Source organism: [Rhizobium] kunmingense (assembly GCF_977018605.1).
Window position 1 is genome coordinate 1,141,649 of record NZ_CDRNXG010000002.1, and the last position, 114,578, is coordinate 1,256,226.

Below are 114,578 nucleotides of genomic sequence, written 5' to 3' on the forward strand. Positions count from 1 at the left end.
GGCTATCTGCTTGCCTCGGAAGCGCGCGCGATCTGCATCGGCGGGGCGGTTCTGGATCGAAAATATCACGCCCGAGCCCAGATCGTGCTGGAAACATCCAATCCGGTGGACAGCACACGCAGCCTTGGCGGCGTCGCGCGCAATGTCGCCGAAAACCTCGCCCGGCTCGGCTCTCCGACCGGCTTCATCTCGATCGTCGGCGACGATGATGGCGGCCACGCGCTCCTCAAGCACATGCGCGAGATCGGCGTCGATGTCAGCCAGGTCGTGACAAGCAGCGAGCGGCCGACGGCCGAATATGCCGCGATCCTCGATCCGGCGGGCGATCTCGTGCTCGGCATTGCCGACATGAGCATCTTCGATCTTTTCCAGCCGCAGCATATAGAGCGTGCCTGGCCGCATCTGGCATCGGCCAGCTGGGTGTTCGCGGATTGCAACCTGCCGGCGGATGCTCTTTCTGCCTTGATCTCGCGGTGCAGGTCCGGTGCCTGCATGCTGGCCATCGACGCTGTTTCCACTCACAAGGCGGCGCGTCTGCCACAGGACCTTTCCGGCATCGACCTTCTGTTCATGAATATCGACGAAGCCAACGCGATACTCGGCCTGTCAGCGGAACACACCCCGGAGGGGGCGACTTTCTGCGCTCTCTCTCTTCAGCGGGCCGGGGCCGGCATGGCCATCGTCAGCGCCGGGGCACGTGGAATGGCCGTCGCCGGACCGGACGCGGCCACATTCGTCGAAGCGATCAGGGCCGCTCCTGTCGACATGACCGGCGCTGGCGACGCGATGATCGCCGCCACGCTTCACCGTCTTCTCGACGGCGACGATATTTTCGATGCGGCGCGGCTGGGCGCGCTCGCTGCCACACTGACAACGGAATGCGCATCGAGTGCGCATCCCGGCCTGTCGGCCGCGTTTCTTGACGAAAACCGGCACAGGTTCCAATCATGAAAGGACATGCCTCCATGCAGCTCTTGAAGCCGAAGCTCAACAAGGAAGTCGCCGATACCGTGGCAAGAGGCGGACCGGTCGTCGCTCTGGAATCAACGATCATCACCCACGGCATGCCGTATCCCGCCAACCTCGAAACGGCGAAGTCGGTGGAGGCCGTGGTGCGGGAAAATGGTGCGGTTCCGGCGACGATCGCCGTCATAGGCGGCGAGTTGCGCGTCGGCCTCGACGCCGAGGAGTTGGAAACGCTGGCGCAGGCCAAGAATGTGGTGAAGGCCTCGGGCCGCGATCTGGCGGTCGCCATGGTGCGCGGCCAGACGGCAGGCACGACCGTCTCAGCCACCATGCTGCTCGCCGATCTTGCCGGAATCGAGATCTTCGCGACCGGCGGCGTAGGCGGCGTGCATCGCGGCGCAGAGCAGACCTTCGATATTTCCGCCGACCTGACCGAACTTGGACGAACGAAGACGGCGGTCGTCTGCGCCGGCGTCAAGTCGATCCTCGATATCGCCAAGACGCTCGAATATCTGGAAACCCAGCGCATTCCCGTCATCGCCTATGGCACCGAGGATTTTCCGGCCTTCTTCACCGCGAAGAGCGGTTACAAGGCCGACCACAGGCTGGATAGCGCGGCGGAGATCGCCAAGGCGATGTGGCTGCATCATCAGCTCGGCACCGGTACAGGTCTGCTGATCGCCAATCCGATCCCGCAGGCTGCCGCGCTGACGCCGGAATTCATCGACGGCACGATTGCCGACGCCGTGCGCGAGGCGGACGAACGCGGCATCGGTCGCAAGGAGCTGACGCCATTCCTTCTCGCCCGCATCAACGAGCTTTCCAAGGGCGAGAGCCTCAAATCCAATATCGAACTGGTGAAGAACAATGCAGCGCTGGCGGCCAAGATGGCCGTCGCCTATTCCGCGCTGAAGAAGGTCTGACGGCACAGGCACAAAGCTGACGACCGGGCGATGCCCGGTCGTCGCACCCGGTGGGTCTATCTTCCATCGAGGTCAAGGATCGCTTCGTAGAGCACCGCGGCGCCAAGCGTTATCGCGTCATTCTCCGACCATTCCTCGGCTGCATGGCTGCGGCCATCCTTGCTGGCAATGAAGATCATCGCCGCCGGTGCGACCTTGGACAGAAACGCCGCATCATGGCCTGCGCCCGAGACCATCGGCTGGCTGGTGGCGCCGATACGGGCGGCACTCGATGCGAGGAGGCCGGTCATCATCTCCGACATCGGTGTCGGCGCGGCGTTGGAGACCCGGCGAGGCTCGGCGATCGTCACGTGACGCGCCACTGCCGTCTGTGCGCAGAGGTCGCAGAGCCGAGCGACGAAGCTTTCCATCACCGAAGGCTCGACGGCGCGGGCATCGATCAGCATGCGGACATGCGAAGGGATGACATTGGCGGCATTCGGCTCCATCGAAAATTCACCGACAGTACCGGCGAAATAGCTCGGACCGGCCGCAAGTTCGCCGGCAATCTGCTCGATCCCGAGCACGATCAGCGACGCCGCGCTCAGCGCATCGTAGCGCGCGTTCATCGGCGTCGTGCCGGCATGGTCGGCGCGTCCCTCGATCAGGATCTCGTAGCGGGAAATGCCGGTGATCGCGCCGACGATGCCGATATCTATCTTTTCTCGCTCCAGAACCGTGCCCTGCTCGATATGCAGCTCGAGGAAGGCCTTGATATCGGTGCGGCCACCGACGTCAGCCGGTGTGCCGCCGACTTGGCGGATGCCTTCGGCCAGATCGATGGTGCCGTCTGCCGTCTCGACCGTACGCTCCAGCCATTCCGGCGGGCGCACGCCGGTCATACCACGGCTGCCGATGCAGGAAACGCCGAATATGGACACTTCTTCGGCCAGGAAATCGACGATTTCGAGATCATGTTCCAGCTCGACGCCGGCATCGCGCAGCGCGCGGGCGACTTCAAGCGCGGCGATCACACCGGCAATGCCGTCGAACCGACCGCCGTTCGGCACGGTATCCGTATGGGAACCGAGCATCAGCGTTCCCTTGCCGGCGACGCTGCCGCGGCGTCGGCCGATCATGTTTCCGGCTGTGTCGATGCGGGTCTCAAGCCCCGCTTCGCGAAAAATCTGGTCCACATAGGCACGCCCGCGCAGAAACATCGGGGTGAAGGCGCGGCGGGTCCAGGGCTTGTCAGGTTCGGTGATGGCCGCCAGAGCGTCGATATCGGCTGCGATCCGATCGGCGTTGACGACGAGATTGGTCTTCATGCGGCATTTTCCTGAAAGCTGGCAGAGGAGGCGGGCGCGCGAAAAGATAGGCTGGTCAACATTATCGCGCGGACGGGGCGGGTGGTGCTGCAGGATAGGTTTGATTTTGCCCGTGACGCAAGAGCGTTGATCCGATGAAAATGTTCGTCTATTTCGCCAGCAGTGTTCGATGCGGGATGCGCGCCGATCTCTCGTGCATCGCCCAGACCTCTGGATGGTTCGCTCCTTGGTGCGGTGCCGGCCAGAGCGACGTTTGCCGCCATCAAAAAATTGATTGTTTGACCGCATGCTCATGCCGTTGACGGGTCCGCAAACATCGGTCTATTTGTATAGTCAATAAAACGAGCGGCAGGAAAATTGCCGTCACACGGATGGGAACAGCCGGACTGCGGATCTCAGGTTAGAACAAAGCGGAGAAATCACCAATGCTTAAAAGACAATTGATGAAGGCAGTCGCCGCCGGCGCCCTTCTGCTTGCCACGTCGCTTTCCGCCCATGCGGAAGACGTGCTGGCCAAGGCCAAGGCTGCCGGCGTGCTGAAGGTCGGCACCGAAACGGCATTCGCCCCGTTCGATTTCATCGATGCCGGTGAACACAAGGGCCTCAATGTCGACTTCTTCGAAGCGCTGGGCAAGGACCTCGGCGTCAAGATCGAATGGGTCGAGCTTCCCTGGGACAGCGTTCTGCCGAGCCTCGAAGCCGGCAAGTTCGATGTCGTCGCAGGCCCGGCCACGATCACCAAGGCGCGTATCGCCCGCTATCGCATGAGCGCACCGATCGCCGAGGCGTCCGTTGCGATCCTGAAAAAGGCCGGCGACACCTCCATCACCAAGCCGGAAGACATTGCCGGCAAGGCCGTCGGCGTCGGCAAGGCGACGGCACAGCTGGCGCAGTTGCAGGAATATTCGGCCACGCTTTCCGAGCAGGTCAATGTCCGCGAATACGTATCGTTCAACGATGCCTATGCCGATCTCGCTGCCGGCCGTGTTGTCGCGGTTGCCAACTCGCTTCCTAACATCGCCTTCGTCGCCCAGCAGCGCAACGGCATGTTCGAAGTCGTCACGCCGGCTTTCGGCAAGAAGACCTATTTCGGCTTCATCGGCACCAAGGATGATGATCACAAGGCACTGCTCGACTATATCGACGCCGAAATCATCGCGATGAAGAAGGACGGCCGTCTCGGCAAATTGCAGGAAAAGTGGTTCGGCACGACCTTCGATACGCCGGATTCCGTTCCTGAGCCGGCATTCTGAACCAGATCTGATCCTGGGGATGCGCATGCCGCATCCCCTTCCCGTTCTCTGCGGCCGGCATTTTGCCGGTGACGGACGACACGTAACCGATGACATTCAAACTTTTCACGCTTCTCCTGGAAGCGGCCATATCGACGCTCGGCATCAGCCTCGTTTCGATTGCGATCGGCTTCCTGATCGCCATGCTTCTGTCTGCGGCGCTTCAGACGGGCAAGGCGATCTATGGCGTGCCGGCACGGCTGTTCATCAGCTTTTTCCGCGGCGTGCCGCTGCTCGTGCAGCTGCTGCTGATCTATACGCTTCTGCCTGTCATCGGCATCAATGTGCCGGGCATCGTCGCGGCGATCGTCGGTCTTTCCCTGTGCACCGCCGCCTATCAGGCGGAAAACCTGCGTGGCGGGTTCGAGAGCGTGCCGCGCGGGCTCGTCGAAGCCGCCGATGTCGCTGGCTTCAACGGAGTGCAGACGTTTTTGCGAATCCGCGTGCCGATTGCCTTGCGGCTCACGCTGCCGGCGCTGGTCAATGAAGCGATCATGATCCTCAAATCCTCGTCGCTCGTGTCGGTCGTCGGCATTATCGAGATCACCAAGATGGCGCAGGATCTTGCGTCCAGCACATTCATGCCGATCCCGATCTTTGCCAGCGCCGCTCTCATCTACTTCGTCATCAACTCCGCGATCGCGCTTCTTGGCCGTTACGCCGAAAAATCCCTGAAGGGAGCCTCGGCATGATGTTCGATCCCCAGGTCATTCTCGAGAAGATGCCGGAAATCGGCAGCGGCCTGTTTGTCACGCTCTGGCTTTGGGTTGCCGGCGTGCTTGGCGGTGTTGTCGCCGGCTTCATCATCGCCACGGCGCGACGCTTCGGCGGCATGATCGTCAACGGCGTGCTGGGCACCATCGTCGAGGTGCTGCGCGGAACGCCGTTCCTGATCCAGATTTTCCTGCTCTATTACGGCGGTCCCTTCGTCGGGCTGATGCTCGATCCGGTCCCCTGCGGCCTGATCGGCCTTACCGTCTATAGCGCCGCCTATTACAGCGAGGTGTTTCGCGCCGGTTATGCTTCGGTTCCGGTCGGGCATGTCGAGGCCGCGCAATGCCTGGGCATGACGCGGATGCAGACCATCGCTCGCATCCAGATCCCGGAAATGGCGCTGATCGTGCTGCCGCCGGCGATCAACCTGGCGATCATTCTGCTGAAGGAATCCGCCGTGCTGTCCATCATCACGGTGCCGGAACTGACGGCGACGGTCAGCGCCATCGGCTCGCAGCAATATGCCTTCCTGGAGGCGATCTTCGTTCTCGCCGTCACCTATTGGATCATCGTTGAACTGACGGACAGGCTCGGCCGCCAGGCTGAAAAGCGTCTTTCCCGACTGAGGTTTTCAAAAGCATGAGTGTACCCGCCATCAGCATCCGCAAATTGGTCAAGCGGTTCGGGGAGACCACCGTGCTGCAGGACATCGATCTGGATATTCCGGAGGGCAAGGTATCCTGCCTGATCGGTCCTTCCGGGTCCGGCAAGAGCACGCTTCTGCGCTGCCTGGCTTTCCTTGAGGAAGCGACGAGCGGCATGATTACCATCAACGGCGAGGCGCTCGGCTTTTTCGAAGATGCCAATGGCAAGCGCGAAAGACTTCCGATCGCGCAGATCCGTTCCGTGCGCGCCAAGACCGGCATGGTCTTCCAGCAGTTCAATCTGTGGCCGCATATGACGGCGCTCGGCAATGTCAGCGAAGCGCTGAAGATCGTCCGCAAGGTGCCGAAGGCCGAGGCGGAAGAACGGGCCATGGCGCAGCTTCGCAAGGTCGGACTGGAAAACCGCGCCGGCCACTATCCGTCGCAGCTTTCCGGTGGCCAGCAGCAGCGTGTCGCGATCGCACGCGCGCTGGCGCTGGAGCCGAAGATCATGCTGTTCGACGAGCCGACCTCGGCACTCGACCCGGAACTGACCGGCGAAGTGCTGAACGTCATGCGCGATCTCGCGGCAGAAGGCATGACCATGGTCGTCGTCACCCACGAAATCGGCTTTGCCGCGAGCGTCGGCCAGCAGATCAGCTTTCTCGACCACGGCCGCCTGCTGTTTTCCGGTCCGCCGGCAGAGATTTTCGCCAAGCCGCGTCCGCCGCGGCTGGAGCAGTTCCTCGATACCTATCTGGATCGCGGAGCCAGCATGCTCGCATGATACAGGAAAAGGTGACTGCTCACGACATGGCCGAGGTACCCGTTTCCCTGCACCAGCGGATACTTTCGGATATCGAGCAGAATATCCTGACCGGTCACTGGGCGCCGGGGCACCGCATCCCTTCCGAGCAGCAGCTTGCCGAGCAATACGAATGCTCGCGCATGACGGTGAACAAGGTGGTGACGCAGCTCGCCCGCGCCGGCCTCGTGCAGCGCCGCCGCAAGATCGGCAGCGTCGTGCTGCCGCAAAAGGCGCAGAGCGCCATCCTGGAAATCTATGATATCCGCGAAGAGGTGAAGGCCGCCTCCAAGAGCTATCATCACCGCATTCTGCTGCGTACGGTGAGGCCCGCCGACCGCGAGGAGGCCAGGCAACTGGGCCTTGCGCGCGGGAGAAAGGTGGTCGATGTGACCTGCCTGCATTTTGCCGGCGATACCCCCTTCTGCCTGGAGCAGCGGCTGATCAGCCTGGATGTCGTGCCGGCAGCGGAAGACGAGAGTTTCGAACGGCTATCGCCCGGTCCCTGGCTTCTCGACCACGTTCCGTGGAGCGCTGCCGAACACCGGATCGCGGCCCGCGGCGCGCAGCAGCTTGCCGCCTCGCATCTGGCCATCCCTGAAGGCAGCCCCGTCATGGTCGTCGAACGCCAGACCTGGCGGCTCGACCAGTCGGTCACGGCGGTGCGCCTGACCTATCCCGGCGACAGCCACACGCTGACCGCCCGTTTCACCCCATCCCAGGCAATCTGACAGGATTTCGATTTAGAAGGAGCTGACAAGCCATGGCCCGCGAAGACAAGCTGAAACTCGGAACTTTTGTCTATACATTCGGCTTCAACCCGGCGAGCTGGCTGCACCCGGCGGCCGACGTCAACGGCGCCAACAGGATCGAGCATCTGCTGAACGTCGCCCGCATCTCCGAACAGGCCAAGCTCGACTTCATGTTCGTGGCGGATTCGCCGGCGGCGGCGATCGGAGACCCGGAGGCGCTCTCCCGCTCGCCGACAAAGATGAACCGTTTCGAGCCGCTGACGCTGATCACTGCGCTTGCCGCGATGACGGAAAAGCTCGGCTTCGTCGCGACAGCCTCGACCAGCTATTACGAGCCGTTCAACATCGCCCGCATCTTCTCTTCGATCGATCACCTGAGCGGCGGCCGGGCTTGCTGGAATGTCGTCACCTCCGACCATGACGAGACCGGCTATAACTTCAATCGCGAAGGCCTCGATCCACATGCCGTCCGTTATGAGCGCGGCGAGGAATTCGTCGATGTCGTCTTCGGCCTGTGGGACAGTTTCGAGCCGGATGCGCTGCTGCTCGATCGCGAAAGCGGCGTCTATTACGACAAGGACAAACTGCATACGCTGAACCACAAGGGCAAGCATTTCCAGGTGCGCGGGCCGCTCAACAGTGCGTCGACGCCGCAAGGCCGGCCGGTCATCGCCCAGGCAGGCGGATCAGAGGCCGGGATGGAACTGGCGGCCCGTACGTCGGAAATCGTCTTCAGCCTTGCCTCCAGCATCGAGCGCAACGGCGCCTTTTACCAGAATGTCAAAGGTCGCATGGCGAAATACGGTCGTCGTCAGGACGACTTGAAGATGATGCCCGGCATCGTCGTCAATGTCGGAGAAACGAAGGCGCAAGCGCAAGCGAAGGTCGATTTCCTCATCGACAACCTGCATCCGGATGTCGGCCGCTGGATGCTCGGCGAATTCCTCGAGACCGACCTGTCAGGCGCCGAACTGGACAAGCCCTTCCCGATGGAGCGGCTGCCGCAGCAGCCGAAGGGGTCCAGGGCTCTGTTCGAGGAGCTGACCGATTTCATCAAGCAGGGCCACACGCTCGGTCACCTGATCCGCCACTATGCGGAAAAAAGCACCGGCAATGGCATTACCGGCACGCCGAAGGAGATCGCCGACTTCATGGAGGAGTGGTTCGAGGCCCGCGCCGCAGACGGCTTCATCCTGATGTTCCCGACACTGCCGGCGAGCCTCACCGATTTCGTCGAGCTGGTCGTACCGGAATTGCGCCGTCGCGGGCTTTTCCGGGAAGAGTACGAGGGCGCGACGCTGCGCGAAAATCTCGGCCTTTCCATGCCCGTGAACCGTTATGCGGCAGCCCGGCAGAGTGGCTGATCACAGTGCGATATCTGACATTGATTAGCTGATCGACAGCCATATCTAGCACCGGTTATCTTCACTCGACCGAGGCTTGCGTGCGGCTCCCCAACATCATCGCTCATTGGAACGGCCAGACGCTCGCGCGCCAGTTTCTCGTCACCGGCGGTCTGGTCTCCATCGTTGCAACATTGATCGTCGGCACAGTGGTCGCCAAGCTGATTACCGACGCCGTCACCCGCAATTCGGCGGCGTCGACGGCGCTCTATGTCGACAGCGTCATTGCTCCGATCCTGCCGGACATGAGCACGAGCGAGAGGCTCGATCCAGCCGTCGAACAGGCGCTCGACAAGACGCTGGCGCAGGGCGCGCTCGGCCGCCGCCTCGTGTCGTTTCGGCTGTGGCGAAAGGACGGGACGATCCTCTATGCCAATGACAAGCGTCAGATAGGGCAGCGGAGAACGCCTGGAGAGGATCTGACCGCCGCCTTCACCGGCCTGATCATCTCCGAGTTCAACGATATAGGCCCGGAAGAACGGGAGGCGCTGGGCGAAACGCCGCCGCTGCTGGAGATCTATAACCCTGTCCGCCAGCCCTGGTCTGGCGAGGTCGTGGCGGTCTCGGAATTCTACGAGATCGCGACGGATTTCGAGCAGAGCCTGTTTACCGCCCGGCTCAGGGCCTGGTTCGCCGTGGCGATGGTGATCGCTGTGATCTTCTCGCTCTTGTCGCTGATCGTCATGCGCGGCAGCCGTCTCATCGATCTGCAGCGAGGGCTGCTGAATGCCCGCGTCGGCGAACTTTCGCAGCTGTTGAAACAGAACAGGGCCTTGCATGAGCGCGTGCAGAAGGCCAGCCGCCGCACGACGGCGCTCAATGAACGCTTCCTGAGGCGGCTCGGCGCCGATCTGCATGACGGCCCGGCACAACTGATCGCCTATGCTTCGCTGCGCATCGACAGCCCTGCCATCCTCGGCCCACAGGCCCGGCTGGATCAGCGCGAGGCCGAGGTGGGATCGATCAAGAAAAGCCTCCAGGAGGCGATGAAGGAAATCCGTAGTATCTGCCACGACCTGATCCTGCCCGAAATCGAGGCGGCGGGCATGCATGAGGTGATTTCCCAGGCCGTGCGGCGCTATCGGGAACGCACCGGCATCGCTGTCGAGCTGACGCTTTCTGAAACGGACCTGCAGCCGTCGGCGGCGGAGAAGATATGTCTCTACCGCTTCGTCCAGGAAACACTCAACAATGGCTGGCGCCATGCGGGCGGCGCCGGACAGAAGGTTCTGCAACGTTTCGAGGGCGACAGTATCGTGGTGGATGTGATGGATTCCGGGCCTGGTTTCGACCCTGCCTTGGTAAAGCCCACAAACCTTGGCATTGCCGGTCTGCGAGAACGGATCGAAAGCCTTGGAGGGCGTTTCGAGATTCAGTCGGACAGCGCAGGAACACGCGTAACATTGGCGTTCAGGATTTGCGAAGCGGAGACGATTTGATGACGGATTTGCGGATTGCCGTATGTGATGATCACCCTCTCTTCAGGGAAGGCGTGTCCCGGACACTGAGCGAGCAGGGCTTTGCCATCGTGGCCGAAGGCGCAAGCCGGGATGATGCGATCAGCATCGTCCAGTCCTACCAGCCGGACATCCTGCTGATGGATATTTCCATGCCGGGCGGTGGGCTGGACGCCATTTCGCCTATCCTCGCGGAGCGTCCCGACCAGAACATCGTCATGCTGACGGTATCCGAGGCCAGCGAGGATATAAGACTGGCGCTGCAGGAAGGCGCGAAAGGTTATGTGCTGAAAGGTGTCGGTTCGACCTCGCTCGGCGAAATCCTGCGCTCCGTTGCGGCCGGAGAAGGCTATGTTGCCCCTGCCCTTTCGGCCAAGATGCTGGCGGCCCCGTCGGTCTCTGAGGGAGATGCGGTTCTAACCGCCGGTATGCGCGAGTTGACCGCCCGCGAGCGCGAGGTGCTCGAACTGGCCGCAAACGGGCTCAGCAACAAGTCGATTGCGATCGAACTCGACCTGCACGAGAAAACCGTCAAACACCACATGACGCGGATCTTCACCAAGCTCGGCGTCGTCAACCGGACGGCCGCGGCGATCGCCTGGAACGACGCGATCTGGGATGGCGCGATCCGACCCGCTTCGGCGTGACGGCGCAAGGGCCCTGCGTTTCGTGATCCGGGTCGGTAGAGGCAGACAATGCCTGCCTCTACAAGAACCTGAAGCCGAGCGGCTCAGGCCAGCGTATAGGCCGTTTTCACGACGGTGAAGAATTCAGCCGCATACTTGCCCTGTTCGCGCGAGCCGAAGGACGATGCCTTGCGGCCGCCGAAGGGGACGTGGAAATCGACGCCGGCTGTCGGCAGATTGACCATCACCATTCCCGCTTCCGAATTGCGCTTGAAGTGGGTTGCGTATTTCAGGCTCGTCGTGGCGATGCCGGCGGAAAGACCGAACGGCGTATCGTTGGAGACGCTCAGCGCCTCGTCGTAATCCCTGACGCGGATGACGCTTGCCACCGGCCCGAAAATCTCCTCGCGTGAGATGCGCATTTGGTTCGTCGCCTCGGTGAAGAGCGTCGGCTGGAGGAAGAAGCCGGGCGTGTCCCGCTCGATCCGTTCGCCACCGAAAGCAAGCTTGGCACCTTCGCCGACGCCGATATCGATGTAATCGGTATCAGTCTTCAGCTGCCGGGCATCGACGACCGGGCCGACATGGGTTTCGGGTTTCAGCGCATGGCCGACCTCGATGCCTTTGAGGCGTTCGGTGAGTGCTGCGACGAACCTGTCGTGAATGCCTTCCGTCACGATCAGGCGGGACGATGCCGTGCAGCGCTGGCCGGTGGAGAAGAACCCGGAATTGGCGGCGGCTTCCACGGCAACGCCGAGATCGGCGTCGTCGAGAACGACCATCGGGTTCTTGCCACCCATCTCCAGCTGGAACTTGCGGTTATGCTCGATCGAGGCCGCGGCGACGCGCTTGCCGGTGCCGGTCGAGCCGGTGAAGGTGATGCCGGCGATATCCGGGCTGTCGAGCATGGTCTGACCGACGACCGAACCGGGTCCCATGACGAGGTTGAGAACGCCCTTGGGCAAGCCGGCGCGGTGCAGGATATCGACGATCGCCCAGGAGCAGCCGGGCACCAGTTCGGCCGGCTTGAACACGACCGTGTTGCCATAGGCGAGAGCCGGCGCGATCTTCCAGGCGGGAATGGCGATCGGGAAATTCCAGGGGGTAATGATGCCGATCACGCCGAGCGGCTCGCGGGTGATTTCGACCCCGATATTCGGACGGGCCGACGGCAACACTTCGCCTGCAAGCCTTAGCGTTTCGCCGGCAAAGAAGTCGAAGATCTGTGCTGCGCGGGTGACCTCGCCGATCCCTTCGGCAAGCGTCTTTCCCTCCTCGCGCGACAGAAGCGTGCCGAGCTCCTGCTTGCGGGCGAGGATTTCGTCCGCCGTCTTCTTCAGGATCGCGTGGCGCTCGAGGATTCCTGAGCGCGACCAGGCTGGAAACGCGGTCTTGGCGGCGGCGATCGCCTGCTTCACATCCTCTGCCGAGGCCTGGGCATAAAGTCCGACGATATCGTTCGTGTCGGACGGGTTGATGTTTTCCGAGCCGTTGCTGCCGACCCATTCGCCGGCAATGAGGTTCTGGTGGATAGTCATCGTCAATTCCTTCCCTCCGGCCGCCCCCGCGGCCGGTGCGTGTTAAGGCTTTCGGCCTTGCGGCCGGATCGTATCAGGTGTCGGCTGGATGGCCAGCGGAGACGAACGCGCCGCCCTGATAGAGGGCTACGGGATCGGTCGGATCGACCGGCCCGGCGGCGGCCTCCACCTCTGCGCGCCATTTTGCGGTGCTGTCCTGCGGTTGCCAGCCCAGAAAGGCGGCGTTGCCGTTATCCCACCATTTGGGCTCGTTGTCCGAGGCACCATAGGCGACCGTGTGCCCGAGTTGCGGGACCTCGAAGGCGCGTGCGCAAAGCGACACGAAATCGCGATAGCTCAACCATGTCGCAAGCATGCGGCGGTTGAGCGGCTTGTCGAAGCAGGAGCCAATACGGACCGACAGCGTCTCCTGGCCGAACTTGTCGTGATACAGACTGGCTATCGCCTCGCCGAAGACCTTCGACACGCCATAGAGTGAGTCTGGTCGCGGATAGACGCCGTTATCGATATGCTCGTCCTGGCGGTAATAGCCGACCACATGGTTCGAGCTGGCAAACACGATGCGCGGCATGCCGTGATGGCGGGCGGCTTCATAGAGGTTGTAGAGGCCGATAATGTTGCCCTGAAGAATGAGATCGAAGGGGCGTTCCACCGAAATGCCGCCGAGATGGATCACCGCGTCAATGCCATCGAACAGAGCCGAGACTGCCTTCGCATCGGCAAGATCGCACCGGACAAAGCTTTCCCGTGGCCCCAGATCCGTCACGTCGCCGATATCCGACAGCACGATGGTTTCGGCAATCTGTGACAGCAATGGGCGAATGCCCTGACCGACGCCGCCAGCGGCGCCCGTCAGCAACAGCTTCTTCAACATGGATCCTCCCCAGGATGGTCTACCTCCGGCTGCGGAACAAGCTTGTCATACAGCGCGACTGAAATAGATATTATAAGTGGTGTTGGGTGCGTCAACCGCTTTCTTGGACGGGCGGGGATTTCGCTTCCAGCTCGCAGTCCTCCGGGCGGCATTTTTATTGCCAAGCATGACAATTCGTCGGAAGAACAGCACAGCGATTCCGCACATGTGCCCACAGGATGCCAAGATGAGTGCCCCCGCCTACAAGTCGTTCAAACAGTCCCTGGCCGAGTTCGATGATATCGCCTCTGCCGTTGCGCCGATCTCGCTCAAGGAGCTGCTCGGCCGCATCTCGAAGCTTCAGGGGCTGATGCGCGAGACTGGCGTCAAGGCGGTCTATCTCGATACCTCGACGAGCCTCACCTATTTCACTGCCATGACACTTGGTGCAAGCGAACGGCTGCATGGCGCGATCATTCCCTCAACGGGCACGCCTATCTACATCAGCCCGGCCTTCGAGGAGCCGAAGACGCAGACGATGATCACCGTTGCCGGCGACATCGCCGTCTGGGAGGAGCATCAGGACCCGGCTTTGCTGGTCGCGGACCTGATCTGCGGACTGGGCGCGGATGGTGATACGCTTGCCTTCGATCCCGCAACGCCTTTCGTCTTTTCCAGCGCGATCAGCGCCCATGTCGGGCACCGCCTGAAGATCTCCGGGGCAAAGGAACTGATCGCCGGATGCCGGCAGATCAAGTCGGCGACCGAGATCGCCATCATCCAGACGGCGATGGACGCCAGCTACCGGGTTCACAAGGCCGTCTGGCAGGGTCTCTACGAAGGCGTTTCTACCACCGAAGTGACGGCTTTCATCGCCGCGGCGCATGCAAAACTCGGGATGCGCCACATCTTCGCTGCCGCCCAGTTCGGCGAGGCGACCGCCTATCCGCATGGCGTGCCTTATGCCCAGACGCTAAAGTCCGGCGACATGGTGCTGATCGACCTCGGCGCTCACATCCATCGCTACTGCTCCGACATTACCCGCACCTATGTGTTCGGCGAACCGACGGAGCGCCAGCGCGAGGTCTGGGCGCTGGAGCAGAAGGCTCACCGCGCCGCATTCGACGCGGCGAAGATCGGCACGCCCTGCGAGGCGGTCGATTTCGCTGCCCGCAAGGTGCTGACCGATGCCGGGTTCGGGCCTGACTATAATGTACCGGGCCTGCCGCATCGCACCGGTCACGGATTGGGCATGGATCTGCACGAGGACCCTTACATCGTACGCGGCAACAGCACGCTGCTTGAACCGGGCATGGTCTTTTCCGACGAGCCGATGCTTGCCATTTATGGCGAGTGCGGCGTTCGTCTGGAGGACATCATCTATATGTCCGAAGACGGTCCTGTCTTCTTCACGACGCCGGCGCAGTCGATCGACAAACCGTTCGGTTGATTGCGGCAAGGGTCGGCTCGCCCTGGTGGTGCGGCATGGTCGCCCACCGGGTTCGGATCGATTGACCCTGTCCGCATCTCATGGTCAGTAACTCTGACAGGGTGAGGAGAAGACTTATGAACGATCGTGATTTCCTGAAGTCGTTGTTCGATGCAGCGGTGAAGGCTGCCGATCCGCTGACCGGCATCCGTGATCACCTTCCCTCCCCACCCGAACAGGGAAAGACCGTCGTGATCGGCGCCGGCAAAGGTGCAGCCCAGATGGCGGCGGCACTGGAAAAGGTCTGGCAAGGCCCAGCCCTGACCGGAGTCGTCGTCACCCGCTACGGCTATGGCTGCGAGACGCGGTCGATCGAGATCATCGAGGCGGCTCATCCGGTGCCGGACGAGGCGGGCCTTGCGGCTGCAAGACGGCTGGTCGAGACGATCTCGAACCTGTGCGAAGACGATCTGGTCATCGCGCTGATCTGCGGTGGTGGTTCCGCCCTCCTGCCTGCCCCGCCCGAAGGCGTGACGCTCGCCGACGAGATTGCCCTGAACGAGGCGCTGCTTGCCTCGGGTGCGCCGATTTCCGCCATGAACGTCGTGCGCAAGCATGTCTCCAACATCAAGGGCGGACGCCTTGCTGCAGCGACCAGGGCGCGGGTCGTGAGCCTCATCGTGTCGGATATTCCGGGAGACAATCCGGCCTTCGTGGCCTCAGGGCCGACCGTGCCGGATGCCAGCACGCGGCAGGAGGCGCTCACCTTTATCGATCAGTATCGCATGGAGCTTCCGGCAGCCGTCATGGCCCATCTCAGGTCGCCGGCGGCCGACGCACCGCGGCCTGACGATCCCCGCTTTTGCCGCAACGAGCATTACGTCATCGCGTCCGCCGGCGTGTCGCTGGAGGCTGCAGCCCGGCTGGCGGGTGAGCAGGGCGTCGAGGCGCATATCCTGTCGGATTCGATCGAGGGCGAGGCGCGCGACGTGGCGCTCGTTCATGGTGCGCTTGCCCGTGAGGTCGCTTTGAAAAACCGGCCGTTCAGAAAGCCCGCCCTCATCCTGTCCGGCGGCGAGACGACCGTGACGTTGCGCTCCAAGGGGGGCAAGGGCGGACGAAACGGCGAGTTCGCGCTGTCTCTCGCCCTTGCCATCGATGGTACCGGCATTGCAGCGCTTGCGGCGGATACTGATGGGATAGACGGATCGCAAGACAATGCCGGCGCATTTGTCGATGGCGGTACCGTGCAGCGCTTGCGCAGTGCCGGCTCCGACGCACGCGCTCTTTTGGATCGCAACGACAGCTATACCGGGTTTTCCGCCATCGGCGATCTTTTCGAGACAGGCCCGACCGGCACGAATGTCAACGATTTCAGAGCGATCCTGATCCGTTGAGCACGCCGACCAATAGCATGCGGCGCCTTCGCGTTACGACGGCGCCAGTTGCTGTCACTGTAGCGATGGCTTCAGGAGGAAGTCGTTGCGGTCGGCGGATTTGACCCGCAGCCATGCCTCGCGGCCGTCGCGAAGTACACGCATCGGAATTTCCGCGCCGGGCGATCCGCTTTCCCAGACCTTGCGATAGAAATCGGCAAGTCCGTCGACTTCGCCGTCTCGGATCTCCGATATCACGTCGCCACGGCGCAGGCCGGCTTTCGCCGCCGGGCCGTCATCGGTCACGCTAATCACCACGACCTCGCCGTTGGTTTCTGCTGAAAAGGCGCCGAGCCAGGGGCGCGGCGGCTTGCTGATGGCGCCCTGGTTGAGCACGTCGTCCAGAATAGGTTTCAGCAGATTGATCGGCACCGCCATGTTGATGTCGGCAAGTTCGCCGCCCTTGCTCATCTGCAACCGCAGCGACCCGAGGCCGACAAGCCGGCCTCCGCTGTCGATCAACGCCGCACCGCCCCAGGAGGGATGCGCCGGGGCGATGAATATGGCTTCGTCGAGCAGATATTCCCAATAGCCGGCGAACTCCTGCTTCGCGACGATACTGCCACGCACATATTGGCCTTCGCCATCGGCAAAAACGATATCGTCTTCTACGGATGCCTTGTCGGAATCTCCGATCGGCATTGCCGGCAGGTCGAGCGGCGACAAGGCCTGCACGAGGCCGAAACCGCTTTCCTGATCGTAGGCGAGAACATGAGCCTGCACGACGCGGCCGTCATGGCGGGTCAGCCAGACCTCATCGGCCTCGGTCACCAGATAGCCTATTGTCAGAACGAGACCATTCTCGCGGATGACCACGCCGCTGCCTTCACGGCGGGTGCCGAGCGCTCCTGCGGTGAATGCCTTGTCGGGGATGGAGGTTCGGACGGCGACGACCGACCGGAGAGTCTTTTCGAGATCCATGCGGCAAATCCTGAAACGAACCGGATCTGAAATCCCGGTCGGGTCTGAGGTTTTCTGACGTTAAAGTATGGATCGCAGCCGGTGTTCGCAAGGGTTCGTCGAGGTAAACGGCCTGCCCGCCATCGGCGGACAGGCCGAAAACGGCTTACATGTTGCTGGCCATATCCGCCGGGGTCAGCGTCACGGACGTGCCAGTTGCCGCGACGTTCAGGCCGAGCTGGCCGGTAACGCTGACGGTCTGCAGGTGGATCGAGCCGGACGTGCCGCCAACGAGAATGTTGGCGCCGATGCCGGCACCGAGCGTGGCTTCGGCCGTTGCACCCTGGTAAAGGCCACCGAGCGAACCGTGGTGGTAACCAGCGGTCGGCGCGAAGACGGCCCAGATCAGGCGGCTGCGGGTGGTGAAGCCGAGGTCGACGCCCATCTTGCGGACGACACCGGTGTAGCGGTCAAGCGGTTCGCTGCCCATGGTCGACTTGAAGACGCAGTCCGCTTCCTTGGCGGAGCCAAGGACGTAGCCGACTCCACCGCCGATCGAGCAATCGAGATAGCCGATGCGGACGCCGCCACGCTGGTCGGACTCCTGATAGGTAGGCACCGGATCGCGACCGACCATGTCGGCGGCGGAAACCGCGGTGGTGGCGAATGCGACCGGAAGAGCGACGAGCGCTACGGCAAATGTCTTGTTCATCCCTGTACTCCTTATAGTATTTATGACCATCCGTTCGGGTGCGAATGGGTACACAGCGTTGGCTAACGCGTGTGGCGGAAAAATGATCCAGAATATTCGCAACACGAATTGTCACGCTTTGCGCGCGAATGTGACAATTGTGCATGCCGGCCCGGTATGAGAGATCGGGACAAGATCGGCAATCATCACGATCTTTCTGCCAAATGGCCGCAATTGAACGGGAGCGTACGAACTTGGACTTTCTGACGACGGGACCGGATGATGCGGACGTGACTATATTGCTTGCCCATGGTGCCGGCGCGCCGATGGATTCGGCTGCCATGACGGCGGCAAGCGAGGCGCTTGCGGCGCAAGCGATCAAGGTCGTTCGCTTCGAGTTCGATTACATGGCGGCGCGACGGCAGGGATCGCGCAGGCCGCCGCCGAGGGCGGAATTGCTCATCCCTCAATACGAGCAGGCGATATCAGAGCTGAAACGGCGCGGCACGCTGATTGTCGGCGGGAAATCGATGGGCGGACGCGTCGCCAGCATGCTGGCGGATCGCCTTCATGCAACGGGCGCAGTGCAGGGTCTTGTCTGCCTGGGTTATCCGTTTCATCCCCCGGAAAAGCCCGCGCAATTGCGCACCGCGCATCTGGAGACGCTTTCGACGCCGACATTGATCGCGCAGGGGACACGCGATCCCTTCGGCAGTCGGACGGAAGTAGAATCGTATCGTCTATCCGACGCGATCGAGCTTCTCTGGCTGGACGATGGCGATCATGACCTGAAGCCACGCAAATCCGTCTCTGGCTTCACCGCCGCCGATCATCTTCGGACGATGGCGGCAAAGGTGCGGTCGTGGGCCAGCCTGCTATAACGGCAGCCGGGCAGTTTCGCCGTTCTTCCGATCGCGAAACTGTTACGGCTCCTTCACTCGACGCCGTTCTGGATGCAATGCCGCTAAGCACGTCTGCTGGAGCAACCTTAGCGGTCGAACATATCCTGCCACTGCTTCTCACCAACCATGCAGTCGGCCTTCGCCGCCTTCATCGCGATGCGTCGAACCTGCGGTTGAGGCGGGAGACCGCTCACCTCCATCACCAGTTTGCGGCGCACCGCGACGCCGAAATCCTCGATCTTGCGGACCGGAAGAACGAATGAGCCGGGGCCGCCGATGACGCAGTCATCGTAATACTGGTCAAGCCCGGCTGTGGTGCCGGATGGGCGCAGCATGATTGCCAGTCCGTTGATGACGATGCCGGCCTCCACCGCCCTGTCCCGCGCCGGTTCGACCGGGTTGCCGGAATTGTTGGGTCCGTCGCCCGATACGTCGATCACCTGGCGGATGCCCTGATAGGCATTGGAGACGATCATCGTCGCGCCTTGCGCTATCGCCGCCGAAATCGACGTGCGGCGCTGCATCTCCACCGGCCGGGCGGCCAGCTTGTCGGCAAAGGCAATCGCGTCGGCTTCCGTCTCGATCACCTGCCAGTCGATCACCGATCCCTGCACCACGTCGCCCGCCCATTCGAAATAGCTGATGGCGATGCGGCCAGTCAGACCGTTCCTGACGGCATCGATGAACTCTTTGTGCTTGAGGGCTGAGACGTAGCCCTCGCGCTGTATGCGGGCTTCCTCGTAATCCATCGAACGTGACGTATCGACCGCAAGCACCAGTTCGACATCCACTTCCGAACTTCCCTGGGCAAGAAGCGTATTGGAGGCGGACAGGCTCATTAACAATGCAAGTGTTGTAAGCATGGCAATCCATTCACTGCAGTGTCTATCGGCGGACTGTAACACAGGAATTGTCGGCGGCGACCCCTGCCCGATGCGCCAGGGTCAACTTTAGGTGAATTTGCTAAAATACGTCGGCGAAGCCGGTCTGACTTAGAGAATGCCCCAGGCGCGGAACCGCCCGCGCCCCGTCAGCTCGCGCAATTGCAGTTCGGCGATGATCTTCAAGGCGGCCTGGGGCGTCACCGACAGTGCCTTGGCAATCATCCCGGTCGAGATCATCGGACGCGAGAGCGCCAGTTCCACCAGTTGCGGCAGTTTCGAAGACTGTCTTCGGCCGGTCAGCCGGTGCTGCATCTGTTTGGCTGCGAGAACCAGCCGATCGTGTTCCTTGAGGCCGAGTTCGCCGGCTGCGGCGATGGCATCGAGGATCGCAAGCAGCCGCGCGTGGCGGTCACGGCTTGCGCGCGCCTCCCGGCTGACACTCTTGAGCCCGAGGTTGATCGTCGGAAGATGGGCTTCCGTCACCCGCTCCCTGCGCAAAAGCGCCCCGGCCAAAAGCCGGCCGATCCAGGGAGCATGCTGCAACACCTGCAACTGGTTCCAGGCATCGATGGCGATGGCGGCTCTCAGAACGCTCGGCAATCCGGCGGTGTTGCCAAGTACGGCGAGCCATTCTTCCAGCCGCGCGTCCTCGTCCCAATCGGGTTCGTAGATCAGGGCCGCGGCATGGTCGGATGCCGGCTTGCCACGGGCCGACGCGATGATGCTGGACAATATGACGTCGCTTCTCTCGATCGCCGCATCGATCCGCGCCAATTCCCGCGACAACGCGTCCGGTACGGCGCTGCCTGCCTCGACAGGTTCCGGTTCTGCGGGCTGATCCGTAGCACGCATATCGGTGTGCAGGCCTGATCTGCCGCACAGCCTGCCCAGGCCCTCGCGGCTCAGGGCCCAGTCAGGTGCATTGTCGAGAATGCGTCGGCGCGTGCGCAGGATGTCATGGGCGATCGTCAGTTCATGCGTCGGCGCGCGCACGCCCATGGCCGCATCGTGGAGGACGAGATCCTCCAGATGCACCAGTTCGCCGTCGATCCATAGCGAGGCCGCCGCATCGGAAAAATGAGACCGCTCTATCCATCCCTTGCCGACTGCTGAATGCGAGAGACGTTCGTCAAGCCGTGTCAGCGAAGCCGTTGCCCGCGATACGGGTTCGATCAGCCGTTCGAATGGAAGGCTTGCGAGTGTGTAATCCATGGCGGCGAATTTATCCCAGAATCACCTTTGCCATGATAGCGAAGGAACCGTTCCGGGTGAAACGGGATGCGAAACATAAGGCCCAGGCAGGAGAATAAGCATGGATGTCGTCACCGAATTGCGGGCAATCGTCGGCGCCGCTTTCGTCAAGCAAGGTGACGACATTGCGCAGCGTCACTGGGCTGATGCGACGGAGATGCCGCCATGCCGCCCTGCGGCTCTGGTCATGCCGGCCTCGACGGAGGAGGTGTCGGCAGTGCTGGCTCTGTGCCACAAGGCCGGGATGCCGCTGGTCATCCAGGGCGGTCTGACAGGGCTTGCCGGCGGCGCGCGGCCGCAGCCGGGTGAAATCGCCTTGTCGCTGGAGCGGTTGAACGGCATCGAGGAAGTCGATGTTGCCAGCCGTACGATGACCGTTCTTGCCGGCACGCCGCTCTACCGGGTTCAAGAGGCGGCGCGCGATGCCGGCCTGCATTACGGCGTCGATCTCGGCGCCCGCGGGACATGCACGATCGGCGGCAATGTCGCGACCAATGCCGGCGGCGTCCAGGCGCTCCGCTACGGCGTGACGCGGCGCAACGTGCTGGGTCTGGAAGCGGTGCTGGCCGACGGCACGGTGCTGACGGGCCTCAATAAGCTGATGAAGAACAATACCGGCTATGACTGGGCGCAGCTGATGATCGGCAGTGAGGGCACGCTCGGGGTGATCACCCGCGTCTGCCTCTCGCTTGCACCCGCGCCGCCGGCGCTTCAGACGGCACTGTGTGCTGTCGCCAGCGTTGCCGATGCGGCAAGGATCCTTGCAGAGCTGGATCGCAGTTTCCCCGGCCAGCTGATGACGTTCGAAGGCATGTGGCGCGAATATATGGTCGCCAGCGAGGTACTGACCGGCCTGTCCGAACCATTCGAGGACCGCGCAGAGCTGACACTGTTGATCGAAGCAGCGCTCGGGGATGATCAGGCGGCGCAGGACAGGTTCACCCAAGTGCTTTCCGACCTTCTCGAAGCCGGGCTGATGTCCGACGCGCTGATATCGCAATCGCTGCAGGACCGGCACAGTTTCTGGGCCTATCGCGAGGCCAATTACGAGTTCGACCGGTTCATCCCCGAGACCGCCCAGTTCGATATTAGCCTGCCGATGAACCGCATGGATGGCGCGATCGAGGCCATGCGGGAGAATGTCGCCAACCTCGCCCCCGGCGCGCAGTTGATCGTCTATGGTCATATGGCCGACAGCAACCTGCATCTCGCCATCCTTCCCACGAGCCGCGAAGACGATCTCAAGGCTGCGATCCTGTCGATATATGATGTCGTCGGCAGCTCTGAGGGCAGCATTTCCGCCGAACACGGTATCGGCGTTCTCAAGCGCCCCTACCTTTCGCGCAGCCGCGGGCCGGAAGAAATTGCCTTGATGAAGCGGTTGAAGACGATGTTCGACCCGTCCGGCATCCTCAACCGGCACCGGATTTTCGCCGAGGACTGATCTGATGCGCTAAATTTTGGTCACCGGAAACAGCGCGGATGCTTATTCTGCGTGCAAAAATTTATCGAATGGTCAAATTTCTGAGGTACAAGCCGAACGGGTAGGATGAAGGTACTTCTACCTTTTTGATTTATCTTAGTAAAATGCATGTGGCACGAATTCTGCTTATCAAAAGACAAGTCTGCAACGCAGGCGTGGCGACGATGACAGGAGGCGTAGCGACATGGAAGTGGGTGTCTTCATTCCGATCGGCAACAATGGCTGGCTCCTTTCGGAGAACGCGCCGCAATACAAGCCGAGCTTCGAACTCAACAAGGAAATCACGCTCAAGGCCGAGCAATACGGCTTCGACTTCGCGCTTTCGATGATCAAACTGCGGGGTTTCGGCGGCAAGACGGAGTTCTGGGATTATAATCTGGAATCCTTCACCCTGATGGCGGGGCTTGCGGCGGTCACCTCGAAGATCAAGCTGTTTGGCACCGCAGCGACGCTGGTCATGCCGCCGGCTATCGTGGCCCGGATGGCGACGACGATCGACAGCATCTCCGGCGGGCGCTTTGGCGTCAATCTCGTCACCGGCTGGCAGCGGCCGGAATACAGCCAGATGGGACTTTGGCCGGGCGACGACTATTTCGGCGACCGATATGCGTATCTCGGTGAATACACGACGGTGCTCAAGGAGCTTCTGACCACCGGCCAGTCGGATCTCAAGGGCAAGTATTTTCAGATGGACGATTGCCGGATGAAGCCGGTGCCGGAGGGAGGCGTTAAGCTGATCTGCGCGGGATCGTCGAATGCGGGCATGGCTTTTTCCGCGCAATTTGCCGATTACAGTTTCTGCTTCGGCGTCGGCATCAACACGCCGAAGGCCTTTGCCGGAACCAATGAACGCCTGCTTGCCGCGACCGCAAAGACCGGCAGGGATGTTCGCTCCTTCGTGCTGACGATGATCCTGGCGGAAGAAAAGTCTGAAGATGCCTGGGCAAAATGGGAGCATTACAAGGCCGGCGCCGACGACGAGGCGATAAGCTGGCTCGGCCTGCAAAGTGCCGCCGATACCAGGTCCGGTTCCGACACCAATGTCCGACACATGTCCAACCCGGTTTCCGCCGTCAACATCAACATGGGCACGCTCATCGGTTCCTATGAGGAGGTCGCGGCGATGCTCGACGAAATGGCCGAGGTCCCCGGCACCGGCGGCGTCATGCTGACCTTCGACGATTTCGTCGAAGGCGTCGAGAAATTCGGCAAATACATCCAGCCGCTGATGAAGAGCCGCCGTCATGTCACCCAGGCTCTGGAGGCCGCCGAATGAGCGCTGTGGCAGGATATCAGGCACCCGCAGAGGCGCTGCAGAGCGTGACGCTGCCGGCCCGCCCGGAACCGATCGCACTCAAGCCATCGGAGACCGCGGTCGTGGTGGTCGACATGCAGAACGCCTATTCGACCGAAGGCGGCTATGTCGATCTCGCCGGATTCGACATTTCGGGCGCCAAGGGGACGATCGCCAACATCAAGAAGACGCTCGATGCTGCGCGCAGCGCCGGCGTGGCGGTCATCTATTTCCAGAACGGCTGGGACAAGGACTATGTCGAGGCCGGCGGTCCGGGATCGCCGAACTGGCACAAATCCAATGCGCTCAAGCATATGCGCGCCAATCCCGAGATGCAGGGAAAACTGCTTGCCAAAGGGACGTGGGACTATGCCATCGTCGATGAGTTGCAGCCCCAGCCCGGCGATATCCTTGTGCCGAAGACGCGATACAGCGGCTTCTTCAACACCAACATGGACAGCGTGCTGCGCGCCCGCGGCATCCGCAATCTTGTCTTCGTCGGCATCGCCACCAATGTCTGCGTCGAGAGTTCTCTGCGCGATGCCTTCCATCTGGAGTATTTCGGCGTGATGCTGGAGGACGCGACCCATCACCTGGGACCAGACTTCATCCAGCAGGCGACGGTCTATAATGTCGAGAAATTCTTCGGCTGGGTCGCCACGGTCAACGATTTCTGCGCCGTCATTTCGCAGGCCGCTCCGGTCGACGCCTGACGCCATCATCAACCAAGGAGAATGCGAGAATGCCGAAGTATGTCATCGTGCCGGAAGGAACCCAGAAGCCGATCGCGCCCTATTCTCCGGGCACGCTTGCCGATGGCGTCGTCTATGTCTCGGGCACGCTTCCCTTCGACAAGAACAACGATGTCGTCCATGTCGGCGATGCCGGCGCCCAGACTCGCCACGTTCTGGAGGTCATCAAGTCGGTGATCGAGACCGCCGGAGGCACGATGGAGGATGTCACGATGAACCATATATTCATCACCGACTGGGCGAATTATCAGGCCGTCAATGCGGTCTATGCCGAGTATTTTCCGGGCGACAAGCCGGCGCGCTACTGCATCCAGTGTGGACTGGTGAAGCCTGACGCACTGGTGGAAATCGCCACCGTCGCCCATATCGGCAAGTGACGCTTACCGTCTGATTTCCTCCCACCGGAAGGCGTTTCATGTATTTCGATGTCATGGGTCTCAGCGATCCGGCCGCACCGACCATCATCCTGTCGTCCGGCCTTGGCGGGTCGGGCGCCTACTGGACGCCGCAGATGGAGGCGCTTTCATCCTGCTTCCGTGTCGTCACCTACGACCACCGCGGCTGCGGCCGCACCGGTGGCGAGGTGCCGCGCGACGGCGGCATTTCCGCCATGGCCGATGACGTCCTGCAGATCGTCGGCGAACTCGGCCTGGAGAAATTCTCCTTCATGGGCCATGCGCTTGGCGGCCTGATCGGCATGGATGTCGCGCTTCGGCATCCGGGCCTGATCGACACGCTGGTGCTCGTCAACGCCTGGAGCGTCGCGGACCCGCATTCCGGCCGATGTTTCGACACACGGATCGCGCTTCTCAATGACAGCGGCATCGAGGCGTTTATTCGGGCGCAACCGCTTTTTCTCTATCCGGCGATCTGGATGGCAGAAAATTCTACCAGGCTGGCGGGAGAAGAGGCTCATGGCCTTCGACATTTCCAGGGACGGGAGAATATTCTCCGCCGCATTGCTGCGCTTCGAGAATTCGATGTCGATCAGCGATTGGCCGAGATTACCGCGCGGACTCTGGTGATCGCAACGAAGGACGACATGCTGGTGCCCTATAGCCGTTCGCAACTGCTTGCGGAAAAGCTGCCGAATGCGGAGCTTGAGCTTGTCGATTTCGGCGCGCATGCGGTCAATGTGGTAACGCCTGACGTTTTCAACGCGATGGTGCTGCGATATTTGAAGGCCGCCGAATGATGAATACGAGGGACCGTGCATGAACCAGCAGATCACCCTGGCCGATGTGGCGATGGCAGAGACGGCGTCTTCCGTTGTGATCGACGTGAAGGCGGATTTTCGCGAGGCGATGTCGAAGCTCGGTGCAGCCGTCAACATCGTCACGACGGATGGTCCGGCCGGACGCGCAGGCTTTGCCGCGACCGCCGTCTGCAGCCTCAGCGATAATCCGCCGACCATGCTTGTCTGTCTCAACAAGGTGTCCTCGGCCTACGCGGCGGTGACGGAGAACGGCGTCGTCTGCATCAACATTCTGTCCGGCGAACACGAGGCATTGAGCCGGTTGTTCGGCGGCAAGACACCGGTCGAGGAGCGCTTCGCCCCTGCCGACTGGTCGACGCTCGCCACCGGCGCCCCGGCGCTTGACGGCGCGATCGCTTCGCTCGATTGCCGCATCCGCAGCGTTTCCGATGGCGGCAGCCACGATATCCTGATTTGTGAAGTGGCGGAGATCCGGCAGCGGTCGGAGGCATCTGCCCTGCTCTATCTCAACAGGCGGTATCACACGATCGCCTGATACCGTTTTGTCGGTGCTTGTTGGGCTTGCGGCAGTTCAGCCGCGTGGCTGCGACGATCTCGTTAAGCGTCATGCGCTGAGGCGTGAGCGATAACCCTAAAGACTGGAATGCTTTTCAGCTCCGGCTTTCCGCGTCAGGTGGAAAGCCGGAGGAAAATCGTCATTCCTCTGTCGTTCGTGCGGCCTGCGGGCCGAGGATCTCGCGCTTGCCGACGTGGTTCGGCGCACCGACCAGGCCTTCCTGTTCCATCCGCTCGACCAGCGAGGCAGCGCGGTTATAGCCGATCGACAGACGGCGCTGGATGTATGAGGTGGAGCATTTCTTGTCGCGCTGGACGATCTTGACGGCGCGCTCGTAAAGATCGTCGCCATTGTCTTCCGCGCCCATCGCGGACTGGTCGAAGACGGCTGCATCCTCTTCCTCGTCGGCACCTTCGCCTTCCTCGTCTTCGGTGACGCTGCCGAGATAGGAGGGCTGGCCCTGGGTCTTCAGATGCGCGACGACCTTTTCGACTTCATAGTCGGACACGAAGGGACCGTGAACGCGGGCAATACGGCCGCCACCCTTCATGTGCAGCATGTCGCCCTGGCCGAGAAGGTGCTCCGCACCCTGTTCGCCGAGGATGGTGCGGCTGTCGATCTTCGAGGTCACCTGGAAGGAGATGCGGGTCGGGAAGTTCGCCTTGATCGTGCCGGTGATGACGTCGACCGAGGGGCGCTGGGTTGCCATGATCAGGTGGATGCCGGCGGCACGCGCCATCTGGGCCAGACGCTGGATCGCGCTTTCGATCTCTTTGCCGGCGACCATCATCAGGTCGGCCATCTCGTCGACGATGACGACGATATAGGGCAGCGCCGTCAGATCCAGCGCCTGTTCCTCGAACACCTGCTCGCCGGTCGAGCGGTCGAAGCCGACGGGCACGCTGATCATGATCGTCTCGCCCTTGTTGCGGGCTTCGGCAACGCGAGCGTTGAACCCGTCGATATTGCGGACGTTGAGGCGCGACATCTTGCGATAGCGCTCTTCCATCTCGCGCACGGCCCATTTCAAGGCGAGAACGGCCTTCTTCGGGTCGGTGACGACGGGTGTCAGGAGGTGCGGAATGCCGTCATAGACGGAGAGTTCCAGCATCTTCGGGTCGACCATGATCAGGCGGCATTCTTCCGGACGAAGATGGTAGAGCAGCGACAGGATCATTGTGTTGATGGCGACGGACTTGCCCGAACCGGTGGTACCGGCGACGAGCAGATGCGGCATCTTGGCGAGCTCGGCGATGACCGGTTCGCCGCCGATCGTCTTGCCGAGGCAAAGCGGCAGGCGGTAGTCGGTGCCGATATAGGAATTGCTCTCGACCAGCTCGCGCAGGTAGACGGTTTCGCGCTCGACATTCGGCAGTTCGATGCCGATGACATTGCGGCCGGGGATGACGGCAACGCGGGCCGAAAGGGCAGACATCGAACGGGCGATATCGTCCGACAGGTTCATCACGCGGGATGATTTGACGCCCGGAGCCGGGGCGAATTCGTAGAGCGTGACGACCGGGCCGGGGCGCACGTCGATGATCTCGCCCTTGACGCCGAAGTCTTCGAGAATGCTTTCGAGAAGCCCGGCGCTCTGTTCCAGTGCCTCCTGGCTCATCGTCTGTTCTTCGCGCATCTCTGCGACCTGCAGCAGATCGATATCCGGGAAGGTGTAGTCCTCGGCAAAGGTCATGACGCGCGGCTTGCGGGTGACGACCGGGGCCGGCGCGTCTGCCGCGATTTCTGCCTGATGTGCGACAGGTGTGACATCGACGATCGTCGGAGTGACCTCGGCCGGCACTTCGTAAACCGGAAGCGGCTGCGGTTCCACATTCTGCTGTGCCGCCGGCGTGTGACGCAGGGCGATCTGGCGATAGAGGTGAACTGCCGAAGGCGCCTCGATCGCTGGCGTGGCAGCGGGTGACGGTACTGCGACCGCGGATGCTGGTGCGACGACGATCGGCGCGGGTGGAACGAACCGCTGTACTGTCGGGGAAAGCGCGGTTGGCTGCCTGCGCTGGACCGGTGCCTGCTGCCGGGCGACCGACTGAGGCGCTGGTGCCTGCGTCAGTGCCTGTTGCGGCGCCTTCGTCTCGATGTTTTCCGATGCGCCGAGGCTCATCATTTCCCAGATCAGATGGTCGGGCATGGACGTCACGCGGCGCGACGATCCTGCCTGCTGGGCTGCCTCCATCTGGGATGCGTTCTGCTGACTGTGTGCCGATGAAACAACGGGCGCCGAGACCGGCGGCTGCTCCACCAGGCGCTGGATCGCCGCGTCGATCGAATGTGTTGCCGGCTGCGTCGGGGCTTTTGGAGCGAATGCCTTGACGATACGGCGCTGAAGATTGTTCACCTGGGAACCTGCATGAATTTTCTGTTGTATCTGCGGCGCGCCATCGGGCAGCGCGCTTGCGAATTTCGGCGGCTGGATCGCGGCGGCCGGACCTGCCGCTGCCGGGACTGCCGCCTCTTCCGTTTCGGGCTTTGGCTGGCCGCGGCCGGGCGTGCGGGTGAAGCGCACATTCGGGCCGAGCACGAAGGCTCTCTGCCATGTCGGGAGCTTTTCCGGGTCCAGTTCGACCGCCGGAATAGGCTCGGGCATGGGCAGGGGATGATCGGGATCGTTGGCAGCGACGAACTCCTGTTCGTCGCTCGATCCATCATGGCCGATTGGGGAAATGTCTTTGCGGGAAGGCGGGAAATGCATGCTACGCGAAACCATCAAACAACGTGTTCACACCGAACCCTGTTAATAAAAAGAAAACCTTAACCAGGCGTTTCCACCAGGCGGATTTCAGTTCTCATTTTAGGGCAGGCGCAGAGCTTGAATGGTGCTCGAGGTTCTGGATTCCATCAATAAAACATAGCGAAGACAGATATTTATCGTCGTTCCGCGAAGTCGCTTCTGGTGATGCCGTGACGTTGAAGCTTGTCATAAAAAGTCTTGCGCGGCAGGCCGAGCGCCGCCAGCGTCTGTTGCACGTCGCCGCCGAATTCCGTCAGCGTATCGCGGATGATGTCCGCCTCGAAACGCTCCAGCCTGTCCGGTAGCGATCCTCCGGTGCTGGCGGTGACGGTTTGAGCCGAGGCGGCCTGCGGAGGCTCCAGTCCCAGCACGAAGCGTTCGGCATAATGGGAGAGTTCGCGGACATTGCCCGGCCACGGGTGGTCGCGCAGGTGATCGACAACCGCACGCGGCAGGTCCGGCACGTCGCGATCGAACCTACGGCCGGCCTTGCGGGTGAAGTAGTTGAACAGAAGCGGGATGTCATCGCGTCGCTCCCGCAGCGGCGGGATCGTCAGCGTCACCACATTCAGTCGATAATAGAGGTCCTCGCGAAACACCGGGCGCTGGTCGGCATGGCCGAGATCGATTTTCGACGCGGCGACGACACGCAGGTCGACGGGCCGCACCTCGTTCGTTCCAAGCGGCGTCACCTCGCGCATTTCCAGAACGCGCAGCATCTGCACCTGGGTGGACAGAGGCATGCTCTCGATCTCGTCGAGAAACAGCGTTCCGCCGCTGGAATGCTCGATTCGCCCGACGCGCTTCTTCTGCGCACCGGTGAAAGCGCCGGCCTCGTGGCCGAAAAGTTCGCTTTCGATCACCTGCTCCGGCAGGGCGCCACAGTTCAGGGCAACGAAATTGCCGCTGGCGCGCCGGCTCCAGGAATGCAGTGCGCCTGCGACGACTTCCTTGCCGCTGCCCGTCTCGCCGGTGATCAGCACGTCGACATCGGTGTCGGCAATCTGCCGCAGCATGTGCCGCAGGCGCTCCATCGCCGGTGTCTGGCCGATCAGCGGAAGGCCGTCATCCGCGGTGCTGCCCGCCGCCTTCAGGCGCCGGTTTTCGATCGTCAGGGTTCGTTTTTCCACCGCATGCCGAACACACTGTACAAGCCGATCGGCCGGAAAGGGTTTTGCGAGAAAGTCATAGGCGCCGTCCCGGATGGCCTTCACCGCCATCGGGATATCGCCGTGACCGGTCATCAGGATGACCGGCAATTCGGGATCGAAGCCCGCGATCCGTTCAAAGAGCTGCAGACCGTCGAGGCCCGGCATGCGGATATCGGATACGACGACGCCGGGAAAGTCCGCATCGAGCTCCAGGAGTGCTTCGCCGGCCGTCGAAAAGGAGCGGACCTCATAGCCGGCAAGGCTCAGGGTCTGGCCGGTCGCCCGCAGCAGATCCCTGTCGTCATCGATGAGAAACAACGGAACGGTCATTGCGCGGCCCTTTTCAGATAAACGATAAAGCGGGTGCCCTGCCCGCCGGTCTCGGCCTCAAGCCTGCCGCCATAATCGGCGACGATGTCCTTGCAGATGACGAGGCCTAGGCCGAGCCCCTTTTCCTTGGAGGAGTTGAACGGCTGGAACAGTTCTGCGAGAATGTCGGCTGCGATGCCCGGCCCGTTGTCAGCGACCGTGATCGCAATGTCGGCGCCGGAATCGGAGGCTGGATCGGTATCGACGGAGACGGTCACGCGTCCGGTATCCTGTCCCTCGACGGCTTCCAGCGCGTTCTGCAGAAGGTTGATGAAGACCTGTTCGAGCCGCAGCTGACTTCCCATGACATGGACGTTGCCGGCAGTCGGGGTGATCACCAGTTTGTCGAGCGAGCCGGTAAAGCGGCTTTTCAACAGCATCGCCGCGCCTTCCAGCACATCGGACAACAGCACCGGCTCGGCGGCCGTGCGGCCGCGCCGCGCCAATGCCTTGAGGTCGTCGGTGATTGCGCCGATCCGCTCGGTCAGGCCGGCGATCAGCGTCAGGTTCTCCTTCAGCGGCTCGGTTTGCTGCCGATCGAGAAAGACTTGCGAGTTGTCGGCATAGGCGCGGATGGTCGCCACCGGCTGGTTGATCTCGTGGGCGACGCCGGCCGCCACCTGGCCGAGGATCGCCAGCCGGTTGGCCTGGACCAGATCCTGCTGCACGCCCTGCAGCTTGGCTTCGGTCGTGCGGTGGTTGGAAATCTCCGCCTGCAGGCTGTCGCGGGTGAGGCTCAGTTCACGGGTACGCTGGTCGACGCGCCGTTCCAGCTCCTCGCGGGCTGCCTGTTCGCGCACGATCAGCATGCGCGCGGCGTGGCGGCGGCGTATCCAAACGGCGGCAAGTGCAAGGATGATCGCAAGGGCCAGCATGCCGAGCAGCCTGAATTCCCGCATGTCGGCCGCGACGGTACCGTCTATCGGCAGAAGATACTGGAAACTCCACTCGGTTGACGCCACCGGAACGCTGATCTGCAGATAGCGGACTGCGCCTCCGCCGGGCAGGAATACGCGAACGATCGCGGCACCGTCGTCAAGCGTTTCAAGATGTGCGAGCGGCAACGGCACCAGCGGCGCATCGCCGAACTGCAGGCTCTCGCGAATGGCGGAGAGGCTTGACGGTTCCAGCGGTTGCGTCGTCATGAAACGCCAGGATGGCAGGCTGGTGATCAGCACGACATTGTTTTCGTCGGTGACGAAGGACGGTCGCTGGGTGTCGCGCCAATCGGCCTCCAGTTGGTCGAATTCCATCTTGGCGACGACCACGCCAAGCGGCTTGTCCGCCGGGCCGACGCGATGGGAAATGTAGAGGCCCGGCCGATTGCTGACCGAGCCGAGGGCGAAATGCTCAGCCCCTCCCTCGCGCATGCCGCGCGAAAAATAGCTGCGGAAGCGATAGTCGTTGCCGACGAAGCTTCTTTCCTCGCGCCAGTTGCTTGCCGAGATGGCGATGCCATCTGCTGCCACCACATAGATAACGGCCGCCTTGGTTGGGGCGATCAGATCTTCAAGCTTGCGATTGAGGGCGATCCTGCGCGTCTCGTCCGGGCTCGACAGCGCCTCTTCTACCGCAAGATCGCGGGCGAGAAGAAGCGGCAGCGCACGGGGTCGCTCCAGCACGGCGCGCAGCAGCGCGACCTTAAGATTTGCTTCGGTTCTTCCTTGTATGGACAGCGCCGACAGCGCCGACGCGCGGCCATAGCTTCCTGCGATATAAAATACCGCAGCGGAGGCTGCCAACGCTAGCAGGCCAAAGGCAAGCCAGCTCCGGTTATCGGCAAGGAATCTGATCATTCTTCTTCGGTCGGTCACCCGCATATCTGTGCATAATTTCGCACAATGCGCAATTGATCGCGTGCGGAATATCGCACCAACTGTATCTCAAGATTGTTGCGCGTTAGTTTAAACGATTGAAATCAAGGCGTTGTGTCGCATTCGAAAAACTGGCACGGCGCTTGCTGTCATCATTCCGACATCAATGCGCCCGGGAAGAGCCAGATAGTTGGTTGTGGCGCGATGGAGGAAAAAATGATCGCAATACCTGAATCCACCCAGCCTCGTGCTCCCGTGCCGCTTTATCGCCAGCTCTATGTGCAGGTGATTGCAGCGATTGTCATCGGCATGCTGATCGGCCACTTCTGGCCTCAATTCGGCGCCAGCCTCAAGCCGCTCGGCGATGCCTTCATCCGCCTGGTGAAGATGATCATCGCACCGGTGATCTTCCTGACGGTTGCAACCGGTATTGCCGGCATGTCGGACCTGAAAAAGGTCGGTCGCGTTGCCGGCAAGGCGATGCTCTACTTTCTTACGTTTTCGACGCTTGCGCTGATTGTCGGTCTTATCGTCGGCAACGTGTTGCAGCCGGGCGCCGGCATGAACATCGACCCGGCCACGCTCGATGCGCAGGCTGTGGCGACCTATGCCACCAAGGCGCATGAAACGACGATCACCGGCTTCCTGATGAACATCATCCCGGAAACCATTGTCGGCGCGTTCTCGCAGGGTGACATTCTTCAGGTCCTGTTCTTCTCCGTCCTGTTCGGCATCGCGCTCGGCATGGTCGGTGAAAAGGGCAAGCCGGTCTACGACTTCCTGACTGCGCTCACCGCTCCGATGTTCCGCCTCGTCGCCATTCTGATGAAGGCCGCCCCGATCGGCGCTTTCGGCGCCATGGCTTTCACCATCGGTCGCTACGGCATCGGTTCCGTCGCCAACCTCGCCTTCCTCATCCTGTCGTTCTACATCACGGCGCTTCTCTTCGTCATTGTCGTGCTCGGTGCGGTTGCGAAGTATAACGGCTTCTCGATTTTCGCCCTGCTGCGTTACATCAAGGAAGAACTTCTTCTGGTTCTCGGTACCTCTTCCTCGGAAGCTGCTCTGCCGAACCTGATGCAGAAGATGGAACGCGCCGGCTGCAAGCGCTCGGTCGTCGGTCTGGTCATTCCGACCGGCTATTCCTTCAATCTCGACGGCACCAACATCTACATGACGATGGCAGCGCTGTTCATCGCTCAGGCGACCGGCATCGACCTGTCGCTGACCGACCAGATCCTGCTGCTGCTCGTCGCCATGCTGTCGTCGAAGGGTGCCGCCGGCATCACCGGTGCGGGCTTCATCACGCTCGCCGCGACGCTCTCGGTCGTTCCGTCGGTTCCGGTCGCAGGTATGGCGCTGATCCTCGGCATCGACCGCTTCATGTCGGAATGCCGCGCACTCACCAACCTTGTCGGCAATGCGGTCGCCACGATCGTCGTCGCCCGCTGGGAAGGTGAACTCGACAAGGACATGCTGGACGCAGCCCTTGCCAAGGGTTCCAGCGACAATGCACCGGGCCGCCTGCAGCCCGCCGAATAAGCCTCCCAAGGCCAAAGCGAGGCAGCGATGCCCCGCCACGATCTGCCGCCTTCGGGCGGCAGATCTGTTTTAGGCAATCCCTTCCGTCGCCAACGACTCTGCCGGGCGTAACGGAAATCGCTTTCCCCGCCTTCCATTCGAACATGCGAATGACGTTAAATGTCCGCGCAATCGCAATGACATTTGGGAGGAAAGTGCATGGTGACCGAACAGACGACAGTGACGCTCGCGGATCTCGACCGCTTCTGCCGTACGGTGCTGCAAGCCTGCGGCGCGAGCGAGGAGACGGTGGATGCGACGACGCGATCACTCCTGCATGCTACGCGCTGTGGTGTCGATAGCCATGGCGTGCGGTTGCTCGATCACTATGTCCGCGCCCTTGAAGGCGGCCGGCTGAACAAGACGCCGAACGTTCGCAAGGTATCCGGTTTTGGTGCGGTTGAGACGCTCGATGCCGACCATGCCCAGGGTGCCGTCGGCGGCTATGCCGGCATGCAGCGCGCCATCGCGCTCGCCCGCCAGTTCGGCATAGGTGCGGTCGGCATTCGCAACAATTCGCATTTCGGCGCGGCCGGTGCCTACTCCGTCGAGGCGGCACGGCAGGGGCTGATCGGGCTCTCGTTCTGCAATTCCGATAGTTTCGTCCGGTTGCATGACGGGGCGTCGCGTTTTCACGGCACCAATCCCATCTCGGTCGCCGTGCCGCTTGCCGGCGAGGATCCCTGGTTCCTCGACATGGCGACCAGTGCTGTCCCCTTCAATCGCGTCATGCTCTATCGCAGCACGGGAACGACGCTGCCGGAGAAAGTGGCGTCCGATGCTTCCGGCGTCGACACCACTGATGCCGATCTCGCGGAAATGCTTGCCCCGGTCGGTGCAGCCTTCGGCTTCAAGGGGGCTGCGCTTGCCGGTGTTTCGGAAATCTTCAGTGCGGTGCTCACCGGCATGCGGCTCAGCTTCGATATTCCGTCGATGATGGGTGAGGACATGCAGACCCCGCGGCAACTCGGTGCCTTCGTCATGGCAATCTCCCCCGAAGCCTTTGTCGAGCGCCAGGTCTTCGACAAGGGGATGACGCGCTATGTCGAAACTCTGCGGTCTTCGCCGGCCCGCGAAGGTGCCACGCTGATGGCTCCGGGAGACCGCGAGTGGACGGTGGCAAAGGGTCGTGATGCCAACGGCGTGACGCTCGATCCAGTGACGCAGGCGGCGTTTTTGGAGCTGTCGCGACACTATGGTGTCCCGCCACTCCTATAAAAAACTTATAGGCGCGGGTTGACGGATCAAAATTGGTCAGACAATCTGGCCACATGACGCGAGAGGAGAAACGCGTCGGGAGGATTTCATGTTTGTCGCGCTCGAGCCGCGCCGGCTTTACCGCCAGGCGGCGGAACAGCTTCGTATGCTCATCCAGTCGGGAGAAATTCCCGTCGGAGAGCGCCTGCCGGCAGAGCGCGAGCTTGCCGAACGGCTCGGCGTGTCGCGCCCCACGGTGCGCGAGGCGCTGATCGTTCTGGAGGTCGAAGGGCTAGTGCAGATCCGCATGGGCTCTGGCGTCTATGTCAACCGCAAGCCGCTCAACACCATGCCGGTTCTGCCTGCGGATGACAGCGAAGGTCCGTTCGAAATCCTGCAGGCGCGCTGTCTCATCGAAAGCGCTATTGCCGAAGAAGCGGCGCGGCGTGCAGACGCTGCCGGGATCGAGCGGCTCGACGTGATCCTCGACGAAATGGAAGGTGTGCTCGACAATCCCGAGCGCGCGCTGGCGCTCGACCGCGCCTTCCACACGGCGATCGCCGACATCATCGGCAATTCTGCCCTCAACGTCTTTATCGGCCTGATCTACGACAAGCGCATGTCGCCCTTCTTCGAAAAGCTCGCGAGCTATTTCGAAGGCCCGCATACGTGGAAGGCGGCGCTTGAGGAGCACAGGGTCATCCGCAACGCGCTGGCAGCACAGGACCCGACGGCGGCACGCGAGGCGATGCGCATGCATCTGACCCTGTCGCAGAAGAGATTCTCGGAAAGCTTCGGAGAGGAGCCGACGAGAGAAGAGTGACCCAAGCCGCGAGGAGGCGGCCGGTCGGACAAGTTATCTGAACACCACTCGGGAGGAGAGAATGAGTTCAAGGTTCACATTGCTGCTCGGTGCAGCAGCCGTCGTCATGGCGTCGGCATTATCCGCTCATGCCCAGCAGACGCTGAAATGGGCGCATGTCTATGAAACATCCGAACCGTTCCACACGGAATCGGTCTGGGCGGCGCAGGAAATCGCCAAGCGGACCGATGGCCGCTACAAGATCGACGTCTTTCCGGCCTCGCAGCTCGGAAAGGAAGCCGATATCAACCAGGGCCTCAAGCTCGGCACGGTCGACATCATCATTTCCGGCTCCAGCTTCGCCTCGCGCGACCATGCGCCGATCGGGATCACCTACTTCCCCTACATCTTCCGTGATCCGAGCCATCTGATCGCCTACACCAAGAGCGATGTCTTCAAGAAGCTCGCCGACGGCTACAAGGAAGCCTCGGGCGGCAACCAGATCACCGCCGTCACCTATTACGGCACGCGCCATACGACATCCAATCGTCCGATCGAGAAGTGTGCCGACATGGCGGGCCTGAAGATCCGCGTTCCGGATGTGCCGGCATACCTTGCCATGCCGCGCGCCTGCGGTGCCAACACGACGCCGATCGCGTTTGCCGAAGTCTATCTGGCGTTGCAGAACGGTACGGTCGAAGCCCAGGAAAACCCGCTGACCACGATCGAGGCGAAGAAGTTCTTTGAAGTGCAGAAGAACATCGTCCTGACCGGCCATATCGTCGACCACCTGAATACGGTCGTCTCCAACATGCTGTGGACGAAGCTGTCCGACGAGGACAAGCAGATCTTCTCCGAGGTGATGGCGCAGGCCGCGGAACGAGCGACGAAGATCGTCGAGGAGCGCGAAACCGCGCTGGTCGAAAAGTTCAAGGCCGACGGCCTGAGCGTCACCGAAGTCGACAAGGCCGACTTCGAAAAGACGGTGATGGAGAAGGTCACCTTCGAGGAGTTCGGCTACGAGAAGGCCGACTGGGACGCCATCCGCGCCGTGCAGTAAGCGGCGCAGGACGCCCGGGGGCTTACCCGCCGGGCGTCCGCTCATGATCACCCGAAAATCGGTGGAGTTCTTCAATGAACGAACAACAGCACGCTCCGGTCAGCGTCGATAAGATGGCGCATGCCTTCGAGGAGGATACCGGTCCTGTCGATCTGTCGCCCTATGCGGCGGAAGACTGGGTCAACATGGCAATCTTCTGGGGCATGGCGGGCTGCGTCTTCCTCCAGTTCTTCACACGATACGCACTCAACAACAGCCTGGCCTGGACGGAAGAGATGGCGGCCAACTGCCTGGTCGTGCTCGTCTTCCTCGGCTCGGTCATGTGCGTGCGCATGGCCCGCCACATCCAGGTGGACCTCATCTACAATTTCCTGCCGCCGAAGGTGGGCCGCGCCCTGGAGCTTGCGGTCGATTTCATCGTCATCGGCTTCTTCGCCTACATGACATGGCTGATGTGGCGCTACATCGCCATCGTCGGCAACGAGCGCATGGTGACGGTCAACCTGCCGCGCGGCTACGTCTTCTACACCGTCTTTGTCGCCTTCGCGCTGATGCTGGCGCGCTCGGTCCAGAACTTCATCAAAGACATGATCAATGAAAAATCCGTTCGTGAAAAAGCGAACGAAACCGGCATACAGGGGGTCTGACCAGTGCTGCTTCTCATCGGATCCTTCCTCGTTCTCATGATCATCGGCACGCCGGTGGCCGTCTCGCTCGGCGTCTCGTCGCTGCTCTATCTCATCATCTACGGCGTCGCGCCGGATATCATCGCCGCGCAGCGTATGATCGCCGGCGTCGAGAGCTTTCCGCTCATCGCCGTGCCCTTCTTCATTCTCGTCGGCAACCTGATGAACATTGCCGGTGTCACAAGCCGTATCTACAAGTTCGCCCTGTCGCTCGTCGGCTGGATGAAGGGTGGTCTGGCGCAGGTCAACATCATCGGCTCGGTGGTCTTTTCCGGCATGTCCGGCACCGCACTTGCGGATGCCGCCGGCATCGGCACGATCGAAATCAAGGCGATGAAGGATCACGGCTATCCGGTCGAGGCCGCCGTCGGCGTCACTGCCGCATCCGCGACGCTGGGGCCGATCTTCCCGCCGTCCCTGCCCTTCGTCATCTACGGCATGATGGCCAATGTCTCGATCGGCGCACTGTTCATGGCCGGCATCCTTCCGGGCATCGTCATGACGGTGCTGATGATGCTAACCGTGTTCTTCTTCGCCTATCGCAAGGGCTGGGGTTCCGACACGCCGTTCGAACTGTCTAAACTCTTGTCCGCCTCGCTGGAAGTGGTCATCGTCCTCTGCTTCCCGGTCGCCGTCTACCTTCTCGTATTGCTCGGCCTGTCGATCAACATCGCGGTCCTGATCGCGCTCGCCGCCCTCATCGCGCTCGACTGGTATTACGATTTCTCCGCCGTGATGGCGCTGATGACGCCGGTTCTCCTGATCGGCGGCATGACGATGGGCTGGTTCACGCCGACGGAAGCGGCTGTCGCCGCCGTCATCTGGTCGCTCTTCCTCGGCCTCGTGCGCTACCGCACCATGACGCTGAAGACGCTTGCCAAGGCCAGTTTCGACACGATCGAAACCACCGCCTCGGTTCTCTTCATCGTCACCACCGCCTCGATCTTCGCATGGCTCCTGACGGTCAGCCAGGCGGCCCAGATGTTCTCCGACTTCATGTTCTCGCTGACGGATAACTGGTGGACCTTCCTGATCATCGTCAACATCGTGCTTCTGATCGTCGGCGCCTTCCTCGATACGATCGCAGCCATCAGCATCCTCGTGCCGATCCTGATGCCGATCGCCGCGCGCTACGGCATCGACCCGGTGCATATGGGCCTGATCTTCACGCTCAACCTGATGATCGGTCTTCTGACCCCGCCGGTCGGCATGGTGCTTTTCGTGCTGTCGCGCATCTCGAAACTGTCGGTGGAGCGAACGGCGCTGGCCATCCTGCCCTGGATGACGCCGCTGTTCATCGCGCTGCTCTTGATCACCTTCATCCCGGCGATCACGCTCTGGCTGCCGACGCAGCTCGGCCTGATCCGCTGATGCCACATCACCTGCGCCGCTTGGCCGGCGCAGGTCCTCATTCAATCGAAGGCCATTATTCAATCAAAGGCATAGGACATGTTGTCGAAGATCGTTCGCCTCTATGGTCAGGAAGATCTCAAGGTCGAAACCCAGGATTGCCGCGAACCCGCCAGCGGCGAAGTGCGGCTGAAAATGGCGCGCGGTGGCATTTGCGGTTCCGATTTACACTATTTCCAGCATGGCGGGTTCGGCCCGGTCCGGGTGCGCGAGCCGATCATTTCCGGGCATGAGGCATCCGGCCATGTCGAGGCCGTCGGTGACGGTGTCACGGGGCTGTCCCCCGGCATGCTCGTTTCCGTCAGCCCGTCGCAACCCTGCGGCAAATGCCACTATTGCGGCATCGGCCTGCCGATCCACTGCCTCGACATGAAGTTCATGGGGTCGGCCATGCGCCTGCCGCATGAACAGGGGATGTTCCGCGAGCACCTGATCGTGCCCGCCATCCAATGCTTTCCCGTCGAAGGCGACGTCACCGCTGCCGAAGCCGCCTGTGCAGAGCCGCTGGCTGTCTGCCTTCACGCCGTGGCCCAGGCCGGCGATCTGTCTGGCCGACAAGTGCTCGTCACCGGCGCCGGGCCGATCGGGCTTCTGGTCGCCGCCGCCGCCCGCCATGGCGGCGCCGGTCGCATAACGATTACCGACCTTGCTGATGCCGCCCTTTCGCGTGCTCCCGCCATGGGGGCGGACGAGACGGTGAACGTCTCGAAACCCGATGCGCTCGCGCCGTACCAGAAGGACAAGGGCACTTTCGATACCGTGTTCGAATGCTCGGCCGCCGGCCCGGCCCTCATCTCCGCCTTCCAGTGTGTGAAGCCGCGCGGCACGATCGTGCAGGTGGGCGTCACCGGGGAGGTGTCGATCCCGCTCAACATGCTGGTCGGCAAGGAAATCGTCTGGCGCGGCTCGCAGCGCTTTCACGAGGAATTTTCACGCGCAGTCGCGCTGATCGGCAGCAGGGCGATCGATGTTCGCCCGATCCTTTCCCACACGTTCAGGATCGACGAGGCTCTCGAAGCCTTCCATCAGGCCGGTGACCGTACCGCCGCCTGCAAGGTCCAGATCGCACTCGGATAATTTTCAAGGACAAGACATGCGACATACATGGCGATGGTTCGGACCGGTCGACAAGGTGACGGTCCAGGATGCGGCTCAGGCGGGGGCGGAAGGTATTGTCAGTGCTCTGCACCACATCCCGACAGGCGCGGTCTGGCCGGAAGACGGGATCGAAAAACGCCATCGGGCTATCCGCGACGGCGGGCTGTTCTGGGATGTCGTCGAAAGCGTACCCGTCTCGGAAGACATCAAGACCCAGACGGGCGACTGGCGAGAGCATGTGAAAAACTGGCAGGAGACGCTGCGCCGCCTGTCTGCGTCCGGCATCAAAACCGTCTGCTACAATTTCATGCCGGTGCTCGACTGGACCCGCACCGACCTGCGCTGGGAAACCAGACACGGCGCCAAGGCGATGCGCTTCGATCTCGTCGATTTCGTTGCCTTCGATATTCACATTCTCAAGCGGCCCGGCGCCGCGCGGGACTACCCGGAGGCGCTGCAGGCCGAGGCGGCGTTTCGGTTCTCGACCATGGATGACGGTCGCATCACCTCTCTGGGCAAGAATGTCGGCGCCGGCCTGCCCGGTTCCGCCGATGGCTATACTCTCGACCAGTTGCTGGAAAAGCTGCGCACCTATCAGGGTGTCGATGCGAGGAAGCTGCAAACGCATCTCGTCGACTTCCTCTCCGAAGTCACGCCGGTTGCCGAAGAGGTCGGCATCAACATCTGCGCTCACCCGGACGATCCGCCATGGCCTCTGCTCGGCTTGCCGCGCATTTTGTCGACCGGCGACGATTACGCCCATATGCTTTCCCAGGTCGACAGCCGCGCCAATGGCGTGACGCTCTGCTCCGGCTCGCTCGGCGCGCGGGCCGACAACGATCTGGCGCAAATCGCCACGCGCTTTGCCGACCGCATCCACTTCGTCCATCTGCGTAATGTCACCCGCGACGACGACGGCCTGCCCTGCTCATTCTTCGAGGACGAGCATCTGGAAGGCGGCACCGACATGGTGGCGGTGATCGCCGCCCTTCTGACCGAGGAAAAGCGCCGAAAGGCCGAAGGCCGCGCGGATCATCAGATCCCCATGCGCCCCGACCACGGCCAGGAAATCCTCGACGATTTGTCCCGTGGTGCGCAGCCAGGCTATCCAGCCATTGGTCGCTTGAAAGGGCTGGCGGAACTGCGCGGCATCGAGCGGGCCTTGAGCCACAGCCAATTCGGATTGGGACGATGAGCGCACGTCTTTCCAATCAGGTGACCTTGCCTGCCTCCGTCCGACAACCGGGCTATGACCCCGCCGAGCTTCGCCCGGGCATCCTGCATTTCGGCCTCGGCGCCTTTCACCGTGCGCATCAGGGCGTCTATACCCAACGTGCCCTGCAGAGCGAATTCGGCCCCTGGGGCATCGTCGCCGTCAACCTGCGTTCGCCAGATCCGGTCGAGGGTCTGGCGTCGCAGGACGGGCTTTATTCGATCACGGTGCGCGACAGCGACGGCGACACGAGCGAATTGGTCGGAGCGACTGTCGATTGGCTCTGCGCTGCGACCGATCGGGACAGGGTGCTCAGCTATCTCGCCAGCCCCTTCATCCACGTCGTCACGCTGACCGTGTCGGAAAAGGCCTACGGCCTTCATCCCGCGACCTTCGGTCTTGACGAAATGCATCCCGCCATCGCCAATGATCTGGCAAACCCCGATGCCCCGACGGGCGTCATCGGCTATCTGGTCGCAGGACTTGCGGCCCGGCGCGACAAGCGCATGCGCCCCTTCACCATCCTGTGCTGCGACAACCTTCCATCGAACGGCAGGGTCGTTCGCCGTCTGGTGCTTGACATGGCCGGGCGGCGGGATCGCGATCTGGCTAGATGGATCGAGGAGGAAGTCACGTTCCCCTCCTCCATGGTTGATCGCATCGTGCCTGCGGCAACCGACGAGACCCGTGACCGCGCCAAAGGCCTGCTCGGCGTCGAGGACAGTCTGGCGCTCGACACCGAGCCGTTCATGCAATGGGTGATCGAAGACGATTTCGTCTCGGCCCGGCCTGCCTGGGAAGCGGGCGGCGCCTTGTTCGTCGATAATGTCGAGCCCTACGAGAAGATGAAGCTGCGGCTGCTCAACGGCTCGCACACGATGATTGCCCATCTCGGCCTGCTCAACGGTCTCGAATGCGTGCGTGACGTGATGGCCGTGCCGGACTTCGTGGCCATGACGCGCGCGCATATGCAGGCGGCCGCCGCGACGCTCGACCCTGTGCCGGGCATCGATCTCGAGGCGTATATGAACCAGCTGATCGCCCGCTTCGGCAACCGCGCGATCGCCCATCGCAATATCCAGATCGCCATGGATTCCAGCCAGAAACTGCCGCAACGGATCTTTTCGCCAGCCGTCGAGGCGCTTGCCGCCGGATCGGATGCGAAAAGCTTCGCCCGCGTGGTCGGCCTCTGGATCGCTGTGCTGATCCGTTTCAAGGACTGCAACGATCCGCGTCGCGAAGCGCTTCTGCAGGCGGCCGAAGCGGCCGATCCGCAGGACTATACGGCGAGCTTTGTCGCTGTAGACGGCCTCATACCGCCGACGCTGACACAGTCACGCGCCTGGCGCGATCTCGTTCACACGGAAGCGGCGAAATGGCTCTGAAACCAGTAAAAGATGCGAGGAGTTCATCATGAAAGCGCTCGTCTGTATCGAGCCCGGCCGCCTGGCGCTGGAGGATCGCCCTGAGCCGGTGCGCGGCGAAGGTGAGGTCAAAGTCCGTATCCGCCATGTCGGCATCTGCGGCACCGATTTTCACATCTTCGCCGGCAAGCACCCGTTCCTCGAATATCCCCGCGTCATGGGGCATGAGCTTTCCGGAACGGTGGAAGAGGTGCCGGGGGGTAGCCGCCTGAAAAAGGGCGAACCCGTCTATATCGTCCCCTACCTCTCCTGCGGCACCTGCCAGGCCTGCCGGCGGGGCCTGGCGAATGCCTGCCGCAATATCGCGGTGCTCGGCGTCCACTGCGATGGCGGCATGGCGGCTTATGTGTGCGTCCCAGAGCAGAACGTCATCCCGACCGGCGATATTCCGCTTGAAGACGCCGCGATGATCGAGTTCCTGGCGATCGGCGCCCACGGCGTGAAGCGCGGCGATATTACCGCGAAGGACCGCGTGCTGGTGACAGGTTCCGGCCCGATCGGCATGTCGGCGATCATCTTTGCCAAGGCCCGCGGCGCGCATGTCACCGTCATGGATACACGCGAGGACCGGCTTGCCTTCGCCGTCGAAAAGCTTGGCGCCGACGCAACAATATTCGCCGATGCGGAGGCGGAGACGCGAGCCGAACGCCTCACGGGCGGGGACTGGTACGACGTCGTCATCGACGCAACCGGCAATGCCGTGCCAATGCAACGCGGCTTCAATTTCCTGGCGCATGGCGCGCGCTATGTCCTGCTCTCGGTCGTGCGGCAGGACATCAGCTTCTCCGATCCGGAATTCCACAAGCGTGAGGCGACGCTGATCGCCAGCCGAAACGCCCAGCCGGACGATTTCGCCGAGGTGGTGCGCCAGATCAAGGCCGGCCGGGTGCCGACCCGCGCGCTCAACACCCACCGCGGCGCCCTATCGGACGCCGTCGAACTCTTTTCCGCCTGGTCGAAGCCGGATGCCGGCGTGATCAAGGCCATACTGGAGGTGTAACAATGCCCGCGAAAACCCTGCGTCTGAACGCCCAGGACAATGTCGTCGTGTCGATCGCCGATCTGCCCACCGGTTCACCGGTCGAGGGCGACATCATCACATCCGTCCGTGTTCCCCGCGGTCACAAGATCGCTTGCCGCCAGATCGTGAAGGGCGAGCCGATCCGCAAATTCGGCCAGGTGATCGGCTTTGCCTCGACGGAAATCCAGCCGGGCGAATGGGTGCATGAGAAGAACGTCACCATCGGCGACGATTTCGAGCGCGACTATGCTTTTGCCGCCGAGGCAGGCCCACCGGATGTGCTGCGCCAGGGGGAGGTCCCCGCCTTCTTCGACGGCTTTCGCCGCGCCGATGGCCGCGTCGGCACCCGCAACTATATCGGCATCCTTTCCTCGGTGAACTGTTCCGCCACCGTCGTCGATTATGTCGCCGACGAGATCAACCGTTCGGGCATTCTCGACGACTATCCGAATATCGACGGCGTCGTGCCGCTGCCGCATGGCCAGGGCTGCGGCATGGCCGGTAAGGGCGAGGCCTTCGACGTCCTGTCGCGAACGCAATGGGGTTATGCCAGCCACCCGAATTTCGGCGCGGTCGTCCTGATCGGCCTCGGCTGCGAGGTCTTCCAGATCCCGCGGATGAAGGACACGTACAATATTGCCGAAGGCGAGCACTTCCAGTCTCTGACGATCCAGGAGATCGGCGGCACCCGCAAGGCGGTCGAGGCCGGCGTCGCGCGGATCAGGGAGATGCTGCCCTTCGTCGCCCGCTCGCAGCGCGCACCGATCCCCGCCTCCGAACTGACGCTGGCGTTGCAATGCGGCGGATCGGACGGCTATTCCGGCCTGACCGCCAACCCGGCGCTCGGCGTTGCTGCCGACATGCTGGTGCGCCAGGGCGGTACCAGCATCCTCTCCGAAACACCGGAAATCTACGGCGCCGAACATCTTCTGACCCGCCGGGCGGAAAGTGCCGAAGTCGGCCAGAAGATCGTCGATCTCATCCATTGGTGGGAGGAATACACGGCGCGAAATGGCGGCGAGATGAACAACAATCCCTCACCCGGCAACAAGGCTGGCGGGCTGACGACGATTCTCGAAAAATCGCTCGGCGCCGTCGCCAAGGGCGGCAACTCGACGTTGCGCGGCGTCTATCGCTATGCCGAGCGGATCGACCGCAAGGGCTTCGTCTATATGGATACGCCCGGCTACGATCCGGTCGCGGCCACCGGGCAGGTGGCGGGCGGAGCCAACATCCTCTGCTTCACCACCGGCCGCGGTTCGGCCTATGGCTGCAAGCCCGTACCCTCGATCAAGCTTGCCACCAACAGCCAGCTCTATGCCCAGATGCCGGAAGACATGGACATCAACTGCGGCGACATCATCGACGGGGTGACGCTTGAGGAAAAGGGTAAGGAGATCTTCGATACGATCCTGGCGGTCGCCTCCGGCAAGCCGTCGAAATCGGAAGAGCTCGGCTATGGTCGAAACGAATTCGTGCCGTGGCAGATCGGCGCGGTGATGTAAACGCGATGGTCGCGATGTGAAAAAAAAGGCGCCGAGTGGCGCCTTTTCTTTTCCCGCTCTTCTTAGGTATCCGCCTTGAACGTCTGCTTCTGCGTGCCGAGTTTCTCGATCCCGAGTTCCACGACATCACCGGCCTTGAGGTAACGCGGCGGCTTGAGGCCCATGCCGACGCCCGGAGGCGTGCCGGTGGAGATGACGTCGCCCGGATGCAGCGACATGAACTGCGACAGATAGGAAACGAGGAAGGCGACGCCATAGACCATGGTCTTCGACGACCCGTCCTGCATCTTCTCGCCGTTGACCGTCAGCCACATGTCGAGGTTCTGCGGATCCGGCACCTCGTCCTTGGTCACCAGCCAGGGACCGAGCGGACCGAACGTGTCGCAGGACTTGCCCTTGGTCCACTGGCCGGAGCGCTCCGTCTGGAACGCGCGCTCAGACACGTCGTTGGTGACGCAATACCCGGCGACATAATCGAGCGCGTCCGCCTCGGACACGTATTTCGCCGTCTTGCCGATGACGACGCCGAGCTCGACCTCCCAGTCGGTCTTTTCCGAACCGCGCGGAATGAAAACATCGTCGTTCGGGCCGACGATCGCCGACGACGCCTTCATGAAGATGATCGGCTCCGGCGGCACGGTGGCGCCAGTCTCGGCCGCGTGGTCGGAATAGTTGAGGCCGATGCAGATAAACTTGCCGGTACCGGCCACGCAGGGGCCGAGACGCGGCGTACCTTCGACAAGCGGGAGGCCGGTCGTATCGATCGCGCCGAGTTTTGCCAGGGCATCGGGTGCAAGTGCTGCGCCCGACAGATCGGACACATGCGCGGACAGATCGCGGATACGGCCATCGGCATCGACGATTGCGGGCTTTTCAGCGCCGGGTGCGCCGTAACGAAGGAATTTCATCGGAATAGTCCTTTCAGTGCGAATTCTGACATTTCAAAAACGGTTCAGATAGACCAGCCGCCATCGATGCCGACGGCCTGGCCTGTCGTATACGTAGCGCCGGCAAGGTAGACGGCCAGATCGGCGATCTCTTCCGGCGAGCCAAGACGGCCCATCGGCTGGCGGGCGATGAAGGCTGCGCGCGCCTCATCGTAATTGCCCTGGGCGCGCATTCGGCTTTCGAGCGAGGGGCTTTCAACCGTGCCGGGGCAGATCGCGTTGCAACGAATGCCGCGTGTCACGTAATCGGCGGCGATCGCCTTGGTCAGGCCGATCACGGCAGCCTTGGTCGTGCCATAGGCGCAACGGTTCGGAACGCCCTTGGAGCTTGAAGCGATCGAGGCCATGTTGATGATCGCGCCGTCGCCGCGTTGCAGCATGCCCGGCAGCACCGACTTGATGGTGCGCACCATGGCGCGGACATTGAGATCGAAGGCGAAGTCGAGATCCTTGTCCGTCATCTCCAGCACCGAGCCGCCATGCACGACACCGGCGCAGTTGAACAGGACATCGACCGCGCCGATCCGTTCGAAAAATGCCGTCACGGAGGCGCCGTCGAGCACATCCAGCTTCGAAGTCTCGATGTTCTGCGTGCCGGATAGTGTTGCGAGTGCTTCTTCGTTGATATCGGTCGCCCAGACTTTTGCGCCTGCGGCGGCAAAGGCTAGCGCGCTGGCCCTGCCTATTCCCTGGCCGGCAGCGGTCACCACGACCGCCTTGCCTCCTAGCTTAGCTGTCATCTCTTCTCCCTTTCAATCGCGACGGAACACCTCATCCACCGCTGTCACACCATTCCCCATCCCGTCGCGTTTCGAAAGGTCTATGGCGGAAAATACGGTACGACGGCCACGCAGCCGCATGGTTGGCGTATAAATCGGAAGGGAATAGATGGATCGGGCGCTGCGGACAGTTGCGGACCTGAACACGGCAACTGTCCGATAAGCGTCTCGGATGCAAAGCGATGCCCGCTCTGATGACTTCAAACTCTCGGAGTGTGCTTTATTCCGCCGCAAGCGGGCTTGGCCCGTCGCGCATGGCTTCGATCAGGCATTCCATGATGGCGGCTCGAAGGGCGTAGGTATTGGTGCTGGTCTGCTTGCGATCAAGGCTCTGGGCGGCCTCGACGAGCCGCATGCCTTCGTGGATGACGATCTGGTGAGCACGATTCATGGCCCAGTGTTCAATTGAACTGCCATGATCGAATGCATGACTTGTTGTGTTCAATGTAACCTCGCTAATCATCAGCGTTACGACGAATCATTTCGTCACTCCGATGTTAATACAGGTTAATATTTCTGTGAATCTTTTCTCCGTGATCTTCTTGCCTATTGTCAAATAAACGGGGTCCGCCAATCGACTTATGCTGCTTGCGTTGCATCAAATGACGGTGTTTCTGTTGGCTTGATTTTCGACTCGACAAAAGGGTGTGGTGATAAGACATGGCGCTATTCATGTCTCTCGGATTTCTATTCTAGAGAGGACTTGGAACATCCGACGCTGCGAGCTCTTGCAGTGCCTCCGCCTCCAGTCGGTAGAATACGCGGTCATCCTTCAATGTCGCGCCGAAGCCGTCATAGAAGCGAAGCAGCCTCGCGTCGCTCTTCGATGCGGTCCAGTCAATACGGGTAAAGCCGCGCTCCACTGCAATGGCAGCTATCTTGGCCATCAGGCTCTTGCCGATATTTTGACCGCGCTCCGCACGCAGAACGTAAAGATCCTTGAGGAAGTAGCCGGGTTTCAGCCCCGGCCCGGCATAATTGGCGCCAATGCCGGCAAAGCCCACTAGCCGTCCATCGATGCGGGCCAGCAGAATTTCGGCACCGGCGGGAAGCGTGCGCAGCGTCTCGACTATGGCGCTGCGCGGAGGGCAAAAGACGCTGTAGAAGGCCTGCATCTCTTCGAGAAGCGGCGCCAGTTCCTCCGCGTCGGAAGGCTGGAAAAATTCGATATTCATCAATGCATCCCGGTTGAGGCGGCACCCATATTGCGACCGCCTCGTCCAAGTCAATCCGAATGCGCTACGCGGCCTTACTTCTTGAGGATGACCCAGAGTGCATGAACGATGCCAGGCAACCAACCGCACAAGGTCAGAAGGATGTTCAGCCAGAAATGCAGGCCAAGTCCCACCTGAAGGAACACGCCGAGCGGCGGCAGCAGGAAGGCGAAAAGAATGCGAATGATATCCAAGAAAATGCTCCGATCAAATCTGTGCCAGCCGTACGGGCCGCGCCGGTCGGGCGACATAACGCACGCGATCGCAAATGGTTGCGTGGATGTCGATGCGATTATCGGCTGAGGTCTATCCGGCTCGTCACCACGGTTTTGCCGCTCGCCGGATCGGTATCGATCGTCTGAAGCCGCAGTCGATTGTCTCCAAGCCTTGCGATCGTCATTGTCGCTGCGCGGTCGCCGTTGATCTCGCGTGCCCAGCGCACGGCAAGATTGAGCGTCTCTCCGCGGAGGCTTCCGGCAAGCGACGATGGTTGGCCGGAGGGACCGGTGTAAGTGCCGCTGTAGCTGCTGCCGGATGCCTTGAGACTGGCCGAGATCGCGCGGCTGGCGACGACGAGCGCCCTGCACCGGCCACCCATGTCGAGGCTTGACGCGCCGGTATCGAAGTCGATGTTGCAATCGACGTTGATCGTTCGGCCGCCGATGCGCGTCAGCACCATACCGCGGCCGGCCCAGTTGCCGTCGATCGACTGAAGAAACTGGCTGTCGGCTGCCGAGGCGTTCATCGGAATTCCAAGAATACCGGCCAGTAATGCTAGGATGACGGGACGCATTGCAACCTCCATGGCGTGATGCAGCATCTAACGGCGGCGGCCTGCAGGTGTTCCGTCTGCGCAAGAACAATTCCGGTCCACTCCAGTAAAGATCACTCCGAGGTGCCCGCATGTGAGTGTTTCGCGGGTGCAGCGTCCTTCGAGGTGAATAAATGTGATCGATGGTCGTCTTTTCGCGTCCTTGCCGCAAATCTTAACCAAGTAAAAACCATGTCGCGCTCAATGTAGATACATTGTCATATTTTGTCTTTTAAGGTCAGGATCGCCGATGATACCCGCAAACGCAGACAAGCCTCAGCATGCCGCCACGCCGCGCACGATGCAGGTCGTTACCGACGGTATCGGCAAGGATCTTGAACGTTTCAGCGCCGACAACACTCACGTCGTCAGGCAGATCAAGCTTCTCGCCATTAATGCCTTGATCGAGGCGGCGCGTGCGGGAGAAGCCGGCAAGGGCTTCGCGGTCGTTGCCAACGAGGTGCAGCGCCTGGCGCAGATCGCCAGCGATATCGCCGGCAAGTTCGAAAGCAACGTGCTTGGCCGCATCGGCATGACGCGGGCGATGGCGGATACGCTCGTCGATGAGATGGAAGGCGTTCGCCTGACCGACCTCGCGCAGACGCTGGTGCAGCTTATCGTCCGCAATCTCTTCGAGCGCACCGCCGATGTCCGCTGGTGGGCGACTGATACGGCGCTCTGGCAGGCGCTTGGCGAACGCGATGCGGAACGACGCGCCTTCGCCGCCGAACGCCTCGGCGTCATAAACCGCTTCTACACCGTCTATCTCGATCTAGTCATGACCGATCTTGCCGGCCGTGTCATCGCTTCGGCCAATCCGAAATATCAGCGCAAGCTGCAGGGTGCCTCCATGGCGGCCGAACCCTGGTTCGTGGCGGCAAGCCAATGCGCCTCAGGTGACGACTATGTCGTCGACGAGGTCAAGCCGTCGCTCCTGCATGAAAACCGCACGGCACTCGTCTATGCAACCGGCATCCGGGAGGGCGGCACGCTGGATGGCGCGTTGCTCGGCACGCTCGGCGTCTATTTCGATTGGCAGAACCAGGGGCAATCGATCGTCGAGAAGGAAGCCAACCTGCCGCCGCATGTGGCGGACAAGACCACGGTCATGCTTCTCGACGGGAAAAGCCGCGTCATCGCTAGCACCAACGCATCGCTGTTGTTTACCCATTTCGTGCTGGCGAACCCTGGCGGCCAGGCATCCGGCAGTTATTACGACAATAACGGCTCGATCGTCGCCTATGCCAAGACGCTCGGCTATGAGGATTATGACGGCCTGGGCTGGTTCGGGGTCGTCGTGCAGCGGCTGGAAGACGAACTGGAAATAAAGGCTTCCCTGAATATCGGGTAACAGCGCTTCGCGCCGGGTCGCGAGCGATCCGGCGCAAGCATGTTGCCACAGTCTTTCCCGCGTTTACATTTCAAGCAGCGTGCGCAGGCGAGCGGCATTGACGTTGGCGCGGTAGCCTGCGGTTCCGCGCTGGATCCGGCGACCTTGCGCCAGATTGCCGAGGGCAACCGGGTCGCAGCCGGCATCCACCACCAGCTGGGAAGCGACGGCCATGGCGTCGGCATCGTCTCCGGCGAAGGGAACGGCAAGCTTGTCGCCTTGGCGATCATAGGATGCGGCGATCGCCGTTGCGTCGACCGAGCAGAAAGCCCTGACGAGACGGGAGCCGGGCAGGTACTTGGCCGATGTTTCGCCAAAGCCGTTCGCTTCCGCCTCACGCGTCAGCGCATTGCTGCTGCCGGCGCGGGGATTGCAGGCATCCAGCACGACTTTTCCGGAAATCTGGGCGGACAGGCTGCGGCCAAGATCGGGGATGGCATCATAGGGTACGGCAAAGAGCAGCACGGTGCCGAATGCGGCGGCCTCGGCCGGCGTGCCGACGGAAGCGCGCGAACCCAGTTCACGCGCCATCGCTTCCAGTTCTTCGGGGTGGCGCGAAGAGAACAGAACTTCATGGCCGGACTTGACCCAGTTGCTGCCGACTGTGCCGCCGAGCCAGCCGGCTCCGATTACGCCGATGCGCATGGGCGCCGCATCGGCGCGCCGGGGGGCAATAACCGGAAGTGCGGCGAGGGTTGCGAGGGCGGCGAGCGCCGAGCGTCTGGAGATCTGCATGTATATTCTTCCTTCCTTGGGTTTCGGTGCGCGCCCTTTTTCAGCGGGCGCGGGTGCGAGCGATCAGGCGACCGCCGGCGAGTTGGCTTGGTGATGCTCGTGATTTGATCTTGCCGATGCCGTTTGGGTTTGAGCGGATTGGCTTTTGCTCAATGCCTGCTGCCGCCGCCCGAGCCAGAGGCTGAGGGCGAACCAGCAGAGCGATATGGGTATGGCGACGACGGCGACACCTGTCATGCTGAGCCCGATGCCGAGAAGGCCGGCATAGGACCAGCTGGCCACCTGGTCGCCGCCCCTGTAGACAACGGTGTCGATGAAATTCTTCGTCTTGTAGCGATCCTCGCGCGAGACCGCGGTGAACAGCATCTCCCGGCTCGGCCTTGCGAGCGCGAAGTTGCTGACGCGCCTTGCGACCTGGACCGCGATGATGACGCCGATCACAGGATAGCTGGCGAGAAGCGCGAAGCCGGCGACGCTGAAGAAGGGCAGAACGGCGAGTGTTGCGGCGACACCGAACCAGCCGAGCAGCCTGCCCGTCAGGAACAGCTGGAACACGAGTGTGATGACATTCACCCAGAAGTCGATGTCGGCGAAGAAGGCGGTGCGCGATGCTCGGTCGGTAAAGCTCGCCTCCGCCAGCGACGCCTGCTGGAAGTAGAGCACCGTCGAGGTGATCGAGTAGAACATGATGAACAGGGCGATGCCGAGCAGATAAGGCGAGCGGAATGTATGGCTCATGCCGGCGAATATGCCGCCGCCGACTATCTCGCTCGACTGGTCCTGTCGTCCGGACTGCTGGAATGCGCCGGTGGCCTTTGAGAGCCTGCGCGAGGCAAACACCGCAACCTCCAGGCAGATGATCGAAGCAATCAGCAGCCAGTTCTGCCCGACAATGCCGACAAGGCTGGATATCACCGTCGAGCCGGCAATGCCGCCGAGCGTTGCGCCCGCTGAAAGGAAACCGAACAGCCGCTTGCCCTGCTCGGCATCGAAGACGTCGACGATGAGTGACCAGAATACCGAGACGACGAAGAGGTTGAAGACCGAAACCCAGATGAAGAAGGCACGGCCGACCCAGACGTGCTGTTCCGGCGTCGCGATCGTCAACAGTACGAGGAAGACGACAAGCTTGGCGATGAAAAACCGATAGGCGATGGCGATGAAGCGATCCCGTGGCCATCGACGCACGGCAAATGCGAACAGTGGATTGAGGGCGAGCATCGCCACCAGCGTCCCGGTGAACAGCCACGGCAGGTTTCGTACGCCGCCGGTCACGCCCAGTTCGTCCCGGATCGGGCGAAGGACGTAATAGGCGAGGAACAGCGAGAAGACATAGAGCCAGGACCAGGCGAGTGCCGAGGCTTCTTCGGGGCGTATATCGATCAGTCGGCGGATGGCGGCGAAGATGAAGGAGCCCTTTCGTTCTTCGCCGGTGTTTTCACCGAGGGCTGGATCGGCGCTGGCCTGAATTGCCGGTGATCTGCTGCCATCGCGGCTTTTCTGCCCGCTGCAGCCAGATGAAGACGTCATGCTCGATCCTTTGCATTGCCATTCTGCAACCGGCATCCATGGTGGTGGCGGTGTGCGTTGTGATGCAGGTATCGTCGGCTTCGCGTGGCGATTAGTGCACCAATCCCGCTAGCACTTTTGCTTTCAGTTCATAAATCTTCGCAGCGAGGTGGATTGCGATCAAAAACAACGGGATAGATGTATTTTCGGTTGTTTTTTTAAGCCGTTTCTCATTGGTTCAAACCGCCGTGATTGCATCGTGAAGCTGCTCACCGTGCCATCCGCACGCTGCTTCTCGCGAAGCAGGCCCCTCATTGGGTGCCGTTTGGCGGAGGAACACTTCAGGTCGTGGCGACGTTGTTGGTCGGTCCCATTTTGCTCTCAGCCCCGCGTGATCGCGACAGCTATGCAAAATCGGATTGGCTGGCCTGCCGATCATCAAGATTGAAACAGAATAGTTTGGGTGCTAACTAATGCTGCAAACAAACTTAGTGGGCTAACTATGTCCTATACCGATCAGGCTGCATCCGAATATCTCGAAGAGCTGACCAAGGTCAGCCGGAAGATCCGCACGGCCTTCAATCAGCAGGTGACCGCCCATGGCCTGACCTATCCGAGGGCGCGCGCGCTATTCCGGCTGGCCAGACGGCAGAACATGACGCAGAGCGAACTTGCCTGCGAACTCGAGCTTGAACAGGCGACGATGGTGCGCCTCCTCGATCGTCTCGAAGAGAACGGCCTTATCGAAAGACGGCCCGATCCGGGTGATCGGCGGGTCAAGCTGATCGTCCTGACCGAGCACGGCCGCGAACAGGCGGAATTCGTGCGCACGCTGGCCGACCAGATCCGTCATCGCTTCTTCGACGGCGTCGAAGAAGCAGACCTGCAGCAAGGCATTCGTCTGCTGCAGACGATTTCGGCGAATGTTTCGAAGCTGGAAGAGAGCGATGTCTGACAATCGCGACACACAAGAGCAGCAAAAGGCGCTGTCGGCGTCGCTGGCCCAGTCTCAGGCAAATTCTCAGGCCGAGAGTGAAGGCAATGTGCCGGCACCCGTCGATGCGGCGAAGCCGGTGGAAGCACACACGCCCGCTCAGGTTCCGGCACCCGCCGGTCCACCGCCTTTCGTGCGCAAGCCGCTGCCGATCGCCCTGCTCTATGCACTGACCTCGCTCACCGCCGCCGTGATGCAGGGTCTCGGCACATCGCTGATCTCCACCAATCTGCCGCAGATTTCCGGCCCGCTTGAGGCGACACAGAACGAAGCCGCATGGCTGATGGCTGCCTATCTGTTTCCCAATGCCAGCCTCGGCCTGTTCCTGTTCAAGGTTCGCACCCAGTATGGCATCCGCAATTTCTGCGAGCTTGCCATAATCCCTTATGTGATCATCAGCCTGGCGCATCTGTGGGTCAACGATCTCGGCCTCAGCATAGCCCTGCGTTTCTTCGCGGGCGCCGCTGCCGCACCGATCTCGTCGATGGCCTTCCTGTATATGCTTGAGATCTTTCCGCCGGAGAGGAAACTCAATATCGGCCTCTGTCTGGCGCTGATCGGCCTGTCGCTCTCCACCCCGATTGCAGGCCTCGTGTCGCCGTCGCTTCTCGACCTCGAAGACCTGCGCGGGCTCTATCTGCTCGAACTAGGGTTGGCGCTGATCGTCTTCGGCCTCATCTACGTCCTGCCACTCACCTCGCCGCCGCGTGCCAAGGTGATCTCGACGATGGACTACGTGAGCTATGCGCTGGTGGCGACATCCATGGGGTGTTTCGCAGTCTTCTTCACCATGGGCCGGCTCTATTGGTGGCTGGAGGCGGATTGGCTGGCATGGGTGCTGATCGTTGCGATCGTCACCGGCGTGGCGATGATCATGCTCGAACTCAACCGCCGCAACAATTTGATCGACGTGCGCTGGATCGGCTCCTGGGAGATCGTCCATTTCGCCGGCGTGCTGCTGGTCTTCCGTATTCTTCTGACCGAGCAGCAGACCGGGGCGATCAATTTCTTCCGCCAGATCGGTCTGTTCAACGAACAGATGGCCGGTCTCTACTGGCTGATCCTGATTGCCAGCGTCGCGTCCGGCCTCCTCTGCGCGGTGGTGATGAAACCGGGCCGCGAGGCAGCAATCCACCTTCTGGCGCTGATGCTGATTGCCGCCGGCACGCTGATGGACAGCTATTCGACCGTGCTGACGCGGCCGGAACAGATGTATCTCAGTCAGTCGATGATCGCGTTCGGCAGCGGGCTTTTCCTGCCGCCTGCGATGGCCGTTGGGTTTGCCGCAGCGCTTAAGAGGGGGCTCACCTACGTGATCAGCTTCATTGCCGTGTTTCTCTTCACGCAGAAGGTGGGAGCCTTCATCGGCAGCGCCCTGTTCGGCTCCTTCGTCGTCTGGCGGGAAAAATATCACTCGGCGATCCTGACGGCTCGCCTTCTGCCGACCGATCCGCTGGTGACCCAGCGTATCCAGCAATATGTCGGCGCCTACAGCCACCAGTCGGCGGACGGTCACCAGGCCAGCATTCAGGCCACCAGTCTTTTCGCCGGAAGGGTTCAGCAGCAGGCCTATGTGCTGGCCTACAACGATGCCTTCTTCGCGACATTCGTCATGGCCGTGGCAGCCATCGTGCTGCTTCTCCTGCACGTCCTGTTGAACAATCGCCACCGGCTGCTGCGCTCGGCCGAGGTACCCCATCCGGCCTGACCGGGCGCCATTGCCCGAGACGAGCCGTAAGAAACCAATTCTAGAACAAGTCGATGACCATGAAACCAGTACTCCGCTCAATCGCAACCTATATCGCTGCAGCCGTCGGCATCGTCGGCGTGCTCGTCGTCCTTTACGTCTGGAACCTGCCGCCCTTCCGCGGTTCGGTGGAGATGACCAACGATGCCTATGTGCGCGGTCAGGTGACGCTGCTCAGCCCGCAGCTCGCCGGCTATATCGTCGAGGTGCCGGTGCAGGATTACCAGACGGTCGCAAAGGGCGACCTGATCGCCCGCATCGACGACCGCATCTACGTCCAGAGACTGGAGCAGGCCAAGGCAACGCTGGCGTCGGCCGAAGCGGCGCTCGCCAATTCGGAACAGAGCCGCAAGTCGGCCGAAGCGCAGATCGTTTCCGCCAAGGCGGCGATCGAGAGCGCCCAGGCTGCCTTCAATGCAGCCAAGACCTCGTATGACCGAACCCAGTCGCTGCTGAGAAGCAATGTCTCGACCCAGAGCGATTTCGAAAGGGCGAAGGCTGCCTTCGATCAGGCACAGGCCGCCGTCCATCAGGCCGATGCTGCGGAACTGGTGACCGAGCAGGATCTCAACACGATCGTCGTCAATCGCCGGTCTCTGGAAGCTACGGTCGAAGGGGCCAAGGCGGCGGTTGCGCTGGCCGATATCGATCTGCAGAACACCCGGATCGTCGCGCCGCAGGACGGCAGGCTTGGCGAAGTCGCCGGTCGTCTTGGTCAATATGTCTCGACCGGCACGCAGATCGCATCACTGGTGCCACAGCAGGTCTGGGTGGTTGCCAACTACAAGGAAACACAGATTGCCGGCATGCGCCCCGGCCAGGTCGTCACGTTCACCGTCGATGCTCTGGGCAATCAGCGGTTCTCCGGCCATATCGAACGTTTCGCTCCCGCTACAGGATCGGAATTTTCGGTGATCAGATCCGATAATGCCACTGGCAACTTCACCAAGGTTGCCCAGCGCATCCCGGTTCGTATCGCCATCGATGCCGGCGAACAGGGTCTCGAACGGCTTGTTCCAGGCATGTCCGTCGTCGCGCATATCGATCTCGACCAGGCTGAACCTGCCGGCAACTGACGGCATTATCCGAGAAGCGGGCGGCCCGTCAGCGGGCCGCCATAGCGCTGCCGCCCGGCGTGTTGCGCGAAACCCAGTTATGCCAGGCTTCCTCGCCGCCGTTGAAGACGTTCAGGTCGATCTTGCCGTCGACGCCCTGCGACAGCCCCGAGCCGGAATATTGCCAGAACACCCATTTGCGATCCGGGTAGACCTTCGACGGATGCGCCGCGACCGAACGCAGCCAGAACGGATAGTCACGGAACTGGCCGCGCAGGTGGTCCTTGTAGAAATCCGGGGCGGTATAGATGACCGGGCGCTGGCCGTAATGACGCTCCAGCTTGTCCATGAACACCTGCATCTTTTCGAGCACGCGCTCCGTCGACAGGCGCATCTTGCAGTTTGAAAGATGATTGTATTCGACATCGATCACCGGTGGCAGTGCGTCGGGATCGCGCGGCACGTTGCGGATGAACCAGTCCGCCTGTTCGCCGGCGGTGCGGCACCAGTAGAAGAAGTGATAGGCGCCACGGCGCACGCCGGCTTCCTTCGCCCGCCGCCAGTTGGTCTTGAACATCGGGTCGATATGGTCACCGCCGTCCGTTGCCTTGATATAGGCGAAGTTGGCACCGTGACCGCGCAATGTCGACCAGTCCATGTCGGTCTGCCAGCGGGAAACGTCGACGCCGTGAACAGCGAAATGACGCGGTGCCACCTTGCCGAAATTGATCGGTTTGGCATCGCGGAAACGCTGACCGTAGACCTTGAGCCGCTGATAGCCCTGGCCGCCGGTCAATGGGCTGACCGCCGGCCGCAGTGCTGCGACCGGTCGATCGGAGGGTACGGGCATGCCGACCGTCGTGGTCATGCCGTCGAACGCGTGGGTCTGTTCAGTTCCGCCGCCATTCCAGGCCAGTTCATGCGGATCGTTGACGCCGGCTGGCGGCGTGATGGCGGCAACCGGGGTTGGATCGACATCCGGTATGCTTTCGGAAGGGAAGCTCATCGGCGTCTGGGCGGCGACGCGCGATGTCTTCACAGACGCCGGCGGAACCGTCAGGGCGGCCTCCGGGCCGGAGCTCGATGTACAGCCTGACACGCCGAGACATGCGGCAAGGATGACCGAAGTAACTGCTGGAAGACGCATGACAACCCGTACGCAAGACCAAAAGGGCGTGAATTCACTAACAGGACCTTACCGAACAATCCTAAATGCAATCTTTACGAGTCGTGACCGCCCTCCGGCTGCGGCGGATTATTTCGATAGCGCTTATAAAATATCCCATAATTATCTGACGAAAGCGCGCCGGCGCTAAGATCATCGTAAGAACTGTTGCCGGATAGTACCCGCCATTACGGTACTCTTTTCCCCGAAGGTCGCGCCCGGATGCGCTTTATCCAGCTCAAGCTCGTTGCTCCGGCAATCATCGCGCTCGCCGTGCTGATCGCCGGAATGGCTTCCATTCCCTATCTGGGGATCGCCCAGATAGACGCCGCCCTGCGGGAACGGCACGAGACGCTGGTGAAGCGGAACATCGATTTGTGGATCAGCGATATCGAGTTCTCGCTGACGGCCTGGACGATCTGGGACGAATCCATCGCCCGGATCGACAACAGTTTCGATTTCGAATGGACCGATCGCAATATCGGCGCTTCGCTTATCGGCACGTCCCGCACCCGCTTCGTCGCGGTGGTCGACAGCGCCGACAAGCTGATCTATTCGCGGACCGAAGACGGGGTCAGGGAACGCCGTTTCTTCAGGCGCGGTGCTGATGCCATCCTCGCGGATGCCTCGACCCTTGTCGCCGACGTCCGCGGCCGCGAGCTTGGCCGCAGCGAGCCTGGAATTCCCAAGCCGGTTACAATCAGCCGTATCGAAGTACTCGGCGACGATGCGGTGCTGATGACGGCATCCCTCTTTCAGCCCGATTTCGGCACGGCGAATACCAAGGGCGAGCGTGCGCCGGTGCTGGTCACCGCCATGCCTATCGACGGCAGCCTCGAGGATTTCTTCGGCACGCGGTTCCTTCTCGACGATGCACGCATCAGCCCGCTGGCGGATGTTCAGGCCGACCGTGCGCGCGCCGAGATCGCCGTCGGTCCGGGCGGCGAGGCAAAGGTTCTCTCCTGGCTGCCACTGACGCCTGCCCGCGACATGCTCTACAGCGCATTGCCGTTGATTGCGACCGTCGGCGCGCTGTTGCTCGCCGCGGCAATCTTCATGCTGAGCGTTTCGCGCAATGCCGCCAACACTCTGGTGACGCGCGAGAGGCAGATGCGCCACGCGGCAACCCACGATTTCCTCACCGGGCTCTCCAACCGTTCGCTGCTGGAGCCGGCGTTCAAGGCCATGAGCGCGCAAGGCTCGCTGGCCGTCGTCTGTCTCGATCTGGACGGCTTCAAGCAGGTCAATGATACCCACGGTCACGCGTTTGGCGACGAGCTGTTGAAGGTGGTGGCGACGCGTCTCGAGGCCGGTATCCGTGTCGACGACCGGCTGTTCCGCCTTGGCGGCGACGAGTTCGTCGTGCTCATGCCGGATGTGACGTCGCAGCAGGCCGAACAGATCTGCCGCCGGCTGTCTGCGTCACTTCTGGCGCCGGTCGAGCTTTCGGATATCCAGCTCTGCATCGCCGCGTCCTTCGGCATCCGCCATGTCGACAAGGGGAGCGTGACATTGGATATCGTACTCGGCGCTGCAGATGCCGCCCTTTATCACGCCAAGGCTTTTGGCCGTGGCCGCGTCGTGCGCGCCGATGAGATGGAACTGCCATCATCCCTTGTGGAAAGCTCCGACGCACCGGCGCGGCTGAGAGCCTGAGATCCAGCGTAATTCGACCAAAAATCGGAACCGGTTCTGCGTCCGGAATTGCGTAGCATCAGGGAGCTGGAGCATTGCTGGCGGCTCGATGCACGCAAGCCATGCTCTAGCGACGCAGCAGACGAAGCGCGTTGATCGTCACCAGAACCGTTGCACCGGTGTCGGCAAGGATCGCCGGCCACAGGCCGGTAACGCCGATGATCGTCGTCACCAGAAATACAGCTTTCAGCCCCAGCGCGATGGTGATGTTCTGCCAGATGTTGCGCATGGTCCTCTTTGACAAGGCGATCATTGCGGCGATGTCTGAGACGCGGCCATGGAGTACGGCCGCATCGGCCGTTTCGAGCGCGACGTCCGTGCCGCCTCCCATGGCGATGCCGACGTCTGCTGCCGCAAGTGCGGGCGCATCGTTGATGCCGTCGCCGACCTTGCCGACGACGAAGCCTTCGCGCTGCAACTCGCCGACGATGCGGCTCTTGTCTTCCGGCATCAGCTCGGCGCGCACTTCTATGCCGAGGTCTGCACCGATCGCAGCTGCCGTGCGGGCATTGTCGCCGGTCAGCATCACGGTTCTTACGCCGGCATCCGTCAATGCCTGCAAGCCGAGCTTGGCGTCGGCGCGTGGCTCGTCGCGCATGGCGATCGCACCGGCCAGAACGCCATTGGCGATCAGCACCGAGACGGTCTTGCCCTCGTCGTTGAGTGCCGCGATCCGGCGTGAATGCGCCATTGGTAGCGCCACCCGTTCGGCCGCGGCCTTGGGTGAACCGAGAAAGATCTCCTCGCCCCCGACAACCGCCGTCACGCCCTTGCCGCCCAGCGCCTTCGCACCGTCGGCGCTCGGAATGTCGAGTTCATAGTCTGCGGCCTTGGCGAGAATTGCCAGCGCCAGCGGATGACTGGAGCCGGTTTCGAGCGCTGCGGAAAGCGTCAGGACTTCATCCGCACTGCGTCCAAAGGCGATTACGTCGGTCACCTGCGGCTTGCCGGATGTAAGCGTGCCGGTCTTGTCGAAGGCGACGGCGGTCACCTTGCCGAGCGTTTCGAGCACGGCACCGCCCTTGAGCAGCAGGCCCCGCCGCGCACCCGACGACAGGGAGGCGGCAATTGCAGCCGGTGTCGAGATCACCAGCGCACAGGGGCAGCCGATCAGGAGAATCGCCAGGCCCTTGTAGATCCATGCACCCCAGTCAGCCCCGGCCAGCAGGGGCGGCAGGATTGCAACGAGGGCCGCGACCAGCACCACGGCCGGCGTGTAATAGCGCGAAAACCGATCGATGAACCGCTCGGTCGGTGCCTTCTTCTCCTGTGCCTCTTCGACAAGCCGCACAACGCGGGCGATCGTGTTGTCTTCGGCCGCGGCAGTGACACGGACGCGCAATGCTGCGTCGCCGTTGATCGTGCCGGCGAAGACGCTATCGCCCTCCTCCTTGGTCACCGGTGTGCTTTCGCCCGTTACCGGCGCCTCGTCGATTGCGCTTTCCCCAGCCACGATCGTGCCGTCCGCCGATATCCGGTCGCCCGGCCGCACGAGAATGATCGACCCGACCCTGAGGCTTGCCGCAGGAACTTCGCGTGTCTTGCCATTTTCCTCGACCAGCGCCGTTTTCGGCACGAGCGCCGCCAGGCTCTGGATGCTTGACCGCGCCTTGCCGGCCGCAACCCCTTCCAGAAGCTCGCCGACCAGAAACAGGAAGACGACGGCGGCGGCCTCCTCCGTGGCGCCGATGATGATGGCGCCGACGGCAGCGATGGTCATCAGCATCTCGATCGAAAACGGCGTGCCGGCGAGCGCCGCCATCACCGCACGGCGGGCGATCGGGACAAGGCCGATCAGCATCGCGGCGGTGAAGAACAGGCCATCATAGGCCGGCAGCAGGTGGCCGAAGCCATAGGCAACGACGAGCGCCAGGCCGGTGCCGATCGTCTGCCTGCCCTTTTTCGACGCCCACCACGGCCCGTCCATCGGGGTGTGGTCGTGGCCATGCAGCCCCTCTATCTCTTCATGGTCATGGTCGTGATTGCCTTGCCCGTGCGGGCGGTGGTGAACATGGTTGTCCCTGCCGCAATCGGGTCCATGCGTGTGGTGAAGTTGGTGCGCTGCTGAATTTTCCGGCATGGAGGCAGACGATGGGTTAGCCCGCCCTTTCGCTCCCAGGGCACGCAATGAGTAGCCCAGCCCCGACACCTTCTTCTCCATCGCGGGAAGATCGGCATTGTCGTTATGGCTCACCGTCAACGTGCCGGCGGCGACCGACACCGAGACGTCTTCGACGCCCGGCAAGCGCCGGACCGCCGTGTCGATCTTCGTCGCGCAGCTTGCGCAATCCATGCCGCCAACCTTGTAGCGAGCCTGTCGTGTTGCCGTTGCGTCCGTCATGTCACCCTCCGCCTTTTGCATCGAGTGCCTTCCATAAGACCTCTAGTCACTAGAGCTGCAAGAGGCTTTTTCGGAGAAAATCGGCCGGCGGGGGGTAAATCCGTGGAGTGCCCGGCAATCAGGCTTGCGAGGCAAGCGCACAAAAAATAGAATTCCTGCCGATCGCCGGGGAGAATGCCCGGCCCACCGGTATCCCGAAAGGTCGTTGTCCCGTGAATATGTCCCGTCTGCTCCGCGCTTCGGCTCTTGCCGCCATCGTCACGCTTTGCGGCACGGCATCCGCGAGCGCACAGTCGAAGACGCTTACCATTTCCTGGTGGGGCTATAACGGCGAGAAGATGAACGCCAACATCATCGAACCGTTCAAGAAGATCTGCGGCTGCGACATCGTTTTCGAGACGGGAAACAACGCCGACCGCCTCAACAAGCTGCGCCTGCGCGATGGCAAGGGCGTCGACGTGATCTATCTCTCCGACAGCTTCTCGCAGCTCGGCATCGAGCAGGGCCAGTTCCTTGAGATCGATCCGGCGAAAATCCCTAACCTTTCGGAGATCTACGAACTCGGCCGTCAGCCGCAGGGCAATTACGGCCCTGCCTATACGATCGGTCGCGTCGGCATCGTTTATGACAGTGCCAAGGTCCAGCCACCGATCACCTCCTGGAACGACCTGTGGCGCGCCGATCTGGAAAAATCCATCTCGCTGCCCGGTATCACCACGACGGCCGGACCGATGGTCGTGATGCAGGCCGGCAAGCACGCGGAAACCGACGCATTCGAGGACAGCGAGGCAGCCTTCGGCGCCATCGAGGAGCTGAAGCCGAATGTGGTGAAGAACTACAATACCGGCTCCGAACTGGTAAACCTCATTTCCACCGGCGAAGTGCGCGTGGCGATCGCCCAGGATTTCACGCTCGCCTCGATGCAGGCAGCCGTACCGACCATGGTCTGGGCGACGCTCTCCGACGGCGATATCGCCACGGTCAACACCGTGAACATTCCCAAGGGTTCGGAAAACGTCGAGCTTGCCTACCAGTTCATCAACTTCGTGCTGTCGAAGGACGTGCAACAGAAGGAAGCCGAACAGGGTGTCGATGCGCCGATCAATACCAAGGTCGAGCTGACGCCGGAGCAGGCAAAGATGTGGACCTACGGCGCCGATCAGGTCAACAGCCTGTCGCGCATCGACTATTCCAAGATGAACGAAGCCAAGACCGACTGGATCGACCAGTGGAACGAGCTGTTCGCGCAGTAAGGTCATCGTCAGGTAATTGCCCCTCACCCTGAACCTCTCCCCGCACGCGGGGCGAGGGGACGTGCCACACTCAAGCGTCAGCGGGGAATGAAAGGTCGCCACACGTGTCCTTCTTCCCGTCATTACGGGGCGAAGGTGCCGGCAGACGGATGAAGGGCCGCGGCGACCGAGAGAGATACACAATCAATGAACAAATTCACCAAATGGGGCCTGACGATGCCGGCGACGATCCTCGTCGTGGCGCTGCTCGTCATCCCCGTTCTTCTGACGATCGCCACCACATTCGGCGAGCCGAAGGGCATCTTCTCCACCTATTCCGCCTTCTTCAACAGCGGTTTCCGCACCCGCATTCTTTACCGCACGCTGCGCATCGCCCTTATCACGACGGCGATCTCGCTCGTCATCGGCTTCCTCACCGCCTATGTCATCGCCCAGATGCCAGGCCGGCTGAAGTCGATCGCCATCATTGCCGCCGTCTTCCCGTTGCTGACCGGTGTCGTCGTGCGCTCATTCGCGTGGCTCATCATCCTCGGCAAGAACGGCATTCTCAACAGCTCGCTTCTGTCACTCGGCATAATCTCTGAACCGCTGTCGATGCTCTACACCGAAGGCTCGGTCATCATCGCGATGGTCTATCTCTTCGTGCCGCTGATGATCCTGACCCTGACCGGGGTTCTCGAAGCCATCCCGCGCGATGTCGTGGAAGCCTCCGCCTCGCTCGGTGCAAAGCCGATCGCCACGTTCTTTCAAGTCATCCTGCCGCTCGCGGTGCCCGGTCTCATCGTTGGTGCGGTGCTTGTCTTCACCGGAAGCTTCACGTCCTACGCCACCCCGCAACTTCTGGGCGGCGAGCAGATGATGATGATGGGGACGCTTCTCTACCAACGCGCCATGGTCACGTTCGACTGGGTCGGTGCTTCAACGATTGCGGCGATCATGGTGGTCATTACCATCGCCATCGTATCGATCATGAGCCGCATGGCGCGGCGTCTCAATCCGATGGCGGTGTAAAGACATGACAGCCCGTCTTCATCCGCTGCTCGGCGCCTTCGCCATCCTCGCCTTCCTGTTTCTGCTGGCGCCGCTTGTCATTATCGTCGGGGCATCGCTCAGCGATACGACGTATCTGACCTTCCCGCCGCAGGGACTGACCCTGCGCTGGTACGCAAATATTTTCGAGATTGCAGCCTTCCGCAACACGGCGATCACCAGTTTTCAGGTGGCGATCCTCGGCACGGGGCTGTCGCTTCTGATCGGAATTCCGGCGGCTTACGCGCTCAACCGATATCGCGCCGGCCTGCCGAAATGGCTCGGGACCCTGTTCGTCCTGCCTATTCTGGTGCCGGAAATCGTCTTAGGCTTCTCGCTGCTCAAGTCGATTACCATCGGCCTCGGCCTGCCGGTCTATCCGAGCCTGATTATCGGCCATGCGCTGCTGGTCCTGCCCTATTCGGTGCGCGTCGTCGGTGCGTCGCTCGCCGCCTTCGACTTCTCGGTCGAAGAAGCGGCGATCAGCCTCGGCTGCCCGCCATGGAAGACCTTCATGACGGTCGTGCTGCCGAATATCCGTGCCGGTGTCATCGCCGCCTTCATCCTCGCCTTCATCACCTCGATCAACGACGTGTCGATCTCGGTCTTCCTGACGGGGCCCGGCATTTCCACCCTGCCGATCCAGATCCTCGCTCATATGGAACAGTTCTTCGACCCGACCATCGCCTCGGTCTCCGTGCTCCTGATGCTGGTGACCGTCGGTGTCATGGCCATCGTCGAAAAGACGCTGGGCCTCACCTTCCTGACAAAATAGGCAGATCGACCGATCCCATGACCGTATCGCTCACCATCGAAAATCTCTCCGCCCATTACGGCCAGACCCAGGTTCTGAAAGACCTGTCGATCTCTGTCGCCGCCGGCGAACTCGTCTCCCTGCTCGGCTCGTCCGGTTGCGGCAAGACGACGACACTGCGTATCGTGGCCGGCTTCCTCGCGCCGACATCCGGTCAGGTCCGCCTCGGCAACCGTGACCTCACCACCCTCCCCGCCCATGCGCGCGATATCGGCCTCGTCTTCCAGAATTATGCGCTCTTCCCGCATCTGACCGTCGAGGAGAATGTCGCCTTCGGCCTGAAGCAGCGCGGCGTCTCCACCGCCGACCGGGCCAAGCGCGCAACGGCGATGCTTGAGCGCGTCGGCCTTGCCAACCTCGCCGACCGCCTGCCGGGCGCGCTCTCCGGCGGCCAGAAGCAGCGCGTGGCGCTTGCCCGTGCTCTCGTCATCGAGCCACCGCTGCTGATGTTCGACGAACCGCTCTCCAACCTCGATGCGAAACTGCGGGTGGACATGCGCGTCGAGATCCGTCAGCTGCAAAAGGCGAACGGCACCACCTCGCTCTACGTCACCCATGACCAGGAGGAGGCTTTTTCTATTTCCGACCGTGTGGCGATCATGAATGCCGGGCGAATCATGCAGCTCGATACGCCGGAAGTTCTCTACCAGAAGCCGGCCAACGCCTTCGTTGCCCGATTCGTCGGCTTCGAAAACCTCATTTCGATGAAGGTCGTTGCCAGGAACGGCGCGTCGGTGACGGCGGAAGCGGCCGGCGGCGCGCAGTTGCACCTCTCGCAGGATGTCTTCGGGCCGATCAAGAATGCCTTCGTTCTGGCGACCCGGCCCGATGGTCTGAGTGTTCGCCGCTCGGGCGAAGGTCTTCCGGCAACACTTGGTACCCGCACCTATCTTGGTCGCGCCTACCAGTACAAATGCGATACGGCTGCCGGCGAAATCACCGCCAACAGTGCGCTTTCAGAACTGTTCGAGCCGGGCGACAGGGCGGTTCTCGTGCCGCTTGCGGAACAGTGCTGCATCCTGGATACGGACGTGTAATCAAGTGTGTAGGCGCGCCTCAACGCGGACTGGTTGAACCTGCGTCGCGCAAGTTTCGGTTCGTAACACACGCTCGTCTTCGCAATGTCGAAGGCTTAAGAAGAACCGGCAAAGCCCGCCGCTCTGCCGGTTCTTCTCATGACAAGGGAGAAACATGGCCTACGAGTGGGATGAACGAAAATTCCGCCGGACCCGGTTCATCAGGACGGCGATCATCTGTTTCGCCGTCACGGTTACGATAATACCGCTGTCCGTCCTAACCCTGGGCTGAGTATTTTTGCGAATGCAATCTATTCACCAGTTTGGGTGATGACCTTCTAATGTATTCATGCTTTTATCGGCTTGAAGCTTACCGAGCTTCATTTCTGACTTTCCAGCCTTTTGGCCCCTCGCCTGACCCGCGAGGGGCCGTTTTTCCATATCGCTTGAGTTCGTTGCCGATGCGCATATACTTTGCGCATGACCCGGAGGTTGAACATGCCGACCGCATCCCGCAGGGCCGCTAACCTTTCGCTTGATGCCGAACTGCTTGACCAGGCGCGAGAACTCGACATCAATATCTCCCGCGCGGCCGAGGAGGGTATCGCCAAGGCTGTCAAGATCGAGCGTGAGCGTCGCTGGCTTGAAGAAAATGCGGAGGCGATCGAGGCCTACAACAAATATGTGGAAGAGAACGGTATCCCGCTCGAAGAATACCGCATGTTCTGATGGCTCGGTTCCACATCCACCGTCTGAACGGGCGCACCGGCCTGGTCTTGGATCTGCAGGCCGATATGCTGGATACGCTGGGAACACGTGTCGTGGCACCGGTCGTGCCGCTTCCTGAAGTCACACAGATTTTCGCGCTGCTGACTCCCCGAGTCGAGATAGGCGGGCTCTCGTATATGATCCTCATTCCGTCGATGGCGTCATTGCCCAGGAAACTGCTGGGCGAAACTTTAGTGGACCTCTCCGGCAGGCGGGATGAAATCATCGCGGCCACGGATTTCCTGTTCCAAGGCTTCTGAAGAATAGCCCTCATCATCCATAAGTATGACTTAACCAGCAATCGCACTCGACAGCCACCCGGCCTCGCGCTATCGAGGGGCGCATTGAATTTCGGGAGGAATGTCTTTCATGCCAAAGCCTGTGTCGATCATTCTCGATTGGGGCACGAGTTCGCTGCGCGCGGCACTCGTCTCGGAAGCGGGCGACACGCTCGATATGCGTGATACGACAAGCGGAGGCATCCAGTTCGTCAAGGACGGCGCCTTCGAGGCGGCGCTGATGGAGACCGTCGGTTCGTGGTTTGCCGATCACGGTCCCCTTCCCGTCATCGCCTCCGGCATGATCACCAGCCGCAACGGCTGGATCGAGGTCCCTTACGTCGATGCACCCGCGGGCCTTGTGGAACTTGCCGCAGGCACCCGGCAACTGACATTGCAGAACGGCGCCGTCATCACGTTCCTGCCCGGCATGCGCGATCCCGCCGCAAAGCCGTTTCCGGATGTCATGCGCGGCGAAGAAACCCAGATAGTCGGCTTCGGCCTCGACAAGGACCTTACCGTCGTCCTGCCCGGCACACACAGCAAATGGGCGCGTGTCGAGGCCGGCCGAATCGCCGGGTTCCAGACCTACGCGACGGGCGAAATCTTTTCGCTGCTGACCCGGCATTCGTTCATCGCCAAGGCACAGGATCCGGTTCCCGGCGCCGAGCCGATCTGGACAGCCTTCGATCGGGGTGCAGAGTTCGCGGCAAGCGATGCCCGCGCGGCCGATGCCTTCCTCTCCTCCGTCTTTTCCGCCCGCACGGGCATCCTCGCCGGGGAACTCAAGCCGGAGGATATCGGCGATTATGTTTCCGGCCTCGTCATAGGCTCGGAATTCCGTCAGGCCCGCGCCGCCGGCTGGCTCATTGCCGGCGAGGCGATCGGCATTGTCGGCAATAATGTGCTGAACAGCCGTTACGGCCGCGTGGCGCCGCTGTTTGATCTGACCGTCGCGCCAAGCCAGCCGGATGCCGCCAAACGCGGTGTCCAGCTGATTGCCGGCCAATTGCAATTGACGAAATAAGGATGTCCCGATGAATTTTCTCGACGCTCTCAATGCATGCAATCTCATCGCCATCCTGCGCGGCATCAAGCCGGAGGAAGCCGAGCCGATCGGCGAGGCCTTGATCGAGGCCGGATGGCGGATCATCGAGGTGCCGCTTAACTCACCCGAACCGCTGAAGAGCATCGAGATGCTGCAGAAGCGGTTTGGCGACAGGGCGCTGATCGGCGCCGGTACCGTGCTGACGCCGGCGCAGGTTGCCGATGTGGCGGCCACGGGCGCCAACGTCATCATCTCGCCGAATGCCAATCCCGCGGTCATCGAGGCAAGCGTGGCGAAGGGCATGATAAGCCTGCCGGGCGTTGCCACGCCGACCGAAGCCTTCGCGGCCATCGCTGCCGGTGCTACCGGCGTCAAGGCTTTCCCGGCCGAAGCCATCCCGCCCGTCGTCATCAAGGCATGGAAGGCTGTTCTGCCGAAGCATATTCCGGTTCTGGCCGTCGGCGGTGTCACGCCGGACAACATGAAGGCCTTTGTCGATGCCGGTGCCGCCGGATTCGGCATCGGTGGCTCGCTTTACAAACCTGGCGATGATTCGCTGGTCGTAGCGGCCAAGGCGAAACAGTTCGTCGAGGCTATGCGGAGCATCCGATAGGTATCCAGTTGCCGAATTTCGTCCCTGGGGCGCAATCACAGGCGAGACTCAACTTAACGTGAGCCTAAATTACATTTTTTATTTGACGTTTGTCTAATCGTGCATACCCATGCCTTCCAGCCACCATGATGGTGGTCAGAGGCTTGCAGACGGCTTACGCCGCGCTGTAAGCCTCGCCTGAGGGAGCGTTCGGTCCCGCAGGGCAGAGGCATGACATGATTAAGACGACGATCGAAGACACCGCCATCGAGGCTGCCAACGAGATCAGGATCCGCCAGCGGCTTACGCTCGTGGCGCTCGGCAAGGAAAAAGCGGACGTTGCCTTGCGCGTCGGAAAACTCCTCGATGTCGCCACCCGCACCTGGTTGTCGGATCAGGAAATCATCATCAAGGATCGTCGCATCGCCTATGTCGGCGGTGCTGGCAGCTATCCGGGCGAGGTGGAAAGCCGTGTCCACGAGCCGGATCTTGCCGCCGTGCCGGGGCTCGGCGAAGTGCACAAGCATATCGAAAGCTCGCATCTTACGCCCGAATGGGAAGCAGCCCTCGTGCTCCCGCGCGGCAATACCTGGACCTGCGAGGCGAGCCACGAGTTTTCGAATGTCAATGGTGGGAAGACGCTGGAATTCTGGCTGAAGGCGCGGCAGGCCGGCTCGCCGCTGAAGATTTTCCCACTGCCCGGTTCGGCGGTGCCGCCCACCGCATATGAACATGGCGGCGGCCATCTCGGCTATGACGAGCAGAAGGCCTTTCTGCAGCAGAGCCTGATGACCGCCGGTCTTGACGAGGTGATGGACTGGCCGGCCGTGTGGAACCCGGAAAACCCGTCCTACGACCGGCTCTGGGGCATGATCCGGGCGACGTTCGAAAAGCGCGCGGTGGTGGAAGGCCATGCCGCCGGCATCCGCGACCTGCCGACCATCAACGCCTTTGCCGCAGCTGGGCTTGCCTCCGATCACGAGGCCTGGACGGTCGAGGAGTTCTGGGACAAGCTTAGCCACGGCCTGTTCATGGAGCTTCGCCCGCACAGCCTGCCGGAGGTCATCAGGGGCCTGCTCGATCGCGGCCTTTCCGACTGGTCGCAGATCGCGCTGACGACCGACGATCGCTCGGCCTCCGATACGCTGAAACTTGGCGCGACGGACTACAATGTCCGCCTTGCGATCGAAGCGGGACTTGCGCCGGAAATCGCCATCCAGTGCGTGACGATCAATCCTGCCCGCCACATGCGCCTCACGCCATGGGTCGGTTCGATCGCGCCCGGCCGCTATGCCGATATCGTGCTTCTGTCGGATATCGAGACATTCGAGATCGCCAAGGTCTGGGCCGATGGGCGCCAGGTGTCCGAGGGCAAGACCTATCTTCCGCACGTGCCGCGCATCGACTGGCCCGAATGGGCGACGAAGACGATCAATATCGGTCGTAGGCTCGAGGCAGAAGACTTCGTCATCGAGGCGGAACCGGGCCGCGAAACGATGACGGCTGCCGTTCTGCGGCCGTTCCACTGGGATGATGATTTTCTCACCTTCGAACTGCCGGTGAGGGACGGTCTCGTGCAGCGCGACGAAAGCCGCAACATCACCAAATTTTCGGTTATCGACCGCTTTTCCGGCACCGCGGGTGTTTCCAGGATGTTCTGGCTCGGGTGCGGCCCTTCGACGCCCGAGACGGCGCTCGCCTGCTCTATGGCCCATGACAAGCACAATATCTGGTGCGTCGGCTCCTCCGACGAGGCGATGGCGAAGGCCGTCAACGCGGTGGCCGAAAACGACGGCGGCTGGGCGCTGGTCGACCGCGGCGAGGTTACCGCCCGCGTCCGCTACGAAGTGGCCGGCCTGATGAGCTGTCGCCCGGCCGAGGCCTTGCATGAAGAGATGCAGGCGCTTTATGCGGCCGCTGAAAAGATCGACTGGATGTTCGAGCCGACCTTCCATCCGCGCTGGTCACCCGGTTTCCCGGAACGGCTGGCGTTCGCCACCCTCACCTGCGCCCCGTGGCGCTGGGTGCTCGTCGCACCGAGCGATCATGCACCCCAGGGCCTGGTCAACGTTCAGACCGGAAAAACCCATCCCGTCGTGTTCTGAGGGACGCCGGGGCCGGACTACCAGCTGCCGCTGAGTGCGGTGCCGATCAGCGGCACCGAAGCCGGTGCACCCTTATCATCGCCTTTGCCGGAGCTGACGGTGATCGCATTCGGCATGGCGCGCGGCGTCTTGCGGAACCAGCTGGCGGCAATGCTGGCGAGGTCGCCGATCATGCCGTGCTTCTGCCAGTCGGCAAAGCGGGCGGCCATCGCCTGCGGTTCAGCCTGGTAGAAGAAATCGCCGGATTGGCCGAGATCGTTGATGCTTGGCGCCATGGCCGAGAGCGGGCGCTGGAACATCTTTGCCGGCACACCCAGATGGGCGGCGCTCTGGGCCAATGCCGGCGCCATGAAATCGATTGCCCAGCCGTCGGCCTCTACCCAGCAATGAAAGTTCTCGCCGGCACCTGAAACGTAGCCGTCCTCGCGCTGATCGCCGAAGAGAAGCATGGCGCCGCCGAGATTGTAGGCAGCGAGCCCGCCCTTCGGCACCGCCTTGACCTTGTAATGCTGGTTCAGGATGAAAGCGCCGAATGTGCTGAAATACATGCTGGCGCTGGCCGCATCGGCACGCTCATTGATCAGCAGGCTGTTGATGACCCGGTAGATACGGTGATAGTCGCTTTGCTTGATCAGCATGATGATGCCCGCCTGAATGTCGTGTCTCTGTTGCCACGCCCATAGCGCATCGGGCACGGATACGGAACGGTTTTCACGCAGGTGAGGATCGGGCAGGCATTCGCCGCGGATGGGAAAACCGACAGGCGCGATGCCGCGCCGCCGGCCGGTTGCGAGTCGGCACTGATTCCCGAATCACTGCCAGCTTGCCGGTCACATGCAGCGGTTTTGTCGTTCTGGCGCTTAGCGACACAGTTGCAGTCACGATAGTACACCGGAAACTGCTTCTCCCATGGAACATTGGGGTGATCTGACAAGGTATTGAAAAATATAGTGTAATTATCAGTTCTGAATATTCGGAAGGCTGTTTTTCGGCATCCGGGTGCCGTCTACGGCGCTTGTCAGGCGGCGAATTTAGGGGATACTGGCGACAGTTTTGCAAAACCACCTATTTTGTCGCCAGAATGGTCTCGCCATGAACGCCTATTCGAAATTGCCGTCTTTCGAGTTCGACGAAAAGATCCTGCTCCAGGGAGCAGAGATCTCGCGTCGCCTTGACCAGTTGCGGATGGAAAAGTTTCCGCCGAACGCCAAGAAGACGCTGCGCAAGTTCTCGATGGCCGAGGTGGCGCATTATCTCGGTGTCAGCCCCAACAATCTGAAGCGCCTGTCGCTCGAAGGCAAGGGCCCGACCCCGACGACCTCGACCGGCGGCCGCCGCTTCTATACCGGCGAGCAGATGCGCGAACTGCGCTTCTATCTCGACAAGACCGGCAAGTCGGATGCGAAGAAATACGTTCCCCACCGCAAGGAGGGCGACAAGCTGCAGGTCATCGCCGTCGTCAACTTCAAGGGCGGCTCCGGCAAGACGACGACTGCGGCGCATCTGGCCCAGCACCTGGCGCTGACCGGCCACCGGGTTCTCGGCGTCGATCTCGACCCGCAGGCCTCCTTCTCGGCGCTGCACGGCTTCCAGCCTGAACTCGACAAGAACCCGTCGCTCTACGATGCGATCCGCTATGACGACGAGCGCAAATCGATCCGCGATATCATCCAGGAAACCAATTTCCCGGATCTCGACATCATTCCCGCCAATCTCGAATTGCAGGAATACGAGTACGACACGCCGCTTGCCATGCAGACGTCGGTGGAGGGCAAGCGCTTCTTCACCCGTTTGGGCAAGGCGCTGGCCGATGTCGACGACCGCTATGACGTCGTCATTGTCGACTGCCCGCCGCAGCTCGGCTATCTGACGCTGACGGCATTGACGGCCGCGACGTCGGTACTCATCACCGTCCACCCGCAGATGCTCGACCTGATGTCGATGAGCCAGTTCCTGCTGATGCTCGGCAATATCACCAAGACGATCAAGCGCGCCGGCGCCAATGTTGAAATGGACTGGCTGCGCTACCTGATCACCCGCTACGAGCCGACCGACGTGCCGCAGGCGCAGATGCTTGGCTTCATGCAGTCGATGCTGGCGGAGGAAATCCTGCAGCAGCCGATGCTGAAATCGACGGCGATCTCCGATGCCGGCCTCACCAAGCAGTCGCTCTACGAAGTGGAACGCAACAATTTCACCCGCGGCACTTATGACCGTGCGATCGAGTGCATGGATGGCGTCAATTTCGAGATCCAGGGCCTGATCCACAGGGCATGGGGGCGCATGTGACCCACACCATTTTCAACATGATGGAAGGTTTCCGCCATGGCGCGTAAAAACCCTTTCGCCAACGTGATGAACGAACCACGCGCGGAAAATAACGTCGCGCTCGACTACACGGTCAAGGGCGCGTCGCGCTCGATCATGTCGACGATCGACGAGCTGGCAGAGCGTGCCGACAAGCTGCTCGAAGGCGAGACGATTGTCGAGCTCGATACCGACATTGTCGACGTTTCCTTCGTTCGCGACCGACTGGAAGAAGACAAGCAGGCGTTCGAGGATCTCGTCGCGGCGATTACCGCACAGGGCCAGCAGACGCCGATCCTGGTGCGTCCGCACCCGAAGGATACCGGCCGCTACATGGTCGTCTTCGGTCATCGTCGCCTGAAGGTCGCGAAGCATCTCGGCCTCAAGGTCCGCGCCGTGGTCAAGCAGATGGCCGACCGCGATCACGTGATCGCGCAGGGCCAGGAAAATTCGGCGCGCTCCGACCTGTCCTTCATCGAGAAAGCGATGTTTGCCAAGCAGCTCGGCAATCTCAACTACGACAATGACAGTGCCACCGTCATGGCGGCCCTTTCGATCGACCGGGCGACATTGTCGAAGATGCTCACCGTCGCCAACATGCCGGAAGACATCCTGTCGGCGATCGGCGGCGCGCAATCGCCTGGCCGCGATCGCTGGTACGAATTGAAGCGGCTGATCGAGAACCCCAAGAAGCTCGCCCATCTGCGCGAGGTGCTGGCCAACACTGATCTGGGTGGCATCAATGGCGACGCCCGTTTCGCCTTCGTCATCGACGCGCTCACCCGCACCAAGCCGAACGGCTATGCGCGCGAGCCGCGGCTGTCGAAATGGTCGCCGCGTGACCGGGCGCTTTCCAAGGCGGTGTCGGCCGACATTCGCCATGACACCAAGAAATTCACGCTGGCGCTGAAGTCAGTCGATGCGGTCGGTTTCGGTCAATATATCGAGAACCAGCTCGACGAGCTTTACACCGCGTATCGCAAACAGTCGAAAAAGGGATAGGACAGCGAGCAAAAGAAAAAGGCCCTCCAAGCGTTGCCACTGTGGAAGACCTCTCTCGAACTAAGCACTCAGAGAATCGCACTTCCACGAAAATTCGTCAAGAGTCTTTGGCACCTATTTGGTGAGCGGATTTCCTTTGCCTTCTGAAAGGTGAAGAACCATGCAAAGTGGAAGCGTGACGACGCCCTTCGGGCGGCGGCCGATGACCCTTGCCCTGGTCAAAGGGCAGATGGGCACCGGCGGCGAACGGCCCGAAAGGGCCGTCGAGAAATGGAAAGTTTTTCGTGACGTGTCGGAAGCCCGCCCGCTTCTGGGCCTGCAGGACCGCGCGCTTGCGGTTCTCGACGCGCTTTTGACCTTCTATCCCCATAACGAACTGAAGCCGGACGGCAAGCTCGTGGTCTTCCCGTCGAATGCGCAGCTATCGGTTCGCGCCCATGGCATTGCCGGGACGACCCTGCGTCGTCATCTGGCAGCGCTTGTGGATGCCGGCCTCGTTCACCGTCGAGACAGCCCCAACGGCAAGCGTTACGCTCACCGTGACGGAGAAGGCCAGATCGAGCAGGCTTACGGCTTCGATCTCGAGCCGCTGCTTTTGCGCGCTGCCGAACTGGCTGCTTTGGCACAGCAGGTGGCGGAAGAGGCGAGGAAGTTCCGTCGCGCCAAGGAAGCGCTCACGCTTTGCCGTCGCGACGTGCGCAAGCTGATCAGTGCTGCCATGGAGGAGGGGGCCGAAGGCAATTGGCAGGACATCGAGGCGCTTTACATCGCCATTCTGGGCCGCATGCCACGTTCACCGTCGCGCCTCCAGGTGGAAGCAGCGCTCGACGAGATGTCACTGTTGCGCGAAGAAATCCTCAACCAGTTGGAAACGCAGCTTAAAACTTCAAATTCAGCTAGCAATGATGACCATAATGGATGTCACATACAGAATTCAAAATCCGAATCCATCTATGACTTTGAACCTCGCTCCGAACAGGAGCAGGGCGCGACCGCAGAGCCAAACATCAAACGTATGGCCGAACCGCAGAAGGCATTCCCGCTTTCAGTCGTGCTGAGAGCCTGCCCGCAGATTGTCGATTACAGTCCAGGTGGGGAAATCCAGACCTGGCGCGATTTGATGACCGCGGCCGTGGTGGTCCGCTCGACGCTGGGTGTCAGCCCGTCGGCTTATGAGGATGCCTGCGAGGTGATGGGGCCTGAGAACGCTGCCGCCCTCATCGCCTGCATCCTTGAGAGATCGGGTCATATCAATTCCGCCGGTGCCTATCTGCGCGATCTGACCGGCAGGGCAAGGCGCGACGAATTCTCGCTCGGCCCGATGATCATGGCGCTGTTGCGAGCGCAGGGACATGAGGTGAAACGGGCGTGATGGCGTCCGTTTCCGATAGTGTTCGGCGGGTTGCCCTCCCCCGATCTTCATCCACTGGCGAAATCGGCCTGCGGCCTTTGCCCGGCATTGTCGAGAAATGCACTGATCCGCTTTCGGCCGGTCTCGGCAAGCACGCCGCCCAGTGCATCGAAGCCGTGCAGGCCGCCAGGATAGACGGCGAGTTCGGCAGGATTGCCGGCAGCCTGCCACCGCATGAACATGAACATGCTGTCGTCCAGCAAAGGATCGCTTGTGCCGACCGAAAACAGAGCCGGCGGCAAATGCGACAGTTCCGCATAGAGCGGCGAAATGGACGGGTCGCGAAGATCCGTGCCAGCTCCGAAATTGGCAGCAAAATTCTCGATCGAGGTCCGATCAACAATCGGGGTGCCAGTTGCCATGCGGGTGCTCGGCGTGGCCGACAGATCGTAACAGCCATAGGCCAGATTGGCGGCATGGAACGCATCACGCTTGCCGAGGTCGCGCAGGCTGATCAGCGTGGTGACGGACAGATGTGCGCCGGCGGATTCTCCGCCGATCATCAGCCGGTCGGTTCCCCAAAGTGTCTTGGCGTTTTCGATAAGCCAGATTGCAGCCGCTAAGCAGTCATCCGTCGCAGCAGGAAAAGGATGTTCCGGCGCGAGGCGGTAATCGACGCTGACGCACACCAATCCTGCCTCCCGCCCCAATCGCTCCAGCTGTTCGTCCCACATGTCGTTGGTCCCTATCATCCAGCCGCCGCCATGGAGGTGAAGATAGACACCGCGGATCGTGCCGGCTTCCGGCGCAAGTATCCGCAAGGGAATTTCGCTCGCCGGACCGGGGATGCTCATCTGGCGCGCATTGTCTGATCTGGGTGACGCGGGAATGCCGAGTTGGCCCTGGGAAAATGCGTGACGGAAAGCCCCGAGATCGGCGACCGTCGGCGCGGAGGCCATTGCTGTAATGACGCGTTCCGTCACGGAGCGCGTGTCCTGCGAGATCGCATCTTCATGGAAAAGGGCCGGGCTGAATTCCTGGTGCATGAGTAGATCCTTCTGTTTGCAGGAAGCATCTACCGCGGGATTTCGTCAGTTTCTGTCAGGAGCGAAACGGCGCGCCGAGATCCTGCTCGCGCCACTTCTTGACGAGGGCGCTGCGTCGTTCCGGATAACGCTCCGGCATCATCGTCAATGCTTCCAGCCGGTCGGCGCGGAAATGACGGAACGCCTCACGTGTCTCGCACCAGGCGGCCAGAATGCGGACGCCGTCGAGATAGACGACGGCGATGGGCCAGAGGACGCGTTCGGTGACCGTTCCCTTCAGATCCCTGTAGCTCACTTTCAGTTTTCTGCGCAGCCTGATCGCGTTACGCACAACAGCGACCGATGCGGGGTCCGGAATGTTGTCGGCCCGGACGATCGGCACGAGAGGTGGCATGTCATCGCGATCGACGGTCGCGGGCGGCAGCACGGTGTTGATCTTCGACAGCGCGGTTTCCGCTGCTTGCGCCAGTGCCGGATCGGCGTGCTGAATGACCCAACTGGCGCCCAGCGTCAGCGCGTCGACTTCGTCACTCGTCAGCATAAGTGGCGGAAGCAAAAAACCGGGACGAAGGACATAGCCGATCCCGGCCTGCCCATCGATCGGCGCACCGAGAAGCCTCAGGGTTTCGATGTCCCGGTAGATGCTGCGGTTCGACACGCCAAGCCGAGCCGACATCTGCTCTGCAGTCACCGGCAATTTGCGGGACCGCAGAAATTCGATCAGGGTCAGGAGGCGTTCGGTGCGTGACATGGTTCAAGTCCAGTAGTGGAAGTTCGCGACAGTGGCTACGCCATTGGTGGAAAATTGGCGTTCGATGATAGCCTCGGCAGGTTCATGCAATCTCCGGAATTTTCGAAACCCTGCGGCATCAAAGGGATAGCCGGGGCATCCCGGCGGCAGTCGGATGGTGGACGCCCGCACTCTTGACAGCAAAATGAAACCGGTTACATTTTAGATGCAACCGGTTACATCTATCGTATCCGCGCAGGAGGAGATTTCAGTGTTCAAAAAATTGGTGCTGGCCGCTATGGCCAGCGTAGGCATCATCGCGTCTGCACATGCGCAGGAGCAGAGCTTCAAGATCGGCCTGTCGAACAGCTTTGTCGGCAGCGAATGGCGCACGCAGATGATCGAGGAAGCGCAGGCCGCCGCGGCCGCCTGGGCCGAAAAGGGCGTCAAGGTCGAGGTCGTCGTGCAGAGCGGCAATGTCGACGTCCAGGGTCAGATCGGCCATATCCGCAACTTCATGAACCAGGGCGTCGATGCGGTTCTGATCAATCCGGGCAGCCCGACCGCGTTCAACCCGATCTTCGCCCAGGCCAAGGCCCGCAACCTTTTGATCGTCGCAACCGACGCGGAAGTCTCGTCCAAGGACGCGATCTATGTCGGCATCGACCAGAAGGCCTGGGCCATGCAGTCGGCCGAGTGGCTGGCAAAGACCCTGAACGGCAAGGGCAATATCGTGGCGATCAACGGCATTGCCGGCAACCCGGCCAATGAGCTGCGCGTCGCGGGCTACAAGGAAGTCTTCGCCAAGTACCCGGATATCAAGGTTCTCAACGAAGCCAATGCCAGCTGGGATCAGGCGCAGGGCCAGCAGACGATGCAGAACCTGCTCGCCACCTATCCCGACATCAACGGCGTCTGGGTTCAGGACGGCATGGCCGATGGCGCCTGGCGCGCGATCGAAGCTGCCGGCAAGGTTGAGGGCATCGCCGCAACCGGCGAGATCCGCAAGGACTTCATGACCCGCTGGTCTGAAAAGAAGTTCAATTCCGGCGCATCCGTCAATCCGCCCGGCGTCATGGCAAGCGCGCTGAACGTCGCCGTGCTCAAGCTGACGGGCAAGGAATTCAAGGACGGCGTCTTCGGCGGTGCTTATGGCAACGCCATCTATATCCCGATCCCCTTCGTCGACGGCAGCAACCTTGCCGACAACCTGAAGGCGGCCGATGGCAAGCCGGGCTATTGGTCGGTCACTGCCACCGTCTCTCCCGAGGACGCGGAACAGTACTTCCAGTAAGGAAGTCGGCAGTTACCTGCCGGGGCGGCGCTTTTTTGCCGCCGCCCCTCCCCGCTTGACGATAAAGGCGGCGGCTCATCCGGCCGCGGGCAAACCACCAGAATTCCCGGAGACCTGACATGACGAATGCTCTCGAAGCAGTCGGCATCACCAAAAGCTTTGGCGCCGTGCGCGCCCTGACCGAAGGCCGGTTGACGGTCGGCAAAGGCGAAATCCATGCCCTGATGGGCGCCAATGGTTGCGGCAAGAGCACGCTGTGCAAGATCGTCGCCGGCGCGGTCGCGCCGACCAGCGGCACGGTCCGCATGGAAGGGCACGACGTCCGCTTCCGCAATCCGCGTGAAGCGGAGCGGGCCGGTGTCGCGCTCTTTTATCAGGAACTCAGCCTCATCCCGCAGCTTTCCGTCGCCGACAACATTTTCCTCGGGCGCGAGCTGAAATCGGGCGTGTTTGCCGATCGCAAGGCGATGAACCGCCGTGCCGCCGAGCTCATCGGCCTTTTCGACGGCGTTGCCGGCCACGGACTGACGGTCGATGCGATTGTCGGCACGCTTCCGCCGGACCAGCGCCAGATCGTCGAAATCCTCAAGGTCTTCGCCCAGGATGCGAAGATCATGATCATGGACGAGGCAACCGCCGCACTCGACGGCCGCCAGTCGCAGCGTTTCTTCGAGATCCTGAAGGCCAAGAAGGCCGAGGGTGTCTCGACCATCATGATCTCGCACCGGCTCGATGAAGTGTTCGCCGTCTGCGACCGCATCACCGTTATGCGCAATGGTGCAACGATCACCGAACTCGAGACCGCATCGACCACCCGCGAAGCCGTCGTCCACGACATGGTCGGCGATGTGCGAGCTGCCGCGCCGAAATCCGCCGGTCTTTCCGCCGACAGGCCGAGCCTTGTCGTCAAGGCGGCCCGAAACGGAAGCCTGCGCGACGTCAGTTTCGAAACCTATCCGGGCGAAATCCTCGGCCTTGCCGGTCTTCAGGGTCAGGGTCAGTCTGCACTGCTGAAAAGCCTGTTCGGTTCCGAGCCGCTCACATCGGGCGATATCGGTTTCGAGGGAAAGAGCCTCGCCATCCGCAAGCCGTCTGATGCCGTGATGAACGGCTTTGCCTATGTTTCGGGCGATCGCGGTCGCGATGCCTCGTTCCAGGGACGCTCGATCTTCGAGAATATCGTCGCGGCACTTGCGGTGCGCAACCGTCTGAAGATCATTCGGCCGGCTGCCCTCAAGCCGCAGGTCAGCAAGGTCGCAGCCGACCTGAAGACCAAGTTCGCCGGTCTCGACATGCCGATCGGCACGCTTTCGGGCGGCAACCAGCAGAAGATCTTCATCGCCCGCTGGCTTGCCACCGCACCGAAACTTCTTCTCCTCGACGACCCGACCAAGGGGATCGATCTGGGCGCCAAGGCCGATCTGTTCGCGCTGATGCGACAACAGGCGGAAGCCGGTGCGACCATCCTTTTCTATTCGTCGGAAGATTCCGAAATCCTCGACTATGCCGACCGCGTGCTTGTCTTCAACGGCGGCAGCATTTCGGCGGAATTGAAGGGTGACGCGATGACCTCCGTCAACATTACCCGCGCCGCCTATGGAGACGCTGCATGACCATGTTCAATCTGCTGCGCCGGCAGCCATGGGTTATCACGGTTCTCGTGTTCCTCATTCTCGTGATCGTCAACACGGTGCTGCAGCCGTCCTTCGTCGAACCGAGCGTGATGCAGTCGAACCTCGCCACCTTCCTGCCGCTCATTCTGGTCGCGATCGGCCAGACCTATGTCATCCTTGCCGGAGACATCGATCTGTCGGTCGGCAGCATCGTCGCACTCGTCAATGTCGTTACCGTCACCGTTATCACCGCGCTCGGCGGCACGCTGGGTGCGGTCTTCGGCGGCATGGCGGCCGGTTTTGTAACCGGTATCGCCTGCGGCCTTATCAATGGCTTCTTCATTTCCGGCCTGCGCTTCCAGCCGATCGTCACCACGTTCGCAACGGGCATCATCTTTGCCGGCCTTGCCATCTGGGTGCTGCCGCAGGCGGGCCTGCCCGTGCCGGATGCCTACTGGATGACCTATACGGAAAGCGTTCTCGGCATTCCGGTCGTTGCCTGGGTGTTGATTGCCGGTGTCATCTTCACGCTGGTCGTGTCCAGATTGCCCTTCCTGACGCGGCTCACCGCTGTCGGCGGCAATCGCACCGGCGCCTTTCAGACCGGCCTTTCGCTCGGCGGCTTGCGGATCGGCGCCTATGTGATTTCCGGTGCGTTTGCATCCTTTGCCGCGCTCTGCCTGACGGGTGAAACCGCCTCGGGCGACCCGCTTCTCGGCGCAAGCCTCGCGCTGTCGTCGATCTCGGCTGTCGTGCTCGGCGGCACGGCGCTTGCCGGCGGCTTCGGCAATGCCACCGGCTCGGTCGTCGGCGCGCTCGTGCTCGGCATGATCGGCAACGTGATCTTCTTCGCCGGACTACCCTTCGAATATCAGACCCTGGTGCAGGGCCTGATCGTACTGGCCGCGCTTGCCGGCGGTGTATTCGTGACGAGGCGCTGACATGAACAACTCCCGCATCCTCGCTGCTCTCGGCGATCCGTTGACCATCGCGATCGCCGCATCGGTCGGTCTTCTGATCGTCGGCGAAATTCTCTCACCCGGTTTTGCGCAAGGCTCGCAGATCGTCCGCCTGCTCACCATCGCCGCCATTCTCGGCATTGTCGCGGCCGGCCAGAACCTCGTCATTCTCGGCGGGCGGGAAGGTATCGACCTGTCGGTCGGCTCGATGATCTCGCTCGGCGCGGTGCTTGCCGGCAACATGATGGACGGCCAGAACTCGGGCATCCTGCCGGCATTGCTTGTGGCCGGCGGCATTCCCTTCCTGATCGGTCTCGTCAACGGGATCGGCGTCACTTTCGTGCGCATTCCGCCGCTGGTCATGACGCTCGGCATGACCGCCGTCATCCAGGGCGGTCTGGTCGTCTATTCGCAGGGCGTGCCGTCGGGTGCCGCAGCCCCCCTCCTCTCCGCCTTCATCAACCAGCCGCTGATCTTCGGCATTCCCGGCATACTGTTCGTCTGGGTGGCGATTGCCGCCGCCATGCTTTTCGTGCTGCGCCGCACTGCCTTCGGCTTCGCGCTCTATGCGATCGGCTCCAATGAACGGGCGGCAACGCTGGTCGGTCTGCCGGTCTCCCTCATTCGCATGCTGATCTACGGTCTTTCCGGCCTGTTCGCCGGTCTCGCCGGGGTCTGCGTCATCGGCTATACCGGCACGTCCTTCATTTCGGTCGGCGATCAGTATGTCTTGCCTTCGGTCATCGCGGTCGTTATCGGCGGGACTTCGCTGGCCGGCGGTGCAGGCGGTTATCTCGGCACCATGGCAGGTGCCGTCGCTCTGACAATATTGCAAAGCGTCCTGATCACGCTCAACCTCGAGGTCTGGGCGCGGCAGGTGATCTTCGGCGTGACGCTGCTGGCCTTGATGCTCCTCTATGGGCGGCAAAAGAAGCTGCGCGTGTAAAGACAATGGCAAAAGACCCGGTTTCGAACATTAGGGATGTTGCAGCGCTGGCGGGGGTGTCGATCGCAACCGTCTCGCGCGCCCTGCAGCATCCCGACAAGGTGCGCGAGGAAACGCGCCAGCGGGTGTTCGAAGCGGTCGAAAAGGCCAATTTCGTGCCGAATGCCAATGCGAAGATCTTTCGCCGGCAGTCAAACCAGACGGTCATTCTTCTGGTCCGCGATATAGGCAACCCGTTTTACCTCGAGATCTTCAAGGGCGTCGAGGAAGCGGCGAGCGAAGCCGGCTACAAGGTGCTGATGGGCGACGCCCGCAATGACGAGGCGCGGGTGGCAAACCATATCGATCTGGTGCGCCAGCGCCATGCCGACGGCCTGATCCTGATGACCGGTCATTTCCCTGCCGAGCTTCGCGAGCGCAGCGATCTTCTGCCGCCGATCGTGATCGCGTCGGAAACGGTTTCCGGTATCGACCTGCCGATGGTCAAGGTTGACAACGTCAAGGCATCGGCAGACGCCGTGCGCTACCTGATCGCGGCAGGCCACCGGCAGATCGCCCATCTCGCCGGACCCCTGCCCGAAAGTCTCGCCGGCGAACGTCTTGCCGGCTATCGGCAGGCGCTGGCAGAGGCCGGACTGCCGCAGGGCGACGATCGGATCGTCGCTGGCGACTACAGTATCGAGGCGGGCCGCAATTCCGTGCGCCGGCTGCTCGCGTCAAGCACGCCGTTTACAGCTATTTTTGCCGCGAGCGACCAGATGGCCATCGGCGCGATCAGCGAGTTGCGGCAGAACGGGCTGTCCGTGCCGAAAGACGTCTCCGTCGTCGGATTCGACGACATCATCTTCGCCAATGCCTTCGATCCGCCGCTCACGACCGTGCGCCAGCCACGCCGGGAAATGGGCCGGCGGGCGATGGAACTGATGATCGAGCGCCTCAACGGCGACCGGTCGCACACGGTGGTCGAGCTTGAAACAGAGCTGGTTATCCGCGGTTCGGTCGCGTCCCGTGCGCCGAACTGAGAAGAATAGTCGGAAAGGTAATACATGAAAACGATCAAGGGTCCCGCCATCTTCCTCGCACAGTTCGTCGGGGACGGTGCGCCTTTCGACACGCTCGACAATCTTGGACGCTGGGCCGCTTCTCTCGGCTACAAGGGCGTTCAGGTGCCGACCGATCCGAAACTGTTCGATCTGGAAAAGGCGGCCGCTTCGAAAACCTATTGCGACGACGTGAAGGGTAGACTTGCCGAAGCCGGCGTCGAGATCACCGAGCTTTCAACCCATATCCAGGGCCAGCTCGTCGCCGTTCACCCGGCCTATGACGAATTGTTCGACGGTTTTGCACCGGAAGCCTTGCGCGGCAAGCCGAAGGAACGCCAGGCCTGGGCCGTCAACCAGCTCAAATGCGCCGCCAAGGCCTCCGAGCATCTGGGCCTCAAGAGCCACGCGTCGTTTTCGGGCGCACTCGCATGGCCCTTCATCTATCCCTGGCCGCAACGTCCTTCCGGACTGGTCGAGGAAGCATTTGCCGAACTCGGCAAGCGCTGGCGTCCGATCCTCGATGCCTTCGACGAGAGCGGTGTCGATGTCTGCTACGAGCTGCATCCCGGCGAAGACCTGCACGACGGCGCCACGTTCGAGCGCTTCCTTGAGGCCGTCGACAACCATGCGCGTGCCAACATCCTCTACGATCCCTCGCATTTCGTTCTGCAGGCAATGGATTATCTCGATTTCATCGACATCTATCACGAGCGCATCCGCGCTTTCCATGTGAAGGACGCCGAGTTCAACCCGACCGGCCGTTCGGGCGTCTATGGCGGTTATCAGGGCTGGGTCGATCGCCCTGGCCGATTCCGTTCGCTGGGCGACGGTCAGGTAGACTTCCGCGCCGTCTTTTCGAAGCTCACCCAGCATGATTTCGACGGCTGGGCCGTGCTCGAATGGGAATGCGCGCTGAAACACCCGGAAGATGGCGCCCGCGAAGGTGTTCCCTTCATCAGCGACCATATCATCCGGGTCACCGAACGCGCCTTCGATGATTTCGCCCAGAGCGGGATCGATGCGGCCGCCAACCGTCGCCTGCTCGGCCTGTAGGGAGTAAAAGACATGACAAATCATGAACTTGGACGCCGCATCCGGCTCGGCATGGTCGGTGGTGGTCAGGGCGGCTTTATCGGTGGGGTTCACCGTTTCGCCTCGCGGCTGGACGATCGCTATGAACTCGTCGCCGGTGCGCTTTCCTCCAATCCCGAGCGCGCAGCGGCTTCGGCCTGTGATCTGGGCATCGCGGACGATCGCTCCTATACCGACTTCGCCGATATGGCGGCAAAAGAGGCTGCCCGGCCGGACGGTATCGAGGCGGTGGCGATCGTCACCCCCAACCATCTGCATTTTGCAGCCGCCAGGGCGTTTCTCGAAGCCGGTATCCATGTGATCTGCGACAAGCCGGTCACCACCACGCTTTCGGAAGCGAAGGCGTTGGCCGGAATCATCGAAAAGTCCGGCAAACTCTTCGTCCTCACCCATAATTACACCGGTTATCCGATGATCCGGCAGATGCGCGAGATGATCGCCAATGGCGATATCGGCAAGCTGCGCCATGTGCAGGCCGAGTATGTGCAGGACTGGTTGACGGAAGCGGTGGAAACCAAGGGTGCAAAAGGTGCCGAATGGCGCACCGACCCGGCCCGTTCGGGTGCCGGCGGCGCAATCGGCGATATCGGCACGCATGCCTTCAACCTTGCCGCTTTCGTCACCGGTGAAGTGCCGGATCGGCTCTATGCCGACCTCACCTCCTTCGTACCGGGCCGCATGCTCGATGACAGCGCCAATATTCTGCTGCGTTACAAGAGCGGTGCCAAAGGCATGTTGTGGGCCAGCCAGATCGCGGTCGGCAATGAGAACGCCCTGTCTCTGCGCGTCTATGGCGAAAAAGGCGGGCTGGAATGGCACCACACCGCCATCGACCAGCTGTGGTTCACACGCTATGGCGAGCCGAAGCGGTTGATTACTCGCAATGGCGCAGGCGCCGGCCATGCTGCAAACCGTGTCAGCCGCGTCCCCTCTGGCCACCCGGAAGGCTATCTGGAAGGCTTTGCCAATATCTACAGCGAGGCGGCAGAGGCGATTTTTGCCGCGCGGGCGGGCGCGAAGGCCTCGTCCGCCGTCGTCTATCCGGGCATTGCGGAGGGCATTGCCGGTCTCGCCTTTATCGAGGCCGCCGTGCAATCTAGCAGGACTGCCTCCTGGGTGGAACTCGACTGCTAGAGCTTTACTGCAGGAGAGTGCCTCTCCTGCTTTATAAAGTGAGTGAAAACAGAGAGATAGATGCTTTTCCCGGTGATTTTCAGGGAAAGGATCTGGCCGGAGCCAATGGTGACCCCGGCACCAGGGCATGCCGCAGTGGAGAGGAATTCGCTGTCAAAATCGCTGCGGAATGCCCCGACGTTCAAGAGGAGAATGACGTTGAACCATCCGTTCCTGATCACCCGCCGTGGTTTCGGCCTCGGCTTTGCGGCACTTGGCGCGGCAAGCCTCGGCCTGCCCGCCCTCGCCTCCGACACCGCCGCATCCCTGCCGATAGCGGCGCAGATGTATACGCTGCGCGACGCCGGCACGCTGGAGGAACAGTTCGCCATCCTCAATCGAGCCGGCGTCTCGAATATCGAAACCGTCGACATGCAGAAGACCACGGTGGACGAGCTGAAGGCGCTGCTGGAGAAGCACAAGCTCAAGGTGATTTCCTCGCATGTGCCGATCGCCCGTTTCCGCAATGAACTCGACGCGGTCATTGCCGAGCAGAAGGCCGTGGGCAATACGATGGTGACCATGCCCTATCTTCTGCCGGAAGCGCGCCCGACGGACGCGAAGGGCTGGGAGGAATTGGGCAAGGAGCTCGGTGGCTATGCCGAAAAGCTGAAGGCTGCCGGCCTCGGCACGGCCTATCATAACCACGATTTCGAGCTGGCGCAGTTCGACGGCAAGACCGCGCTGGAAATCATTCTGGCTGCCGCCGGACCGAACCTGATGAGCGAACTCGATGTTGCGTGGGTTGCGCGCGCAGGCCTCGATCCGGCCGAATTCCTCGACACTCTCCAGGGCCGCGTGTTTGCCATCCATGCCAAGGACAATGCGCCCGCGGGCGCGGCCGAGGATGAGAAGGGCTTTGCCATCATCGGAACCGGCGTCCTCGACTGGGCAACGATCCTGCCCGCCGCCAGGAAGGCCGGCGCCAAATGGTACATCCTCGAACATGACATGCCGCGTGACGCCGAAGAGGTGGTGACGAAGGGCAATGCCTATCTCAAGGCACAGCTGCCGAAGATCTGATTGGTTAGCCTCTCCGGCACGGGTGATGATCGTCGCCCGTGCCCCCTCCCCTTCCGGGTGCTGTCGTCATGCGACGCATAGGAGGGTATGCATCGGTGGAAAAGAAGGCTGAAACGCTCTCAATCTCCGCGAATACGGAGTTGCTGGGATCCTGAATTAACCATGATCAAATCATAGTTAATTCAGTTGCTTAGGCGATTTCTTCCCGATGACTCGCTTCGTTTTCCACCATCAACCGCCAAGGCTTGCCGCAAGCGAAATCACCGCGATCGAGCTGGCGACCAGCGTCAGCGCAAAACGCCCGTTCCAGCGCAGAACAATCGTTGTCGGCGATACAGCCGTCAGGCGCGCCATGGTGATCGACATGGCGCTGATCGGCGACAAGGCGATGCCGGCGGCCCAGCCAAGCGCCAAGGCGAGTGCCAGCACCATTGGATGATCATGGCCGAAGGCTGCCGTGCCGAAGAGTTGCGCCAGAAACACGACGATGATCGAGTGCGGGATAAACAGGACGGCACTTGCGGCGATGGCGAGAATGCAGCCGGAGGCAAGGAACAGCGGCGACAGGTTTCCGACATCCGCAAACGCTGCACCCGACGTGTTGAGCACCGCGACGGCCCCTGCCCCGATGACGCTGGCCGAGAGATAGATGACGCTCTCCGTGCGCATGCCGGACATGCTGGCGACCATGCCGCGCATCTCGTCGGGCAGACGTTTCGGCGATACGCGGCGTTCGAAGAAGACCCAGGCGAGCGTGAAGGGCGGCAGAATGAGGATCGTCGCGGCAAGCGGTGTGATGTCGAGCGCTGCGTGCAGGCCCATCGTCGCGGCGAACAGTCCGGCGCAGGCCGAGAGAACGAGAACCAGCGGCTTGGATGACCTGTCCTCCCCTGCCCTTGCAGCGACTGCGCCAGCGTCCTGTCTCTGCGCGGCCCCTGCCCTTTGTGAGGTGCCGAGTTCGGTATGCAGAAGGGTGGTGATCAGCATCAGCCCGATCGTCATGCAGAAGGCGACCAGCATGAATGTGGTGGGCGACAATGTCGGGATGGATTGGGTGATGATGGCGAAGCCGACACCGAGCGGCGACCAGATGGTCATCAGCACGGTTCCCCGCATGGAGGCGAGCAGGATCGCCCGACGGCGCGCCTGTTCGGGATCACCCTGGGTCGCGTTGGCGACCATCTGGCCGATCAGCGACACCACGCCGACATTGAAGAGCAGGCTGAGCGCATGGCTGCCGAGCTTGACGGCCTGATAACGCCTTCGGTCCGGCACGCCCATCAGATAGCCGGTCGCGTCCCGGATCGCGTTGGAATGGGTGACCGCATAGCGCAGCATGCCGATCATCGACAGGAAACAGGAGAATCCTACGCCCTGATGGATCGCCCGGCGCAAGAGGGATGCCTGTTCGGGTGCAAGCAGAAGATTGCCGGAGATGAAGACCAGGCATGCGATCGTGAAGAAGATCTTGGCGATGCGCGCCAGGCGAGGCCAGTCCAGCACGGCGGCCGCAGCGGCGAATGCGGCGGCGATATCGAGCAGCGGAAAGGACGAATGAAGAAGCTGGCCGGCGGCGAACAGGGCTGCGGCGATAAGGATGAACCCATCCGGGAGAGTGACGGGCGGCACGGTTCGTGGCGCCAACAAGGTGGAATCTGCGGGCATGCGGAGGCTCGTTTCAACTGGTCAATACGGGATGCGCCAAACGCTGTTTGGTCACGGAACCGTGCCGACCTGTAGTGCCTCCCACTGCGCCGCGCTTGATCGGTGCAGTCTCATGCAGGTGGTCCGATAACAAAGAGCTATGCGATCGGCGATGTCGTGGCAATGGTGTTTCTTCGCCTTCGCCTTCGCCTTCGCCTTCGCCTTCGCCTTCGCCTTCGCCGTTCCGCCGCGAGCCGACGATGCCGCAATGCCTGCTTAGTGGATGCCGCCCTCCCCTCTCACGAGCACGGGACGGCGCCCGGCACCCTGCCCGTTGCCGACGCCACCAGGAAATGCCGGGCGCCACAGCGCCTTACTTTACAATCCCTGCACTCCGGCTGGCCGGTTGCCGGGATGATGGCGGCCGCCGCGACTCGCCAATGCCTGGCGAATCCGTTAGGTATCGCTCGGCCGGCCTTGCGAGGCGTGCATCGTTCGACGACATGGGGCATGATGTTGACGGCAGTCAAAACACGAATTTTTTCTATTAAACTCAAAGCGATAGGAAAAATCACGCCGGTTTCTCCGCAAGCGGCGATGGTGAAGTCGCAGCGGATGAGCCCGAGGGCCGAGCATTCGCCTCGCAGCGTTCAGCTTGGAGGTGCTTGATGCCATCCCGCGTTTCGCTGCCCCTGCTCTCCTATATTGTAACGCTCGTCACTGGCCTTGCGGCGACCGGTGCGGTGGCCAGCGACGGGGTCTGTGCCGCGCGCAGCGTCGACAGTAGCTCCTATACCATTTGCACAGTCGACCCGGTTAAGGACGATCTGCGGCTCTTCTGGCGGGATGAAGCGGAGGCGCCCTATCGGCGTTTCGGTTCCCTGGCCGAGGCGGTATCGCGGGAGGGTGGGCGGCTTGCCTTTGCAGTGAATGCCGGGATGTATTCCGAGGCCTATGCGCCGATCGGTCTTTACATCGAGGAAGGACGGGAGCTGATGGCGGTGAATACCGGCGTGGTCGCCGGGCCGCCCGGGCGGGTGCCGAATTTCTACAAGAGGCCCAATGGCGTGTTCTTTCTCGATAAGGCTCGAGCCGGCATTCTGCCAACGGAAAAATATCTGGCGCGCGGCGGAGAGCGGCCGCGCTTCGCCACCCAGTCCGGGCCGATGCTGGTGATCGACAACAGGCTGCATCCGGCCTTGATCGAGGGGTCGAGCGACCGGACGTGGCGCAGCGGTGTCGGGGTCTGCGAGGGCGGTCTGGTGCGTTTCGCGGTCAGCGAAGGCTGGGTCAATTTCTTCGATTTCGCCCGGTTGTTCCGCGACGAGCTGAAATGCCCGGACGCGCTGTTTCTGGATGGCGGACGAGGGGTCGGGCTTCATGATCCGTCAACGGGGCGTGACGACCGTTCGGGGCATGGCGGTTATGGACCGATGTTCGGGCTGGTGGCGAGGTCGACGGCCGAATGAGCGAAGCTGGTGAACTGCCGGAACCGGTCGCCGGCGACGATCCCGTGACCGATGAAGTGCCGACCGCGCGGATGCTGACCTGGGCGCGCAACTCGGCGGCCTATCGGCTGGGCCGGCGGATGCATACCGAGAAGGAACTGGGGGACGCGATTTCGCGCAAGGCGCGGCAGAAATTCGATGCGATCAGCGAGCCGCAGGTGGCGGCTCTCGTCGAGGCGGCGATAAAGTTCGGCTATGACAATCTCGCGCTCGACGACGTTTCCTATGCTCAGATCGCCAGCCGATCGGGAGTGACCGGCGGGCGCTCGAAACGGGCGATCGCACAGCGGCTGGCGCGCAAGGGGATCGCCAGGGAAACTGCGGCCGAAGCCGTGGCGGAGGTCGATGATTTTCGCTCGGCACTGATCTTTGCCCGCAAGCGGGGCTTCGGTCCATTCCGCAGGGTGGAGCTGGACGACAGGCGGCGGCTGAAAGAGCTGTCGGCATTCGCCAGGGCGGGCTTTGCCTTCGACATCGGCCGCATGGCTTGCGAGATCGGTCTCGACGAGGCGGAGGAAGCTCTGGTCGACAGCCGGCGTCTGTGAGCGTCCCTGCGGGCGGTTGGCCCTCGACGGTCTGGTTGCCGCTGGCGCCGGGTTTGGGTTCGGTCGCGTCGAAAAAATGTCAGCGTGGAATGAGACCGAAGCGGAAGGCTTCGTCGAGCAGGTGGCGGACGGTGGAGGCCTGCCATCTGGCGCCGCCGCGGGGAGGGCGCTCTCCCATGTCGTCAAGCCTTGCGGCGATGGCGCGCAGCGACAGGCCGGGGTCGGCGATCGCCACGGCCGCGACGACTGCCATGAAATGATCCTCCGGGCTTCGGCGCGGCGAGCGGGCGAGGAGGTCGTCGTCGGCCAGACCTTCGCTCACCATGCGCTGGGTGGCGCGGCGAAGACGCTCCACGGTCCAGATCTGACCGCGCTGGCCAAGGACGCGGACGATGTTATCCCAACCGTGCCGCGGCCGCATGTCCCGAACGGTTGGAAGCCAAGCCTGCGATGTCTCTGTCAGCTCCGCCAGATAGGCTTTTCTTCTGGCATCCGAAACCGCCCTGACAGCCTCGGCCTGTCTTTGTCTCAGGCCGGGATTGCCGGGCAGCCTGCCACGCCGTCGGGCCGCCTCGATTCCCTGCCTGCTCCTCTCTGCCGTCAGCGTCCGCTCCAGCTCCACGGCCGAGGCGAGAAGCTTCAGGGCCTGCTCACCGTTCGGAGCGGATGTGTCGATCGGATCAGAAAGCGAACGGAAATATATGCCGCGCTGTCGGAGCTGGTCGAGCAGGGGGACAAGCTGGGCCAGGGACCGGGCCAGCCGGTCGAGATCGGTGACGACCAGCATGTCGCCCTCGGCCAGTTCGGCAAGCAGCCGGGTGAGAACCGGCTGCGCACCTTCCATCCCGGAAGCCTGTTCATCGAATATGCGATTGCAGCCGGCGGCCTGAAGCGCGGATGCCTGTGCGTCGGGAGCTTCGCGGAGGCCGTGTCGTGCATAGCCGATCAGCCGATGCGGGGAGGGAGGGGAACGGTCCATCGGGTCCTTCGCCACGGATCGGTGCGGCATTTGCTGTGGTGGTTCTGTACGAAAATAGATGCGTCAGAAAAGGAGGTATTGCAAGCGTGAATTATAAGTCGTCTGGGAGTCGTTCGGCGATGGTTGGTGTGCTTGCCGCAAGTGGGTTGCGTATATGTCCGAAACGTCGTTTCCGTGGCGTTTATGGGGGAAATGACGCGGGCGGGAAACCTCGCGTGGAGGCGGCGATGAGCTTCGATCCGGTGCGCGGAGGGCGGCAATTTGGGGATGAGCGGGGCAGCCATGATGGTTTGGCGTATCGTCCCGTGTGTGTTCGGTCGGTCGTTTCGACGCTGCCGGAGTGGATGGCCAGTGCCGCGGGTGCTGGCGGATCGATAGAGGGTGTTCGCGGCGGTCGGATCGCCGGCAGTGTTTCATCGTTTCGGCGGCACGCAATTTCGGATGCGAGACCGGTTTCTGCTTTTGCCGGTATTTCTCGAGGCGGGATGGACGCGTTTGAGAGGGCAGGCGGCGACGTTTGCCGGCGCGCGTGCCGGCCGGTACGGGAAACCGTATTTTTCTCGACTATCCTGTAATGAATGTTAAGACCGGGATAGGTTTCTTTTGGACGCGGCGTGTATGTGAAATCAAACTATTAGCTGCCGGTGCGCCGGGTTCGACGGGCATCACTATAGGGACGTTCGGGTAAATTTTTCGTCCCTACCGCGCGCTTTGAATATCTACGCCAAACGTGGCGCTGTGATGCTCAAAGGGCATGAAATTCTCATAGCACGGATTGGGGTTCGGCCGGCACAACTCTGCTGCCTGCTGCCTGCTGCCCCTACCGCGAGGTGGAGGTCGGGGTAGGGCGGGCGTGCCGCCTGGGGCGGCTGCGTGGATATCCGCTGCCTCACGAAGGGGCATCTTCAACGAGAACCGCTCGCGTTTTTTTTGACGTAGCCCGGAACGGCTCTCCGTTCGGGGGCCCAACGCATGCCCGGCGCCGATGAAGCTTATGTTGCCTGGAAAGTAGCCAAACTGATCTTTGGCAAAAAAATAAGCAGAGCGATCGAATTATGCTTGACGATCTCAACTAAATTATAGTTGATTATCTCAATCAAATCGGGATGGGTTGCTTAATGGCCAGCTTGAACGACATGGATGCCGAGTGGCCGGGCGAGGGGCTTGTCGTCTCTCCGGAGACAATTGACCTCGACGTCCTGAACGACACTTTCAGCTATTTCATCCGAGACCTGAACATCGCCGTCAGCCGTGACTGGGATGCGCGCATCGCCGACATGGAAGAGATACGCGGGACAGGAAAGGTCACGGCGCTGTTCATGATCGGAAAATATCCCGGCATCCATCCCTCGATCATCGCGCAGATCAATCTGCGCGATCGTGCGGAAGTGGCGCGGACGCTGAACGGGCTTGAAACGGCGGGCCTCATCTATCGCAGGACAGGCCGTAACGATTCCCGTGCATGGTCGCTGTTTCTCACCGACAAGGGCGAGGAATGCGTCGCCGAACTGCGCAAGCGCATCAAGGAATCGCGAAAATTCCTCTGCGATGTTTCCGATGAGGAATACGACCAAGCCATGGGGCTGCTGCGCCGGATCTACTGGCGCCTTGTGATGACGCCACATCCTGTGGGAGAGTCGCCATGACGGAAGAACGGGTCGTTCTCATAAGCGGCGCGCGGCGCGGCATAGGCCGTGCCGTCGCGGAGCGGATGTTGTCCGATGGCTGGAAGATTTCGCTCGGCCTGCGGCAGCCGGGGACTGAATGGCAGGACGGCGCATCGGTTCACACATTCGCCTATGATGCGATGGAGGGCGGCGAGGCCGCCTGGGTGGCTGCCGCGCTCGAGCGTTTCGGCCGGATCGACGCGATCGTTGCCAATGCCGGCGTGATGGTACCGAAATCGGTGGTCGACATCGACGACGCGGATCTCGAAACCATGTGGGCGGTGAATGTGCGTGCGCCACAGCGCCTGGCAAAGGCTGCATTTCCCGCCTTGTCACAATCCGGTCGGGGCCGGATCGCGATCATCGCGTCGCTGTCCGGCAAGCGCGTCGCCTCCGTCGGTTCCTCGGCTTATGCGCTGACCAAGCATGCGGCGGTGGCGCTGGCCCATGGTCTTCGGCAGGCGGGTTTCGACAAGGGTATCCGCACGACGGCGATCTGCCCCGGTTTCGTGGCGACGGACATGGGGCTGGCGCTGGCGCCGGACGATGCAGCCGCCATGACCAGCGCGGACGAGATCGCCGATGTCGTCGCCCATGCCATCAACCTTCCAAACCGCGCAAGCGTGGCGGAAATCACCGTCAACTGGCGCGCCGAGCAACTTTACTGAGGAGATCAGCGCGCCTTGGCACGGCGCTGCAGCTTGCGAACCGCACCGCGGATGCGGTTCGTGCAAACAGAAGCCGGGGGCGCTGTTCGAGGCGCGCTCAACCGGCCGGCAAGGCAAGGCCCTTGCATATGGGAGTCAAAAGTACCTGCCCGGTCAAACGGGCAAGGATTGCATCGTTCGAAACGCATGAACGCCAACAATTCTAATAATAAAGGGAACAAGGATGACCACGAAGAACAGTGATTTCCACGCCAGCCGGCGTCAGGTCCTCGCCATGCTCGGTATCGGCGCCGCCGGAACCGCGATGTCCGGTCTGCTCGGCTCCGGCATTGCCCGCGCCCAGGACGCGCCGAAGGGCCAGATCGTTCTCGGCTTTTCGCAGGAGCCGACCGTCTTCAATCCGCATCTTCTCCATATCGAGGTGGATGAAGGCATCTATTTCGCGCTGTTCGACCCTTTGTTCGGCGTCGACGAGGGCGGCGAATTCTTCCCCTGCCTGGCTGCCGAAGTGCCGACGGTTGCCAATGGCGGCGTTTCCGAGGACGGGTTGAAATGGAAGGTGAAGCTGCGTGAAGGGGTGACTTGGCACGATGGCAAGCCGTTCACCGCCGAGGATGTGAAATTCACCATCGAGCTTTTGGTCAATCCGAATTTCAACAGCTGGCGCCATACCGGCCACGAGCTTGTTCGCGACCTGACCGTCGTGTCCGCGACCGAGCTGACCTGGACGATGGAAAAGCCCTATGCGCCCTATGCGTCGATCCTCGCGTCGACCTTCATCGTGCCGAAACACGCCTTCGACGGACAGTCGGATCTCAACAACGCGCCGTTCAACAATGCACCGATCGGTACCGGCCCCTACAAATGGACCCAGCGCGTTGCCGGCGACCATATCGAGATGGCGGCCAACACCGCCTATTATGGCGATGGTCCCTTCGTCGAGCGCCTGATCGTCAAGTACATTCCCGACCTGACGGTCATGTATACCCAGTTCAAGACCGGCGACCTCGACATTGTCGGTTTGCAGGGTATCACCGCCGATCACTACGAGGAGGCGTCAGCTCTTGCCGATCGCACCGTGGTGAAGGCGCCGGGCAGCCCGATCGAGACGTTCTCGCTCAATCTCGGCCTGCCGGTCTTCCAGGACAAGGCCGTGCGCCAGGCGCTCTACATGGCGGTCGACAAGGCGTCGATCATCGACGCGCTCTATTTCGGTCTGCCGGTCGCGACCGAAAGCTACATGCCGCAACAGGCCTATTACTACAATGCCGACCTGCCGAAGCACGAGTTCAACATCGAGAAGGCGAGCGCGCTTCTGGAAGAGGCGGGCTGGACGCTCGGAAGCGACGGCGTGCGCGTCAAGGACGGCTTGCGCCTGTCGTTTGAGAACTCGACGACGTCAGGCAACCATCTGCGCGAACAGATGCAGCAGTTCCTGCAGCAGACCTTTGCCCAGATCGGCGCCGAAATGACGATCCGCAACCTGCCGCCGGCCGTCATGTGGGGTGACCACTGGATGATGTCGCAGTTCCAGAGCGCGATTGCCGGCATCGTCTTCCTCACCGGCGGCGATCCCGACACGTCCGACTATTTCAGCTCCAGGTCCATCGCCGCGCAGGGCGGGGCGGGGCAGAATACCTGGCAGTGGAAGAACGAGGAAGTCGACAGGCTTCTGGCGGAAGGTGCCGCCATCTTCGTTCCCGAGGAACGCAAGAAGTCTTATGTCAGGATCCAGGAACTGATGCGCGAAGAACTGCCGTTCCTGCCGTTGCACCAGTTCACCGATCTGCGCGGCTTCAAGGCGGGTTTCGAGGGGTACGTGCCGAACGTCAACGTCCGCATCGACAGCTGGAACGTCAACAGCTGGCGCTGGAGCTGAGTGCTGCGGTCGGGCCTTTCGGCCCGACCGCTTCCTCCCCCGACCACCTCCTCCATGACCGCGACGACGGAGATCTGAAATGCTTCGCTTTCTGCTTGGCAGATTGGGGCAAAGCCTTGTCCTGCTTCTGATTGTGTCCCTGATCGGCTTTTGCGTATTGATGCTGGCGCCGGGTGGACCGATGTCGAAATTTGCGCTGACGCCGGGTATCAGCAAGGCGGATCTCGACCGTATCGCCCATGAGATGGGCCTCGACCGGCCGATCCTCATCCAGTATCTCGACTGGCTCTGGGGCCTGGTGCGCGGCGACTGGGGCAACTCCTTCCGCGACGGGCGTCCCGTGCTGTCGATCATCGGCGGCCATATGTTCGCCACCCTGCTTCTGATGGGAACGTCGACGGCAATCGCCATCGGCCTTGGCGTCTGGATCGGCATGAGGAGCGCCATCAAGCGCTATTCGGTCTTCGACTATTCGATGACGATTGCGACGATGGTCGCGCTCTCCATCCCGACCTTCTGGTTCGGCCTCGTCGCCATCTACATATTCTCGCTCAATCTCGGCTGGTTTCCGGCCGGTAACATGTACACGATCGGCGACCAGTCCTTCCTCGACTACGTGCACCACCTGATCCTGCCCTCGATGGTGCTTGCACTGGTCAATATCGCCGTCTGGAGCCGCTACATGCGCTCCTCCATGCTGGAGGCGATCGGCCAGGAATTCGTCAGGACGGCGCGTGCCAAGGGTGTGGCGACGAAGACCATCATGCGCCGGCATGTGGCCCGCAACGCGCTTCTGCCGATGATCACGCTTGCCGGGATGCAGATCCCGCAGCTGCTCGGCGGCGCGCTGGTGGCGGAAACCGTCTTCACCTGGCCCGGCATGGGCCGCCTCTTTCTCGATAGCCTCGGATACAGCGATTATCCGGTGATCATGGGGCTTTTGATGTTCTCGGCCATCCTGACCGTTTTCGGCAGCCTGCTTGCGGATCTCTGCTCGGCTTTCGTCGATCCGCGCATCCGGCTGGCGTGAGGAGAAAATCACATGGCAACAGTAGATCTCGTTCTTCCACCACGCCCGCGCAATCGCGTGGTCGCGCGCTTCATGAGCCACAAGCTGGCGGTCGTCGGCCTCGTCATCGTCCTGCTGCTCATCCTGGCCAGCATCGCCGGTCCATGGCTGATCCCCTATGACCAGCTCTATATCGACCTGCGGGCGCGCAATGCGCCGCCGTTGACCGGCGCCCATATCTTCGGGACCGATCCGCTCGGGCGCGATGTCGCGGCACGGCTGTTCATGGCCGGGCGCGTGTCACTGACCGCGGGCGTCGCGGCGATGCTGATCTCGACCGTCATCGGCGTGATCGTCGGCACGGTTTCGGGCTATTACGGCGGGCGCATCGGTGCGGCGCTGATGCGTATCGTCGACGGTTTTCTCGCCTTCCCGAGCGTCTTCCTGATGCTGACGCTCGCGTCCTTCCTGAAACCGAGCCCGCTGATGATCACCGTCATCATCGCCATCACCAGCTGGATGCAGGTCGCCCGCGTGGTGGATGCCGAGGTTCGCTCGCTTCGAAACCGCGAATTCGTGCTGGCGGCGACGATGCTCGGGCTGGCGCCCAACCGGGTGATGTTTCGCGAGATCCTGCCGAATGTGATGGGGCCGATCATCGTTTCGGCCAACCTGACGATCGCCAACGCCATTCTCCTGGAAGCCTACATCTCCTTCCTCGGCTACGGCATCCAGCCGCCGCTGCCATCCTGGGGCAACATGCTCAACGGCGCGCAGCAATATCTCGACAAGGCTCCCTGGCTTGCCATCGTTCCGGGCATGGCGATCACGCTTGCCGTGACAGGGTTCAACTTCGTCGGCGACGGGCTGCGCGATGCGCTCGACGTGCGCGGCGACGGAAAGTGAGGCCGACATGACCCCTGTCCTGACCGTCAACGATCTGACCGTAAGCCTGCCCAAGGTCGCCGACCGCGCGCATGCGGTGCAGAACATATCCTTCACGCTCGAAGCCGGCGAGATTCTCTGCATCGTCGGGGAATCCGGCTCCGGCAAGTCGGTCACGGCGAATGCCGTGATGGGACTGCTGCCGCCGCCATTGAAGATCGAGGGCGGATCGATCCGTCTGCATGACCGCGAGATCCTGACGCTGAGCGAGAAGGACCGGTCGGGTTTCAACGGCCGCGTCGTGTCGATGATCTTCCAGGATCCGCTGTCGGCCCTGAACCCGCTGATGACCGTCGGCCAGCAGGTCGAGGAGGTAATGCTGACCCATCCCGGCGCCGCGCCTGCGGATCGCTCCGCGCGTGTCGTTGAACTGCTGGAGATGGTCGGCCTGCCCAACCCGCCGGCCATGGCGCATCAGTATCCGTTCCGGCTTTCCGGCGGCCAGCGCCAGCGGGTGATGATCGCCATGGCGCTGGCGCTCGATCCCGACGTGCTGATTGCCGACGAGCCGACCACCGCACTCGACGTGACGACGCAGGCGCAGATCCTCGAGATCATCAAGCGCCTGCAGCGGCAGAAGAAGATGGCGGTGATGTTCATCACCCATGACTTCGGTGTCGTCGCCGATATCGCCGACAAGGTGATCGTCATGGAGAAGGGCAGGCTGATCGAGCAGGGTACGGCGGCCGAGGTGCTGCATGCGCCGAAGGAGCCCTATACGCAACGCCTGCTGGCGGCGATCCCGATGATGCGGACGGAGCCACGCGCCGCGGTGCGTGACGACGCGCCCGTCGTCCTCGACGTCAAGGATCTGCGCAAGACCTACAAGAGCGGCGGAGGCCTGTTCGGTAAGGCCCGCGTCGTGCAGGCGATCGACGGCGTCAGCCTGACGCTGCGCAAGGGCGAGACGATCGGCGTCGTCGGCGAATCCGGTTCGGGCAAGTCGACGCTCGGGCGGATGATCATGAAGCTGCTCGACAGCGATTCAGGCCAGATCATCCTCGACGGCGAGGATGTCGTGCCCTTGAAGGAGAGCCGTTTCCGGCCGAAACGGCCTTATATACAGATGGTCTTCCAGGACCCGTTCGCCTCGCTCAACCCGCGCCATTCGATCGAGCATTCGCTGATCTGCGGCCCGATGACTTTCGGGACCTCGCTGGGCGAGGCGCGGGCCAATGCCATCCGGCTTTTGAAGCGCGTCGGCCTGCCCGAGCAGGCGCTGGAGCGCTATCCGCACGAGTTTTCCGGCGGCCAGCGCCAGCGTATCGGCATTGCCCGCGCGCTGATGTTCAATCCGCTGCTGCTGATCGCCGACGAGGCGGTTTCGGCGCTCGATGTGTCCATCCAGGCTCAGGTGCTGCAGCTTCTCGACGAGATCCAGCAGGAGACCCGCATCGCGATGATGTTCATCACCCACGATCTGCGTGTCGCGAGCCAGATCTGCGACCGTATCGCGGTTCTGCAGCGGGGTCGTCTCGTCGAGCTTGCCCCGGCGCACGAACTCTTCTCGGCGCCGAAGGACCCCTACACGAAGAGCCTCGTGCACGCCATTCCGGGATGGAACGCCTGATGTCGAAGACGTGCCGAAATTCGCAAATCGAAAGCGCCGAGAGCCGGGAGTACCGATACCATGACCTATGATGCGGATGTCGGCGTCGTCGGGCTCGGCGCAATGGGAAGCATGACGGCCTGGCGGCTTGCCAAGCGGGGCGTCAGCGTGCTCGGCTGGGACCGGCTGGCGCCGGGCCACGACCAGAGCGCCTGCGGCGGCGAAAGCCGGATCTTCCGCACCGCCTACAAGGAAGGGCCTGCCTATGTGCCGCTTCTGATCCGCTCCCGCCACCTGTGGCAGGAACTGGAGGCGGAGACGGGCACGAGCCTGCTCAACCTCATCGGTGCGCTGTCGGTGGCGCGCGAGGACAGCGATTACATGCGCAATGTCATCGCGTCGTGCCGCAACTACGAGATCGACCACGAGATACTCTCCGCCGCGCAGGTGAAGGAGCGCTATCCCGTGCATACGCTCGAAGACGGCGAGACGGCGATACTCGACCGCTGGGCAGGCTATGTGCGGCCCGACCGGGCGGTGATGACGGCGGCGCGTCGGGCCGAGGAACTGGGAGCGAAACTGCACCGCTACACGCCGATCCGCGATATCCAGTTCGGTGCCGATGGCGCGACCGTCTATACCGACACGCAGGAGTGGCGGGTTCGCAAGCTGGTGATGACGCTCGGGCCGTGGACGCGGCACCTGCTGCCGGAAACGGCCGACAATCACAAGCTCGTACGGATTGTGCTCGCCTGGTATCGCACCGAGAACGAGGCGCTGTTCAGGCCGGACAAGTTCCCGGTCCTGCTTCGGCTTTCGCGCGATCTCGACATCTGCGCCTGGCCGATCATCGACGGGGATACTATGAAGATCGCCCGCAACGGATCGCATGACGTGTTCGAGGATGCCTCGAAGCTCGACCGCAATGTCAATCCGGAGTGGTTCGTCCGCTGGCGCCGGATGATCCGCACCTATCTGCCGGGCGTCATTCCCGATCCGGTCAGGATCGGCGCCTATATGGACAGCTGGACCGAGAGTGGCGACGCGGTCGTCGATCTGCATCCCGCCTGCTCCAATCTCGTCACGCTCTACGGATTTTCCGGTCACGGGTTCAAACTGTCGCCGATGTTCGGCGAGATCGCCGCGCGCCTGGCGCTGGAGGAAAAGGTCGAGGCCGACCTGTCGATCTTCAGGTCCCCGAAGCTTGGCCCGTTCGGCGCCATTCCGACGGCGGCGATCGCTCCCTGATTTCACGCAGGCCAACCAAGCCGGGCCAACCAGGCCAGGACAGACCCAGAAGGATCAGCCATGCCCAAGTTCTCGCCTTTCGATGCATCCTACTGGTTCGCATCGGCCCCGCCGGCCCCCGAGACGGAACGGCTTTCGGGTGAAAAGACCGTCGATGTCTGCATTGTCGGTGCCGGATATACCGGCATGACGACGGCGATCGAACTGGCCAGGAAGGGCGTGTCGGTGGCGATCCTCGAACGCGAGGAGGCGGGCTTTGGCGGTTCCGGCCGCAATGCCGGCCATTGCAGCCCGACATTCTCCTATTACGAACTGGACAAGGTGCGCTCGCTGGTCGGGCAGCCGTTCGCCGAGCGCCTGATCCAGCGCCAGACCCGCGCGGCCGACAAGGCCGCCGAGTATATCAGCCGCTACAATATCGATTGCGAATGGGTGCAGAACGGTCTGGTCATAGGTGCGATGCGGCCGGGCCATCTGCCGCATCTGCAGCACAAGGCGGACAGCTACAATGCGGTCGGCGCCCGCACCCGCGTGCTTGGCCGCGACGAGGCAATCGCCATTACCGGCTCGCCGCGCATGCATGGCGGCTGGCTTCACGAGGAGGGCGCGCATCTGCACCCGCTCAAATATGCACGCGGGCTTGCGCGCGCCGTCCTCTCCGAGGGCGTTTCCCTCTACACCGGCTCTCCGGCCACGGGCTGCGAGCGGCTGGGCGGCAAGTGGAAGGTGAAGAGCACGGCCGGCCATGTCATTGCCGACAAGGTGATCTTCGCCACCGGGGCCTACACTGTGGACGGCTGGCCGAAGCTCGAGAAAAGCTTCCGCATCATGCCGGTCTATGTCTGCGCGACCAATCCGCTGTCGGACACGTTGCGGGAGACGGTGATGCCGCGCAATACCTCGATGATCGACGGGCGCGGCGATTTCTACTGCTACAAATGGTCGGCGGACAACCGCATCATCGCCTCGATGTTCCTGATGGGGCCGCGCGGCCGCGACCTCGACTATACGAAGAAGGTGATGACCGACAAGCTGAAGTGGCTGCATCCGCAGATCACCGAGGAGGTGCGCTGGGACTATCTCTGGTTCGGCGAACTCGACATGCAGTACAAGACCGTCCCGCGCCTCTACGGGCTGGCGCCCGGTGTGGTCGCGCTGACCGGTCTTTCGGGCCGTGGCGTGCCGACCGGCACCATGCTTGGCGGCATTCTCGCCGACTGGGCGATCGGCGTTGCCGAAAAGGATCTCGACCTTCAGGTCGAGCCGCTTCAGGAAGCGCCGTGGTGGATGGATTACGGCCCGAACTACAAACTCCGCGAAATGCGCTTCGTCGACAATTTCATGAGCAAGCGCGGCGGCATCGAACTCCCCCCGCACCCCTGATCCACCCTGCAGACAAGGAAAAGCAGATGACCATCTATGCAAAAGTCAGCGATGACAGCGCCCTCATGGAAGCGGCGAAGGCCGAGGACGGCACCCAGTCCTATCGCACCATGATCTGGGTCGATGAGGGCGATGCCGATACGGCCACCAAGGCGGCGGTCTGGATCGCACCTCCGGGCACTTACGCGTATCCGGCCCGGCCGATTGCCGAAACCTTCATCGTCATCGAAGGCGAGGCGGATTGCCAGGTGGCGGGCGGCGAAATTCGCCGCATCGGCGCCGGTGATATCGTCACGATCCCGGTCAATGCCTCGATCACGCTGACCGTGCTAAAGGCTTTCCGCAAGTTTGCCATGGTCGTGCCGAAGGGCGGTGCCGGCAACGCCTGATCGCTGTCCGGCCGCATCGCCATACGCTGCGGCCGGATCAGTCACGGCGTGCCTGAAGGCATGAGGATAGATCGCGGTCGCCTGACCATTTTGGTCGGCGATGAGGAAAGGTAGAAATGGACAGGTTCGATGTCGCCGTGATCGGCGCGGGCATCAGCGGCTTGGCGACGGCCCATGCGCTGGCAAAATCCGGTGTGACGGTCGTTGTCGTCGACCGTTTCGGCCCGGCGGCCATGGCATCCGGCTGGACACTGGCGGGTGTCCGGCAATCGGGGCGTGATCCGGCTGAGATGCCGCTTGCCGTCGAGGCGGTCGCCATCTGGCAGACCTTGCACGAGGAACTCGACGGAGCAACGCACTATACCCGTCGCGGCAACCTGCGGCTCGCCCGCAACGAGGTGGAATACGGGCAGATCCGGTCAATGGTGGCCGAACAGCAGACCGCCGGGCTCGACCTTGCCTTCCTGCCGGACAATCAGGCCATTCGCGACATCGCGCCGGCCGTTTCCGAGGCCATTCCGGGGGCGTCCTTCTGCCCGACGGACGGTCATGCCGACCCACAGGCGGTGAGCGCCGCCTATATGGCTGCTCTCTCGCGTCTCGGTGTGACATTCGCCATGGGCGAGACGGTCGAAGCCATCGAGCTTGCCGGCGGCAAGGCGGTCGGACTGCGAACCTCCGCCCGAAGGATTGCCGTCGATCGCGTCGTTCTTGCCGGCGGCGTGCTTGGCAACAGCCTGCTTGAGCCGCTCGGCTTGAGCGTGCCGATCCGCACGCCGATGGTTGCCGTCATCCGCAGCGTGCCCATCGCCCCGGTGCTGGATCAGGTCATCGGTGTCTGCGGCGGCGACTGGGCCGGACGGCAGGAGGTCAACGGCCGCCTGCGCATCACCAGCGGCATGATCGACTGGTCGGGCAATATGGAGGTTCAAAAGACCGAAAATGGCGAGCGTCCGCTCGTCCGTCCGCCGCTTTCGAGCCTGAGCGAGATCATCGGCAAGCTCGATCTTCTTCTGCCGGGCCTGTCCGATACGCCGATCGAAGAGTGCTGGGCGGGGCTTCTCGACCTCACGCCGGACGCCTTGCCGGTTCTCGACCACGCGCCCGGTATCGACGGGCTTGTCGTCGGCATGGGCTTTTCCGGCCATGGCTTCTGCCTGGGGCCGGTGACCGGGCAGATCCTTGCCGATCTTGCCATGGGCCGCGCCTCCGGGCGCGACCTTTCCTCATTCACATTCAACCGATTTGGCGCCGACAGCCCGCAGGCGAAGCTGGAGCTTCACGGCTGACGCCGGCTGCCATTCCCAAGAGACAATTCCAGGAGTTCAAGACAATGCCCGGTCCTTTCGTCGTCCCGTTTCATGGAGATACCGACCTGCCGCAGAAAGTCGATGTCGTCGTCATTGGCGGCGGCATCATAGGTGCATCGACCACGCTCGAACTGGCCGAGCGCGGCTACAAGGTGGCGCTTTGCGAAAAGGGCGGGATCGGCCACGAACAATCGAGCCGCAACTGGGGCTGGGTCCGCATCACGCGCCGCGATCCGCGCGAAGTGCCGCTGATGGCGGAGGCGCTGCGCATCTGGCCGGGGATGAACGAAAGGCTTGGCCGGGATGTCGGCTATACCCGCGCCGGCATCACCTTCACCTGCCTGACCGACAAGGAGGTGGAGGACCATGCGCGCTGGATGAGCAATCTCGAAGGCTATCAGCTCGACACCAAGATGCTGACGCCGCAGCAGTTCGCCGAGATGAATCCCGGCTCGAAGCTGGATATCAAGGGCGCGCTCTATACATCGGTGGATGGTCGTGCCGAACCGCAGAAGGCGGCACCCGCCGTTGCCGAGGGCGCCCGCGACCGGGGCGCCCATGTGATGACCGAATGCGCGGTGAGGGGGATCGATACGAAGGCCGGCAAGGTTTGCGGCGTGTTCACCGAGCGTGGCTACATTGCCTGCGATGCGGCGGTGCTGGCCGGCGGCGCATGGTCGAGCCTGTTTGCCGGCAATGCAGGCATCCGCCTGCCGCAGCTCAAGGTGATCAATTCCGTCATCCGCACCAAACCGCTTGAAGGCGGGCCGGACTCGGCGATCTGGACCAATGGCTTTGCCATTCGCAAGCGCCAGGACGGCGGCTATACGGTTGCCAACGGCTTCGAAAACATCGCCGACATCGTGCCCGACAGTTTCCGCTTCCTGCGTGAATTCCTGCCGGCGCTCGGCCATGAATGGCGTTCACTGCGGCTGCGCGGCGGGCTGGGCTTTCTCGACGAGGCGCGGCTGCCGCGGCGCTGGAAGATGGATGAGGCCTCTCCCTTCGAATATAACCGGGTTCTCGACCCGAAACCGTCCTTCAGCCTGCAGGACCAGGCGCTGGCGAACCTGCGCAAGGCCTTCCCCGCCTTCGAAAAGGCCGAGATCGCCCAGCGCTGGGCGGGCAAGATCGACGTTACCCCGGATGCGATCCCGGTGATTTCCGGTGTCGATCAGGTGCCGGGCTTCTTCATTGCCACGGGGTTCTCTGGCCACGGCTTTGGCATCGGCCCGGCGGCAGGCCGGCTGATGGCCGACATCGTCACCGGGGTCGCGCCGCTGGTCGACCCACATGCCTTCCGGTTCAGCCGGTTTTCCGATGGTTCGAAGGTGCGGATCATCACCGGATTCTAGAGCACCCGGACGGCATCCAAGTTCCGGGCAGGTTTGCGGACCTGCCCGGAACCGATCGAGGGTGGCAGCGCGTTGACGCCTTCCGTTAGCCGGCGATCAGCGCCGGGCGCGACAGGCCCAGATGATCACGCAGGGTCGAGCCTGAATATTCGGTGCGGAACAGGCCGCGTTCCTGCAGGATCGGTACGACGAGCTGGGTAAAGTCCTCCAGCCCTTCCGGGAAGAAGGGCGGCATGACGTTGAAGCCGTCGGCGGCGCGGCCGTCGAACCATTCCTGCATGCGGTCGGCGACCTCGACCGGGGTGCCGAGCACGATATGATGGCCGCGGCCGGCGGCAACGCGCAGCGCCAGCTGGCGGATCGTCAGGTTCTCGCGGCGGGCAAGTGCCGTCAGAAGCTCGGCGCGGCTGCGCAGCTGGTCTGAAATCGGCAGGTCCGGCAGGGGACCGTCCGGGTCATAATCGCCGAGGCTGTGGCCGATGCGCTCTTCCAGAAGCGGCATGGCGCTCTTGAGAACGGTCCACTGGTCGAGTTCGGCCAGCTTTTCAGCCGCTTCCTTTTGCGTGCGCCCGATGACCGGCAGGAAGCCGGGCATGACGGCGACATCGTCGGCGCGGCGGCCGAACTTTTCGATGCGGCCCTTGAGGCTCTTGTAGAAGGCCTGTGCTTCCGCCAGGCTCTGCTGGGCGGTGAACACCACGTCGGCGGTGCGGGCGGCAAGATCCTGGCCGGGGCCTGAGGAGCCTGCCTGGATGAGGATCGGGTGTCCCTGCGGCGAGCGCGGGATATTGAGCGGGCCTTTTACCGAGTAATATTTGCCCGTGTGATCGAGCAGGTGAACCTTGGACGGGTCGGCGTAGACACCGGTGTCCTTGTTTTTGATGAAGGCGTCGTCATCCCAGCTGTCCCACAGGCCGCGCACCACATCGACGAATTCTTCCGCCACCGCGTAACGCTCGTCATGCTCCGGGTGCGACTTGGAGAAATTGTTGGCCGTGCGGGCGTAGGAGGTGGTGACGATGTTCCAGGCGGCGCGGCCATGGCTCAGGTGGTCGATCGAAGAGAAGGCGCGCGCCGTGTGGTAGGGCTCGCCATAGGTGGTGGAGGCGGTGGCTGCCAGGCCGATCTTGTCGGTCACCAGCGCGAGCGCTGCCAGCAATGTCAGAGGCTCGAAACGGGCGATGGTTGAGGGATGCGCATCGACGCCGCTGGTCAGGCCATCGGCCAGAAACACCATGTCAAATTTCGCCTGTTCGGCGATCTGCGAGACGCGGCGCAGAAGGTCGAAGTTTTCGCTGCCGGCTTCGGCCTTGGGATGACGCCAGCCGGAAACGTGGTGGCCGGCACCCTGCAGGAACAGGCCGAGATGGATTTGTCTCTTGGCACTCATTGCGTCACTCATGGCAAAATCTTTCGTCAAACTGGGTTCTGGTTGAGCAGGGCGAGCAGCCGGCCAAGGTCGGCCTCGCTCGTCATGCTGCGAACAAGGGCTGGAATGTCGGCGAAGGCCGGGTTGGCGGCGGTCGCGTCACGGAATTTTTCGGTCGGATCGGTCACGCCCGGCAGGCCGTCGAAACGACGGTTGATCGTGCTGCCGTCTTCAAGGGCGATATCGAGGATGACAAAGCGGGTGGCCGGATCGCTCGACATGCGCGGCGACGTCTCGTCATGGCGGCGGCCGGCGCGGGTGGCGAGCGTCATGATACGCTGGTCGACCGGGCGTTCGTCGAAATGATCGAGCCTGAGCGCACCATCGATCAGAGCCGCGGAAAACACGTATTCCGGGCTGAAGCGCGCTTCGATGCCATTGGTGGGGTTGGTCACGACCAGAGCGGCGTCAGCGCCGGGAGGATAGGTGAAGGTGATCTTCTCGATCCGCGCTGCATCCAGACCCTCGCGGTGAAGGTCTATGCCCAGCGAGGCGACCGGATGGCTGGCCGTGCAGCAGGGATAGGCCTTCAGCGTCAGCCCGGGCGAAACGATCTGCCAGGGCGAACCCCAGTTGTGGCTTGTCAGTTCCGGCTTGCCTGCGCCGAAGGCATAGGCGGAATGGAAGCCGACCGGATTGTCGAGGAAATCGGGCGCCCCACCAAACCCTGCGGCCGCTAGTCTTGCGGCCAGAAGGCCGGAGCGGGCCGCCATGCCGGCGTGATAGGGTTTTGCATCGAAGCCGAATTGCAGCCGCAGGCCGGATGCCTGTGTTGCGGCAAGGCCGAGCGCGACCGCGGTTTCATGCACCGAGGCCTGGCTCAGGTGGCAGATGGCGGCGGCAACACCGATCGGGCCGAGTGTCGCGGTGGCGTGAAAACCATTCTCGTAATGTCTTGAGCCGAGCGAGAGGCCAAGCCGCGCCATCGCTTCCAGTCCGACCACATAGGAAGCAACAAGGGCTTCGGCGGAAAACCGGCGCTCGGCAGCAAGCGCAAGCAGTGCCGGAACGATGACCGTTGTCGGATGGCCGCGGACGCTTGAATGAACATCGTCATAATCCAGCACATGGCCGGCATAGGCGTTGACGACGGCTGCGGCCAGCGGGTCGGCCTTGCCATTGCTGCCGACGAGGATCGCATTCCCCGGCAGATCCCCGCCGACGGCCTTCGCAAGAACGCCGGTCGTGCGGTCGGCAGCACCGGCAATCGTGCAGGCGAGAAAATCGATGATCGCCGTGCGGGCTGCATCCATGGCCGCGCGATCAAGGGTGGGATCGGAATTGACGATGGCTGCGGCAAAGGCGCTGGTCAGCGGAGCGTTGGCCATGCTCAAATTCCCTCGCCGTCGCGTACCGAACCGCGCCCGCCCGACAGGCCGCCGACGAACTGGCGGATGCGCGGATTGTCGGAATGGTGAAAGATCTGCTGCGGCGAGCCGTGATCGACGATCAGGCCGTTTTCGGTGAAGACGACCGTATCGCTGATCTCTTCGGCGAAACGCATTTCATGGGTGACGAGAATGCTGGTCATGCCGTCGCGGATGAGGTCGCGGATCACCCACAGAACCTCGCCCACGGTTTCCGGGTCGAGCGCCGAGGTGACTTCGTCGAACAGGACGAGTTCCGGTTTCATGGCAAGCGCACGCGCAATCGCCACGCGCTGCTGCTGACCGCCGGACAGCTGGCCCGGATAGGCATCGGCCTTTTCCGACAGCCGCACTTTTTCCAGCAGTTCGCGGGCAAGCTTTACGGTGGCGGTTTTGTCGGCGCCGAGAATGCGGGTGGGCGCCAGCACGATGTTTTCGAGCACGGTCAGATGCGGGAAGAGATTGTATTGCTGGAAGACGATGCCGACGCGCTTGCGCAACTCGATCCGTTCGCTTTCCTTCGTCAGCTCGTCCACGCGCGTGCCGGCAACGGTGATCCTGCCGCGCTGCGGCGTCACCAGCGCATTGATGCAGCGCAGGAGCGTCGACTTGCCCGATCCGGACGGACCGATGATCGAAACCGCATCGCCCTTGTTGATGGTCAGGTCGATGCCCTTCAGCACCTGCGTCTGGCCGAAGGACAGATGAACGTCTTCCAGCTTCACGATCGCGGTGTCGGCGGATGTAGTCATGATCAAATTCCTTCAGCCCGCATTGAAGCGCTGTTCGAGGCGGCGTGTCAGGCGGGAAATCGGGTAGCAAAGCGTAAAAAAGGCGGCCATCACCACGACATAGGCGATGATGGTGAAATCGAGCCGGCGCACGGCGGTGCTGGCATCGGTCGCCGCATGCATGAGTTCATGCACGCCGACCAGCGAAGCAAGCGAGGTGCCCATGGCCATCGACGAGGCGACATTCATCCAGGGCGGCAGCGAGCGTCGCACGCATTGCGGCAGGATGACGTAACGGAGTGCCTGGATGCGCGAACAACCCAGCCCCTTGGTGGCTTCCCACTGTGTCGTGGGAATGGACAGAACGGCGCCACGGGTGATTTCGGCGATATAGGCGCTGGAGAGGATGGCAAGGCCGATCACCGCCTTGACCCAATCGGGAAACGGCAGGTAGTTGCCGAACACGACGATCTCGAACGGGAAAATGTAGGTGGTGGCGAAGATCAGCACCAGTGCCGGGGCATTGCGGAAGATCTGCACATAGGTTGCGGCCGGCCAGCGGACGAACCAGTAGGGGGCGAGCTGCATCAGGCCCAAAAGCACGCCGGCCGTGGTGCCGAGCGTGATGGCGCAGACGGCGATGAGGATGTTCATCGAAAAGCCGGAGGCGAGATAGGGGATCCACTCCACCAGTTCGCGGCCGAGCGACAGGTCGATCAACGACCAGACGACGACCAGCAGCGGCAGGGCCACGAAGCCGACATAGCGCAGTACGAGGCTGCTTTTTCTGGGTGTCTGTATCGCTGTCATGCTCATAGCCCGTACCCCGAAATGGCGAGCCTGCGCTCCACCCATTGGCCGATGCGGGCCACGACGAAATTAATCAGGCTGAAGAAGGCGAGAAGCACGATCATCAGCTCCACGACATTGTCGCGCTGCGTCCAGACCATGATCGAGGCATAGGTGATTTCGCTGACCGCGATGGCATTGCCGACGGTGGTGGATTTGACGAGGTTGATCAGCCCGTTGACGATCGCCGGCAGAGAGGCCCGGAAGGCGAGCGGGATCTGTACGTAACGCAGGATTTCGAACTGGCTGAAGCCCATGCCGCGCGCGGCCTCGATCATCGAGGCCGGCACGGATTCGATGCCGGCGCGGATGGCTTCCGCATGGAGGGCGGCGATATGCAGGCCGACGACCGCCACAACCCAGAAGAACGGCGAAAGCGGGTTGTTCTGGGCGCCGCCGAACAGGTTGGAGACGACGGTGTTGAGGACGAGAAAGCTGAACATCAGCTGCACCAGCGTCGGCGTGTTGCGGGTCAGTTCCACGAACGCGCGCACGGGTGCAGAAAGCCACAGCCTGCCCGAGGTGAGGCAGCCGGCGAAGATCAGGCCAAAAATCAGGCTGACGGGAATGGTGACGGCAACCAGATAGAGCGTGGTGATGAACCCGTCACGCCAGATCTGCGCCTCGTAGCCCGTCGCCAGAAACTCGTAATTGAGGCCCAGCCTGCCCGTCAGATCGACGAACAGGCTGGTAAGGTTCATATCCTGCATGTGGCTTTACCGCAGCTTCCGCTTACTGGGCGGCGGAAAGCTTCTTGTTCTCTTCCTCGAGATACTTGGTGTTGAGCAAACGGTTGGCCTTGGCCAGCTCAAGCATCTTGCCGGAAGCATGCAGCTTCTTGACGGCTTCATCAAGTGCAGTCTGCGTGTCTGCCTCGCCCTTGCGCAGCCAGATGACGCTATCGGACGGGATCAGTTCGGTCGGGAAGGGGATGGCATAGTCCTTCCATTCGTCAGCCCGGTCTACCAGCAGCAGGCCGACGGTCGCGCCGACATGGACTGCAGCGACGCAATTGCCGCCCTGCAACGCCAGCAGCGATTCCGGCTGGCTGGGGAGACCCTTGACGACGGCGCCATATTCTTCCGCCAGCGGCTGCGCGTAGTTGGAGCCCTGCGAGATGCAGACCGGCTTACCCTTGAGGTCGGCCCAGTCCTTAAGGCCGCTGTCCTTGCGCACTACGGCAGCACCGCCGGCGCGGTCGTAAGGTGTCGGCACGTAGTCGAGAACCTTGGCGCGCTCTTCGGTATACTGCATGTTGGCGATAAGGATATCGACCTTGCCCTGCTGCAGGAACTGGACACGGTTGGGCGGCGTCACCGTCACCGTTTCCAGCTCTACGCCGAGATCGGCTGCCAGCGCCTTGGCGATATCGACATTGTAACCCTTCTGCTCCTGCGACTTCGGATCGATGAAGCCGAACGGTGCGCCCGAGAGGATGACGCCGACGGTGAGCTTGCCGCGGCCCTTGATACGATCCAGCGTCGCATCGGCAGAGGCCTGGGTGGCGGCCAGCGTCGCGATCGACAGGGCAAGTCCGAAAACGGTTTTGGTGACGGCTTTGACAAACATCAAATGGCTCCTTGTTTGGCGCGCAACTTAACCAAAGCTCAAAGTCGCCACGAGAAACGATGTTCCACAATTGATCCTTTTCGGAGAAAGGGCCGCCATCCTGAGCCGCAAAGGAAATGCTTTTTTCTCACGTCTCTGCCTTGCTGCCGCGATCGACAAGACGCACGTCTCTGGCGAGAGGGAAAACTCGATGGCCGTTTGACCACACGCGGCCTCCATGCGCTTTCCCGGTGGAGTGCCTGCGGAGGCAATGATTGTCGGGCGGTCATTGTGGCGATCGGCAGATTTCGAAACTTCCCTGAGGATGAGGCTTCATAGTTGTTGACGGATTTTCCGTCTCGTCTACTATATCTAGTGTTCGAGGTTCTTCCGATTCGCATCGGAAGCTAAGACGGGAATACGGTGCGTGAGGCCCTGAAAGGCCGAGCAATGCCGAAGCTGCCCCCGCAACTGTAAGCGGCGAGCATCCGGTCGATTTGTCCACTGACGCATAAGGCGTTGGGAAGGCGGATCGGATGCGACGACCCGCGAGCCAGGAGACCTGCCTCAAGCGAAAACGTCCACGGGCGGGGTGTCCGGAAGGTAGCGTGAGCGTGCGGGATGTTTCCGTGCGTGCGCCTTCCCCGGCAGTCCGCATGAGCCACTTCGGGGTGAAGTCCATGAGTTCGAGTTTCCATATACGTCAGCGCGAATGACGGGCGTTTAAGCGTCCGGCAAGCGTCAGCGTCTGCCTTCATCTCAGGTTATTTGCCCGGACATCTGCGGATGTCCGAGTGCTTTGTCGCGCCTATCAACAAGGGACCATCATGATGATTACCGTCTACAGCAAGCCCGCCTGCGTTCAGTGCACGGCGACCACCCGCGCGCTCGATCGCCAGGGGATCGACTACAGCGTCGTCGACGTTTCCGTCGACGCGGAAGCCTATGAGCTGGTGCAGGGCCTCGGCTATCGGCAGGTGCCGGTCGTAGTCGCCGGCGAGCAGCATTGGGCGGGGTTCCGCCCCGACATGATCAGCAGCCTGTTGCCCGCCATGGCGTGAGCGGGATGGGTGGCCTGATCTATTTTTCCACCAAGTCGGAAAACACCCACCGTTTCGTCGAAAAACTGGGGCTTGGCGCCCTACGCATCCCGATCGACAGCGATGATGCGCTCGCAGCCGACGCCCCCTTTGTTCTGATCGTCCCGACCTATGGCGGCGGCGAGAACAGGGGCGCTGTGCCCAAACAGGTGATCCGCTTTCTCAACGACGCGGACAACCGCAAGCAAATCCGCGGCGTGATTGCCGCCGGCAACACAAACTTCGGTGCCGCCTTCGGCCGCGCCGGCGACATTATCTCCGCCAAGTGCACGGTGCCGCTACTCTATCGGTTCGAGCTTCTCGGCACTGCGGAGGATGTCGATCACGTCAAACACGGATTGGAACGATTTTGGACGCGACAAGCTCTATTACAATGCGGGATGGGAGCGTGAAGTCCTCCGCCTCTTCCCAGCCGAAAGCGTCGATGAAGGCGGCCGAGGCCGGGCTCGACTATCACGCGCTCAACGCCATGCTCAATCTCTACGACGAGAATGGCAGGATCCAGCTCGACAGGGACCGCGAGGCGGCGAAGCAGTATTTTCTTCAGCACGTGAACCAGAATACCGTGTTCTTCCACAATCTCAGGGAGAAGCTCGATTACCTGGTGACGGAAGGCTATTACGAGCAGGAGGTTCTGGACCAGTATGCGTTCAATTTCGTCCGCGACCTGTTCGACCATGCCTATGAGAGAAAATTCCGTTTCCCCACCTTCCTCGGCGCGTTCAAATATTACACCTCCTACACGCTGAAGACCTTTGACGGAAAACGCTATCTGGAGCGTTACGAAGACCGTATCTGCATGGTGGCGCTGGCGCTGGCGCGCGGTAACGAGGCGCTTGCCCGCGATATGGTCGACGAAATCATTTCCGGCCGTTTCCAGCCGGCGACGCCGACCTTTCTCAATGCCGGCAAGAAGCAGCGCGGCGAGCTGGTGTCCTGCTTCCTGCTGCGGATCGAAGACAATATGGAGAGCATCGCGCGCGGCATCAATTCGGCGCTGCAGCTTTCCAAGCGCGGCGGCGGTGTCGCCTTGTCGCTCACCAACCTTCGCGAAGCCGGAGCACCGATCAAGCAGATCGAGAACCAGTCATCCGGTGTCATTCCAGTGATGAAGCTGCTGGAGGATTCCTTCTCCTACGCCAACCAGCTGGGTGCGCGTCAGGGCGCGGGTGCCGTCTACCTCAACGCCCACCATCCCGACATCATGCGCTTCCTCGATACCAAGCGCGAGAATGCAGATGAAAAGATCCGCATCAAGACGCTGTCGCTCGGCGTCGTGGTGCCCGACATCACGTTCGAACTCGCCAAGAACAACGAGGATATGTACCTGTTCTCGCCCTATGACGTGGAACGCGTCTATGGCGTCGCGTTCAGCGAGATCTCGGTGACGGAAAAATACGAGGAGATGGTTGCCGACAGCCGGATCAAAAAGAAGAAGATCAAGGCCCGCGAATTCTTCCAGGTGATCGCCGAAATCCAGTTCGAAAGCGGCTATCCCTACATCATGTTCGAGGACACGGTGAACCGTGCCAACCCGATTGCCGGGCGTATCACCATGAGCAATCTGTGCTCCGAAATCCTGCAGGTCAGCGATGCCAGCACTTATGGCGCCGATCTTTCCTACGAGCATATGGGCAAGGATATTTCCTGCAATCTCGGCTCGCTCAATATCGCGGCAGCGATGGACAGTGCCGATTTCGGCAAAACGATCGAGACCGCGATCCGGGCGCTGACGGCGGTCTCCGACATGAGCGACATCACCTCGGTGCCTTCGGTTGCCAAGGGCAATGCGGACAGTCATGCGATCGGCCTCGGCCAGATGAACCTGCATGGCTATCTCGCCCGTGAACGGATCTTCTACGGCTCCGAAGAAGGCGTCGATTTCACCAACATGTATTTCTACACGGTGACCTATCACGCCATCCGGGCGTCGAACCGGCTGGCGGTCGAGCGTGGCCAGAGTTTCAAAGGTTTCGAGAACTCGAAATACGCCTCCGGTGAGTATTTCGATAAATACACCGGACAGGAATGGAAGCCGGCTACGGAACGCGTCGCCGAACTTTTCGAACAGGCGAGCATTCATATCCCGACACAGGAGGACTGGCAGGAATTGAAGGCCGCCGTGATGGAGGGCGGGCTCTATAACCAGAACCTGCAGGCCGTGCCGCCGACCGGGTCGATCTCCTATATCAACCACTCGACCTCCTCGATCCATCCGATCGTCTCCAAGATCGAGATCCGCAAGGAGGGCAAGATCGGCAGGGTCTATTACCCGGCGGCCTATCTGACCAACGACAATCTCGATTACTATCAGGATGCCTACGAGATCGGGCCCGAGAAGATCATCGACACCTATGCGGCGGCCACCCAGCATGTCGACCAGGGCCTGTCACTGACGCTGTTCTTCCGCGACACCGCCACGACCCGCGACATCAACCGGGCGCAGATCTATGCGTGGAAGAAGGGCATCAAGACAATTTATTACATCCGCCTTCGCCAGATGGCGCTGACCGGCACGGAAGTGCAGGGCTGCGTATCGTGTGCACTTTGATTTGAGATCGGTGTCCGCCTCTGCCCTCATCCGCCTGCCGGCACCTTCTCCCCGTAAACGGGGCGAAGGGACTATGCCGCAGCCTCGCCGTTTCCTTCAGGAACCAACACCATGAACATCGCCGTCAAACCCGCCGCCGCTATCCGCGCCATCAACTGGAACCGTATCGAGGACGACAAGGATCTCGAAGTCTGGAACCGGCTGACCAGTAATTTCTGGCTGCCGGAAAAGGTGCCGCTCTCCAACGACATTCCGTCCTGGGCGACACTGAAACCCAACGAGCAGCAGCTCACCATCCGTGTCTTTACCGGCCTTACCCTGCTCGACACGATCCAGAACGGTGTCGGTGCCGTGCGGCTGATGCAGGATGCCGCCACCCAGCATGAGGAGGCGGTACTCTCCAACGTCTCGTTCATGGAAGCGGTGCATGCGCGCTCCTATTCCTCTATCTTTTCCACCTTTTGCTCGACGCCCGATGTCGACGACGCGTATCGCTGGTCGGAGGAAAACGAGTTCCTGCAGAAGAAGTCGGCGTTGATCATGGCGCAATATGAAAGTGGCGATCCTCTGAAGAAGAAGGTCGCATCCGTCTTCCTCGAAAGCTTTCTGTTCTATTCCGGCTTCTACCTGCCGATGTACTGGTCGAGCCGCGCAAGGCTTACCAACACCGCCGACCTGATCCGGCTGATCATCCGCGACGAGGCGGTGCATGGCTATTACATCGGCTACAAGTTCCAGCGCGCCGTCGCGCTTCTATCCGAGGCCAAGCGCCAGGAGATCAAGGATTTCGCCTTCGACCTGCTGCTGGAGCTTTACGACAACGAAGCGAAATATACCGAGGCGCTGTATGACGGCGCCGGTCTGACCGAGGACGTGAAGAAGTTTCTGCATTACAACGCCAACAAGG

The 114,578-nt window shown here is 61.9% G+C and carries 103 protein-coding genes and 1 riboswitch (2 of these 104 running past the window's edge); of the genes, 72 read left to right on the top strand and 31 right to left on the bottom strand.

Going from position 1 to position 114,578, the window contains the following annotated elements; all coding sequences use genetic code 11:
* Together AC0JZ4_RS23655 and AC0JZ4_RS23660 are read left to right on the top strand one after the other, a co-directional pair.
* Positions 1-951, top strand: partial view of a carbohydrate kinase gene (locus AC0JZ4_RS23655; RefSeq protein ID WP_471888908.1) — the 3' portion only. The gene continues 162 nt to the left of window position 1, outside the view; the window shows 951 of its 1,113 coding nt (coding positions 163-1,113); its start codon lies beyond the left edge, outside the window; the stop codon is at positions 949-951.
* A 14-nt stretch (positions 952-965) separates the two neighbouring features.
* Complete coding sequence (locus AC0JZ4_RS23660) at positions 966-1,889, top strand: pseudouridine-5'-phosphate glycosidase (protein WP_471888909.1); 924 nt, start codon at positions 966-968, stop codon at positions 1,887-1,889.
* 56 nt (positions 1,890-1,945) lie between these two features.
* Here AC0JZ4_RS23660 and AC0JZ4_RS23665 read toward each other — a convergent pair whose 3' ends face one another.
* Positions 1,946-3,196, bottom strand: coding sequence for a Zn-dependent hydrolase (locus tag AC0JZ4_RS23665; RefSeq protein ID WP_471888910.1), 1,251 nt, complete (start codon positions 3,194-3,196; stop codon positions 1,946-1,948).
* A gap of 425 nt (positions 3,197-3,621) precedes the next feature.
* Between AC0JZ4_RS23665 and AC0JZ4_RS23670 the strand changes: the two genes are divergently transcribed.
* From AC0JZ4_RS23670 to AC0JZ4_RS23705, 8 genes are all read left to right on the top strand, one after another.
* Positions 3,622-4,449, top strand: coding sequence for a transporter substrate-binding domain-containing protein (locus tag AC0JZ4_RS23670; protein WP_471888911.1), 828 nt, complete (start codon positions 3,622-3,624; stop codon positions 4,447-4,449).
* 89 nt (positions 4,450-4,538) lie between these two features.
* Positions 4,539-5,180: an amino acid ABC transporter permease gene (locus AC0JZ4_RS23675; protein WP_471888912.1), complete on the top strand. Its 642-nt coding sequence runs from the start codon at positions 4,539-4,541 to the stop codon at positions 5,178-5,180.
* Complete coding sequence (locus AC0JZ4_RS23680; protein WP_471888913.1) at positions 5,177-5,845, top strand: amino acid ABC transporter permease; 669 nt, start codon at positions 5,177-5,179, stop codon at positions 5,843-5,845. The genes AC0JZ4_RS23675 and AC0JZ4_RS23680 overlap by 4 nt, the downstream gene beginning before the upstream one ends.
* Positions 5,842-6,633 carry an amino acid ABC transporter ATP-binding protein gene (locus AC0JZ4_RS23685; RefSeq protein WP_471888914.1) on the top strand — a complete coding sequence of 264 codons (792 nt, stop codon included), beginning with the start codon at positions 5,842-5,844 and terminating at the stop codon, positions 6,631-6,633. The genes AC0JZ4_RS23680 and AC0JZ4_RS23685 overlap by 4 nt, the downstream gene beginning before the upstream one ends.
* Positions 6,630-7,382, top strand: coding sequence for a histidine utilization repressor (gene hutC, locus AC0JZ4_RS23690; protein WP_471888915.1), 753 nt, complete (start codon positions 6,630-6,632; stop codon positions 7,380-7,382). The genes AC0JZ4_RS23685 and hutC overlap by 4 nt, the downstream gene beginning before the upstream one ends.
* A gap of 32 nt (positions 7,383-7,414) precedes the next feature.
* Complete coding sequence (locus tag AC0JZ4_RS23695; RefSeq protein ID WP_471888916.1) at positions 7,415-8,767, top strand: LLM class flavin-dependent oxidoreductase; 1,353 nt, start codon at positions 7,415-7,417, stop codon at positions 8,765-8,767.
* Between the two features lie 80 nt (positions 8,768-8,847).
* Complete coding sequence (locus AC0JZ4_RS23700) at positions 8,848-10,245, top strand: sensor histidine kinase (protein WP_471888917.1); 1,398 nt, start codon at positions 8,848-8,850, stop codon at positions 10,243-10,245.
* Positions 10,242-10,910 carry a response regulator gene (locus tag AC0JZ4_RS23705; protein WP_471888918.1) on the top strand — a complete coding sequence of 223 codons (669 nt, stop codon included), beginning with the start codon at positions 10,242-10,244 and terminating at the stop codon, positions 10,908-10,910. Before AC0JZ4_RS23700 ends, AC0JZ4_RS23705 begins: the two co-directional genes overlap by 4 nt.
* A gap of 83 nt (positions 10,911-10,993) precedes the next feature.
* Here AC0JZ4_RS23705 and AC0JZ4_RS23710 read toward each other — a convergent pair whose 3' ends face one another.
* Positions 10,994-12,427, bottom strand: a complete 1,434-nt coding sequence (locus AC0JZ4_RS23710; protein ID WP_471888919.1) for an aldehyde dehydrogenase family protein — start codon at positions 12,425-12,427, stop codon at positions 10,994-10,996.
* 73 nt (positions 12,428-12,500) lie between these two features.
* The gene (locus tag AC0JZ4_RS23715) at positions 12,501-13,301 is read right to left on the bottom strand and encodes an NAD-dependent epimerase/dehydratase family protein (RefSeq protein WP_471888920.1); all 801 of its coding nucleotides are present in this window, start codon (positions 13,299-13,301) and stop codon (positions 12,501-12,503) included.
* A 226-nt stretch (positions 13,302-13,527) separates the two neighbouring features.
* On the opposite strand from AC0JZ4_RS23715, the gene AC0JZ4_RS23720 reads away from it, so the two are divergent.
* Together AC0JZ4_RS23720 and AC0JZ4_RS23725 are read left to right on the top strand one after the other, a co-directional pair.
* The gene (locus tag AC0JZ4_RS23720; protein WP_471888921.1) at positions 13,528-14,730 is read left to right on the top strand and encodes a M24 family metallopeptidase; all 1,203 of its coding nucleotides are present in this window, start codon (positions 13,528-13,530) and stop codon (positions 14,728-14,730) included.
* A 116-nt stretch (positions 14,731-14,846) separates the two neighbouring features.
* Positions 14,847-16,106, top strand: a complete 1,260-nt coding sequence (locus AC0JZ4_RS23725) for a glycerate kinase type-2 family protein (RefSeq protein WP_471888922.1) — start codon at positions 14,847-14,849, stop codon at positions 16,104-16,106.
* Between the two features lie 54 nt (positions 16,107-16,160).
* Here the strand turns inward: AC0JZ4_RS23725 and AC0JZ4_RS23730 are convergent, their stop codons facing one another.
* Together AC0JZ4_RS23730 and AC0JZ4_RS23735 are read right to left on the bottom strand one after the other, a co-directional pair.
* Entirely contained in the window at positions 16,161-17,066 is a 906-nt protein-coding gene (locus AC0JZ4_RS23730; protein WP_471888923.1) for a S1C family serine protease, read from the bottom strand.
* A 145-nt stretch (positions 17,067-17,211) separates the two neighbouring features.
* Positions 17,212-17,757 (bottom strand): DUF992 domain-containing protein, encoded by a 546-nt coding sequence (locus tag AC0JZ4_RS23735; RefSeq protein ID WP_471888924.1) that lies wholly within the window; start codon positions 17,755-17,757, stop codon positions 17,212-17,214.
* A 203-nt stretch (positions 17,758-17,960) separates the two neighbouring features.
* Here AC0JZ4_RS23735 and AC0JZ4_RS23740 point away from each other — a divergent pair, with 203 nt between their 5' ends.
* Complete coding sequence (locus tag AC0JZ4_RS23740) at positions 17,961-18,617, top strand: alpha/beta hydrolase family protein (RefSeq protein ID WP_471888925.1); 657 nt, start codon at positions 17,961-17,963, stop codon at positions 18,615-18,617.
* 107 nt (positions 18,618-18,724) lie between these two features.
* On the opposite strand, the gene AC0JZ4_RS23745 is transcribed toward AC0JZ4_RS23740, so the two are convergent.
* Complete coding sequence (locus AC0JZ4_RS23745) at positions 18,725-19,501, bottom strand: DUF1194 domain-containing protein (RefSeq protein WP_471888926.1); 777 nt, start codon at positions 19,499-19,501, stop codon at positions 18,725-18,727.
* A 129-nt stretch (positions 19,502-19,630) separates the two neighbouring features.
* The gene (locus tag AC0JZ4_RS23750) at positions 19,631-20,734 is read right to left on the bottom strand and encodes an RHE_PE00001 family protein (RefSeq protein ID WP_471888927.1); all 1,104 of its coding nucleotides are present in this window, start codon (positions 20,732-20,734) and stop codon (positions 19,631-19,633) included.
* A 100-nt stretch (positions 20,735-20,834) separates the two neighbouring features.
* Here AC0JZ4_RS23750 and AC0JZ4_RS23755 point away from each other — a divergent pair, with 100 nt between their 5' ends.
* The 6 genes from AC0JZ4_RS23755 to AC0JZ4_RS23780 all read left to right on the top strand — a co-directional run bounded on the left by AC0JZ4_RS23755 (position 20,835) and on the right by AC0JZ4_RS23780 (position 26,053).
* Complete coding sequence (locus AC0JZ4_RS23755; protein ID WP_471888928.1) at positions 20,835-22,217, top strand: FAD-binding oxidoreductase; 1,383 nt, start codon at positions 20,835-20,837, stop codon at positions 22,215-22,217.
* Positions 22,218-22,440: 223 nt separating this feature from the next.
* A complete protein-coding gene (gene rutA / locus AC0JZ4_RS23760; protein ID WP_471888929.1) occupies positions 22,441-23,532 on the top strand; it encodes a pyrimidine utilization protein A in 1,092 nt (363 codons plus the stop codon).
* On the top strand, positions 23,529-24,263 hold the full coding sequence (rutB, locus tag AC0JZ4_RS23765) for a pyrimidine utilization protein B (protein WP_471888930.1): 735 nt from the start codon (positions 23,529-23,531) through the stop codon (positions 24,261-24,263). Before rutA ends, rutB begins: the two co-directional genes overlap by 4 nt.
* 29 nt (positions 24,264-24,292) lie before the next feature.
* A complete protein-coding gene (rutC, locus tag AC0JZ4_RS23770) occupies positions 24,293-24,679 on the top strand; it encodes a pyrimidine utilization protein C (protein WP_471888931.1) in 387 nt (128 codons plus the stop codon).
* Between the two features lie 38 nt (positions 24,680-24,717).
* On the top strand, positions 24,718-25,497 hold the full coding sequence (gene rutD, locus AC0JZ4_RS23775; RefSeq protein WP_471888932.1) for a pyrimidine utilization protein D: 780 nt from the start codon (positions 24,718-24,720) through the stop codon (positions 25,495-25,497).
* 52 nt (positions 25,498-25,549) lie between these two features.
* Complete coding sequence (locus AC0JZ4_RS23780; RefSeq protein WP_471889084.1) at positions 25,550-26,053, top strand: flavin reductase; 504 nt, start codon at positions 25,550-25,552, stop codon at positions 26,051-26,053.
* A gap of 160 nt (positions 26,054-26,213) precedes the next feature.
* Here AC0JZ4_RS23780 and AC0JZ4_RS23785 read toward each other — a convergent pair whose 3' ends face one another.
* The 3 genes from AC0JZ4_RS23785 to AC0JZ4_RS23795 all read right to left on the bottom strand — a co-directional run bounded on the left by AC0JZ4_RS23785 (position 26,214) and on the right by AC0JZ4_RS23795 (position 32,139).
* A complete protein-coding gene (locus AC0JZ4_RS23785; RefSeq protein WP_471888933.1) occupies positions 26,214-28,799 on the bottom strand; it encodes a DNA translocase FtsK in 2,586 nt (861 codons plus the stop codon).
* A 158-nt stretch (positions 28,800-28,957) separates the two neighbouring features.
* Positions 28,958-30,304, bottom strand: a complete 1,347-nt coding sequence (locus AC0JZ4_RS23790) for a sigma-54-dependent transcriptional regulator (protein WP_471888934.1) — start codon at positions 30,302-30,304, stop codon at positions 28,958-28,960.
* The gene (locus AC0JZ4_RS23795; RefSeq protein WP_471888935.1) at positions 30,301-32,139 is read right to left on the bottom strand and encodes a sensor histidine kinase; all 1,839 of its coding nucleotides are present in this window, start codon (positions 32,137-32,139) and stop codon (positions 30,301-30,303) included. Before AC0JZ4_RS23795 ends, AC0JZ4_RS23790 begins: the two co-directional genes overlap by 4 nt.
* Positions 32,140-32,373: 234 nt before the next feature.
* Between AC0JZ4_RS23795 and AC0JZ4_RS23800 the strand changes: the two genes are divergently transcribed.
* The 11 genes from AC0JZ4_RS23800 (at position 32,374) to AC0JZ4_RS23850 (ending at position 45,154) form a co-directional block, all read left to right on the top strand.
* Positions 32,374-33,699, top strand: coding sequence for a dicarboxylate/amino acid:cation symporter (locus tag AC0JZ4_RS23800; RefSeq protein WP_471888936.1), 1,326 nt, complete (start codon positions 32,374-32,376; stop codon positions 33,697-33,699).
* Between the two features lie 198 nt (positions 33,700-33,897).
* Entirely contained in the window at positions 33,898-34,956 is a 1,059-nt protein-coding gene (locus tag AC0JZ4_RS23805; protein ID WP_471888937.1) for an Ldh family oxidoreductase, read from the top strand.
* An 88-nt stretch (positions 34,957-35,044) separates the two neighbouring features.
* Positions 35,045-35,758, top strand: coding sequence for a FadR/GntR family transcriptional regulator (locus tag AC0JZ4_RS23810; RefSeq protein ID WP_471888938.1), 714 nt, complete (start codon positions 35,045-35,047; stop codon positions 35,756-35,758).
* Between the two features lie 61 nt (positions 35,759-35,819).
* The gene (locus AC0JZ4_RS23815; protein ID WP_471888939.1) at positions 35,820-36,797 is read left to right on the top strand and encodes a sialic acid TRAP transporter substrate-binding protein SiaP; all 978 of its coding nucleotides are present in this window, start codon (positions 35,820-35,822) and stop codon (positions 36,795-36,797) included.
* Between the two features lie 74 nt (positions 36,798-36,871).
* A complete protein-coding gene (locus tag AC0JZ4_RS23820) occupies positions 36,872-37,444 on the top strand; it encodes a TRAP transporter small permease (protein ID WP_471888940.1) in 573 nt (190 codons plus the stop codon).
* A gap of 3 nt (positions 37,445-37,447) precedes the next feature.
* Positions 37,448-38,854, top strand: a complete 1,407-nt coding sequence (locus AC0JZ4_RS23825; RefSeq protein ID WP_471888941.1) for a TRAP transporter large permease — start codon at positions 37,448-37,450, stop codon at positions 38,852-38,854.
* A gap of 78 nt (positions 38,855-38,932) precedes the next feature.
* The gene (locus AC0JZ4_RS23830; protein WP_471888942.1) at positions 38,933-39,970 is read left to right on the top strand and encodes an L-idonate 5-dehydrogenase; all 1,038 of its coding nucleotides are present in this window, start codon (positions 38,933-38,935) and stop codon (positions 39,968-39,970) included.
* 16 nt (positions 39,971-39,986) lie between these two features.
* The gene (gene uxuA, locus AC0JZ4_RS23835) at positions 39,987-41,186 is read left to right on the top strand and encodes a mannonate dehydratase (RefSeq protein WP_471888943.1); all 1,200 of its coding nucleotides are present in this window, start codon (positions 39,987-39,989) and stop codon (positions 41,184-41,186) included.
* The gene (locus AC0JZ4_RS23840) at positions 41,183-42,589 is read left to right on the top strand and encodes a mannitol dehydrogenase family protein (protein WP_471888944.1); all 1,407 of its coding nucleotides are present in this window, start codon (positions 41,183-41,185) and stop codon (positions 42,587-42,589) included. The genes uxuA and AC0JZ4_RS23840 overlap by 4 nt, the downstream gene beginning before the upstream one ends.
* Positions 42,590-42,617: 28 nt before the next feature.
* Entirely contained in the window at positions 42,618-43,628 is a 1,011-nt protein-coding gene (locus tag AC0JZ4_RS23845) for a zinc-binding alcohol dehydrogenase family protein (protein WP_471888945.1), read from the top strand.
* A 2-nt stretch (positions 43,629-43,630) separates the two neighbouring features.
* The gene (locus AC0JZ4_RS23850) at positions 43,631-45,154 is read left to right on the top strand and encodes a UxaA family hydrolase (RefSeq protein ID WP_471888946.1); all 1,524 of its coding nucleotides are present in this window, start codon (positions 43,631-43,633) and stop codon (positions 45,152-45,154) included.
* 62 nt (positions 45,155-45,216) lie between these two features.
* Here AC0JZ4_RS23850 and AC0JZ4_RS23855 read toward each other — a convergent pair whose 3' ends face one another.
* The 6 genes from AC0JZ4_RS23855 to AC0JZ4_RS23880 form a co-directional block, all read right to left on the bottom strand.
* Positions 45,217-46,062 carry a fumarylacetoacetate hydrolase family protein gene (locus AC0JZ4_RS23855; RefSeq protein WP_471888947.1) on the bottom strand — a complete coding sequence of 282 codons (846 nt, stop codon included), beginning with the start codon at positions 46,060-46,062 and terminating at the stop codon, positions 45,217-45,219.
* 44 nt (positions 46,063-46,106) lie between these two features.
* Positions 46,107-46,841, bottom strand: a complete 735-nt coding sequence (locus AC0JZ4_RS23860; RefSeq protein ID WP_471888948.1) for an SDR family oxidoreductase — start codon at positions 46,839-46,841, stop codon at positions 46,107-46,109.
* Between the two features lie 259 nt (positions 46,842-47,100).
* The gene (locus AC0JZ4_RS23865; protein ID WP_471888949.1) at positions 47,101-47,271 is read right to left on the bottom strand and encodes a hypothetical protein; all 171 of its coding nucleotides are present in this window, start codon (positions 47,269-47,271) and stop codon (positions 47,101-47,103) included.
* Positions 47,272-47,572: 301 nt separating this feature from the next.
* Positions 47,573-48,055: a GNAT family N-acetyltransferase gene (locus AC0JZ4_RS23870; RefSeq protein ID WP_471888950.1), complete on the bottom strand. Its 483-nt coding sequence runs from the start codon at positions 48,053-48,055 to the stop codon at positions 47,573-47,575.
* Positions 48,056-48,129: 74 nt separating this feature from the next.
* Positions 48,130-48,288 carry a YqaE/Pmp3 family membrane protein gene (locus AC0JZ4_RS23875; RefSeq protein ID WP_471888951.1) on the bottom strand — a complete coding sequence of 53 codons (159 nt, stop codon included), beginning with the start codon at positions 48,286-48,288 and terminating at the stop codon, positions 48,130-48,132.
* Positions 48,289-48,386: 98 nt separating this feature from the next.
* A complete protein-coding gene (locus AC0JZ4_RS23880) occupies positions 48,387-48,887 on the bottom strand; it encodes a hypothetical protein (RefSeq protein WP_471888952.1) in 501 nt (166 codons plus the stop codon).
* 268 nt (positions 48,888-49,155) lie between these two features.
* On the opposite strand from AC0JZ4_RS23880, the gene AC0JZ4_RS23885 reads away from it, so the two are divergent.
* Positions 49,156-50,256 carry a methyl-accepting chemotaxis protein gene (locus tag AC0JZ4_RS23885; protein ID WP_471888953.1) on the top strand — a complete coding sequence of 367 codons (1,101 nt, stop codon included), beginning with the start codon at positions 49,156-49,158 and terminating at the stop codon, positions 50,254-50,256.
* Between the two features lie 63 nt (positions 50,257-50,319).
* Here the strand turns inward: AC0JZ4_RS23885 and AC0JZ4_RS23890 are convergent, their stop codons facing one another.
* A complete protein-coding gene (locus tag AC0JZ4_RS23890; RefSeq protein ID WP_471888954.1) occupies positions 50,320-51,030 on the bottom strand; it encodes an NADPH-dependent F420 reductase in 711 nt (236 codons plus the stop codon).
* Between the two features lie 63 nt (positions 51,031-51,093).
* Complete coding sequence (locus AC0JZ4_RS23895) at positions 51,094-52,560, bottom strand: NTP/NDP exchange transporter (RefSeq protein ID WP_471888955.1); 1,467 nt, start codon at positions 52,558-52,560, stop codon at positions 51,094-51,096.
* 481 nt (positions 52,561-53,041) lie between these two features.
* Between AC0JZ4_RS23895 and AC0JZ4_RS23900 the strand changes: the two genes are divergently transcribed.
* From AC0JZ4_RS23900 to AC0JZ4_RS23910, 3 genes are read left to right on the top strand one after another with little or no spacing between them, the layout of a single operon-like run.
* Positions 53,042-53,494 (top strand): MarR family winged helix-turn-helix transcriptional regulator, encoded by a 453-nt coding sequence (locus tag AC0JZ4_RS23900; RefSeq protein ID WP_471888956.1) that lies wholly within the window; start codon positions 53,042-53,044, stop codon positions 53,492-53,494.
* Positions 53,487-55,241 carry an MFS transporter gene (locus tag AC0JZ4_RS23905; RefSeq protein WP_471888957.1) on the top strand — a complete coding sequence of 585 codons (1,755 nt, stop codon included), beginning with the start codon at positions 53,487-53,489 and terminating at the stop codon, positions 55,239-55,241. Before AC0JZ4_RS23900 ends, AC0JZ4_RS23905 begins: the two co-directional genes overlap by 8 nt.
* A gap of 59 nt (positions 55,242-55,300) precedes the next feature.
* Positions 55,301-56,356 (top strand): HlyD family secretion protein, encoded by a 1,056-nt coding sequence (locus AC0JZ4_RS23910; RefSeq protein WP_471888958.1) that lies wholly within the window; start codon positions 55,301-55,303, stop codon positions 56,354-56,356.
* A gap of 28 nt (positions 56,357-56,384) precedes the next feature.
* On the opposite strand, the gene AC0JZ4_RS23915 is transcribed toward AC0JZ4_RS23910, so the two are convergent.
* Positions 56,385-57,482 (bottom strand): glycoside hydrolase family 25 protein, encoded by a 1,098-nt coding sequence (locus tag AC0JZ4_RS23915; protein WP_471888959.1) that lies wholly within the window; start codon positions 57,480-57,482, stop codon positions 56,385-56,387.
* A gap of 240 nt (positions 57,483-57,722) precedes the next feature.
* Here AC0JZ4_RS23915 and AC0JZ4_RS23920 point away from each other — a divergent pair, with 240 nt between their 5' ends.
* Entirely contained in the window at positions 57,723-59,156 is a 1,434-nt protein-coding gene (locus AC0JZ4_RS23920; protein ID WP_471888960.1) for a sensor domain-containing diguanylate cyclase, read from the top strand.
* Positions 59,157-59,262: 106 nt separating this feature from the next.
* Here the strand turns inward: AC0JZ4_RS23920 and AC0JZ4_RS23925 are convergent, their stop codons facing one another.
* Positions 59,263-61,536: a heavy metal translocating P-type ATPase gene (locus AC0JZ4_RS23925; protein ID WP_471888961.1), complete on the bottom strand. Its 2,274-nt coding sequence runs from the start codon at positions 61,534-61,536 to the stop codon at positions 59,263-59,265.
* 218 nt (positions 61,537-61,754) lie between these two features.
* Between AC0JZ4_RS23925 and AC0JZ4_RS23930 the strand changes: the two genes are divergently transcribed.
* The 9 genes from AC0JZ4_RS23930 (at position 61,755) to AC0JZ4_RS23970 (ending at position 70,439) form a co-directional block, all read left to right on the top strand.
* Positions 61,755-62,789, top strand: coding sequence for an ABC transporter substrate-binding protein (locus AC0JZ4_RS23930; RefSeq protein WP_471889085.1), 1,035 nt, complete (start codon positions 61,755-61,757; stop codon positions 62,787-62,789).
* A 186-nt stretch (positions 62,790-62,975) separates the two neighbouring features.
* A complete protein-coding gene (locus AC0JZ4_RS23935) occupies positions 62,976-63,800 on the top strand; it encodes an ABC transporter permease (protein ID WP_471888962.1) in 825 nt (274 codons plus the stop codon).
* 4 nt (positions 63,801-63,804) lie between these two features.
* The gene (locus AC0JZ4_RS23940; RefSeq protein ID WP_471888963.1) at positions 63,805-64,593 is read left to right on the top strand and encodes an ABC transporter permease; all 789 of its coding nucleotides are present in this window, start codon (positions 63,805-63,807) and stop codon (positions 64,591-64,593) included.
* Positions 64,594-64,610: 17 nt separating this feature from the next.
* Complete coding sequence (locus tag AC0JZ4_RS23945; protein WP_471888964.1) at positions 64,611-65,669, top strand: ABC transporter ATP-binding protein; 1,059 nt, start codon at positions 64,611-64,613, stop codon at positions 65,667-65,669.
* Between the two features lie 477 nt (positions 65,670-66,146).
* Complete coding sequence (locus AC0JZ4_RS23950; protein ID WP_471888965.1) at positions 66,147-66,377, top strand: type II toxin-antitoxin system CcdA family antitoxin; 231 nt, start codon at positions 66,147-66,149, stop codon at positions 66,375-66,377.
* Positions 66,377-66,676, top strand: coding sequence for a CcdB family protein (locus tag AC0JZ4_RS23955; protein WP_471888966.1), 300 nt, complete (start codon positions 66,377-66,379; stop codon positions 66,674-66,676). Before AC0JZ4_RS23950 ends, AC0JZ4_RS23955 begins: the two co-directional genes overlap by 1 nt.
* Positions 66,677-66,785: 109 nt before the next feature.
* The gene (locus tag AC0JZ4_RS23960) at positions 66,786-67,721 is read left to right on the top strand and encodes a 2-dehydro-3-deoxygalactonokinase (RefSeq protein WP_471888967.1); all 936 of its coding nucleotides are present in this window, start codon (positions 66,786-66,788) and stop codon (positions 67,719-67,721) included.
* Between the two features lie 10 nt (positions 67,722-67,731).
* Positions 67,732-68,355, top strand: a complete 624-nt coding sequence (locus AC0JZ4_RS23965) for a 2-dehydro-3-deoxy-6-phosphogalactonate aldolase (protein ID WP_471888968.1) — start codon at positions 67,732-67,734, stop codon at positions 68,353-68,355.
* Between the two features lie 215 nt (positions 68,356-68,570).
* Positions 68,571-70,439, top strand: a complete 1,869-nt coding sequence (locus AC0JZ4_RS23970; protein WP_471888969.1) for an adenine deaminase — start codon at positions 68,571-68,573, stop codon at positions 70,437-70,439.
* A gap of 17 nt (positions 70,440-70,456) precedes the next feature.
* Here the strand turns inward: AC0JZ4_RS23970 and AC0JZ4_RS23975 are convergent, their stop codons facing one another.
* A complete protein-coding gene (locus AC0JZ4_RS23975) occupies positions 70,457-71,077 on the bottom strand; it encodes a DUF2026 family protein (RefSeq protein WP_471888970.1) in 621 nt (206 codons plus the stop codon).
* Between the two features lie 454 nt (positions 71,078-71,531).
* Here AC0JZ4_RS23975 and repA point away from each other — a divergent pair, with 454 nt between their 5' ends.
* The 3 genes from repA (at position 71,532) to repC (ending at position 75,120) form a co-directional block, all read left to right on the top strand.
* The gene (repA, locus tag AC0JZ4_RS23980; RefSeq protein WP_471888971.1) at positions 71,532-72,728 is read left to right on the top strand and encodes a plasmid partitioning protein RepA; all 1,197 of its coding nucleotides are present in this window, start codon (positions 71,532-71,534) and stop codon (positions 72,726-72,728) included.
* Positions 72,729-72,764: 36 nt separating this feature from the next.
* A complete protein-coding gene (gene repB, locus AC0JZ4_RS23985) occupies positions 72,765-73,748 on the top strand; it encodes a plasmid partitioning protein RepB (protein ID WP_471888972.1) in 984 nt (327 codons plus the stop codon).
* A gap of 160 nt (positions 73,749-73,908) precedes the next feature.
* Entirely contained in the window at positions 73,909-75,120 is a 1,212-nt protein-coding gene (gene repC / locus AC0JZ4_RS23990) for a plasmid replication protein RepC (protein ID WP_471888973.1), read from the top strand.
* A gap of 47 nt (positions 75,121-75,167) precedes the next feature.
* On the opposite strand, the gene AC0JZ4_RS23995 is transcribed toward repC, so the two are convergent.
* Both AC0JZ4_RS23995 and AC0JZ4_RS24000 read right to left on the bottom strand, forming a co-directional pair.
* Positions 75,168-76,145 (bottom strand): alpha/beta hydrolase, encoded by a 978-nt coding sequence (locus tag AC0JZ4_RS23995; RefSeq protein ID WP_471888974.1) that lies wholly within the window; start codon positions 76,143-76,145, stop codon positions 75,168-75,170.
* A 55-nt stretch (positions 76,146-76,200) separates the two neighbouring features.
* Entirely contained in the window at positions 76,201-76,896 is a 696-nt protein-coding gene (locus AC0JZ4_RS24000; protein WP_471888975.1) for a helix-turn-helix transcriptional regulator, read from the bottom strand.
* A 277-nt stretch (positions 76,897-77,173) separates the two neighbouring features.
* Between AC0JZ4_RS24000 and AC0JZ4_RS24005 the strand changes: the two genes are divergently transcribed.
* From AC0JZ4_RS24005 to AC0JZ4_RS24040, 8 genes are all read left to right on the top strand, one after another.
* Positions 77,174-78,169, top strand: a complete 996-nt coding sequence (locus AC0JZ4_RS24005; RefSeq protein WP_471889086.1) for a substrate-binding domain-containing protein — start codon at positions 77,174-77,176, stop codon at positions 78,167-78,169.
* A 119-nt stretch (positions 78,170-78,288) separates the two neighbouring features.
* On the top strand, positions 78,289-79,782 hold the full coding sequence (locus AC0JZ4_RS24010; RefSeq protein ID WP_471888976.1) for a sugar ABC transporter ATP-binding protein: 1,494 nt from the start codon (positions 78,289-78,291) through the stop codon (positions 79,780-79,782).
* Positions 79,779-80,723, top strand: a complete 945-nt coding sequence (locus tag AC0JZ4_RS24015; protein ID WP_471888977.1) for an ABC transporter permease — start codon at positions 79,779-79,781, stop codon at positions 80,721-80,723. Before AC0JZ4_RS24010 ends, AC0JZ4_RS24015 begins: the two co-directional genes overlap by 4 nt.
* A gap of 1 nt (position 80,724) precedes the next feature.
* A complete protein-coding gene (locus AC0JZ4_RS24020) occupies positions 80,725-81,687 on the top strand; it encodes an ABC transporter permease (RefSeq protein ID WP_471888978.1) in 963 nt (320 codons plus the stop codon).
* 5 nt (positions 81,688-81,692) lie between these two features.
* Positions 81,693-82,709: a LacI family DNA-binding transcriptional regulator gene (locus AC0JZ4_RS24025; protein WP_471888979.1), complete on the top strand. Its 1,017-nt coding sequence runs from the start codon at positions 81,693-81,695 to the stop codon at positions 82,707-82,709.
* 24 nt (positions 82,710-82,733) lie between these two features.
* On the top strand, positions 82,734-83,783 hold the full coding sequence (locus AC0JZ4_RS24030; RefSeq protein ID WP_471888980.1) for a sugar phosphate isomerase/epimerase family protein: 1,050 nt from the start codon (positions 82,734-82,736) through the stop codon (positions 83,781-83,783).
* A gap of 12 nt (positions 83,784-83,795) precedes the next feature.
* Entirely contained in the window at positions 83,796-84,956 is a 1,161-nt protein-coding gene (locus tag AC0JZ4_RS24035) for a Gfo/Idh/MocA family protein (protein ID WP_471888981.1), read from the top strand.
* A gap of 273 nt (positions 84,957-85,229) precedes the next feature.
* Positions 85,230-86,018 carry a sugar phosphate isomerase/epimerase family protein gene (locus AC0JZ4_RS24040; RefSeq protein ID WP_471889087.1) on the top strand — a complete coding sequence of 263 codons (789 nt, stop codon included), beginning with the start codon at positions 85,230-85,232 and terminating at the stop codon, positions 86,016-86,018.
* Between the two features lie 231 nt (positions 86,019-86,249).
* On the opposite strand, the gene AC0JZ4_RS24045 is transcribed toward AC0JZ4_RS24040, so the two are convergent.
* The gene (locus AC0JZ4_RS24045; RefSeq protein WP_471888982.1) at positions 86,250-87,683 is read right to left on the bottom strand and encodes a hypothetical protein; all 1,434 of its coding nucleotides are present in this window, start codon (positions 87,681-87,683) and stop codon (positions 86,250-86,252) included.
* A 647-nt stretch (positions 87,684-88,330) separates the two neighbouring features.
* Between AC0JZ4_RS24045 and AC0JZ4_RS24050 the strand changes: the two genes are divergently transcribed.
* Both AC0JZ4_RS24050 and recX read left to right on the top strand, forming a co-directional pair.
* Entirely contained in the window at positions 88,331-89,131 is an 801-nt protein-coding gene (locus tag AC0JZ4_RS24050) for a phosphodiester glycosidase family protein (RefSeq protein WP_471888983.1), read from the top strand.
* Complete coding sequence (gene recX, locus AC0JZ4_RS24055) at positions 89,128-89,715, top strand: recombination regulator RecX (RefSeq protein WP_471888984.1); 588 nt, start codon at positions 89,128-89,130, stop codon at positions 89,713-89,715. The genes AC0JZ4_RS24050 and recX overlap by 4 nt, the downstream gene beginning before the upstream one ends.
* 79 nt (positions 89,716-89,794) lie before the next feature.
* Here recX and AC0JZ4_RS24060 read toward each other — a convergent pair whose 3' ends face one another.
* On the bottom strand, positions 89,795-90,694 hold the full coding sequence (locus tag AC0JZ4_RS24060) for a recombinase family protein (RefSeq protein ID WP_471888985.1): 900 nt from the start codon (positions 90,692-90,694) through the stop codon (positions 89,795-89,797).
* Between the two features lie 1,118 nt (positions 90,695-91,812).
* Between AC0JZ4_RS24060 and AC0JZ4_RS24065 the strand changes: the two genes are divergently transcribed.
* From AC0JZ4_RS24065 to AC0JZ4_RS24115, 11 genes are all read left to right on the top strand, one after another.
* Entirely contained in the window at positions 91,813-92,340 is a 528-nt protein-coding gene (locus tag AC0JZ4_RS24065; RefSeq protein ID WP_471888986.1) for a MarR family winged helix-turn-helix transcriptional regulator, read from the top strand.
* Positions 92,337-93,029, top strand: coding sequence for an SDR family NAD(P)-dependent oxidoreductase (locus tag AC0JZ4_RS24070; RefSeq protein ID WP_471888987.1), 693 nt, complete (start codon positions 92,337-92,339; stop codon positions 93,027-93,029). The genes AC0JZ4_RS24065 and AC0JZ4_RS24070 overlap by 4 nt, the downstream gene beginning before the upstream one ends.
* A 223-nt stretch (positions 93,030-93,252) precedes the next feature.
* Positions 93,253-94,908, top strand: a complete 1,656-nt coding sequence (locus tag AC0JZ4_RS24075; protein WP_471888988.1) for a peptide ABC transporter substrate-binding protein — start codon at positions 93,253-93,255, stop codon at positions 94,906-94,908.
* Between the two features lie 79 nt (positions 94,909-94,987).
* The gene (locus AC0JZ4_RS24080; protein WP_471888989.1) at positions 94,988-95,938 is read left to right on the top strand and encodes an ABC transporter permease; all 951 of its coding nucleotides are present in this window, start codon (positions 94,988-94,990) and stop codon (positions 95,936-95,938) included.
* A gap of 12 nt (positions 95,939-95,950) precedes the next feature.
* A complete protein-coding gene (locus AC0JZ4_RS24085) occupies positions 95,951-96,823 on the top strand; it encodes an ABC transporter permease (protein ID WP_471888990.1) in 873 nt (290 codons plus the stop codon).
* Between the two features lie 7 nt (positions 96,824-96,830).
* Positions 96,831-98,432 (top strand): ABC transporter ATP-binding protein, encoded by a 1,602-nt coding sequence (locus AC0JZ4_RS24090; RefSeq protein ID WP_471888991.1) that lies wholly within the window; start codon positions 96,831-96,833, stop codon positions 98,430-98,432.
* A gap of 60 nt (positions 98,433-98,492) precedes the next feature.
* Entirely contained in the window at positions 98,493-99,659 is a 1,167-nt protein-coding gene (gene solA, locus AC0JZ4_RS24095) for an N-methyl-L-tryptophan oxidase (protein ID WP_471888992.1), read from the top strand.
* Between the two features lie 60 nt (positions 99,660-99,719).
* Complete coding sequence (locus AC0JZ4_RS24100) at positions 99,720-101,042, top strand: NAD(P)/FAD-dependent oxidoreductase (protein WP_471888993.1); 1,323 nt, start codon at positions 99,720-99,722, stop codon at positions 101,040-101,042.
* 26 nt (positions 101,043-101,068) lie between these two features.
* The gene (locus tag AC0JZ4_RS24105; RefSeq protein WP_471888994.1) at positions 101,069-101,431 is read left to right on the top strand and encodes a cupin domain-containing protein; all 363 of its coding nucleotides are present in this window, start codon (positions 101,069-101,071) and stop codon (positions 101,429-101,431) included.
* A 116-nt stretch (positions 101,432-101,547) separates the two neighbouring features.
* Positions 101,548-102,720: an NAD(P)/FAD-dependent oxidoreductase gene (locus tag AC0JZ4_RS24110; RefSeq protein WP_471888995.1), complete on the top strand. Its 1,173-nt coding sequence runs from the start codon at positions 101,548-101,550 to the stop codon at positions 102,718-102,720.
* A 44-nt stretch (positions 102,721-102,764) separates the two neighbouring features.
* On the top strand, positions 102,765-104,096 hold the full coding sequence (locus AC0JZ4_RS24115; RefSeq protein WP_471888996.1) for an NAD(P)/FAD-dependent oxidoreductase: 1,332 nt from the start codon (positions 102,765-102,767) through the stop codon (positions 104,094-104,096).
* An 85-nt stretch (positions 104,097-104,181) separates the two neighbouring features.
* Here the strand turns inward: AC0JZ4_RS24115 and AC0JZ4_RS24120 are convergent, their stop codons facing one another.
* Genes AC0JZ4_RS24120 through AC0JZ4_RS24145 form a run of 6 tightly spaced genes read right to left on the bottom strand, consistent with a single transcriptional unit; the run spans position 104,182 to position 110,041 of the window.
* Entirely contained in the window at positions 104,182-105,486 is a 1,305-nt protein-coding gene (locus AC0JZ4_RS24120) for an LLM class flavin-dependent oxidoreductase (protein ID WP_471889088.1), read from the bottom strand.
* Positions 105,487-105,512: 26 nt separating this feature from the next.
* Positions 105,513-106,853: an MmgE/PrpD family protein gene (locus tag AC0JZ4_RS24125; protein ID WP_471888997.1), complete on the bottom strand. Its 1,341-nt coding sequence runs from the start codon at positions 106,851-106,853 to the stop codon at positions 105,513-105,515.
* Between the two features lie 2 nt (positions 106,854-106,855).
* A complete protein-coding gene (locus AC0JZ4_RS24130) occupies positions 106,856-107,644 on the bottom strand; it encodes an amino acid ABC transporter ATP-binding protein (protein ID WP_471888998.1) in 789 nt (262 codons plus the stop codon).
* A gap of 12 nt (positions 107,645-107,656) precedes the next feature.
* Positions 107,657-108,439: an amino acid ABC transporter permease gene (locus AC0JZ4_RS24135; protein WP_471888999.1), complete on the bottom strand. Its 783-nt coding sequence runs from the start codon at positions 108,437-108,439 to the stop codon at positions 107,657-107,659.
* A complete protein-coding gene (locus AC0JZ4_RS24140) occupies positions 108,436-109,182 on the bottom strand; it encodes an amino acid ABC transporter permease (RefSeq protein ID WP_471889000.1) in 747 nt (248 codons plus the stop codon). Before AC0JZ4_RS24140 ends, AC0JZ4_RS24135 begins: the two co-directional genes overlap by 4 nt.
* Positions 109,183-109,204: 22 nt before the next feature.
* Complete coding sequence (locus AC0JZ4_RS24145) at positions 109,205-110,041, bottom strand: transporter substrate-binding domain-containing protein (RefSeq protein ID WP_471889001.1); 837 nt, start codon at positions 110,039-110,041, stop codon at positions 109,205-109,207.
* Between the two features lie 344 nt (positions 110,042-110,385).
* A riboswitch (cobalamin riboswitch) is annotated at positions 110,386-110,604 on the top strand.
* Between the two features lie 243 nt (positions 110,605-110,847).
* Here AC0JZ4_RS24145 and nrdH point away from each other — a divergent pair.
* From nrdH to nrdF, 4 genes are all read left to right on the top strand, one after another.
* Complete coding sequence (nrdH, locus tag AC0JZ4_RS24150; RefSeq protein WP_471889002.1) at positions 110,848-111,081, top strand: glutaredoxin-like protein NrdH; 234 nt, start codon at positions 110,848-110,850, stop codon at positions 111,079-111,081.
* Positions 111,082-111,086: 5 nt separating this feature from the next.
* On the top strand, positions 111,087-111,512 hold the full coding sequence (gene nrdI, locus AC0JZ4_RS24155) for a class Ib ribonucleoside-diphosphate reductase assembly flavoprotein NrdI (protein ID WP_471889003.1): 426 nt from the start codon (positions 111,087-111,089) through the stop codon (positions 111,510-111,512).
* 32 nt (positions 111,513-111,544) lie between these two features.
* Entirely contained in the window at positions 111,545-113,671 is a 2,127-nt protein-coding gene (nrdE, locus tag AC0JZ4_RS24160) for a class 1b ribonucleoside-diphosphate reductase subunit alpha (RefSeq protein ID WP_471889089.1), read from the top strand.
* Between the two features lie 111 nt (positions 113,672-113,782).
* Positions 113,783-114,578 carry the 5' portion of a class 1b ribonucleoside-diphosphate reductase subunit beta gene (gene nrdF / locus AC0JZ4_RS24165; protein WP_471889004.1) on the top strand. Its footprint extends 179 nt past the window's final position, so only the first 796 of its 975 coding nucleotides appear in the window; it begins with the start codon at positions 113,783-113,785; the stop codon falls past the right edge of the window.

Coding starts and splice junctions, on each gene's coding strand:
- AC0JZ4_RS24060 (WP_471888985.1), bottom strand. CDS start 90,694: ATGGACCGTTCCCCTCCCTCCCCGCATCGGCTGATCGGCTATGCACGA.
- AC0JZ4_RS23900 (WP_471888956.1), top strand. CDS start 53,042: ATGTCCTATACCGATCAGGCTGCATCCGAATATCTCGAAGAGCTGACC.
- AC0JZ4_RS23840 (WP_471888944.1), top strand. CDS start 41,183: ATGAGCGCACGTCTTTCCAATCAGGTGACCTTGCCTGCCTCCGTCCGA.
- AC0JZ4_RS23710 (WP_471888919.1), bottom strand. CDS start 12,427: ATGACTATCCACCAGAACCTCATTGCCGGCGAATGGGTCGGCAGCAAC.
- repC (WP_471888973.1), top strand. CDS start 73,909: ATGCAAAGTGGAAGCGTGACGACGCCCTTCGGGCGGCGGCCGATGACC.
- nrdE (WP_471889089.1), top strand. CDS start 111,545: ATGAAGGCGGCCGAGGCCGGGCTCGACTATCACGCGCTCAACGCCATG.
- AC0JZ4_RS24120 (WP_471889088.1), bottom strand. CDS start 105,486: ATGAGTGCCAAGAGACAAATCCATCTCGGCCTGTTCCTGCAGGGTGCC.
- AC0JZ4_RS24000 (WP_471888975.1), bottom strand. CDS start 76,896: ATGTCACGCACCGAACGCCTCCTGACCCTGATCGAATTTCTGCGGTCC.
- AC0JZ4_RS23930 (WP_471889085.1), top strand. CDS start 61,755: ATGTCCCGTCTGCTCCGCGCTTCGGCTCTTGCCGCCATCGTCACGCTT.
- AC0JZ4_RS23960 (WP_471888967.1), top strand. CDS start 66,786: ATGCCAAAGCCTGTGTCGATCATTCTCGATTGGGGCACGAGTTCGCTG.
- AC0JZ4_RS23850 (WP_471888946.1), top strand. CDS start 43,631: ATGCCCGCGAAAACCCTGCGTCTGAACGCCCAGGACAATGTCGTCGTG.
- AC0JZ4_RS23815 (WP_471888939.1), top strand. CDS start 35,820: ATGAGTTCAAGGTTCACATTGCTGCTCGGTGCAGCAGCCGTCGTCATG.
- AC0JZ4_RS23780 (WP_471889084.1), top strand. CDS start 25,550: ATGGCAGAGACGGCGTCTTCCGTTGTGATCGACGTGAAGGCGGATTTT.
- AC0JZ4_RS23905 (WP_471888957.1), top strand. CDS start 53,487: ATGTCTGACAATCGCGACACACAAGAGCAGCAAAAGGCGCTGTCGGCG.
- AC0JZ4_RS24075 (WP_471888988.1), top strand. CDS start 93,253: ATGACCACGAAGAACAGTGATTTCCACGCCAGCCGGCGTCAGGTCCTC.
- AC0JZ4_RS23755 (WP_471888928.1), top strand. CDS start 20,835: ATGGATGTCGTCACCGAATTGCGGGCAATCGTCGGCGCCGCTTTCGTC.
- AC0JZ4_RS24070 (WP_471888987.1), top strand. CDS start 92,337: ATGACGGAAGAACGGGTCGTTCTCATAAGCGGCGCGCGGCGCGGCATA.
- AC0JZ4_RS23880 (WP_471888952.1), bottom strand. CDS start 48,887: ATGCGTCCCGTCATCCTAGCATTACTGGCCGGTATTCTTGGAATTCCG.
- AC0JZ4_RS23720 (WP_471888921.1), top strand. CDS start 13,528: ATGAGTGCCCCCGCCTACAAGTCGTTCAAACAGTCCCTGGCCGAGTTC.
- AC0JZ4_RS23910 (WP_471888958.1), top strand. CDS start 55,301: ATGAAACCAGTACTCCGCTCAATCGCAACCTATATCGCTGCAGCCGTC.
- AC0JZ4_RS23670 (WP_471888911.1), top strand. CDS start 3,622: ATGCTTAAAAGACAATTGATGAAGGCAGTCGCCGCCGGCGCCCTTCTG.
- AC0JZ4_RS23935 (WP_471888962.1), top strand. CDS start 62,976: ATGAACAAATTCACCAAATGGGGCCTGACGATGCCGGCGACGATCCTC.
- rutC (WP_471888931.1), top strand. CDS start 24,293: ATGCCGAAGTATGTCATCGTGCCGGAAGGAACCCAGAAGCCGATCGCG.
- AC0JZ4_RS23800 (WP_471888936.1), top strand. CDS start 32,374: ATGATCGCAATACCTGAATCCACCCAGCCTCGTGCTCCCGTGCCGCTT.
- AC0JZ4_RS23740 (WP_471888925.1), top strand. CDS start 17,961: ATGGCCGCAATTGAACGGGAGCGTACGAACTTGGACTTTCTGACGACG.
- AC0JZ4_RS23660 (WP_471888909.1), top strand. CDS start 966: ATGCAGCTCTTGAAGCCGAAGCTCAACAAGGAAGTCGCCGATACCGTG.
- recX (WP_471888984.1), top strand. CDS start 89,128: ATGAGCGAAGCTGGTGAACTGCCGGAACCGGTCGCCGGCGACGATCCC.
- rutA (WP_471888929.1), top strand. CDS start 22,441: ATGGAAGTGGGTGTCTTCATTCCGATCGGCAACAATGGCTGGCTCCTT.
- AC0JZ4_RS23785 (WP_471888933.1), bottom strand. CDS start 28,799: ATGGTTTCGCGTAGCATGCATTTCCCGCCTTCCCGCAAAGACATTTCC.
- AC0JZ4_RS23920 (WP_471888960.1), top strand. CDS start 57,723: ATGCGCTTTATCCAGCTCAAGCTCGTTGCTCCGGCAATCATCGCGCTC.
- AC0JZ4_RS23675 (WP_471888912.1), top strand. CDS start 4,539: ATGACATTCAAACTTTTCACGCTTCTCCTGGAAGCGGCCATATCGACG.
- AC0JZ4_RS24080 (WP_471888989.1), top strand. CDS start 94,988: ATGCTTCGCTTTCTGCTTGGCAGATTGGGGCAAAGCCTTGTCCTGCTT.
- AC0JZ4_RS24105 (WP_471888994.1), top strand. CDS start 101,069: ATGACCATCTATGCAAAAGTCAGCGATGACAGCGCCCTCATGGAAGCG.
- AC0JZ4_RS23715 (WP_471888920.1), bottom strand. CDS start 13,301: ATGTTGAAGAAGCTGTTGCTGACGGGCGCCGCTGGCGGCGTCGGTCAG.
- AC0JZ4_RS23810 (WP_471888938.1), top strand. CDS start 35,045: ATGTTTGTCGCGCTCGAGCCGCGCCGGCTTTACCGCCAGGCGGCGGAA.
- AC0JZ4_RS23680 (WP_471888913.1), top strand. CDS start 5,177: ATGATGTTCGATCCCCAGGTCATTCTCGAGAAGATGCCGGAAATCGGC.
- AC0JZ4_RS24030 (WP_471888980.1), top strand. CDS start 82,734: ATGAAAACGATCAAGGGTCCCGCCATCTTCCTCGCACAGTTCGTCGGG.
- AC0JZ4_RS24085 (WP_471888990.1), top strand. CDS start 95,951: ATGGCAACAGTAGATCTCGTTCTTCCACCACGCCCGCGCAATCGCGTG.
- AC0JZ4_RS23865 (WP_471888949.1), bottom strand. CDS start 47,271: ATGAATCGTGCTCACCAGATCGTCATCCACGAAGGCATGCGGCTCGTC.
- AC0JZ4_RS23725 (WP_471888922.1), top strand. CDS start 14,847: ATGAACGATCGTGATTTCCTGAAGTCGTTGTTCGATGCAGCGGTGAAG.
- repA (WP_471888971.1), top strand. CDS start 71,532: ATGAACGCCTATTCGAAATTGCCGTCTTTCGAGTTCGACGAAAAGATC.
- AC0JZ4_RS24130 (WP_471888998.1), bottom strand. CDS start 107,644: ATGACTACATCCGCCGACACCGCGATCGTGAAGCTGGAAGACGTTCAT.
- AC0JZ4_RS23950 (WP_471888965.1), top strand. CDS start 66,147: ATGCCGACCGCATCCCGCAGGGCCGCTAACCTTTCGCTTGATGCCGAA.
- AC0JZ4_RS24045 (WP_471888982.1), bottom strand. CDS start 87,683: ATGCCCGCAGATTCCACCTTGTTGGCGCCACGAACCGTGCCGCCCGTC.
- AC0JZ4_RS23945 (WP_471888964.1), top strand. CDS start 64,611: ATGACCGTATCGCTCACCATCGAAAATCTCTCCGCCCATTACGGCCAG.
- AC0JZ4_RS23750 (WP_471888927.1), bottom strand. CDS start 20,734: ATGGATTACACACTCGCAAGCCTTCCATTCGAACGGCTGATCGAACCC.
- AC0JZ4_RS23730 (WP_471888923.1), bottom strand. CDS start 17,066: ATGGATCTCGAAAAGACTCTCCGGTCGGTCGTCGCCGTCCGAACCTCC.
- AC0JZ4_RS23915 (WP_471888959.1), bottom strand. CDS start 57,482: ATGCGTCTTCCAGCAGTTACTTCGGTCATCCTTGCCGCATGTCTCGGC.
- AC0JZ4_RS23955 (WP_471888966.1), top strand. CDS start 66,377: ATGGCTCGGTTCCACATCCACCGTCTGAACGGGCGCACCGGCCTGGTC.
- AC0JZ4_RS24145 (WP_471889001.1), bottom strand. CDS start 110,041: ATGTTTGTCAAAGCCGTCACCAAAACCGTTTTCGGACTTGCCCTGTCG.
- AC0JZ4_RS24020 (WP_471888978.1), top strand. CDS start 80,725: ATGAACAACTCCCGCATCCTCGCTGCTCTCGGCGATCCGTTGACCATC.
- AC0JZ4_RS24035 (WP_471888981.1), top strand. CDS start 83,796: ATGACAAATCATGAACTTGGACGCCGCATCCGGCTCGGCATGGTCGGT.
- AC0JZ4_RS23995 (WP_471888974.1), bottom strand. CDS start 76,145: ATGCACCAGGAATTCAGCCCGGCCCTTTTCCATGAAGATGCGATCTCG.
- AC0JZ4_RS23970 (WP_471888969.1), top strand. CDS start 68,571: ATGATTAAGACGACGATCGAAGACACCGCCATCGAGGCTGCCAACGAG.
- AC0JZ4_RS24025 (WP_471888979.1), top strand. CDS start 81,693: ATGGCAAAAGACCCGGTTTCGAACATTAGGGATGTTGCAGCGCTGGCG.
- AC0JZ4_RS23940 (WP_471888963.1), top strand. CDS start 63,805: ATGACAGCCCGTCTTCATCCGCTGCTCGGCGCCTTCGCCATCCTCGCC.
- AC0JZ4_RS24005 (WP_471889086.1), top strand. CDS start 77,174: ATGGCCAGCGTAGGCATCATCGCGTCTGCACATGCGCAGGAGCAGAGC.
- AC0JZ4_RS23845 (WP_471888945.1), top strand. CDS start 42,618: ATGAAAGCGCTCGTCTGTATCGAGCCCGGCCGCCTGGCGCTGGAGGAT.
- AC0JZ4_RS23805 (WP_471888937.1), top strand. CDS start 33,898: ATGGTGACCGAACAGACGACAGTGACGCTCGCGGATCTCGACCGCTTC.
- AC0JZ4_RS24135 (WP_471888999.1), bottom strand. CDS start 108,439: ATGAGCATGACAGCGATACAGACACCCAGAAAAAGCAGCCTCGTACTG.
- AC0JZ4_RS23830 (WP_471888942.1), top strand. CDS start 38,933: ATGTTGTCGAAGATCGTTCGCCTCTATGGTCAGGAAGATCTCAAGGTC.
- AC0JZ4_RS24100 (WP_471888993.1), top strand. CDS start 99,720: ATGCCCAAGTTCTCGCCTTTCGATGCATCCTACTGGTTCGCATCGGCC.
- AC0JZ4_RS23975 (WP_471888970.1), bottom strand. CDS start 71,077: ATGCTGATCAAGCAAAGCGACTATCACCGTATCTACCGGGTCATCAAC.
- rutB (WP_471888930.1), top strand. CDS start 23,529: ATGAGCGCTGTGGCAGGATATCAGGCACCCGCAGAGGCGCTGCAGAGC.
- AC0JZ4_RS23890 (WP_471888954.1), bottom strand. CDS start 51,030: ATGCAGATCTCCAGACGCTCGGCGCTCGCCGCCCTCGCAACCCTCGCC.
- rutD (WP_471888932.1), top strand. CDS start 24,718: ATGTATTTCGATGTCATGGGTCTCAGCGATCCGGCCGCACCGACCATC.
- AC0JZ4_RS24050 (WP_471888983.1), top strand. CDS start 88,331: ATGCCATCCCGCGTTTCGCTGCCCCTGCTCTCCTATATTGTAACGCTC.
- AC0JZ4_RS23665 (WP_471888910.1), bottom strand. CDS start 3,196: ATGAAGACCAATCTCGTCGTCAACGCCGATCGGATCGCAGCCGATATC.
- hutC (WP_471888915.1), top strand. CDS start 6,630: ATGATACAGGAAAAGGTGACTGCTCACGACATGGCCGAGGTACCCGTT.
- AC0JZ4_RS24090 (WP_471888991.1), top strand. CDS start 96,831: ATGACCCCTGTCCTGACCGTCAACGATCTGACCGTAAGCCTGCCCAAG.
- uxuA (WP_471888943.1), top strand. CDS start 39,987: ATGCGACATACATGGCGATGGTTCGGACCGGTCGACAAGGTGACGGTC.
- solA (WP_471888992.1), top strand. CDS start 98,493: ATGACCTATGATGCGGATGTCGGCGTCGTCGGGCTCGGCGCAATGGGA.
- AC0JZ4_RS24140 (WP_471889000.1), bottom strand. CDS start 109,182: ATGCAGGATATGAACCTTACCAGCCTGTTCGTCGATCTGACGGGCAGG.
- AC0JZ4_RS24110 (WP_471888995.1), top strand. CDS start 101,548: ATGGACAGGTTCGATGTCGCCGTGATCGGCGCGGGCATCAGCGGCTTG.
- AC0JZ4_RS23885 (WP_471888953.1), top strand. CDS start 49,156: ATGATACCCGCAAACGCAGACAAGCCTCAGCATGCCGCCACGCCGCGC.
- AC0JZ4_RS24125 (WP_471888997.1), bottom strand. CDS start 106,853: ATGGCCAACGCTCCGCTGACCAGCGCCTTTGCCGCAGCCATCGTCAAT.
- AC0JZ4_RS24010 (WP_471888976.1), top strand. CDS start 78,289: ATGACGAATGCTCTCGAAGCAGTCGGCATCACCAAAAGCTTTGGCGCC.
- AC0JZ4_RS24115 (WP_471888996.1), top strand. CDS start 102,765: ATGCCCGGTCCTTTCGTCGTCCCGTTTCATGGAGATACCGACCTGCCG.
- nrdH (WP_471889002.1), top strand. CDS start 110,848: ATGATGATTACCGTCTACAGCAAGCCCGCCTGCGTTCAGTGCACGGCG.
- AC0JZ4_RS23685 (WP_471888914.1), top strand. CDS start 5,842: ATGAGTGTACCCGCCATCAGCATCCGCAAATTGGTCAAGCGGTTCGGG.
- AC0JZ4_RS23790 (WP_471888934.1), bottom strand. CDS start 30,304: ATGACCGTTCCGTTGTTTCTCATCGATGACGACAGGGATCTGCTGCGG.
- AC0JZ4_RS24065 (WP_471888986.1), top strand. CDS start 91,813: ATGGCCAGCTTGAACGACATGGATGCCGAGTGGCCGGGCGAGGGGCTT.
- AC0JZ4_RS23965 (WP_471888968.1), top strand. CDS start 67,732: ATGAATTTTCTCGACGCTCTCAATGCATGCAATCTCATCGCCATCCTG.
- AC0JZ4_RS23745 (WP_471888926.1), bottom strand. CDS start 19,501: ATGCTTACAACACTTGCATTGTTAATGAGCCTGTCCGCCTCCAATACG.
- AC0JZ4_RS23795 (WP_471888935.1), bottom strand. CDS start 32,139: ATGATCAGATTCCTTGCCGATAACCGGAGCTGGCTTGCCTTTGGCCTG.
- AC0JZ4_RS23695 (WP_471888916.1), top strand. CDS start 7,415: ATGGCCCGCGAAGACAAGCTGAAACTCGGAACTTTTGTCTATACATTC.
- nrdI (WP_471889003.1), top strand. CDS start 111,087: ATGGGTGGCCTGATCTATTTTTCCACCAAGTCGGAAAACACCCACCGT.
- AC0JZ4_RS23855 (WP_471888947.1), bottom strand. CDS start 46,062: ATGAAATTCCTTCGTTACGGCGCACCCGGCGCTGAAAAGCCCGCAATC.
- AC0JZ4_RS23870 (WP_471888950.1), bottom strand. CDS start 48,055: ATGAATATCGAATTTTTCCAGCCTTCCGACGCGGAGGAACTGGCGCCG.
- AC0JZ4_RS23820 (WP_471888940.1), top strand. CDS start 36,872: ATGAACGAACAACAGCACGCTCCGGTCAGCGTCGATAAGATGGCGCAT.
- AC0JZ4_RS23895 (WP_471888955.1), bottom strand. CDS start 52,560: ATGACGTCTTCATCTGGCTGCAGCGGGCAGAAAAGCCGCGATGGCAGC.
- AC0JZ4_RS23925 (WP_471888961.1), bottom strand. CDS start 61,536: ATGACGGACGCAACGGCAACACGACAGGCTCGCTACAAGGTTGGCGGC.
- AC0JZ4_RS23860 (WP_471888948.1), bottom strand. CDS start 46,841: ATGACAGCTAAGCTAGGAGGCAAGGCGGTCGTGGTGACCGCTGCCGGC.
- repB (WP_471888972.1), top strand. CDS start 72,765: ATGGCGCGTAAAAACCCTTTCGCCAACGTGATGAACGAACCACGCGCG.
- AC0JZ4_RS24015 (WP_471888977.1), top strand. CDS start 79,779: ATGACCATGTTCAATCTGCTGCGCCGGCAGCCATGGGTTATCACGGTT.
- AC0JZ4_RS23735 (WP_471888924.1), bottom strand. CDS start 17,757: ATGAACAAGACATTTGCCGTAGCGCTCGTCGCTCTTCCGGTCGCATTC.